Genomic DNA, 115343 nt, shown 5'->3' with positions numbered 1-115343 from the left:
GCGCGCCGTACGGCTTATCAGGTAATTTTTGAAAACTTACCCCTGTTGCTGTAATCAAGTCCCCCATGCTTGGGGCACGCTGGATAACGCTTGTAAGTGCATATTCCGATGCCGGCGCTGTCTCTAGATATTTGTACAAGGTCAGCAGCCAGTCGTTAAGAGATGATGTTTGTTGGACGGCTATCGCAATGGTGCCACTTCGTCCCTTTATTTTGGACACCATAACCTGACCGTCGGCAGAAGTATCATGTGTTGTGCGGTCTGTGGCCATGGTTGTCGAGATGCTGCCTAACCCATCCGCGCCCCCCGTAGCGTAAGAGCCGACGGACGGATGGGAAAAAGTGGTGGTGACATCGCCGAAGCTGTAAGTAGAGTAACCCATATTCTTCCTCCTATCGGTTAGCGATGATGCCGATTACGACGTGTTCAATCGCACCGGCTAATTTAATTGCTACGTAAATCGGTGGTGCGATTCTCGCGTCCCGGTCAGCTTGCGATTGGCTTGCCGTCGATTCGGCAAGGATCATATAGCCGGTTGATAAGGTATCTCCCGTTTTTAAGCCAAGGATCGGAGCCGCCTTCCACGTTCCTGGTCCAATAACGCCTCTATTCAGCGCGTTGTTACACGGGTCCGTGATTGCACTAACCAGTAAGCTCACGCCGCCCTCGGTTTGCGGGATCTTCGGTCCGCTGCGCAGCGCATTAATTACGGCTGTCTGGATGTCGTTGGTCAGCACATCCAAGTTAAGGACCTCATCAAAACTGATCCCATCCGCCATCTTGCCTTGCACAAGCAGGTTATAGGAAGCACCAAAGCTGGTATATACGTTGCCATTTGCCCCTAGGATGTTGTCGTACTGCGTGGTTGTCAGCGTTTCGGGCTGGATACCCACCTCAGTCTTGTAAGCTAGAGTATAAGCTGAATTAGCAAGCCCTGTATTGGAGCCCATTGCAACACCCATTGCGGCCACAGCTGCATGATCCGTTGTGCTGTACTGTCCCCAAGAACGATGCCTTGTTGCGGTTTTAAGCGTCAATAGGACATTACCTGCCGTGGCTGTCAGGACATCGGCGTCCTGAGTATCGAAGAAGTATACGGATAAAGGGGTGGCAGCCTCTACAACGGCAGCAATGGCTAGAATATTGGCTTTCAACACTGTGCATACATATACCGCATACCAATCGCTATTCTTAACCCGGCAAGCCGTCACAGCAGCCGCAGCCGTCTCAGAACCGGTTGTATCCCACCTGCCGATCGCCACTTTGGACGGTCGAGGTGTTTGGCTGAAATACACTTGCGCTGCCAGGTACTCATCCTCAGTGCCTGCCCAGCCCTCTGCGATCATCGCCTCAGTGCTGCTGTAAAGCTTAACCCTGTCAGCTGCTGAAATAACGGTAGCGTCGCCGACGATCAAACCTAAATTAAAGGCACTGTTTGCAATAGATAGAGGTGATACCGTAACGGTTACGTCAACGATGTTATCTAAAGATTGTGTCAATTCATTCACCTACCCTTCTATAATTCGCACATCTGCGCTCTGGAGATAAGGTACCTCGGATTGCCGGATTACCTTCTCGTTAAACCTTGCGCTGAAATTGGAACGTTCCCACCATTGCCCGCCAAACAGCTCAGGGGATCGCCGTGGGGCGCTCACGTCCGTAATAAGAGCCATATTAACTGCTGCTAACGCCATAGTGTACTCAGGCTTGAACAAGCTGCTGCGTATCAAATCTGTATCTCCAAAGCTACTGGGTCCGTAACAGATCCAGCTCACACGGTGGACCCGCGTATAGCTCATAGCACGGTTCGCATTATCCGCGTCGATCTCGGAATACTCCACATCCATTTGCCTTGTGTATGGATCATCGTCAGGCTCGACCGATATAAAAGCGATGTTTTCCTCCCGCTTCCATGCCGGCGCCCCTTTTTCAGGCCAGGATACGCGCACCCGTTTCTGGTTTGCCGGAGCAGCTGGGTTTAGTCCAAGCATCCGCGTGGACATGTCCCAAAAAACATCCTCTATATCCTTCATCGATAAAATCGTATCTGCCATCTAATCACCCGCCATTCGGACGCCGAAAGCTTTGAAGTACCCGAAATCCTGCCAAGGTACAACAGCGGAAACCCGGTAACGCTCGCCCTGCCAAACGATCTCATCTGAGATGCCTTCTGGTCGTGTTACATGAATCTGTTGCGTGGAGTAGAAACACATTGAACCGGTTACGCGGTCGCCTTCGGGGACTTGCTCCAGATCCTTTGGGCTCGCCACAGTAATGGTGCCTTGCATCTTGATCTCAGCTTCTGGAAAAGGGGTAAATCTACCGCCTACGGTCTCCCCTGTAATCCGGAATACGGTAAAGCCCTTAGGCTGTGCAAAATTGCGGCTCAGTGTAATACGTCCGACATTGATCATTGCATCTCACCTTTATCCACGACGTACGTAATGGCTTTGCGCATCTCGCCCTGGTCAATCAGTGGCCTGTCGCTTCCCTTCGCCTCGATCGTTGACTCGGCATTTGCTGGCCAGCCATTCGCAGGATCCGTGAACCAGGCACGGGCGATGTTCTGCCCAAGCATTCCTGCTTTTTGTAGCTCCTGATCCGGATCCTGTCCATCCAGTACCGTAGTGGCTACCTTCTGCAGCTGCTTCCCGATGACTTCTTTGTTCTTCTCGATCGCTGGCTCCAGAACAGGTCTAGGCGGCGACTGCCAAAGCGGCGAACCATGGGTTTGTATATACAGCTGGTAAGCCTGGCTATACGTCTGCTCACCACTTTCGATCTGAGGATTCATCTCTTCGCGCATCTCTTTTTTACGGGCGCCATGCGTATGGACATAGAGGAGCTGCGCATTCGTGATCTCAGCCCCTCGCTCGTTACCTCCACCTTCGGGGATGCCGACAAGTACCTGCGTCTTAGCCAGGTCATCCAGCATCCGTTTAACCTCCGGCGTCAAATTCTTGGATCCTGTTACATTTGCAAAAGCTTTAAACACCTTTCCCATCTCCTTTAACGAGGCGGATGTTTGACAACACCTGGTCTTCTTCTAAAACGTAGCCAGGCGCATGCTCTAAGCACATATGCGTGTAATTTTCGAGATTAGTCCCAATAATGAGATCAGCTTCTCGTTCACATCCGATATGACAACAAGGGAAATTCCCGCATTTCTGCCAAAGCATGCTTGCTCACGTCCTTAATAGATGTACATGCCGCCTTTGCCGACGAGCTTGCCGATCGATGCCAGCTGCTGCCCATAGATAGTTAGCTTCCAGGCTGCCCAACCTTCCAGGTCTTGCCCGATCTGGTTATAGTCCATGCTAACGGACACATCGCCGACTGACTCCGAGGTATTAAGCCCCTTCGCTTGTCCGGCTGCCAGTGCAGCACCGGCTCCGCTGTTTGGATCCGCGGTGCCCTGCAGGTATAGCGTTAAAAAATGTGCAACAAACCAGCCCATAGCAACTAACCAATACTTGCGCCAGCGAGCTTCTTTAATGCAAGCATCAGCCAGGTCGAGATACATTTGCATAATCACTTCTGGGACTAGAAAAGCCCCCTCGGTGTTGGGTCCGAATTGCGGGTACTGCTCATAAAAATCCGCCAACGCAAAAACGGGGTTAGTCCCAACACGAATGTTGGAAGCTTCCCCGATGATTCTGTTTATGCTGTTATATGGGATAGGCATTATCCCTTGCCATCTGCTGCCTTCTTACCGTCAGCTTCTTTCTTAGCCAAAGTGTCAGCAGCCTTCTCAGCTTCCAGCTTAGCTGCATCACTATCCTTGCCGAGCTCAGCAGCCTTTACATCCTGCCTGTCAACAATTACCCGGATATCTTCGTCGGCCCTGGCCAGCTTAAACATGGTTGAGTCTGCTACCCAATCAGGCACAGCAGCAAACTCCCCGTTTTTGACGATTACCGGAGGCTGTTCACCCGCGGGATCGTCGAATTGAAAGGATCTGTTTGAAAAGATTTGCATGGTCGTTATCCTCCTTCTTGATTAGATTCCGTCTCTATATACGGCACATTGCGTGTAAAGGACTTTAACTTGTCCGATTTGAGCAGCATAAGCGGTCAAATAAGCCATCTCTGTAACCTGCGGCTGTGTCATAACGCGACTGAGTGCTACAGGCAGATCGAAATTAATCCGATCCTCGTTGTTTGCGTACACCATCATACGATCTTTACTTGAAGCCCCTGCAGCTGTGCACCATCTCGAGGGTCCGATGAACACATCAACGCCTTGGTTCTTCCCGATGTTATTATCCAGCAAGTATTGAAGAATGGACTTGTCGGCGTTGCCGCTGACTTTCGTCGAGACGATATACGCATACTGCACAGGTGGAATCAGGATGTGGTTGCCCATACCTGTCAAATCGTACTCAGATGCGGCCCACGTAGCAACAAGCGCCTGGTTAATATCATTCAGGATCTCATCTGGCGTCTTAGTCGCCCAAGTAGCCGTACCTGCTGCGCCATTAGGAACTGTAGCAGCCGTAATCGCTGGGTTGTTGATCAAACCGTAAATGCCCATGCTGGCAACACCTGTATACACGATGTTATCTACGGATTTGTTATAGTTCAGCCGGATACCCTTGTCCAGAATATCGTCCAAACTTCTACCGATGGTCTGCATCTTCTGCTGGTCCACAAAAGGCACCTTCAAAATGTTAGCAAAGTTGAACACCTTGTACAGGTCTTTGCTGGTGTTAGCCTGCATGATCGGGATGTCGTTAGTTTCGCCGCCGATGATTCCGGACTCATTGCCCCCGGTAGTGGCGTAGTCAACGAACATGTTGCTAGTGAAGTCAACCCATCCGCCGCCCGTTTTAGCAACGATATCACGCTGCCATGTTACAGAAGATAAGGGCTCCAGTAGTCTTGGATCGCGCTTCTCAAGCTCCCCGTTTAGGAAAGCCATCCCGCCTCCAATCGCGGCGTCGTTCATGAACATCGGACTCACAGGTACGCTAAAAGTTTTTGGTGCTTTAGGCATTGCCATTATGCGTTAACCTCCTTCTTACGGATTATTCCGTCCAAGAATTGTGACTTCGGCAACAAGGTTTGAATCAATCTTTCCTGTTGTCCATTTCATGTTCGTGATTAAGATGCTGTTCGTGCTATCTGCTGCTGCCTCATACCCGCCTACTACACCTAAAGGAATTGCCCCATTCAAGGTAGTGCGGATGTACACGGCACCACCTGCTGTAGGTGTTCCAACAGAGCAGACTACAGTTACGCTACCGCGTTCCAGTACGTCACATGGATCTCCCGGAGCGTATGATCCCGTTGCATTGCTGGCATAGACCGTATTCTGTTTGACCTCTCGAACAGCGACCCCTGCGAATTTGGCCAGCGTACCTGTTGCGGCAAACTTAGAAAAAGTGTTATCCGCATTCAAGATAACTGGGTCACCAAAATTGATGCTAACGCCACCTGCTAAATTTACAATTCGATTGGCGATGATCGCATCGACTGAACGTGAAACGTTACCTGGATACCCAAAATTTAAAGATTTACCGATTACTCCACCTGGCATATGATTTCACCCTTTCTGCGCTTATACGCGCTCCTTGTAATGGGGATTGTGTTTCTTGGCGATGTCTTTGCCCAGTTGGGTTGGATCTACCGCAACCGGCGCACCATCGCCTGTAGGCTTCCGTTGTCCGTTGCTAATGCCAGCATACGCGCCTGGGTTAGCTGGCTTAACCGCAAAACTAGCAAGAGCAGCATCCACAGCAAGCTTGCGTTCAGCTGGATCCTTCATTGCAGCAAGTACAGGCTTCATGGCTTTCAGCGCTGCCAGCTTATACGCAGTGTCACCAGTGAGTGCCGGTGTAGGGCGATCCTCAGGACTTGATACCGGGCCGGCTTCGTCAAAATTTTCAGCGGGTATCGTATGGCTCTCCTCTTCGTTGTCAGATGCCGGCTTTTCTAGCTCGGCGATTGCGGCATCGAGTGGATCTGCTGCTGGCGCAGGAGCGCCGCCTTCCGAAAAAGCAGCAAAAGCAGCAGCAAGCTGCGCGACTTGCGCCGAGAGCGCCGCGATCGGGTCTTCATCCTTGGCCGCCTCCTTCTTATCCTCTGGATCTACGCCATTCTCATCTGCCATGGCGTTCATAGCATCCATGATTTCTTCTGGCTCAGCATCGGTTGCAAACTGCTTTAACCCGATGGCTGTCAGGAAAGATGTCATGCTTGGTCGCTTGCCTGGCAAACTCACTTTATTTACAATTTTCGGCATGCTTGATACCCCTTTCACTTTTTCATTTTGAGAATCTTTTATTGATACGCGGGAACCAGCTCGGCCTTCTTTCACGACCGCAACGTGGTTCCCACAGATTTGCTGCTGCTGGTAGGTGCCATCATCGGCTGCTGCATACGTGCAATCGTATCCGCAGCTGACTTCACGCTTGCCTGCCTGGATCTCATCAATGAGCTGCTGATCGTGCACAACCAGATCGGCTAGCAACATATCGCTATCGCCACCAGAGCCTTGGCGAACGTTAGTTACAACGCCTCTAGAATACCTGGTCGCATTCTGAGGTGTGACCAGCTCAGATGGATGCTCCGATGTCAGTAGCTTGCCTTCAAAGCTGGCGATCGCTGCAGGGCTAAACACTTCCTCAGGTGATCGGAACACTTTGACCACTTTGCCGGTCATATCGGTAGCGCCAATCTCCTCGCCTAAATATTCCTGCCACCCCGTCCGGGCTACAGGCACGTTATGGCAGACTAAAAAGCCCTCAGGCGTGGCTGTCTGGTTCGTGCTGAATCGTGAACCGTAATAAGCCCTCATAGATCCGCAGCTATCTTGGCAAGCGCCTCAGGTGTCATACCCTTCGCAATGAGTACATCAGGATTTAAAGCTCGTTTCAGATCGAGTATATCCTGCACAGTTTCACCTTCGTAAACTAGTTCAATATCTCCGATTTTTTCGGTAAACTTAAGCATGCTTCTCACCTCCTCACGCTGCAATCTGCTCAAACTGCTTCCGGGTCATTCGCGTTATACTGCCGTTCCTGTACACCTTAGCTGGCCACGCTATTAAGTCCAGATCGATCACGGGCTCAGGGTAGCACCGGCAATTGAATATCCCACCGCAATGGTAATGTCCATATGACTTCATGCCGTCCAGCAGCTCAGGACTCGGTGGATCGTTCCAGTTAACCAGCACACCATCCATACGCGCATGCGAATCACGCACCCTTGAATCCTCGCTAGTTTTCCAGACATACCAATGCACGCCCATCCCCAGGCTCCGTGCTTCTGTAAGTGCCGTAGAGGTTTTGCTGCTTTCGGTACGGGCGATCAGCGCTGCCTGGGCATTCGACATATCCGGGAACAGGAGCTTGAGCTGCTCGGCTATGCTGCTGGATCTTGTCCCTTTAAGGCTTTCCTCCAGAATATGTTGGGTAGCCTTTCGGGCAAGATCCAAAGGCATGGATCCAATAAGCTCGGCATTGCGGTTAACTTGATGCATAACAGCAGCGCCAAGTGGACCTGCCAGCTCTTTTTGTAACGCTTCATAGATCCGCCTCCCCTGGCTGTTCTTTGCTGCAGCTTGCCTCCAGGTGCGCCCGGAATCACTAAATAAGTGGGTTACCATCTTCATCGCTGTAGCCTGGGCATACGCCAAAAAGCCCTTACTGTTCGCAAAGGCTCTCATCGCTCTTATGATTTCACTTGGATCGTTTAAACCAGCTAGCAAATTTGCTAGGCTTTGCATCGCCGATCGGAGGGATCGCTGGTAAGCCTGTTCGATCCGCCTCTTTGGTGCCCAAAGGCTGGCCATATGGATCTATCCCTCCTCCCATTGGCGGAAGCAGCTCACCTGGATCATCGATGCTGCTGTCTGCTAGTTCAATATCCTCGTCACTGATATTCGTAAACATGCCGGTAGTCTCGCTCATCTGCTTTAATTCCTTCATCGCTGTTTTCTGACTGATAAGCCCGGCAGTGTACACATCGGCGATTGATGTCGTTTTCTTATCGACCAGTTCCGCGATCTCCTTGTCATCGGGCGTCCGGATCGGGTCAAACTTATAATCCAGATCATCGGGGATCGCACCAAACTCTGACATGCACATGATCGGGAGCAACTTGTCTAGGATAGGCGCCAGTGAGGTTTCCTGCCCCTGCTGCACAACCTCATAGTAATTCTGCATATCCGATTCGCCAGTGGCGTTCATACCTGCAGGAGCCCGACCAAACAGCTTAGTAACCGGGATCATACTAGCTCCTGCCATATCCAGCATGAAGCTTTCGTATATCTCGTTTAGTCCGCCAAAGCTGTATTGGTGGGTTTCGAAACTGTCATCTTTACTAAGGATGTGCATACCCATGTTGCTCATGAGCCAATTCTGCGCTTGAAGCGTGTTATACACATCGGACTGGTTTTGGGTATCCGTTACGGATAACAACTCTCCTAGATCACCCATCTTCAGCACACGAAGGTTAGCCAAAAACACCAGCTGTGCAATATTGGCGCTAGTGTTATCCCGTTTCTTGAGCTCATCATAAACGACCTCAACCTCCGATGCGCCCCAGTACATTTCTGCAATCTGCTCCCAATGCGGCAGCTCTCTCCCGATAAAACGCAGGATCCGACTGTGGTGGACTTTCATCGTGGCGCCTTTATCGGTCGTTACTTGGTATGTCTCAGGCAACCCAAAATCAGGATCGTCGATATCGTCAACCAGTTCAGAGCTTGGCGTTACACCGGACCAGCGATCCAAGATCATGAGCCCTTTAAAGCTGCCTGGCATAATCGTGTCGAAATCAAGCGGCTGCTCCAGCACATCTTGGTGCCCCTCAATCATGATAAGCCCGACAGCACCGCCATATAGCCTGCCCCACTTCAACCCTTGCAGAATCTTCGACTTAACCTTACGTACCCTCCAGATCTTATCCAAACGACGGATCATGTCCGGATCCAGCTGCGTGGTAATCGTAATCCAGTTCCGTGTCATGTCTTCCGGAATGGTATCGATCACTCGCCTTATGATCCAGTGTGAACGGTACAAGCTGTTCATGAGCTGGTAATTCTGCGTTAGCCTGGTCAACGGATACTCGGTACCCTCGATCAGGTTTGGTGTGCCAAAGCCTAACCGTGCCAGTTGGTTGCTGAATGCATCTGTCGTTAATCCTCTGGACAACTTAGGTTGTGGCATCTCAGTGGCAACAGGAGGCTGTCTAGCGTCTGTGGCAGCCTGCTTTCGTTTACGTTTCGACAAGTTATCCCTCCTTTCTACGCAAAATAAAAAGCACCTGTTAGGGTGCTTGGCTCACAAATTATTATTTACTAAAAAGGAATCCAGCGGCATTGTCATCTCCGCCATACCATTTATCGACAATAGCTTGTGTCTCCATAGTGAATAGATCCCTTACAAAGTCGGCTTCCGAACCTTCTTCAGGTAGAACATAATCTTTTAAAGTCGATTTAGGCCATTTATGGTTAGCTTTTAATGCCACGGGTGCAATTCTGAGTAAAGTCGCCCCCAGAATTTCCAAATTTAAAGTTTCTATTTTCAATTTATCACCTCCCCCCATTCCCTTTCGACAGGAGGCGACTATTTCCTTTTTAATCCAGCTTACTTTCTTTTACGCTGCCGCCAACCGGCGCGGCTTAATGATCGTTTTTACAAAATACCTTGTACCGTCCATAGCGTGGTCAAATTGCTTCGTTGGCTGTTCGACGCCTCGCTCCCGGGCCTTCTCATCCCATATGTAGGAAGCTCGTTCCTTTAGGAAATTAGGACAGTTCTTACTATGCACTCTGAGCTTGCGCTTAGCCATCATGGTCGAAACGTTCCGGATTCCGTCCTCCACATCGTTATCTGCATCCTTGATCCGGACGCCACGGTTACGCAGCGCCACTTTGAAACTGGCTGCGGATGGATCGATAATGGTGTACTGCAGCCGGTCGCGGTCAGCTTCGATAAACGCCATGAAGTCCTCCGCGTACTGGCTATCCTCTTTCTGGACACCCTTAGCCCTGCCATCGTAATAATATTCATTCAGGATCCAGCACACATCCCCATCATCCCATATGTCCAAAAATACCATCGGGTTACTCGTGCCGTAATCAACTGCGATATATCTGCGGGCAAGCGACTTGAATCCGGGTATCAGATCCTCATCATCAAACGTGTTGAGCTCATCGTCCCACATATCGTAAATAATACCCTCCGCCATTACCCACAAGCCCAAGATGTAGCGCTTGTAGAATATGCCGGTAAACATGCGCTGGTATCTCTCCCGTGTTTGCGGCGATAGCGACAAATTGTCCGACATGGTGAAATGCAGATGTAGCGCGTGCTTCTTCTGCAGCTGATCCAGCCATTCCAGCTTGAACCAGTGATACGGTCCCGCGGGGTTACAGTTAAACCAAAACTTGGAGCCCTCTACCGAACAACGTGCGACAGCCTGGTCAACAAAACTGCGAGGCATCAGCGCTACCTCATCGAACAACATACCCGCTAGCGTGATCCCGGCGATCAGGTCTTGCGATCGCTCATCCTTCCCGCCAAACAGGAAGAAGTGGTTCGACACTAACCCCAGGCTGATCGTGAGCACATTCTGTGTGCGGTCATCGTGGACACGGTATCCCCTGCTCTGCAGCATACGTTTAAGAGGTCCCACAACGTTCCTGCGTAGCGATCCGATGGTTTTACCTGCCATACCTAGCTGCTCGTTAACAAACGTATGGGTAGCCCATACAACGAAGCTGAAGGTCATGGACACGGTCTTGCCTGCCCTTACGGATCCGTCAGCGATCAGCGCGTCCTTATCCTTATGTGGGCTCTCTGGCATCCACCAGGTTAAAACCTTAATCTGTTTCGTCGAAAACGGTTTCCAACGGAACGTCGCCGGCTTCAATTTCATCTGCCCATACCTCCTTTGCCGAGGCTTTCAAGGCATCGAAGAAACCATCGTCCTGGGCTCCTGGAGGGTCATCGCCGTTAGCCTTGGTCTTAGCGATCGCCACCTGCTCACGCTGCAGCTCCAGCTTCTTCTCCTCGATCATGCGGCGATGGTGGTCTGGCAGCACGTCCATATACCGGGTCAAGGCTTCCAGGGCTTTCATTTTGTCGTGGAGCTTGATCGATACGCCGTCCTTGCCTTGCTTGATCTCGCTGATCAGCGATCCGTCAATCTCGTCACTGTTTCGCAGCGTCACGAATTGGCTTTTATACGTCAGCGGCTCATAGGTTTCGGGATGAAGAATAGGCTGACCTTCCGAGTCCATCCGAATCTCATTGCTAACTCCAAAGTCTATGATGTCCCCTGGATCTGCAAATGCGATTTTCATGTATTCCAGGACAACCCTTTGTACGGATAAGCCAAGCTCACCGGTCATCGATTCTCGATACCTCTGGTTTGCCGCTTGTATGTCCGGCTTTCTCAACAACTCCCAACCTATCGAGTAGGCTGTTCGCTTGCTGTAGCCGGCAGCCATCGCTGCTCGGGTTGCGTTAAAGTCCTTTTGGTACTCCATCACGAAAAGCTGCCACTTCTCAGGAAGCTTATCCAATTCAGGCTCAGGAGGCGGCTCAGGCCTCTTTGGTTTTGTGTGCACACTTTTTTCGTTTGTGTGCACCATTTCCTTTTTTGTGTGCACACTTTTACGTGCCCATTTATGCCTTGTCTTCCAGGACTTGATTGTGTTTAAAGTGACCTCGTATTTTACAGCGAGCTCTTTATATTTCATACCTAGATTATAATCAGCTTCTGCTTTTAGTCTAATTTCATCCGACACAACATGGCACCTCACCCCCGATTGTCTATGCAATGTTTATGCACGGACTTATGTATAAATCATGCCTTTTGTACATAAGTACTTTTCCCGATTGCCGCGGCAAACCGCGATACATCGGGCTTATTTTTAACGTTTGGCGAATATGATTTATGCAGCGTTTATGCAATATCACAGAAAACCGCGCCACTGCGCCATTCTTGAATTTATTGATTGCAGTTGTAAACAGCAACTTCCACGCTGATATACACCGTTTATGCATAACAAAGGGAATAGGCCCACAGCGTATGCTGCGGGCCTATTCGATCATGCCGAGACTCTTAGTTGCGATATTAACCACGCCCAGTGTCGAAATTAGTCCCTCTATATATAAAGGCTAAATCGTAATACAAGCGTAATACAAAATGCCCTAAACCGCTTGTCCTACCTTGGTTTTTGCTCTTAGGATATATGTCTGCACAGCGCCCTTTGCCATATCCAGTTCCGCACCGATCTCCGCTAGGCTCATGCCTTGGACCATGTGCAGCAGGTAGCACTGTCTCTCCCGTTTGGAAAGTAAAAGTAGCACTTCGACCATTTGCTTCTTGCGTTCATCGGTAAGCTGTACCTCTTGCGGCTCGATGTCGAGTGACGGGAATAGATCCATATCCATCAAGGCAGCACGGGGATAGGCATCCTTTCTGTCTACCCCGCGCATACTGCCTGGACGCCTTCCGCGCCGCAGCCACTCGATCGAGTAATTCATATCGCTGATCATGCTGTCCACGATCAGCGACTCCTCCTTCTGTAGCTTGTCCTCTGGATCCAGGCGATCCCTATATTTCAGCAGCTGGTTTTTACCCTGGTTGTATTCCGCTAATAGTTCCTCGACCCACAGCTTCATACGCTATCCCCCTGTTGTCAAATTCCCAAGCGTTTCAGGTTATCTCAACTCTTTAAGCTCTGTATCCTCAACGGTAATTGATGTCACCGTAAGCCCGTCCCACTGTGTACAAATTTCCTCGGCTTTCGCCAGCACGGCAGCTACCTGCTTTTTACTAATGCCTGCCGTGCACTCCATGGCCTCACGGATATGCTTTTGCCCCAGCTGGTAGGCTTTGGTGTGGGCGGTGTTCATCAAATCCCAAAAGGCTTCATCCGTCGCCTGCTGGATCCGCTGGCGTATTTTCCGTTTCTTGATCGGGTTCATGCGCTCGCCACCTTATCGATTCTCGCCTTCACCGCATCCATCAAAGCGTCCTGGCCTGCTGCTTTACGCTCCAAGGCTGATACTGCCTCTTCATCCATCGTCCCCTCAGCGACAAGCCTTAGGACCACAATTCTGCGTGTCTGACCTTGCCTGTGTACCCGTGCATTGCTCTGCTGGTCTTCCTCCAGGCTCCAGATCTGGTCGTACCAAACAACGGTCTGGCAGCTACTATCTTGGAGGTTAAGCCCATGCCCTGCGCTCTTAGGGTGCAGCAGCAAAAGGGGGATCTGGTCGCCATTCCACTCGGCGATGTCTTGGTTGCCGTCTTTGCCCTTGCGCAGGATACGGGTTTGCGGGAATCGCTCTTGGATCCGGCTCAGGCTATGCTTGAAATTGTAAAACACCATGACTGGCTTACCTTGTGCTGCCTCGATAATGTCCTCCAGTGCATCCAGCTTGGCGTCGTGGATCAGCTTAACGCCGCGATCCTCGTCATACACAGCACCGGATGCCATCTGCAACAGCTTCATCGATAACACGGCTGCTGTATTCGCCACGACATCGGCGTCAGCGTAAGGCAACAGCAGATCCTCCTCCAGCTGGTCGTAAAGCGCCTTTGCTGAAGCTGAAAGCTTAACCAGTACTACGCGGTCAATACGTTCAGGAAGCTCCAGCCAATCCTCGGCTTTCATGCTAACGGCGATATCACCGATCGCCTCGTAGATCCGTTCTTCTGATTCTTTTTTCTGGTTCCAGTTATATACCACATGCCCATCGCGCTTTCCAGGCGTAAAGTACCGGTCACGATAGCTCGTTATGGTATTTCCCAACCTTTGCCCCTGGTCTAGCAAATACATGGGTGCCCATAAGTCCATGAGGCTGTTTGGCGCTGGTGTGCCTGTAAGCCCAATCACGCGGTTAATCATCGGCCGCACCCGGCGAAGCGCCTTAAAACGTTTGGACTGTGGGTTCTTGAAGCTGGATATCTCATCGATCACGACGGTATCGAAATCCCAGCTTGTCCCCAGCTCGCCAACTAACCATTCCACATTTTCACGGTTGATTACGTAAATGTCGGCATCGGCTTTCAACGCCTTACGCCTAGCCACAGCACTGCCCAGCACCTTTGATATCCGCAAATGCTGCAGGTGGTCCCACTTCGTCACCTCACGAGCCCAGGTGTCGTCAGCTACCCTCAGCGGTGCGATCACCAGCACACGGCTGGTATCGAAGTAATCATTCAGCAACTGGTCGATTGCTGTTAGGGTGGATACGGTTTTACCTAAACCCATTTCCAAAAGCAATGCGATATACTCCGTGTCTATAATGCGCCCCGTTGCATAATCTTGGTATTGGTGTGGCTTATACTCCATTTGCCTTCACCTCGGCTATAAAACGATCGATACCGTCGTTGCAATCTATTTTGTAAACCCCATGCCCTAATTCCCGTAACGTCTTTGCCCATTTGGCTTGCAAGGGGCTTAACGGCTTGCCAGGTGCTTTCATCTCGACGTATAACGTCCGTCCATCTGGCAGGATGACAAGCCGGTCAGGCACACCGCGATTTCCTGGAGATACCCATTTCGGCGCTTGCCCACCAATCCGCTCAACTTCCCGAACCAGCCTTCGTTCCAAAGTTGATTCCCGCATATCCATTTCCTCCTAAGTGATGATGCTTTCTCACACGTGTATAGACGTATATGCGTTTAACCTATATTCCCTATCCCTATATAGGTTAATTTAATTTTTTATAAAGATAGTAATTATATGGAATCATTAGAATCAGCAGTGTCTTAAACCTTGGTACGGCTAGGCTTTCAGTGATCCGTCAATGTGATGCCTTAGCACCATATGTGGGATCATTGGAAAATAGGTGATCCCACATGATCCCATAGGATATTTTTAACGAATCACCTTATCAAAGGCTACACTCTGCCCATATCCAGCCACACGAACCTTCCCCGGCAGCTCTTTCCATCCCGGTATGCGCCGCATCATATCACAGATGGCACGGGCGTCCCATTTCTGCATCATGCCGAGTCTTCCCCCTAAACACTCGACCCAAATCTTAGTTGCGCATACCCGTTTGTGGTAGTAGGGATCTTCCCCGATCTCATCGGTAACCTGCGTCTCCAGCCATTCCTGAATAATGCCTTCACGCGGATCTATCTCTAAGTGAGACGCTTGCTGCATCTTCGCCATCTCGGCGGCATCCCGGTCCAGCTCCAAGGATTCCCCCGCCTTGAATAGGTGCAACGCCTCCGCCCAGATTTGCCCCACCACCTCATCAGTAAGATAGTCCCAATGGCTAAGCCTGGATTTCTTTGGATCCACGTCCACAGGCCAAAAGCGGCGGTTACCCGTCTCATCCCGCAAGAAATCACGGGTATTGGTTGTACCGAAAAACACGCATTTACGTGGAAACTCCGAAACTTGCCGATCATAAGCTACGCGATATCGGTCTTCAGTCTTGGACAAAAACGCCTTAACCTCATCCACTTCTGATTTCTTAAGCGCCGACAGCTCGCCGATCTCGAAGATCCACCCCGCCTGCAGGTGCTCCCCAGCTTCTTTATTCTCAAACGTACGCAGGCTATCGCTGAACCACTCCCGCCCCAACTTAGCTAACAGGCTGGATTTCCCAGCCCCCTGCGGACCCACAAGCACTAACATTTCATCAAACTTGCAACCTGGCTGATAAAGCCTAGCCACAGCAGCTAATAGCATTTTACGAGTCGCCTGGCGCACATAATGGGTATCATCGGCGCCCAAATAGGTGATAAAGATATCATCTACCCGTTGGATCCCGTCCCAAGTACGAGATTCAATATACGCTTTAATAGGATGAAATTTATTGATATGCACGACCTCTGTAAAGGCATTCTGGATCGTAGCCGACGCCTTGATGTTATATACCTTGGAGAACCAATGTTGGAGCCGCTTGTCATCAGCCCCCAGCCACGGCTCATATCGCCTGTGTGGGCGCTCTCTCTCCCGCCAAGGCAAAGGCTTACGGATGACCTCCGAATTACCAAAGGCGTCATAGGCAAGCACACCATGCCAGGCTCCATGACCGAGGATCAGTTCTGCATTACCGGCAGTGGGGAGGACGTCACAGCTCTTATGGTGCAGCTCCAACTTACCCTCCCAATTTCTGTCTTCGGGATCTGGCTCCTCGGTTATACTGTCATCAAAGTCCCCAAAGGCGTCAGACAGTTCAGCCATCTTGAGTCGCCCTACAGCAGGCTGTTTTGCCGCAAAATGTTCCATAGCCATATGGCTGGGCTTCTTGGCATCCGGCGTAAATTCCTTCACCCGTTCGTCGAGATGCCCAAATTTGTGGACACGCACAAGGTCAAACAGATTATACGTGCGCCCATCAGCTACAGGGTCACTGTCTTGGTGCGAGTAAGCTAGCTCCTGGTCAGGGAATACCTCTAGCCCATTGCCGCTGGATCCACCCGAGTACGTATAGCGGTTCGGCATTGTCCCCGTTGAATATTGCTCATTTAGGAAAGAGTCGATGCCCTCCTCGATCGTATACGCCCGGCAGAATAGCCCAATCGTGCCATGCTTCTCCCGTGGATCCTGAGCCTTCTTTCCAATTAATAGAGGACCTGCCTTATCATCAACATGGCGTGGCCACTGCATCACGTCCTGCCAGTTGTCGTACTCAGCCAGGATACCCTCCACATCCAATGGATCGCCCTCATATACTTCCAGCACCGGCTCTGCATCCTTGCTGCAGCTGGGCAGGTACATGAGGCGATGCACGTCAAACGTGGTCTTGTCAAAATAGTCCATACCGATCTGCTCCGCCAGCTTGCGGCTGACGGCAGCGTACTCATCGGGGCTTACATTGCGACCCACGGGCACAATAAGCCTGTACTTGGGCTTGTCTGGACGGTGACTGTGGGTCGAATAGATCACGTAAGCAGATCCGCCTAAGACTAGCTCCACAGCGAACGGGAAGTCATCGTCAGCCCTATCCACATCCAGCGTGATTAAGCTGCGGGTATCGATGGAGTCTTTCTTTCTACGCCCGCCCCGGACAAGCCCGCCGACAAAAGCAGACCCGTCCTTAGCCTTGCCTTTATCCGGCACCGACATCTTGTTATACTGCGCCATCGTCTCTGCAGTCCGGCGCACCTTACGTAGACGGTCAACGAACTCATCCCAAGATAGATATTCAGGCTTCCAGTTCGTGTCGGCTCTATGTTTTCCGAAGCTGATGTCTAACTCATTGTCTTGCATACACTCACTTCCTTATGGCATCTAGACCTAAGTAACATCTGTGCACAATCTTTAAAAATGATATAATAGTTAAATCATGGGAAAAGGAGACTTATATGGATATCCAAAAACAATTAGATGCAGAGTTTGCTACGATCATTTTTAAACAAGACAATTTTTCTTATGCTATTGGCTCAAATAAATTCCTTGTCGCGGATTGGAAAGCGAACATACTCCATACCTACGACTACAAAGATTTACAAATTAATGCTGCCGCAGAAATCGGTAATGGCTTCATTTCTGGATCCGAGGAACAACAATTTTCCAAGGCCGAAATTGAGACCGGAACGAAACATTACCTACTAGATGAAGATTCCAAAGGGAATCTAACAGATTTTATTAATCAGCTGAACAAGAAAAAATCTAGCTTGTCGTATTAACACAATTATTTGATCCCCTCCGTTTTATGAAAAGAGGGGGTCTCTTTAAGCTGGGACTGCTACTTTTAAATTACTCTTCCGTGACTTCTTGACCAGCTTCTGGGCTTTGAATGCCTCAATGAATGCCTGCACCTCATCGGTTGGGTTACAATTTTTCTTACCGCGGACCTGTTTGATTTCCTGACCAACGACCTCAACGGTGTAAAAAGGGGTTTCCGGCTCTGTCGATCGTCGGAGTACGAACAAATTGGTTTTACCGTCAGCGTATCGATCCGTATACCCGCCGACGCAATGTTCCAGTGCTTTCCCCTCATCGAACAACTCAAGGATGGAGGCAGCCGGTCGAATAATGAATCCGGCATATTCAAAACTAAATCGGTTCAACTCATTAAGCCGAGCCGTAATTTTGACGTTAAGGGTTTCGTCCTTCTTAACCTTCATTTTGCGGATCGTTTTTTGGTGTGCCTCATATAGGTTATTCGGGAACAATACGTGCTCCTGTTCCAAATCCATACCGAGCTCCATGCAATCCTTAATGTAATCCCTCAGAGCGGTAAGAACCGAACTGGCGTTACGGTAATGTTTTTGAACGCCATCTCTGTTTAACTGCCTCAATGTATATTGAGATATCCGGGTAAAGGGTGCATGCTTAAACAGTTCTTTCGACATATCCCAATAGTAACCATCTGTAAGATCCCTTAGCAGATGTGCCTCCACAAAGGTTAGCTTTAACCCACGCTTCTTATAAAAATGGTAACTGTGGAGGCTGAGAGGCATAACGGTAAAAGGTGCAGAGCGTAGATCCCTGAGCTCAGCTTTAGATATCCGAAGCACCTTATCGATGGATTTCCCCCGCCAGTTAATGACTCGGTATGTCGGCAGACCATTGAGCTTCGACTCAACCACATTCCTCAAGCCCATCTTGGTTAGGTACTCGACACACGGGTATCTTGCTGCTAGGTCGAAGAACTTTACCAGATCGTACTGATCTTCGTATTTTTCCCAAGTGCAGTATTGTAAGTGTGTTCCGTGAACTGCAGGAACGATACTCTCCACAGCGGTGTGACTCCGTTTATTTTTCATACTGTGAACCATCTCGGATCGAACATTTTTCTTCATGTGCCAACTATCGCACCCAAACCAATAGTCACGCTGCAACATCTTCGTACTTCCGGGTTCAAACAGATATAGCGCAATGTCCTTATAAACCGTTTCCGTTTTATAATAATCTCCTTGGTAGCTGCGGTAAGCATAAATGCCTCTGGCGACAACCGCATTAGAGTTAATCGCCGATTTTTGATAGTAGATAAAATAAGCATCATCGAGCATCTTCTTACGACCCATCCCGCTTGATTTCACTTTGACCAACGATAGGCACCTGGGGCATTGCCAGTCTTGGTTGTGCTTCAGTTTGACCAAGGTCATATATTCATTTTTACAGTGGGAACAATAGCCGAACTGAAAGCCTTTGAAGCTTCTTACAAAAACATAACGGCTGGAGAGAAAAACCGTGTTTGTGGCATAGTCCTCAATTTCTTGGCTAATAGATAGGGGGATATGGGCAACAAATTCCTGAAATTCAGGGCTCGACATATTTTCACCCCCTACAGCATCATGGCTTCAAATTCAGCATCTATATCCTCTTGTGTCGGCGTGCCGGCTGTGTCGACTGCCGGAACTGCTTCAACCATCTCGCCTACACCAAAATACTTCAATACGATTGCGAAGCCTTCTGCATCTGACAGGACGGCCATGCCGCCGACCTGCTTCTTTTTGGCCTCAGCCTGCATCGCTTGCATACTCTTCGCGATCGACTTATCGATATTCAGGATTTTGCTGGAATCGTCCGGATTCGACTGCAGGTGTTTGATCAAAAACTCTCCGACCATGGGGACATAAGGGTTATTGCTACCGGTCATTTCCGTTCTTAGTTTTTCAATCGCTTTAGCTGGCATCTTTAGCGCCTCCTTTTATCGATGAGATCAGTCGATCAACATACCAGCGTGCCTTCTCCAAATCCTCGACACCGTTCTTTAGTGACCAGCGCCAAAGGTATTTTATAGCTACACCCGTGTTGTAGGCATTGCCGCCGGTTAATCCTGTGGTAGCTGCCTCGATCGCATCGATGCACTCAATGGATCCGGCGGTGTAATGACTCGGGTGGTTAACAGGATCATCGGATCGTGTGATAGTACCTGCAGGAATTAAATCAGGTGAATGCTCGCTTACTTGCTCCTGTAATTGATCGATATGCATTTGCAAAGTGCTTACGGTTGAATCCAAATCGATCAAGTCAAGAGCATGCTCGGCTTCCAGCCCCTTGAGTTTATATTCCATCTCTGCAGCAGCCTGCTTAGCTTCGGCTAGCTCGGCTTGAAGCTGTTCGATCTTGGCAGCACTAAGCTGGTCTAGTACAAGCTGCTCATCGATTAACTTTGCCGCTACTTCATCCCATTTCACTTCTGGTTCCTTGTCTGCTTGAGGAGTATCCGGCGGTTCCGGTGTAACTGCCTTGAGAGGCTGAGGGACCGGATTTGCTGGGTCAGGCATTTGTGCCAACACCCTGCTTGCCTGTTCAGCCTTGATCCCCTTCACATCCCATACGCCCAGCCACTGATAGAGACTGTTCGCTTTCATCCCCCATGCCCTCTCGATGCTTGCGTTGGTCTCGCCTGCAGCAATCTGCTCCAGGTATATCCTCTTGGTTAGCCCGCAAGACGGGGCTTCCTTTGGTGCTTTTCCCATATCGATTGGCTCCTCTTTTATCGGGTCAACCTTAGCCTTGACCCAGGCTTGAGTTGGTTTGGTGTACGGTCCTTTGTATCTCGTCGCTGGCCCATATTTAGCCAACTCTTCTGGCGATAAAAAATAAGTAGTCATTACGCTGTTTCCCGTAGCCCTCATTTCAGCGTCCCGGCTAGGGATAGGTGTTCCAGTGCCATGTCCGATCCTGCCCATTATGCATCAACCTCTCTATACCGGCATTGGTCCCAGGTCCTGAAGCTCCAGCGTGCCGTGCCCGCCCCGGAATACATCATATTCGATCACTAGCTTGCCACCAGATCCGCCCACAGCCTTGCAGCTAGTGATCGTGATACCCTTCTTTTTCATAAACCCGTCATATATCTTCTTATGAACGTAAATCATCTCACCGGCATACTGGGAAGGTAACTCCATACGAGGACGAGAGCGCTGCACCCGCAGCCTTTCCCGGTGTTTGGATTGTTCCAGCTTGCGCTTCCTGCTGCGATCGGCTTCCTCAGCCCTTGCGTTCTGGCGTTGCTTATCTTCAAATCGTTTTTTTACAAGTGCTGCCTGCTCCTGGGTAATCTGATCTTTCGTTTTCCGTTTTGCCATAATGCGTCACCCCTTCCGCTTAGCAGTCGCCATTCAGTAAGCAGACATTTCCCGATAGCTTGATTATCGCTGGCAGATTTTTACCGCTTGCATTAAACCCACTAAGATCAACACCGAGCTCTTCAAGCCGTTTATAGGCTTTATCCCCGTTATGGCTTGCCTCGACGATGGTAATCAGCTCATTAGTAAGCTTAGTAAGCTCTTGATATTCGGAAATCGTTTTTACCAGTTGCTTCTTCAGCTCAGGGATTATCGTGTCCAGTTCTTTAACTAAAGGGTACGAGCTATCATTTAGCAGGTTGTGCATGACCGAGCTTATGTGCTCACGAGTGATATCCATCCGCAAGGTGACGATATGGCTATTCAAATCCTGCATAAGTCGGTTTAAGTTATGCCAATCCTTGAATCGCTTGTGATTCCCTTTTGCTTCTTGTAAGGTGTCGTATAACTTTGAGGCTTGCCGTTCTATAGGTCCGACGTCTTTATAGATTTCAAATATAACTGGCTTTACCGCAGCTTGGACAATTCCATGGGCAGCTTTCCAAAGGATGTCCTTTCTTGCTCGCGATTTGTCTGAAATGAATTTGGTTACATCTGCTTTACGGATACCCATATATAAAACCTCCTGAGATATTTAATCCTTTTGGTAAAAGTCGCATTCAAAGCCTGCTGCTTTCAAAGGTAATCCGGGTGCCCAATCAATCGGCTGACCCATTAGATCTGACATCTCCTCAACAGAGCCAAAACCGATCGGCACATCGGCAACTATTTCATCATGGACATGGATTGCAGTGCGATAGCCGGCTGCCTCAGTCCGTGTCAGCCCCACCGCCAAGCAATCCCTAGCAATAGCTTGAACCAGATTCTCCACTAGCGTCCCGCCCCATGTCCGTTGCGGCATCCAATTGTTGCGTTCATCCAGTGCATAAAAGGTAAGCCCGTCTTTGCCAAACTTCGTATCCAGCTTAATTTCTGGCTGCGGATAGGCTAAGCTGTGGCCGCTCGGCAGGTCTGCGAACAAAATGCCACCTTCGTACCGGTATTGCACTCCATGTGCCAGCTTGACTGTCGTTTTCTCCTGAACCGCTTGCATTGCAGCTTCCTCAGCTGCGTACCAGAGCTTACGGATATTTGGGTTGGCGTTGCGCCACTGCTTAACAAGCCGGTCGTATTGGTCCTCGGGGATCTCCTTGTTCTTGTCCATCTTCGACAGGGCTGCTGCACCGCCACCAAACCCGCAAGCCAACGTCGCGACCTTGCCCGGAGCACGTAAACGGTAATTGTCATGCCCCTTTACGATGGTTTCAAATGGGGTGTTGAACATACGGGCAGCTGTGGCCTCATAGATCTTGCCGTGACCCTTAAACACTTCCAGCACCCACATCTCATCCGCCAGCCAAGCAATGACCCTAGCCTCGATCGCCGCATAATCGCTGACAATGAACCGGTTACCCTCTGAAGGGATCAGCGCTGTCCGAACCAGCTGGGAGAGTACAAAAGGCGGAGCCCCGTACATCATCTCAAGGAATTCATAATCGCCAGAACGCAGGATACTCCTCGCAAGATCCAAGTCGGGTATATGGTTTTGCGGCAAATTTTGCATTTGTACATTACGCCCAGCCCAGCGCCAAGTACGGTTAGCCCCACAATATTGTAGGATACCCCGCACACGGTCATCGCTGCATAGCGACCGGGACATGGCATCATACTTGGAATTACTGGTTTTGCCCATCTCTTGCCTAAGCTCCAGCAACCGTTTCGTATCTTCGCAAGGTGCAGCATTCAGAAGCACTGGCATGAATTCTTTGCCTAAACCGTCAGGCGTCTCCAGCCCGTGGTCTGATAGCCAACCCTTAATTTGCGTGAGGCTGTTGGGATTCTCTAGCCCCGTTAATTGATGCGCCTCATCGACTAGCCTTTCCGTGTACTGCACGGCACAAGCGATAGCGTGTTCTATTAATACTGGATCCAGCCGGACACCACGATCATTGATTTGCTGGTCAAGCGCCCACAGCTTCCATTCATGGGATGGCACGGGGAAGCGTTCCAGCTTGAGCCTGACTTCACGCTCCACGACTACATCCTGCTTGTTGTAAGCCTTGTACTCTTCCCACTTCTCTGGATCATGGTGTGGATAGTTACGGGTACGCTGCCCATTGACCTTGGTGGGTTTACACGGCACGCTGAAATATTTGATCAAGCCTTTGCCCTTGGTATCCTTCTTATCTTCCAGCTTTAGAATTTCGGCTACTTTGCCCAGAGAGCCTGGCAGCCCGAGTGTCAGCGCCCAAACAGATGTACACTGCCACATATGGGGGTTGCATTTGATGCCAAAATGCTTGGCGATACAAGTTCGCTCAAAGTTGGCGTTGAAAGCTGCCTTCGTGACGAAGGGGTCAAGCAAATCGTGTAAGATGAAATCCGGTACATCTTCGAAAGCCGTTAGATCAATCACCGTAACCGGCTCATCATCGTAAGCATAGGCAAAGAGCAGAATTTCGAAATCGGGTGACTCGACGTATCGGTAAACACCTGATTTGAGAAGGTCAACGCTGCTGTATGTTTCAAGGTCAATTTGTAAGATAGTCATTTTGCCCTGCCGCCTGTTGGAGCAGGGGCTGGTATAAGCCCAATACTCACCCGGATCGCGTAATTAACTTTGACCATCTCATCCTCCGACAGCTCACAAACCCAATCCCTAAGCAGGCTCTTATCGATCGTCCGGACCTGCTCCAGCAAGACTACGGAATCCTTCTTTAGCCCATCGCGGGCGCTAACAGGTACGTGCGTCGGCATATACCTTTTCCCTGAATCCGTGAGCGCCGCAACGATAACCGTTGGAGAATGCTGGTTTCCTACATCATTTTGGATGATGAGCACAGGCCTGGTACCCCGCTGCTCACTCCCGTTTGGCGTGCCAAGGTCAGCCACCCAGACATCGCCCCGTTGTATGCTATCCCCCATTACGACCACCTCCAGTTTTCGATTTTCCTAACAAATTAACAGCGCTGCCCTGAGGCTTATCGAAAACGACAGTCAGCGGTGAAAGCAAGCTTGCCGTAAAATCTAAGGTGTATTGCTGTTCTTCTGTGAGAGCCACCGGATAAAGGACACTATCCTTACAATAGAAGAGAACAATTCCATCCTTCATAGCTTCTTGCCACCGTGCCTAATTTCCCGAGTCGCATTATAGTCCATCTTAATCCGTATAGCCGTTTCAAGGTCGATGCCCAGATGCCCACAGGTATCAAATATCCGGATCACCGTATCCGCCAGCTCCACAGGGATACCGCAGGGCTTCTCACCTTCGAAGTAAACCTCTTGCAAACCTCGACCGTTACGGTGATCCTCTAAGGCTTCCGATAGCTCAGAGTGCATCAAGGCGATCACTTCGCCAAATGTCCGGGGCTCCTCGTACCAGCCTTTATTGATAGCATTCTGGTGTGCTTCGTTGACGAGATCATTTATACTAAGGTCAACTGTTTTTCTACACGGCTGCCCATCCACTACCCAGCCCCCGCAATCCTCTCCACAAGCTGGGCAACCTGCATGAGGGTCTTTCTTCAAATATTCCGTTAGCTCCGCTTCATTTAAATAACGTTTCATATATCCACGCTCCCTATTTTATGGATAAAGAAAGAGGATCCCCTTACAGAATCCCCTACAAATTTAGTTCAAGAAATCGTCATCGCCACCAAGATCATCCTCGAAATCCTCATTGGCGAAATCATCTGACAGATTGGATCGACCGCCTAGGAAATCACCATCCTGGACCTTAACGATATTATTCAAGCCTGCAGCCACACCGCGATTACCCTTTGCCTCGAACGGATAGAAATTAAGCGAAACCTTGGCGTAGCATCCTGAATAAACCTCAGTTGTGTCCGTAATCTCTTGGAACTTTGTTTTCCCGTTACCGTCCTTACCAATCGGCTTGGCGATACCTGGCTTGTTTTTGGATGTACCATTAAGGAAGAAATGACCTTGGTAGGCTTCATCTTCTGGTCGCTCCTCGTCCCCGTCGCGTAAAGGCTTTTTCAAATTAGCAGGGACCTTTCCATTCGGCCATTTGGTCTTGCCCAGTTCGATTGCTGCGTTAACAGCCGCTTGAATCTTCTTCAAAGTGTCCTTGTCTGACTTAGGGATCAAGATTGCTGTGCTGTACTTATCCACCCCATTATCATCAGCTTCCGGCTCAAATACATGTGTATAGGAAAGCCTCACTTTTCCCGTGATTACTTTAGTTGACGTATTATCGATTGCCATATTTGATTTGCTCCTTTTGAGTTGAGTTTAAGAAATAAGTTGTTACTGGGCCACACAAGGCAGCATGATCAGCAGCAGTTTTAGGGTCATTCGGCATGCGGACATTTCCAGGATGTTTGTCGTAGTACATTTCCTTAGACTCCACAAAAGCAAGCCCCACCCCATACCCGGTAATCCTTTGGTTGCACTGACTCCTCATTCCGAAAACTCCTCTCCGGCAAAATCTCCGTCAATGCTATTCAGCTCTGGCCGCTTATCCGTTTCGGGGACTAAAGCTGGTTTTCCTGGAGGCTTAACGATCAAGTCAGCTAACAAAGCAGCTAGATCCTTCTTGCCTACCAGTTTCTCCAGATCACCGATGCCCTTAAATTCCTGTGGCTTGAGAATCTTATCTGCCTCAAACCCTGCTTTCAGTAGCTTTGCCTTCGCGGCTTCCTTATCTGTGATCGCCCTGTTGCTGCGCCCCTCGACTAGCTTCCATAAAGGGACGCGATTCCCAGCCTTGGCTTGGTCATAGGCATAATCTGCAACGTCTTTACCCCAAACCGCCAAACGTTCGGCGATAAAAAGAATGTTGCCGATCTCCTCTAAGCTCATCCTGGCAGGGTCTTTGAACTCGTAAGCTAAAGCTTCCATATTCGCATCGGCACGGGCTCGGCAATCGCCTTTAATCTTGCACCACCGGCAATGGTCGCCCGATGCAAATTCCCCTTCGCCAGCGAACGCTAGCAAGGCAGCAGGTTTGACCACCGTCTCCGCCCACTCGACCAGCTCATCGATCGGCAAAATGTCGGTACTGACGCTATCCAGGCGAGGCTGTGAGATGGTCATGTGCACCTCATGGATATCATATAAATAGCTGTAGCTGTTCCAAGCACCCAGTCCATAGAGCCGTATTTGAGGGTTGTTGAAGGCGCTGACGGGCACGCCCTTGCCATACTTCAAGTCGATAACCTCAAGGACGCCATCTGCAATCAGCACCACGTCACCCGTCCCATAGCCCTCGGGCACCCACTCGGTAAAATCCAACCGATCCTCCAGCAGGATAACCGCATCGGACGAACGGGCTTTTGCTGCCATGTAGCGCTCCTCTACAAACTCCACGTAATCGGTGACGGCATTCTCCATCTCAGGACCATAGAACGTATCTGCCTTCACCTTTTCCATGGCAGCATCTAGCCGTTTGCGCTCCTTCGAGTCGCAAGGCAGCAGCCTACGGCGTAACATGATCTCAGACAATTCATGCGCCAGAGTGCCTTCGTTGGCATAATCACTGCGCTTCTCAGCGATACCCTCTTGCACTCTGGCGCTCGGCGGGCAGTTAATCCACTGGCTTGCCTTGGACGCACCTAGTAAGGCGTGCGCCCGTTCAGCATGTGCGGGCTGGGTCATAGTGCCTCCAAAGCAACAAGGAACGCAGCACGTTCCTCTTCCGGTATATTGGAAATGGCACGGCCTGCAAGAAGCAACTTAACTGCAGCTTTGCCTTCAAGGGTCTTTGCAACCTCCTGAGCCTTGGCACGTAAGTCTACAACAGTAGGAACGGGGGCATCATCGTCTTGAAAATCATCTTCAATGGAGCCCTTGGTCTGGGAACCTTCCTCAGAAGCATCAGCTGCGGCACTCTCAACTGGTTTTTCAGTTTCAACAGGTTTAGCAACAGAACGGTTACGGGTAGCAACGGGCTTGTCCGATTTAGTTGCATCGGCAGTTCCAGCAGCAGGGAATGTGAAATGGGCAGCAAGAACGGAAAACTCTTTAACGGCTTCGATAGCGCTATCGCCGGTGATATTGATTTGTACGGACATGGATGATTCCTCCTAGTAGATGTGTGGTAAATCTTAGACGCCAACTGCCGTAAAAGCGTCACCTATCGGCAGCTCCTCATAATTTTGAGGGTTTTCATGCGGGTGCCCTTGTGGTATGATAAGGTTAACTGTATTTCCAGATTGCTTGACCAGATGGCTGCTGCTCGTAACAGTAGCCATCTTTGCGTTACCGTTTAATACCTGCCTGCACCGGCTGTATTGCTTACGTGCATGCCTCTTTACTGCTGGCTGTTTTGCTAACCGTTCCAGCAGCAGCCACAATGCCGCCCTCAATTTGGTACGCTTCATATTCAATCCTCAATTCCATGTTTAGTACGGACAGCCAAAACCTCTTCAAGCGTTAAGTGCCCTGCTTTGATCATCATGCCGATGTGTGAAACACCAAGAGCCGTTGAAAGCTTGCGGATAATTTCAGGTGAAGGTATCCTTTTCCCTAGTTCGAGATGCACTATGAACGTTTGAGATACACCGGAAAGAAAACTAAGTTTATGCGAAGAACTCACTCCCTTTGCTTTTCGCAACGCTTTAAGATAAACTCCAAAAGAATTCGGTTCCATTGCATTGCCTCCTCACTAAAACCAATCCCCTTGTATGCCGAATGCCTTCTCGATCCCAACCATTTCAGCTTTACATTGCTCCCGCTGATCCGGCGTAATATCGTCAGATAAGTAAGAGTTGTACAAGTCCAGGTATTTGCGGTAAGACTTCTTCTGTTCTTTATTCATGTCCTTTGGCATAGGTGTTCACCTCCTCTCATTCCCGCCAAGAATTTTAAACATTGATGCGCTGCGCCTTCTCTTTCTTTCGAGCATCGACCCATCGTTTGAAATCTTCTCGATCTACCCGCTTCGACCCACCAATGGCAAAGTTTGCAATCCCGCCAGCTGCCTCCGTTATTTGGAACAACTCGTAAACACGTCGACGAGATAGATAAAGGTAGTCAGCAATGTGCTGAGCGGTTAGTACTTCTGGCAATGCATTCCAAGTTAGAATCTTACTACGACTCTTTCTGTCGATCATTTTTTCGCCCGTAGTTGACAATTAAACCCTTCCCTTCTCTCATTCAATTGATAATAATATTATCAATAACTATAAATGGAAAAAACTGATATAAAAATATTGACGATAATTATTTTATCGCATATACTAATAAAAGATAATATAATTATCACATAACGCATAGTTAAACAACCCGCTCGTCGCTAAACAAATCAGGGAATAGGATTTCTAAAGGTTGACCACAATAGCTAGAGATTCGAAACATCACATCACGTCCAGGTTTTAACGCTCCTGTCTCGATCATCCTGAGATAGACTTTCGATATACCTAATTCAAGTGCGACCTCCTCACGGGACCCCTTTGATTCCCGACAAGCAATAAGTTGCTGTCGTCTATCTGCCATCTTTGTATCACCTCCTTGCCGTAATCTGATTATATTTGATAATAATATTATCGTCAATAGGTTTTGATAAATAAATTATCTTTAATTGTCGAAAGGTCGGTACTTTAAATGAACCTCGGTCAAAGAATAGCTGCTTTAAGAAATCACAAACACCTCACCCAAGATAAGATGGCTGAAATATTAGGAGTAAAGCGTGCTAGATATAACGCATGGGAAAATGGGATTTCTAACCCTGATATCACTATGCTTGCCGCTATTGCAAACTACCATCAGGTCACTGTCGATTTCCTTTTAGGGCTCCCACACCCCAAGGGGATCAATATGTTAACCTCTGATATGTATGCCGACGGTTATACGGATGAATCTGTTTTCGAAGAATTGGAAGCGCGACTTAAAACGATACCGACTAAAGAAAATACCCCAGAATGGGCCACCGCTAAAGACAAGCGCGATCTTCTTAAAATGCTGGAGGCTCCTGAAGCCCTATTCTTTGATGGTGTAGAGTTTGATGAATCTGACCGTGCGAAAATGATTGGCGTGATGGAAACGATCTTCTGGGACGCTAAGAAGCGTAATAAAGAGGATTACAAAAAAAGCCGAGGAAAGAATAAGGAATCCTAACAGAATGGGGTCGTATCTTGGACATTAGAATCCGAGTAAAAAACATTTACGCTAAACATCGAACAAACTGCCCGTTTAGGCTTGCAAAGCTGTTAAAAGTTTCGATAGTGTATCTTGACTTGCCTGAACAGGTTAAAGGGTACTGCATGCGCGTTCTTAGGCGAAAATATATTATCCTTAATTCGAATCTCACAGAAGATGAGCAGCGTTTTATCTGCGCGCATGAGTTAGGCCACCTTCTCCTACATAAAGGGTTTAGCCATTACTTCATCACAAGAAAGACCCAATTTGTATTAGGCAAGTATGAACTGCAGGCTAACCAGTTTGCCGTAGAACTTTTAATACCTGATGAGTTTATCCAGTCTGGCGTGACAATCTACGAAGCAGCAAATACCTGCGGAGTTCCGCAAGAGGTAGCACATTTGAAGTCCCTTACACGCTAACTTTGCGCTTTCTAGCCGCAAGGCTGTTCACCTATAAATATAAATAGAACATATGTTCTTATTTGGGAGTGTGATATCGATGCAAGGTTACTTTCGGCAACGTGGTTGCAAGTGCGATAAACAAAAAAGATGCACATGCGGTGCTACATGGTCATTCACTCTTGATCTAGGCAAGGATCCAATCACGAATAAACGGAAACAAGGAGGCGACAGTGGATTTAAGACAAAGAAAGAGGCAGAGAAAGCGTGCGCGGAAATGATAACGGAATTCGAACGGGGTAATTTGAGCTCTGCTTCAAGTAAAATAACCTTAGCAAAGTTTATGGCTGAGTTTCTTGAGAACACCATTAAAAATGAAGTTGGTAAGAACACCTATATGACGCAACGCGGGCAGGTAAACAACCATATCATCCCGCAATTGGGTCACATCAAACTGCAAAAACTAACCCCAATGGATATTCAAAAATTCTACAGCAATCTAATGGGAGAAGGGATTTCCCCAGGTACCATTCAAAACATCGGGAATATTTTAGGAAAGACATTGAGAGCCGCACAAGAATGGGGATACGTTACCAAAAATGTAGCCTCTGTAGTTAAACGACCCTCTTACAGACCAAGTGCTTCTAAACCGTGGAACCAAGAAGAGATGGATACTTTTCTGGATAAAACACGTAATAGCCGTTTCCACGCAGCTTACGTTATCGCTTTAACAACCGGTATGAGGATCGGGGAAATTTGCGCTTTGAACTGGGATGATGTTGATCTAAAATCCGGTATCATCCAGGTTAATAAAACAGTGGTATATGCCGATAAGGTTCTCTTCATTAAAGACTCCACAAAGAATGGGCTGTCCAGAAACATCAACATCCCAAATTTCGTCGTAGGATACTTAAAGAAATACAAATTAGAGCAGAAACCAAATTCGCTAAATTTGGTTGTGCCCGGTGTAAAAAATGAGATTGTTTATAATTCGGCATTTCGTAAAACCTTTAAAGGGGATATTATTGCCGCCGGAGTACCTGAAATAAAACCTCACGATATGCGCCATGCCCACGCAACAACACTTTTACAAAGTGGCGAGAATATAAAGGTTGTCCAAGAGCGTCTAGGTCACACTAACGTGACCACAACTCTTTCAACCTATTCTCACGTTATGCCTAACATGCAAAAAACACTTGCCGATAATCTGGAAAAGAGTTTCAATGTGAAGCTTTAAATTAATACCGAATGTGGGCAAAATGTGGGCAAAGGATCCGAATCCCCTTATATATCAAGGTTTTTAACCCCTAAATTTAATTGCTTTCGAAAGCGACACTCGTGCAAAGCTTGTTCTGCCGCATGGCGAATTCAAACGAAATTTCGCCATGGCTCCACCGCTTCAGCTTCAGCGATTCCATCGCCGTATACCTAAACGATTGCACCTCTTGCTCGGACAAGCCGTTTTCCATCTTTTGCAGTTGAGTGCCTTTGCCTTCAATCGGGAACGCCCTGACCCCAAATTTGCCAACCACATTATTCCGTATTTGAACGAATACGGTGCCTGAAGTTAGTAAAGCCAGCTCCTCCTTGATTTCCCTGAACACAATGTCAATTTGCCTCGCTAATGGAACATTTTCTAGGATCATTAACATCCTCCTACCTATTGGAATTTGTAAGCCTGAGGCTACAGTCCCATTATATGTAATTATTATTTGATTTTCAACATATATTTACTTTTTTTAACTATTTTACCAGAATACAACAGCAACTAACAAATTGCGACATTTTCCTTCATTGAATCTTACCTATTCGTCGCAGAAATCTGCATTAAGCTCAATAATATTATGATCGGGATCCAATATATAAATTTGTGGAAACCCGGCCTTGGCATGAGGCCGCGCATCGTAAGCTATCCCTTGTTCATCCAGCCAAGCACGTGTATCCTTGTAGCTGCCAACCCTTATTGCGAAATGTCCGTCACGCGAATCAATTGCGCCATCGCGCAGCGTCTGCCCTTCGTGGACAATAAGATGCAGTTGCTGCCCCCCATCAGCAATGGCGAGCCATGCCCCTTTAAAATCAAAAGGCGGGCGTTCTATCTCTTGAAGGCCTAGAACCTTTTTGTAAAAAGCGACCGAGCGCTCCAAATCACGAACAACCAAGCTGACGTGGTGAATTCCTTTATATGCGATCATAGCCATTCTCCTTGTGTTCAAGTATTTTAAAACTACTATACCTAACGCCCTCTCCAACATGCAACTTAATTCCTTGCTCCCAAAGCCCTAATTTCGACAGATTCATCCATTTTGTATGACGAGAGTATAGACCCTAGTACTTTTGGATGATATAATTTCTCGTAAGTAAGATATTAACATTTGAAGGAGATCATGCATTATGAATTGGTTACAAGCCATGCCGTTTAAAAAAAAGCTTCAGTTTGGCTGCTACTCCATGTTGGCGCTTTATTCCATTGCGCTTATTATCATCATTTTACAATCACCAGAGAGTATGGTTTTGGGAATTATTTTCTTAATAGTTATGCTGGGCTTAAGCTTTCCATTCATTAATTGGTTTGAGAGAACGCTTACAGAGCCGATCAGCAATATTTCACGAGTCGCCTTGAACATTTCCAAAGGGGATTTCTCGCAAAAAGTCGAGGTGCTGTCTGACGATGCCCTTGGAGAGTTAGGAACCTCCTTTAACAAAATGATGGATCGGCTTCGCGAAATTTTGCAGGATACGGGAGGTATGTCGAAGCATGTTTTCGAATCCAGCCGTGATATTTTTTTCAAAAATGAAAGCTTGAAAACCGTATTGGAGCAGGTCGCCGTTTCTTCTAACGAGCTCGCTTCAGGAGCCAATCAAATCTCCGAGGAAATTTCCGATATATCCGTTGCTACCAAAGAAATTGAATACAAAGTGACCTCCTTTAACGCCTCCACTCAGGAGATGAATTCGCGGTCCGGCCATATGCTGTCACTGGTGGAAAATGGACTAGTTGCTGTTGAAACACAAAGCGCAGGCATGAAACGCAATGTTGAGGCAACGGCGAATGTGTCGAAAACGATCGACCTTTTGGCGGAGCAGGCGAATGGGATCTCACAAATTACCCGGACGATTTCCGAGATCGCTGAACAAACGAACCTGCTATCCTTGAATGCATCCATTGAAGCTGCACGCGCGGGCGAGCACGGCAAAGGCTTTGCCGTTGTTGCCCAAGAAGTCCGGAAGCTGGCTGAGGAATCGACGACCTCCACCAAAGAGGTATTCCATCTCGTCCGAAACATTGAGAGCGGCATCCACCAAGCGCTGGACCATATTGCCCAGAACGAAGAAATCGTAAGCAAGCAAACGCAATTAATTACCGAAACCGAAAAAATATTTGCCGATATCGTCAATAGCGTAAAATTTATTTCGGAGCAAATCTCCACCTTTGCCAGTGACAGCCAAGTGATGCTAGGCAGCGCCCAACGTATTTCCGGCACGATGGAAAGCATCTCTGCGATCACTCAGCAATCTGCTGCCGGCACCGAAGAGGTATCCGCATCCATGAACGAGCAAATTCAAGCAGTCCAGGAAATCGTCGAGAAGTCGGAGCAGATGACCAAGCTCGTCTCGAAGCTGCAGCAAACGATGCAGATGTTCAAGCTATAGGCCGGACTAAGACGAGAAAAATTGCACACAGAAAAATAAGCCTCGATTTCCACCGATATGTGGAGGTCGAGGCTTATTGACGACGTGTCTCTTCGAACATGCGAATTCTTGGTGCGCTTGCTTACTGGTTTACTCGGTCAGCTTCAAAAACTCACGCACATCCGCAACCGACAGGTCCATCGCCTGCTGCCAAAACTCAGCTTTGCGCAGGTCCACGCCTAGATGCTTTTGTGCCAACTCCTCGACAGGCATTCTGCCTGTATCGCGTAATAACGCGATATATTTGTCCTCGAAAGCAGCTCCTTGACGAACCGCTTCGGCATAAATACCCGCGCTAAACATGTAACCAAACGTGTACGGGAAGTTATAGAATGGCACTTCGGTAATGTAGAAATGCAGCTTGGATGCCCAGAAATGCGGATGGTATTCCTCCAATGCATCAAGGTAGCCCAGCTTCTGCGATTCCACCATCAATTCGTTAAGCCGCTCCACGCTTACCAAGCCTTTGGCGCGCTCCTCGTAGAACTTCGTTTCGAATAAGAACCGTGCATGAATGTTCATGTAGAAAGCGACAGAGCGCTGAATCTTGTCTTCGAGCAGCGTCAAGCGTTCCTCCTCATTGGAGGCACTTTTCATCGCGGCATCCGACACGATCAGCTCCGCGAAGGTCGACGCCGTTTCTGCCACATTCATCGCATAATCCTGCGCCAATGCGGGCAAGTCGTTCATCACATGCTGGTGGTAGCCATGGCCAAGCTCATGTGCCAGCGTTGACACATTGGAGGCTGTGCCCGCGTAGGTCATAAAGATCCGCGTTTGCTCGGCAATCGGGAACGAGGTGCAGAAGCCCCCCGGCCTTTTGCCCGGACGGTCCTCAGCCTCGATCCAGCCCGCTTCGAAAGCGCCTTGCGAGAAGTCAGCCAGCTTCGGGCTGAAGTGGCGGAACTGATCGACGATCAGCTTGGCTCCTTCGTCGTAGCTGAAATGCTTGCTTCCTGTGCCGACAGGTGCCTCGACGTCGTACCAGCTTAAGCGCTCCACGCCAAGCAGCTTTGCCTTGCGCTGCAAATACTCGACAAAGATGCCTTTGCTCTTGTCAATCACACCCCACATGGCATCCAACGTTTCCTTGGACATACGGTTGATCGACAATGGTTCTTTATGTATGCCTTCCCACCCGCGGCGCTCATAAAGCTTTAAGCGAAAGCCTGCCAGATGGTTTAAGGCATCTGCGCAATAATCAGCATGGTCAGCCCACTTGTCTTCCCACAACCGGAATAATTGCTCGCGGACTGCGCGATCCGGGTTATGCATTTTATTCGCCGCTTGCCCCGCCGAAAGCTCGATAAGCTCACCGTTCTCCTCATAGCTGATCCGAAATTTGCTCACGGTCGTATTGTAAGCCTCGCCCCATCCGTGGTAGCCATCTATGGCCAGCTCATTCACCAATGCCTCCTGCTCAGGCGACAGCTTTTCAACAGCCAATGCCCTCCGCTCCGTTAAAGGATAAGCGATTTCCTTTAGCTCCTCGCTTTTCAGCAGCTGCTCCCAATGCGAATCGCTAATTTCTGCCAAATATTGGTCGAAGCGCGTCATCGCTGAGGCATATACAGCCGAGTAGGTCTTAACATGTCCAGCCAGGGCAATGGCGGCTTTATCCGCTTGGTTCTCGGCTGCAAGGCAGGCTACGAACGAATCTGCCTCCCTCAGCTTCATGACAATTGATTGCAGCAAGTCCAAAATGGGCAGCAGCGCTGCCACTTCATGGGCTTGCTCGGGCTTCCATTGATCAAGCTGTTCTACCAGCTTGCCATTATCTGTACGAATGGCCTCCAAAAATTGCGTAAACGCAACCGAGCTGCTGCCGCCCGAAAAAAATGAATCTAAATCCCATGTTTGCTTCAAAGGTTTTTGCATATATAAGCACCGCACCTTTCCTGAAAAATTAGTCACTCTACCATTAAACCATATTTTTGGCTTGATCCAAAATACGGAAACTCCAAATTTTGGTTGAATTGTGATCCTCGTTATGTTTAAATGAGGTCTATAGATCTATAGACAGGAGTTGATTCCAGTATGAAGCCTTTGCAAATTTCTTTAGAAACCGCCCAAAAGCTAGCTAAACAGCTGAATATGCCTGTTGAGCATGTATTGCATATGCCCCAGCATATTTTATTGCAAAAACTGGCTGAGCTCGCCAAAAGCATTCCTGGCTCATCCTCTGAAAAGCCTGATGACAAGCTTGATGACACCCCCAAAACGGAACCCCAATCATGATTCCTTTTGAAAACACTTTACCTTACGAACTGATCCAACAAGATATGTATGTAAACGAATGCCCATTTTGCAGAAAAGACAACGTCATTCTACCCTTCAAAAAGAAAGACCTCCCGGACCTCAGCCGCGGCGTCAAACGATTGTTGATCCTTCCCTGCTGCCGCAACAAACTGATGATCGTTGAAGCAGATCACGATTATTTGCTTGCGAACCAACCTGTAAGAAATAAACGCTGATTCGGGAATAATCGCAGCATGAATAACAACTCGTCTTGTTTCTAGCCCCACAGCGAATAACCGGCTCTTTCCAGGAGTGGAAATCAGAATGAGTTTAATAGCCTTCACTAACGCTTGTATATTAATCGCTATAAGCTATGTCGCCTTGAAATTGAAAAACCGTCTATTTATGGAACGTTTTGAGCTATGGAGTGCTCCATTATTAACAGGTGTGGCTTGCATCATCATGATGATGCAGCCTCATACTGTTAACGGCTTTGCTGCCGTATTCTACGGTGTCCCGGTTATTATGGCAGGGCTTCGTTTTGGCGGAATCGTTGCGATCCTCTCCACGCTGCTGCCGGCATTGTACATGTATCAATTTACGGAATCCCCTACGCTTCTTCAAATCGTTCAGGACTTGATGGCTCCTGCTATCGCAAGCTCCTTATTTCATCGAAAAGAGAGCGCTTCCGGTTATGTGAATATCCCTTTTTTAGATGGACTCAAGTTATGCATGCTCTTAGGCTCTGTTCGAATTCTTTACAATGGATATATGCAGGCGGGCGCAGCTTTAGCTCTTTACATCGATGAACTTTTTCTTTTTATTATTTTCACTCTTGTTGTAACCATTCTAATCGCCATGTACAACGATGACAACCGATCCTTGAACCTCCAGCGGCGTTTGGAATTGCAAGCCAACCAGGACGGCCTTACAGGGCTTCCCAATTTACGCAGCTTTATGACGATTGCCCAAAATACCGTAAAGCTTCGCCCGCTTTCTATTATGATGATCGATATTGACAATTTTAAGCGCTTCAATGATACATATGGACATATGCAAGGGGATCGTTTATTATGCGAGGTCGGACAAATTCTGCGTACTACCATTAATGAGCATGATTATGCCGCTCGTTATGGAGGGGAGGAATTTATCGTGCTTAGCCATATTACGGATGATGTAGAGCTATCGGTTTATGCCCAGAAGCTATGCAAGGCTGTAGAGTCGCACCGGTCAAGCTCGTTAGAGGAAACCAACATTACAATCTCTATAGGTATTTCAATTTCAATTCGCCCCCAGATCGATTTATTGCGAATTATATCGGAAGCCGATGAAGCCCTCTATTCTTCTAAACACAATGGCAAGAACCGTTCCACCTTATATTCATCCATGCCATTAATTACAAGCAAAAACGCTTAGCGCGGCAACTCATCGAGAGCCCCGCACTAAGCGTTTTCACACATTGGCTGTTGCTATTTTTACACATTACCCTTTTATGCACATTATGATTTCTGTGCATCCATTAATTCCGGTGGAAGCTCCAGCTTTTCAGCCAGCATATCTTCTCTTACAGCAAACCATTGGTTCCGTGAAGCAGTGATCATCCCAGCATCTATAATCCGCTTATCATTAATAACCCTCGCAAACCATTTAACAGCAGGCGCATAGTTTTTCAATCTGCGGTTTAATTCGCCCATTAAATACATCAATCGAGCATTGTTAAGCTCAGCCGTTTCGCTCTCTAATACCGTTGTATAGGCATCCAATGCGAATTGCAAAAAACGTTTTTCCTGAGCTTCATCATTTTTGTAGCGGTATAGCCAAGCAATGTGGTGCAGCAGTCCTGCAATAACACGGCCCTTCTCATTTCTTAATTGAGCACATATCAATGCAAGCTTGTAGGTGTGCATCGCCTCATCCCAAGTACGCTCATTGCCGTAATCCTTGTAGGTCCAATTGGCGGTTACCCGTTCATGGATCGCCCGGAGCTGCTCGGCATTAAATTCATTGACCGCATTTTCCGTACTCGCATACCCACAAGAAGGACAAACCCTTACCACGTAAAAGTCTGGGTTCGTTCCCTTATAGTGAGCGCAAAAATCCGTATCTGTCTGTATCACTTTCTTGAAGCTTGGTCTTACTCTTGATGTTTGAAACGGTACCTTGCAATAAGCACATTCCACCTTAATCTGGTATAAAGGTTCAACAGCCACAAATCCACTTCCTCTATGCGTTGGTATTAACAAAATGATGCGCAGGCCCTTTCAGTCTTTCCAGCATAAAATCCTGCAATTCCGGCGCCAAGTCGGTTGATTCTACAGCCTGCTTCATACAGCTTAGCCAGGCTTCAGCCCGCTCTGGCGTAATTTCAAAAGGCATATGCCGTGCTCGCATCATAGGATGGCCATACTTATCGGTGTAAAGAGTCGGTCCGCCAAAAAATTGTGTCAAAAATAAAATCTGCTTTGCCATCACGGGATCAATATTTTCAGGGAAAATAGGGCCAAGTAAGGGATGGGCTTGTACCAATGGATAAAACGCTTCAACTATCCTGCGAATCGTTTCCGTTCCCCCAATAGCTTCAAAGAAAGTTACGGGTGGCTGTTTATCCTGTTGTTCAGCCATTGTATTCTCACCCCCAACAAATTAGACAACAAAGATGCTAATGCAGAAGCGATTAGCATCATCTACCTAAAGAAGGAACCGCTAAGTATCGTTACTTAGTTTTCTAAATCCTCTTCATTCGAGGTCATTAATGTTTCCCTAATAACATAAATAAACGCGCATACGAGAATCCCAGCAATTACACTCATCATGAGTATCAGCTCCCTAGTCTCATAATAGTTCAATTGTACCATATATGTTTCGAAAATTCAGCAAATTTACAAGCATTCAAAATTTTTTTCTGCATATTTGTCCTACATTTACAGGCATGTCTACCTACCTGTCCACATAAGCATAAGTGATGCTTGCTAACCGTAAGGAAGGGGTTATCCTTATGCCTTTATACAGATTTTCATCGATGTATATGATTGGTTTGATAGCTATGGCTTTGCTACTATTGATGCTCGTATTCCCAGTGCAGGTGCTTGAAGCATCTCTTAATGGACTCTCCATCTGGTGGGATGTGTTATTCCCTGCCCTGTTCCCTTTTTTCGTAATATCCGAAATGATGCTCGGCCTTGGGATCGTCCATTTTTTCGGGATGTTATTTGACCCCTTGATGCGGCCCGTATTTAGGATTCCAGGAATTGGCGGCTTTATTCTAGCGATGGGCTTCGCTGCGGGTTATCCGGTTGGAGCCAAGTTGACCTCACAATTATGGGAGCAAAAGCTGGTGAACCGCGACGAGGGCGAACGATTAGTTGCTTTTACAACAACATCTGACCCTATATTCCTAATCGGTGCGGTTTCGGTTGGTTTCTTTCATGATGCCAGCCTTGCTGTAATTTTGGCTGTAGCCCACTATGGCACTGCTTTTATCATAGGGTTCCTGATGCGGTTCCATGGGGAGCACGCTACCTCTACAAGCCTGCAAGCGGCTTCTCTTGCTGCTTCTACCGCTCCCCCCGCTCCACCAAGGACGATTCGCCAATTTGGCTCCCAAGCCTTTGAAGCCATGCATACAGCCAGACTGCGTGACGGTCGCTCGTTAGGCCAAATGCTTAGCCAGGCTATCCGCTCCTCTATACAGCTTGTGATGGTAATCGGCGGCCTCGTCGTCTTTTTTGCAGTTGTTATGGAAATGATGAGTTCTGCCCACCTGATGCAGGCGCTTTATATCGGGCTCGATGCCATCCTGCATCTATTAGGCTTGCCAACTGCTCTCTCTCCCGCAGTCGCTGGCGGCCTCTTCGAGGTCACGCTTGGAGCCAAAGCAGCAGGAGCAGCAGACACCTCCATCAGCCTCATGCACAAAACCGCAATCGCTGCCTTTATCCTCTCCTGGGCTGGCCTGTCTGTACACGCGCAGGTCGTTTCCTTACTGCAGCATACCAACCTCCGCTACCTTCCTTTTTGTATGGCACGCATGCTACACGGCTTACTCGCGGCTATGGCCGTGCTGCTCCTATGGAAGCCCCTGCAGGGCTATCGGGACTTGCCCGCTGCTGCCTTTTTCAACAAAATCGACACCATTTCCTCTATACCTGAATTATGGGGTAATATGGTAACATGGAACGTAGTGGCCTTTCTTAGTATACTTCTATGCTTAATCCTGTTTTATGCTTTACATATTGCGGTTAAACATTGTATGAAGTGGTTAAAATGACCTCATACGTAATTAACAAACGAGTTATCATTCTTGTGAATTCTTATTAGGTTTTCCAAAAAAATATCGGGAGGGGTAAGCTACGCGATGAATCCAAAGGTTTCTTATCCAAATATTGGGCTGCCACATAAAATTGAACGATTAGTTGAGCTTGCTTATAATTTGTGGTTTAGCTGGAATGATGATGCCTTGGAGCTGTTTGCTTCTATCGATCGGCAGCGCTGGGAGCAAACTCTACATAATCCAGTCCAGCTTTTACTGGAGACGGATTCTGCAGCTTGGAACCCATTAAGCAAAGATCCCGTATTCATGGAATCCTATGAACGTGTTTGCTCACACTGGGATACTTACCTTAACGAAACCACCTGGTTCCAAAATACGTATCCGGCGCATCTTCAACAATCGATTGCTTACTTTTCCGCGGAATTCGGCTTTCATGAATCGTTGCAAATTTATTCAGGCGGGCTTGGCATTCTGGCCGGAGACCATTGCAAGTCAGCTAGTGATTTGGGGATTCCTTTAATTGGCATTGGACTTTTATATAAAAGAGGTTATTTCCTGCAAAAAATAAACCAGGATGGCCAGCAGCAAGCCGAGCAGATCATCTATGATTTTACCAAGCTTCCGGTTCTTCCAGTGTTAAATGCCGATGGCGAGGAGCTTGTTATCCAGGCCTCTATCGCAGACCGGCCGGTGCAGTTAAAAATCTGGCAAGCTCGTGTTGGGCGGATGTCCGTATTTTTACTGGATGCCGATGTGGAGGGCAACAGCTCCTGGGACCGCGAAATTACGGCTCAGCTATACGGCGGCAACCAGGATATCCGGATTGCCCAAGAGGTACTGCTGGGTACCGGCGGTGTCAAGGCACTCCGCGCCTTAGGCTTGCCTACAGCGGTGTACCACATCAATGAAGGGCATGCAGCCTTCCAGGCCTTCGAACGCATCAACGAGCAACTGAGTGCCGGTGTCCCTTTCCATGTAGCTCTGGAAATGATTCGTGCCAGCTCTGTATTTACTACACATACCCCTGTCCCTGCCGGCCACGACGCATTTACAGTAGGGATGATTGAATACTACTGCAGCTCGCTGTTCGAGAAATGGAATAACCATAAGCAAGAGCTGCTTCAGCTTGGGCAGGGCCACGGCAATCAGCTGTTCAATATGACCCATCTTGCCCTGAACACCGCTGCCATGCGCAATGGCGTTAGCAAGCTCCACGGCGAGGTGTCGCGGGATATGTTCCGCTCTTTCCATGGCAACATCCATGAGCAAGAGGTGCCGATCAACCATATAACGAACGGCGTCCACATGCCAAGCTGGCTGGCTCCCGAGCTGAAGGAGCTATTCAGCCGTTTTTTACCAGGGCACTGGTTAACCGATCAGACTAGTGGAACCACTTGGAAATCGCTGGAGCTTATCCCCCCACAATCGTTGTGGGATGTGCATACCCAGCTAAAGGAGAAAATGATCCAGTTTGCCCGTGCCAATCTGGTCGAGCAATACAGCAGGAATGGATTGCCTACTGCCCAGATCAAAGAGGCTAGCGGCTATTTGTCTGCAAAGGCGCTTACGATTGGTTTCGCTCGCCGTTTCGCAACGTATAAACGAGCCAATCTTATTTTTAACGATTTAGACAGGCTGGACAGACTGGTCAACAACCCGGAGCGACCCGTACAATTCCTCTTTGCCGGAAAGGCACATCCTGCTGACCAGCCCGGGCAAGAAATGATTCGTGAAATTCATCGAATTTCCTTGATTGACCGGTTCCGCGGTAAAATCGTATTACTTGAAAATTACGATATGAATATGGCACGCCATTTGGTCCAGGGCGTAGATATTTGGCTCAATAACCCTCGCCGTCCCTATGAAGCAAGCGGCACTAGCGGGCAAAAAGCCGCCATGAATGGCGCGATTAATTTCAGCATCCTTGATGGCTGGTGGGAGGAAGGCTATGACGGGAGCAACGGCTGGAGTATCGAGGGCAACAATGACGCCGACCCGCACACGCAGGAGCTGGAAAACACCGAATCCATTTATACAACACTTGAGCAAAAAATCGTGCCGCTCTATTATAATCAAGGCCCATTGTCTACAGATTGGATTGCGCGCATGAAGCGTTCCATCCAAACACTTGCCCCCGTGTATAATACCGACCGGATGGTGATGGATTATACAAACAAGGCTTATGTCCCTTCGCTGAAGCGAACGCTGCTTTTCGTTGCCAACCAGCTTGACCTGGTTACCAAAGTAGCCGATTATAAGCGGTTTATTATATCGAATTGGCATCATGTACATGTCCTGCATGTTAAGGATGAAAGCAGCGACAATGACGCATCTCCCGTCCTTGCAACTGTACCTGGATCAGCTGGTTCTGTCCCTGAGGCTTCTAGCAAACCGGCGCAGCCTTTAAAGGGAGTGACGGCGCAGATTGCCTTTGGTCCCATTTGGTACAAGGATACCGTCGTAGAGATCGTCTACTACGAGCAGCGTGAACAGGAGTGGTTTCCTGTTGTCGTCATGATGGAGCCTGTACAAGAGCTATTGGATCGTGTGGTCCAATACCATGCTACGCTTCCTGCTCATTTGGAGCATCTGGCCCACTACAAAATTCGTATCCGCCCTGTAAGTGCGAGCTTCGTCAGCTCCTTTGAGCTGCCTTTGTTCACAATGTCCTAATTGTTACTGTAAGGACTATCTGAGCTACGCTCTCTAATCGGCATATCGTTGCTGATTAGGGGGCGTTTGTACTTTCATCTGGTGCTGCCATTGTGTTATCGATAAATATTGATTATGATGGAGTTGAGTTATTCATATCAAATAATGGTGATCACATATAAACTGGAACCAAGCAGACTTTCCCACTGAAGGCCCTTAGGAGGAAATCATTTGAAGTATAATGTAGTGCACCGCGGAGACGATATATCGTTTCGACTTATGCAAACCTTCCATAAGCTTGTCCAGAAATTCGAATTGGTCCACGATGAGCAGGACCCGGATATCGTTCTCTCGATTGGCGGGGACGGTACCTTGCTGCATGCGTTCCACCAGTACAAAGACCAGCTGGAGACGACCGCTTTTGTCGGTATCCATACGGGTCGCTTGGGTTTTTTTGCCGACTGGAAGCCGGACGAGGTTGAACTGTTAGCCGAGCTGATGGGCGAAAGCGCACGGCAAAATGATCTTCGCATCGTCAAGTATCCGTTGGTCGAGATTCAAATTACGACACCTCATGGAATCGAGACCCAGCTTGCCTTGAATGAATTCACCCTAAAGGGCATTGATGCTACATTAACCGCCCAATTACATATTAATGATGAGCCGCTGGAAACGTTCCGTGGAGACGGCATCTGTATTTCTACGCCTGCCGGCAGCACCGCGTATAATAAAAGCTTGGGGGGCGCCATCGTGCACCCTTCCCTAGACGCCATTCAAATCGCCGAGATCGCGTCGATCAACAACCGTGTTTACCGCACACTGGGCTCTGCCATTATCCTGCCCAAGCACCATCACTGCGACATCTATCCGCGGGCCAGCCAAAATATATTGCTTTCCTTAGACCACGTCTACAACCAGCGAAATGATATTTTGTCCATTCGCAGTATGGTCGCAGCAGGGAAAAAGGTCAAATTTGCCCGTTTTCGTCCCTTCCCTTTCTGGAGCCGTGTGCGCGAGGCCTTTATTGGGTATGAAGCAGCCCATGAACAAAAGCCCTAATTCAAGATTAGGGCAAGTTAACGCTTGCTCACTTGCGACACGTGATAATCGTAACACAAAGAGGACCGCTCGAAATTCGAGCAGGTCCTCTTTGTGTGCGGCAAATATCGTTTAAGCTTGCGTCTTTGGATTCCCTTGTTTGTTGGGATTATATTGCTTACGCTGATGATTGTTTTGCCGTTGGTGGCGGTTTTTGGACGGTGGCTGTGGCATCATCTGCTCTTGGGTTTGCAATTCCTCGATCTGCTCCTGTAAAGAAAGGTCTGCCACTTCCTGCTCTTCTGGTTCAACGTCTTCCGAAGGCTGCGGTAAAGGCTGATGCTTGGAAGGAACCTTCTCAATAATAAAATAAGCACAACCAAAATTGCAATATTCATTCAAATAGTCCTCAAAGGTGGCTATTGTCGATTCCTTTGTAGCTTTCGGATGGTTGTCCTTAAAAAATCCACGCATACGCAGCTGGTTATATCCCCAATCGCCAACGATATAATCATAACGCTCCAGCACTTCACTGAAGCGCTCCTTGAAGGCATCGGGCTTCCAGCCATTTTTGTGGTCAACGACCACCTCGTATGATTTGTTAGCTATAACGATCATGTTGGTTTCCCTCCTAAAAGTTTTGCCGGAGGCAAAACTTACTTCGTAAGCATACACCAAGTTTTCCATCGGAAAACTCACTTCGAAAGCATCTACCTAGTTTTGCCGGAAGCAAACCATACTTCGTAAGCATACACCAAGCTTAAATTTGCTGCGCCGATTTAACCTGTTCATGGGCATGGTATGAGCTGCGCACTAAAGGACCTGATTCTACATGGCTGAAGCCACGCTTCATGCCTTCGATTTTCAGCGCTGCGAATTCGTCCGGCGTGTAATATTTTTTGACTGTCAGATGTTTGGCTGATGGCTGTAAATATTGGCCAATTGTCATAATATTGCAATCGGATGCACGCAAATCGTCCATCGTTTGGATAATCTCGTGCGTTTCTTCCCCTAAGCCCAGCATAATACTGGCCTTGGTTGGTATGTTCGGAGCAATACGTTTGGACCGTGCGAGCAGCTCTAACGTCCGGCTGTACTTGGCTTTGGATCGTACTTTATCGGATAGCCGTGCGACGGTTTCAATATTATGGTTCAGAATGTCAGGCTTCGCATCCAATACCGTTCTAAGCGATTCTTCGTTGCCCAGAAAATCGGGAATCAGCACTTCCACACCACACATAGGCATCCGCTTGCGGATCGCCCTGATGGTAGCCGCAAAAATCGAAGACCCTCCGTCAGCCAAATCATCTCTTGCGACCGAGGTAACGACCACGTGCTTAAGACCCATCTGCTGCGCAGCCTCAGCTACACGTTCAGGCTCCCCAAGGTCAAGCTCCGTCGGCAAGCCTGAGTTTACTGCACAGAACCGGCAGGCGCGTGTACAAATATCACCTAATATCATAAAAGTAGCCGTGCGATTCGCCCAGCATTCATGAATATTGGGGCATTTGGCTTCTTCGCAAACGGTATGCAGCGTTTTGTCGCGCATCATATTTTTTAGTTCTTTAAAATTTTCACCTGTAGTCAGTTTGATTTTCAACCAATCGGGCTTACGTTCTAATGGAGTAGACATGGTTTTGTTCCTGCTTTCCGCGACTTTTTCCTTGCTTATTAAGCTATTATATCAACGAAAGGGCTAACAATCCACTTTCCTTTTTATTTGTGTTAAACTGGATAGAGCAAGGGAATTATACGGCAGGGATCAACTGTCATTTGGAGGCAATAGTTGTATGATTAATCTTGAATCTATTTTAAAACATGTACGCTCTGGAGATTTGGACGTGTCCGAGGCGCAAAAACATCTAGAGGCACTGATTAGTAAACAAAGCCCGGTGGGCGATCGTGTCGAGGATCTCGGCTTTGCTCAGCTGGACATTGATAGAGAACGGAGAACTGGCTTTCCTGAGGTGATTTATGGGGAGAGTAAAACATCGGAGCAGATTACAGCTATTTTTCAAAAGATGATGTTACATGCAGACCGTGTTCTGGCCACAAGGATCAGTAAAGAAAAAGCCGAGTATATCCAGCAATCCATTGAAGGGATTACTTACCATTCGGAAGCCCGTGTGTTAACCTGGTTTCAAAATGAGGCCGCTCGCCAGCCTAAAAGTGAAGGGTATATCGCCATAGTATGTGCAGGAACCTCCGATCTGTTCGTTGCTGAGGAAGCCGCATTAACGGCTGAGGGAATGGGCTGTCGCGTGGAACGTGTGTACGATGTGGGTGTGGCCGGCATACACCGCCTGTTCCGCAGGCTGGATGTCATTAGAGGTGCCAGTGCAATCGTTGTTGCAGCAGGCATGGAAGGCGCTCTGGTAAGTGTGCTAGGCGGACTTGTTTCGGTGCCTGTTATTGCTGTTCCTACTAGTGTGGGCTATGGAGCCAGCTTTCATGGGGTGGCAGCGCTGCTGGCCATGCTCAATTCCTGTGCCCCCGGTGTCTCTGTGGTGAATATCGATAATGGTTTTGGTGCGGGCTACAACGCGGCTTTGATACATAAAAACTCAATAAAGAGGGATCAACCATGAAGATAGCATTTTTAGATTGCTTTTCCGGGATTAGCGGTGATATGAGCCTTGCAGCACTTGTGGATGCAGGAGCTGACCGCAATTATATCGAGGAGGAGCTGCGCAAGATCCAGATCGAGCCTTTTGCATTAGAATGGAAACGTGTGATCAAAAAGGGCATTTCCGCTCTAAAAATGGACGTTATTCTCGATCCCAACACCCCTCCTACCCATCATCGGCATTATTCAGAAATTGTAAAAATTATCAACACCGCGGGCTTTAATGACCGTGTTGTCGCATTAAGCTTGGCTATTTTCGAAAAAATCGCCATTGCCGAAGCCAAAATTCATGATATTCCGATTGAAAAGGTGCATTTTCATGAGGTTGGCGCTATTGATTCCATCGTGGATGTGATAGGTGTTGCTCTTGCCCTGGATTCTTTGGAGGTTGAGAAAATATGGTCTTCTCCTGTTCCCCTTGGCTCAGGAACCGTCCATTGCGATCATGGGATTTATCCCGTGCCCGCTCCTGCCACTCTGGAAATGATGCGAGGGCTGCCGATTGCCTCTACAAGCTATACCCTTGAAATGACTACGCCAACAGGGGCGGGAATAATTGCCGGTGTAGTCGACGAGTTCTCCAAAGGCTACCCGCCGATGATCGTCGAATCGATTGGCTATGGAGCAGGCACTCGCGATTTGCCTAACCAGCCGAATGTGCTGCGCATTGTCATTGGCAAAACCGATCCTTTCCTTAATAAATACCAAATTCATCATCAAGAAATCCAGAACCATGTGCCTCCACAGGAGCATGAGCATCATCATCAAGACCATGGGCAGGAGCATAGCCACGGGCATTCGCATGATGACGGCCATGGGCATAGCCACTCACATTCACATGGAGACGACCATGGACACAGCCACTCACATTCACATGGAGACGACCATGGGCACAGCCACTCACATTCACATGGAGACGACCATGGACACAGCCACTCACACACTCAAACACACACGATCGCCAAAGGACGCTTTCATGTGCTGGAGCAGCATCACAGCCATGCTAGCGATCATTCACATAGCGAAGATGACAGTGAGCATGAGGAGAACCACAGCCATGCCCACACTTCCTATATTCCACCGAATTTGAAGCAATAGGGAATACCATTGCGTTGCTGCTCTCAACCTGCGCAAGCGTGACAACATAGACCTAGAAACCGCTCGAATAGGAATAAAATAAGCATAGTGGAGCCCTTCCTTTCTCAAGGGCTCCACTATGCTTAAAACTATTTCCAAGGTTATACTCATAGGTTGTACGCACATTAAACCTGAAGACTTAGCCACCTATTCGGAACTATTGTGTCCCAGCTTTGCCAATAGCTCTGAGATTTCGGCGGAACGCTTCACATGACCCTCTCGCAGTCTTTCGAAATCGGGTATCGCTTCCTTCAACAGCATGCCACTGAAGAAATAATAGCTGGAGAAAGGCAGCTCTGCGTAGCTCGGAGGCTCTTCCTCCCAGAGCAGTTCGTCGTCATCTTCATTGTCCGGCCATAAATAGCTTTCATCCAACAATAACGCTGGCCGTTGCACATGTGGCAGGGAGCTCATCTCATTTCCAATAAACGAGTCCGCCACTGCATGGTAAATACTCAGCTCAGCAAGAGTAACTTCCTCCGATTGTTTCACCTTCAGCTCCCTCAGCATAAAAGCTAACACCCACGGCGTTACTTGCCAAAGCGTGCTTTGATGCTCGACCAGCCCCGCTATTTGGTCATATTGTTTATCAGCCATAAGCTGGGGCAAATCGCTCCCTCTTCCGTACGGTGTCGTCAGTCTTTGCCAAGGGATATCCGTTACAGCGATATTGTCAAAGCCAGATAAGGCCATATTCTCCTCCTGTTATCTGCATCGAAACGAAAGTTTGACGGTTCCAACTTCCCAGCTTTTAATTCTCCTTATTCAAAAACCGCCTCTTGACCTCTTCATAAACCAACTTCAAAGGTACATTGTGGGCGAGTGCGGCCTGCTCACATTCTTTAAACTCTGGGGCATATTGCACCATTTCCCCCCGGTGGTAACCCACTTTAACGTTAATCAATCCCCAAGGTGTAGATACCTGCTCGAATGTCCGCGCCAACCGATGGCAGGACGCCCGCAAATAACGCAGCCCTATTGTTGTCGTTTCACGAAAAATAATGGCTTCCATAGCTTGAAGCTGGCTTTCATCCACCAGCACATTCAGCATGACACCTGGACGCCCTTTTTTCATAATAATCGGGATCCAATAAACATCGTTAGCGCCGTCAGCAAATAATCGGTCACTTACATAGGGATACAGCTCTGGATTCATATCATCTATATTGGCCTGGATCAAAAGCATATGGTCGTCGATATGCTCCTCGCGGTGCTCAAAGCCCATTTGGTTCCCCCCTAAATATTTTATAGCATTAAATACCGCTTGCACATGATCTCTACGGCAGACAGCCCCCGAGAACCCGTAAGCCTTGCGCATAATGTTAACAAACAATTACTGTGGGAGCAAGATCCTTACAATAGACTTCTTCCCACAGATGGATAAAAGCAGCCTTTTCAACACAACCTACTAACACCAATTAAAGCGGATCACATGTGGAGGGAAACTCATGATTACTAGCGGGACTCGTATGCTTCTTATTATAACTATCTGCGGATGCGCGCTTACGGGGGCTGGCTATCGGGCAGAAGCAGCTGCCTTGAATCCATCTGCAAAGCCCGCTGTAGAAAGCAAGGACATGAAAACCATTTTTAATGAGCGAAAGGATCTCTTCGATAAGGTTAGCGCTGTAACCGGAATCCCTTGGTATATGCTTGCCGCTGTGGACCAATACGAGCGAACCATCCAAATTGCCCGCAAACGCCCGAGCGGCGATGGATTGATTGCTATCTTTTTTACCGAGCTGGAGTGGAGCGGCATGTTAAATCCTGACCAGGGGGATATGAACGAAGCCAGCATTGCGCTGTTTAACGGCATGGGCAAAGACGGCTCTGGTGATGACAAGGCCGATCGCTTGAATGACCTGGACAAGCTGTATGCGATGGCAATGTTTTTATTGAAGCAAGGCTCGGGAGATGAGGATTTGCGAATCGGGCTGTGGACGTATTACCAAAACACGCGCAGTGTGGAGCGCATTCAGCAATTCGCCAGCGTTTACGCCAAATTCGAGACGCTTGATTTGCATCAGCATGCTTTTGTAATGCCGCTGGGTTCGATTTATTCGTACCGCAGTACATGGGGTGCGAGCCGCGGCTGGGGCGGTTTCCGCATTCATGAAGGGACTGATCTTTTTGCCAGTCATGGAGTGCCTGTACGCAGTGCAGCCTATGGCATCATTGAAATTATGGGCTGGAATCCTTACGGTGGCTGGAGAGTTGGCATACGCGACTTGAACAATGTGTATCATTATTATGCACATTTATCCGGCTTCAATAAAAAAGTGAAGGAGGGGGATGTCGTCTCGCCCGGCGAAATTATTGGCTGGGTAGGCAGCTCAGGATACGGAAAACCGGGTACTTCCGGCAAGTTCCCGGCACATTTGCATTATGGCCTATACCGAGACAATGGACTAACCGATTGGTCATTTGACCCTTATCCCCATCTGCGTAAATGGGAACGCGAGGAACGCATACGCAAAAAGAAATAAGATAACACAAATAAAGTTGCCATCTCTCTTATTTCCTCTTTGTAAATAGGTTATAATCAACTATACATAACAAACACAAAGGGGAATGCGCGATGTTTTCTGCCGTCTTATGCAGGGTTAAAGATTCGCCATTTATTATTGATGCCATCGAGATCGAATCGATTGAACAGGTTACCAAAATATCACCTATACTTGGCATGCCTAGCTTTATTCCCGGGGTGATGCAAAATAAAAACAGCTTATTGACGATGATCGATTTGGAGCAAGTGCTTTACGGTACTGTGATGAATATTAACTCGTCTTCAAAAGCAGTCGTGTTCAACAACTCGAATAAAAAATACGGCGTGCTGATTACCGAAGCCTTAGGCTTTAATGAATTTGATGAGGATCAGGTTGGCGAGACCGATGAAGCCTTATTTTATTTGCAAAAAGTAACCAGTCAAAGCAATGAAGACGAAAACCTGCGGCTTATGAATTTGGAAAAGCTGATGAGCTACTTGGCCAAATTCACATCCTGAGCCTGGGTAGGCACTTGGCTCTCGCCCTGTGCCTGGTCTCCTGAGGACAGCACCTTGGGAAGCGACAGACCTGGGGGCAATGGAGGGCTTGTGCTAAGAGGATTCCCCTTGCCATCGAAGTAATAGGTCGGGACATCCCCAACGACAAGCGCATAGGATATTGGTATTTCGGTCTCCACAATTTCCGGTACCGTATCCATCGGAATAATGATGGTCACTTCAGCTATAATTCGCAAGTACACCTCGACCAAAAGCATGTTAATCCCCGCATTTTGATAACGCGTGCTTAAATCTACCTTGACCGCCCCAGCAGGAACAAATTTAATCGGTATATTCGGTCCGAATGAAGCGAGAATCGGGCTTTTTAAGGCTTGCCCTAGCGGGATATGCTCGGGAAAAGCTTGCAGATTGGTCAACTGGCTTTGTACAGTTTTGATCGTATCTGCCGTTATTTTCATATGCTCGGAATAGTTCAGCATAAATCCGGTTATTTTACCATTCTTGTCTGTCCGCCAATCAATCAGCTTTTCAAAATTCGTGCCCTGCGCCATCCGGTCGGAAATCGCCGAATTGATCGATTGGGTCGCCATTTGTTTGATGCGGATTTTAGCTAAACTGGCCAGCGGCGGCTTTAGGTTTTTTTCAACATAAATAAACAACTGGACGGTAAGCAGCACAATAACGAGCGAGGCCAGCAGCAAATTTCTTTTTATTTTTTTGGCACCAACAGGCCTGCTTTTCCATTTTCGTTTAAGCACTAGCATCCGGCACCCCCTAGACTCTCCGTACAGCTTATGCAGAGAGGCTGCCAAAAAGAAGCTAAGAGGTTGACCGCACCTGCTTGCGCGCGCGCGACAAGACAAGAGCACCTGTGCCGATTAAGATCAGGCCACTTACCACGAATACCCAATGAATGCTAAGCTTAAGCCCCAGCACCCCGCCTATTAAGGGACCCGCCATAGCTCCGAACTGGTTCGCACTGGTCGTTAAGCCGAAGGATCTGCCCCGAAAGTCTTTATCTGTACTGTTGATCACCATGGTATTCACCGAGGGGCTGACTCCCGCCATAAAGAAGCCAAAAATAAACTGCACAATCGTAAATAACCAGAGCTGCTGGACAAAATATTGGGTCGAAATGACTCCGCCCGCACACATTAGGCAAATACATAAAATAATCGAATAGCTATACGTTTGCCCAATTTTCCCCCAAAATGGCGATGCGAGGATGCCAGCGATGCCAATAATGGAAAAGACGATACCGGATGCCAGCACAGCCCCCTCCAGCTTCCCCTGCAATCCAGCAATATGTAAGGTAAGCAACGGTTGAACCATATTAACCGACAGCTGAAAAATGAACAATAGCAATAACAAAAAGAGCAGATTGCGGTTGGTAGCTGCCTCCCGCCAGGTTTGGAGAATGCCTGTCTTGGCTTTTTCCTTGGTTGGCTCTTTAGCGGAGGTTCCCTCATCTACCCATAAAAAAACAGCAACAGTCGCCAAAAAGATAATGGCTGAAGCCACCACGAAAGATGAGCGCAGCCCGAACCATTCTGCCAGCACTCCGCCAAACAGAGGTCCGAGGATGCCCCCAGACAGCGTCGCTGCTTGCATCATGCCAAGGCTCCAGCCCATTTCCTTCTCCGGTGCCGTCGAGGCGACAATGGCCATTGATGCGGGTACGAAACCACCTACGAAGCCATGCAGCATTCTGACGCCGATTAATTGCCACTGGTTTTGCACGATAGCCAAACAGCAATAAATCACCGCAATACTTAACCCTGCACGGATGACCATCTTCCGCTTGCCGTACTTATCTGCCAGCCCTCCCCAGAACGGAGCCATAATCGCTCCAACCAGAAATGCAGAAGAATGGACAATTCCCGCCCACAAATTCACGCTCCCCTGATCGACTCCCAGATCCAATAAAAAGAGGGGCAAAAAAGGAACCGACATCGTATAGCTAGAGCTGCACAGCAATACAGATACCCATAAAATCCACATGGTCCTTTTCCAAGGCTCCATTCTCTCACCTCCAATAGGTTAGAATTGTTGGAATGTTCAAACTAATACCATACATAATACCAGTATCGTTAGCGGCTTTAAAGATAATATTAATTCACGATCTCCACCTGCTCCTACCTGGACTACAAATAATCGAGGGGGAACATCGAATTAAAACGGAGCAGGGTATAAAAATAAAGCTTTCGCCTCATTTCTATACCTTGCTCCGTGCATACTTCTTTCTTCTGTAGTAGTAGTTACCTTCTGGCTAGTACCTTTTGGCTACTACTTCGTCTGTGTTGTCCGGTCCTGTAGCTGGTGCACAGAAACTTGTCCCCAGCTCAGATCCTTCACACGATATTGCTCGATTAAATTCCAATCAAGCTCCATACCTAAGCCTGGACGGTCGCGTCCTGGTACCAGTAAGTAACCGTTTTCGTATTTGACGGGATTTTTGACGATGTCGGCAATGTACAATTCAGGTCCGGTTGGATCTGAGGTGTAGTTCAGATTTACTAAGGAGCTTCCCAAGTGGGCCATCGCAGCCGTACCGATCGATAATTCCTGCGTCGTGCCCATCAGGCAGCCTTTGCCAGCCACTTCTGCCGCAGCCGCAGCTTTCCTTGCACTCGTAATACCACCGATAAAAATCGGGGAAATATTAAAAATATCAACAGAATCATGACGGATCATTTCATACTGCTGGCGGAAGCTCCATACATGCTCACTAACCGGATGGTCAGCTTTGATGCGGAAATGGTGCAGACCGTCGAAGTCATTCTGCACGGCTGGGCTTTCGACCATCTGGAACTCATATTTGGATAAACGCTTAGTCGCTTGAAGTGCTGACTTCCAATCCAGCAAATGGCTAAAATCCAATGACTTGATCGTCACCTTGGAGCCGAATTCACTTTTCACACCATCAAGAAAAGCTTCATCCGCATCGAGATTTTTGCCAACATATAAACGGTACGTGTCGAAGCCTTGAGCCAACCGAGTACGAACGACCGCCAAGTTTTCTTCAACCTCTTCCATAAAACGATGCCTGAAGATCGGGAAGCATACCTTGATCTTCTCTTGAATGCGACCGCCAATGAGATCAGCAACGGAAATATTCAAAGCCTTTGCACACAAATCATGTAAGGCTGCATCAACGCCGTTACGAATAAAGTTACCTTTTTCATAATAAAAATTGGCTTCCGGAAAGTTGGCCGTCAGCTCTTTATTAATTAATGAGATATCAAATGGATTTTTGCCAAGCAGGATATCTTCCAGGGAATGCTTCAAGTCAAAAACATCTACGGCATAATGTGGAAGATGCGAGAAATCCGACATTTCGCCAATACCCGTCAGGCCTTCGTCTGTGTCCAGCTCCACAATCACATGCTTGCTTACAAATCCTGTCGACCGGGGTATACCCACGACCGTTAAACGAATTTCAGAAATTTTCATCTAAATGAGCTCCTCAAAAAAAATTTTTAATGATGGGTTAAACCCCAAGCCTTCAAAATTTCAGATACCCGCTGCTTCTCGTGCTGCTGCAAAAGCGCAATCGGCGGCCTTACAGCACTACTGGAAATGAGCCCAAGCTGGTACATCGCTTCTTTTACCACGCTTACGTTGTTGCCGTTCTTGTTCGCTTCGCGCAATTCCTCAAACGGCAGCACATCGTTCCAAACCGCCATCGCTTGCGGATAATTGCCTGATTGTAGCGCTTCCAACATCGCAAATGAACGCTTCGTATCGACATTGACCATACCGGAGGTAAAGCCTTCAGCCCCTGCTGCATAAAAGGTGGGCGCCCACGTTTCAGCAGTACCGCAAATCCACACAATATCCTTTTTGACGGCCTCTACGGCTTTGCGAAAAGAGGGTGGATGGTTGACCGCATACTTCACAGCTACCACATTTGGCAGCTCCGACACCTCTGCAAGCACCTCATGTGTGACCTGCTCGCTACGGATGTACAAGACCATCGGTAATGAGGTTGACGAAGCAATTTGCTTATAGTAGGCTATCATACCGGCTGGCAGTATGTAAGGATGCACCGGCTGGTGAACCATAATACCGTCTGCACCAGCCTTTTCTGCGTTCTCCGCCAGCTCACTGGCAGTCCTTGCATCGTATCCAACACCTGCAATGCTTAGGCTCCGTTTGCCTATCGTTTCCGTAACAAAGCGTGTGACCTGCTTGGCTTCCTCCACAGTTAATGCATAAAACTCACCTGTATTTCCGCAGGGATAGATCGCCTCAATGCCTCTTTCCAACAAAAATTCCACATTCTTCTTCAAGGAATCCCAGTCGATTTCAAGCTGGTCGTTGAATGGGGTAACATTGATCGCGTTAATTCCTTTAAGCTTGGATTGAATGGAGTCAACCATGGATTCTACCACCTTTTTCTTTAAATGTTGAATCATGTTTATTAATCTTGAATATTTGCTTAGAGGGATTGCTCGGTGCTGCTTTTGACAAAAACAATCGTACGACGTATGTGCGAGATCATTGCCTGCTCGGCTCCATCAGCGTCTCTTGCACAAATATTCCGGTAAATATTCGCATGCTCTTGAAAGCCCCGCTCTAGCTCCTCTTCATGGGATAAAGCCTTTTGCCGAAAGGAGCGGTCAAACGAATGGATCGCTTCAATCTGCTGCACGATATAATTATTTTTGGCGAAGGTACGGATCAGCTTATGGTAATCTCCATTAAGGATAAGCAGCTTCTCCGCATTCTTTTGCTCGGTGAACACTCTCATCTGCTCGACAACCCCAGTAAGCTGGCTAATTTCAGCATCTGAAATTTTCAAAGCCGCCAGCCTTGCGGCAACTCCCTCCAATGCCGAACGGGCCCAGTTAATTTCTTCGATGGAGTTCATGATGTCCGTAGAAACGAAAGTGCCGCGCCTTGCACTGGTAGTAACGAGACCTTCTTGCTCCAGACGGCGAAGTGCTTCCTTGAGTGGAGTTGTGCTGATTCCATACAGCTTGGCTAATTCACGTTCCTTTAAATGATGGCCGGGCTTATATTGCTCCGACAAAATCGCATCTTTAAGCTTTTCATAGACGGCATCGCGAATGGACTTGGTGAGAATGATATTTGCATCTGTCATGTCAGGTGACTCCACCTTCTTTCTGTCTTGTATTTGATATCTGATATATCAGATTTTAGAGTAAAAATAAACATCCGTCAATGATTTTTATATCCACTACAAAAAAGGCTCCTTCTATTAAAGCTGCGGGGATACTTCGATTTTCCTATATCTACTTTGTAGCAAAATACAACTCGACGTGCTAAATGAATATTCAATGCCTCCTTTACTCATTCTCATTATGGGATTGAGCCTGGTACAAATCCGAAAATAACCGAGCTTCTCCGACAGCTCTATGACTCCTTCTACGCACCAGGCAATATAGCATTGATCCCGACAGGTTTTTTGTTCGATAAGGTTCTCTATGAAACTTTCATGTGTTGTCTCAACCGACTGAACGGCAGGAGCAAAGAAATAATCGAGCAGGCTAGAATATACATTCACAATAACTATATGGAACCGTTAAATCTTCAGAAGCTTGCCGAGCAGCATGGAATGGGTACAAAAACATTCTCCTATTTATTTCATAATGGGGCGGTTCACGGATGTCGCTTTACTATGAGAAGCTTGGCTTTAAACTTTTTCGCTAGAGGGTATTAGTCAACTTAATCCCGAATATATCTTTATTGGTAAATCCTTCGAATAAACCTTTAAAGAGCCAGGAACCATTCGCTGGTAAGGGCTGCCGCCACTTCCCCGAATGCTCTCGCCATTCCATCCCCATGGAGATTTCATGCCAAGCCCTTTAATCTGGTACACCTGCTTCGTGTACGGTCTCTGTCCAACCGGATGGATGCTGATTTGGCAGGGATCAGAGAGTGTAATGATTTTAGAGCCTGTACTAAGGCTCCCAGGCTCAACGATAACCTGCATCGAAGCTGGGCTGGTTGGAATCACCCTTAATCCTGTGTATGGCAAGACCCTTTTAATCATAATGTGTCGCCCCTTTTTTAACATCTTCATTTCATGGCAAGCGTAACAACAAAAACAGACCAAAACTGGAACTTTACAGTCTTGGTCCATGGGATGAATATGGTCAAACATTGTGATGGACGAATGCTTTAGGAGAAGGCTTGGCGGTATATAAAATTTATGGAAGCTTATAAAATCTCACGCAGGTCGGCTGTGGAATCACAATTTGCCGCCCTGTTTCTTCAAGCTGACCGGTTTCTTTATCTACCCGGAACCAATAGACGGAATCGGAATCCTTATTCGCGGCCAGCAAGAACCTTCCGCTTGGCGTCAAGCTGAAGTGCCTTGGGTGCTTGCCCGAGGTAGAAATATGCTGGACCAAAGTTAGCATACCACTAAGCGGATCGATCGAAAATACGACAATGCTGTCATGTCCACGATTCGAGCCGTACAGGTAACCGCCGCAAGGGGATACTTGTACCTCTGCCGTAGAGCTGGTACCCGTATAATCCGCTGGCAGCGTATTGACGGTTTGAAGCGATTGAAGCTTGCCATTCACACGGTCATAAGAGAATACCGTAATTGTTGAGCTAAGCTCTTCAATAACATAAGCATAGCTCCCATTTGGATGAAAGGCAAAATGCCTTGGACCTGCTCCCGGAGCTACAGACACCTCATCATGCAGCACCAGCTTTGCTTCCAGCCGATCCAGACGGTAGACCATAACCTTGTCCAATCCAAGATCGGGTACAATGACGAATTGATCTGACGGGTCAGTGTAAACTGAATGGGGATGCGGGCTTTCCTGGCGCTGCGGCACTACACCGCTTCCACCGCTATGCTGCATTTTGCCAACGAGCTCTCCAATGGTGCCATCACTCAGGATCGGGAATAAAGAAATGGTGCCGCCTCCATAGCTTACAGTCAACAAAAACCGCTCAGCATGATCCGTATTAATATGTGTAGCGGCTTTATCCGCACTTAATTCCTGCTGGACAAAAGCCAGCTTGCCTGTAGCTGGGTCAATACGGTAGGAAGCCGCTGCTGCTTCAGAAAGCCCTTCATAGGATTGCGTGAAGGAATATAGCATGTTATGGGCTTCGCTAATTTTAATAAAGGTAGGGTCCTGCAGACCGGAAATGGACTCTATAAAATCCACGTCCTCGCTGTCCTCGTCAAATAGGTAAGAATAAATTCCTGGCAATTCTTTGTCCGTATAGGATCCAAAATAAACCACATATTTCGAGTTTTCCAAGTGACTCACTCCATTTCAAATATTAATTTCACATATACTATTGTAACCTATTACAGCCTACATTTCCTACTTAGCCTTAGCCATAGTTAGCGATTTTCCATAATAAAAAGCCTCGGCAGCCACAGCTAGTGTGGTACCGAGGCTTACAGACTTATCCATGTAGGCTAAAGAAGCCGGATTGTGGAGCTAAGGAATCATGGTCTTGCTATTGCAGCCGGGAGCTTGCCCCATTTTTGCAGCATAGCGGTAACTTCTTTCTTTTCCACATCGCTTAGCGGATCTACCGGTTCGCGAGGTGCGCCCGCACGCAGTCCCAGCTGTTCCATCGCTTCCTTTACGATCACGACGTTATTACCGGCATTATATCTGGCGCGCAGATTTTCAAAAGGCAGCACCTCAGCCCACACTTCCCACACCGTAGTCCAATCGCCAGCCTGCAGAGCTTCCAGCATCGCATAGGACTTCTCCGGGTACACATTCACCAGGCCGGAAGTAAATCCTTTGGCTCCAGCATTGTAGAAATAAGGCGCCCATTTCTCGGCCGTACCGCAGATCCACGCGATGTTAAATTCTTTAGGGACTTTGCGGATTGTTGTGGAAAAACGCGGCAAATCATTAATGGCATATTTCACGCCGACACATTTGTCCAGAGCAGCCAAAGTCATTAAAATATCGTCCGAGACGTTAGCCTCCTTCAAATAAAGGATCGACGGAATATCCAATGCTTCGATAACTTTGCGGTAGTAGGAAAGCGCACCGGGAGTTGTGATGTACGGATGGATCGGTTGGTGGATCATCACGCAATCCGCCCCCACCTCTTGGGCGTATTTGCCCAGCTCGATCGCCGTCTCAGCCGAATAGCCTACTCCAGCCATAACGATGGCGCGTTTATTGACAATCTCGACTACCCGCTTCGTTTCCGCTTTAGCCTCATCCAGTGTAAGCGCGTAAAACTCGCTAGTATTACCACATGGCACGATGACTTTACAGCCGTTGGCGATCAGGTACTCAATGTTGGTCTCCAGGCCTTTCCAATCAATTTCACGGGTAACCTCGTCAAAAGGAGTAATATTGATAGCTGTTATGGTTTCAAGCTTTTTGCTGAATTCTGCATAATCCATAATGATGTTATTCCTCTCTATTATCGAATGTAATCATGGATATCAACACCGTAATGCTTACCCGTTTGCTCCAGCTCGCGGAAAATCGCCGGTGATAAGGCAATGCCTTCGGCTAGCTGCTTTTTCATTTTCAACGTTTCAATCTCACCTGGCATATAGACACGCTCGAAGCCTTTAGCCGGCTTGCTATTGACGGTTTCGTCGATCTTTTCCTGCATGCGCTGGTAGAATTCTTCCTGCTTCATAAACGCATCGACACGGATGACACCAAAGAAATGCCCAATATTTTGAGGCTCCGGATCGTCATACATACGGGGTACTCGCTTGCCAAACAAAGAACCGGTTAATACGCCCGATAAAATATCAACCATAATGCCCAGACCAGAGCCTTTAGAGCCCATAGGAAGCAAGAAGCCCTCCAATGCGGCAATCGGGTCCGTAGTCGGCTCGCCGTCTTTGGTTACAGCCCAGCCTTCAGGAATTGCAATGCCTTTTGTTTTGGCTACGATAATCTTACCTCTTGCCACGTTACTTGTCGCCATATCCAGCACAACCGGATCCTTGCCTTTTCCTGTAGGGATGGCAAATGAAAGCGGGTTCGTTCCTAGCGAAGCTTCAAGTGCTCCAAAAGGTACCATCATCGCCGAGCTGTTCGTCATCGCGATTCCGATACACCCCTCGGCTGCTGCCATCCGTGTGTAATAAGAGCACGTACCGAAATGGTTGGAGTTGTTCACGCCCACGAATGCGGTACCGTAGGTTTTCGCTTTGGCGATAGCCGCTTCCATAGCCTTCACGCCCGCTACTTGGCCCCAGCCGTTGCCGGCATCGTACATGGCTGTTGTTGGTGTCTCCGTGATTAAGGAGATGTTCGTGCTCCGCTCGATCAATCCCTGCTCCATTCTTTTTAAATAGCCGGGCACACGGGATACGCCATGTGATTCCACACCCAACAAATCGGCGTCAACCAAATTATCTGCAATAACAGCAGCTTCCTGCCAAGGGAGTGATTTGGCGAACACGTCGGTACAATACTTTCTTAAAGCGTCGACTTGGACGACTTGGTCAATAACATTACTCATGGCTGCACCTCTAGGCTTTTCATCAAATTTTTGTTTGTACAGGATATAGGCGGTTCATTATGCAAAATGCGCACGATTTCCTCGGCAGCGCCAACCGCCATTGCGATCATTGCATCATCGGTATGTGCTGACATATGCGGCGTCACAATAATGTTATCCAGCTCCCACAGCGGATGCTGTGAGGGAGGAGGCTCCTGCTCGAACACATCCATCGCTGCGCCCGCGATCTGCCCTGCTTTGAGCGCTTCATACAGTGCATCTTCGTCCACCAAACCGCCTCTGGCGCAGTTGATGAGGAACGAGCTCTTTTTCATTAGAGCCAACGTTGCTCGGTCGATGATGTGATGCAAGTCAGGCACATACGGAATGTGCAGCGATACAAAGTCCGATTCCGACACCAGCTTATGTACCGAATCGACCATTCGGACATCATCTATGCCAGAATCTCCGGTAATAAAAGGGTCATAGGCGATAACGTTCATTTCCATGCCGAGCGCACATTTTCGTGCAACTCTTCTGCCAATGTTGCCGAGACCAATAATACCAAGCGTTTTGCCATGCAGCTCGGTTCCGATATATCGGTTTCTTGCTTCGAAATCGCCTTTGCGCAATGCGATGTCGCCTTTAAACATTTGATGCGAAATCGCGATCATCATTCCTACGGCATGCTCCGCGACGGAATTCGAGTTGGCATACGGCGTGTTGCATACATAAATGCCACGCTCTGCTGCAGCCTTCGCGTCTATATTGTCAACACCCGCACCATGGCGGGCGATGACTTTTAAGTTGGAGATGCTTTCAATCAGCTCACGGTCGATAACAGCCGTCCTGACAAGGATCGCATCCGCTTCTCTGGCAAGCTCGGCAATTGCCGCCCTGTCATCTAAACGCTCGGGAATCACATAATCGCAGTTCCCGTTTCGCAAGACGGCCAACCCATCGGCGTGAATATGTTGCATAACCAAAACTTTAAAACGTTCCATCGGCTTTCCCCTCCGCCCGTTGATCATTAAATTATGGAGTAATAACTACCGTTTTAACTTGTGTATAAAATTCAATCGCTGCCCTGCCCTGCTCGCGCGAATACGAGCTGGACTGCTTCATGCCTCCAAAAGGAGCCTGCGGTTCTACACCTGCTGTCTCCCCGTTGACCTTGATCAATCCTGCCTCCACTAGGCTGACGAAACGATGAATATGGGCTTGGTTCTTCGTAAAAATAGCGGCAGCCAATCCGTATCGGACATTGTTGGCCAGCTCTATCGCATGATCGAGACCAGACGCTTCTAGAATGACAAGCACAGGTCCGAACACTTCCTCCTGGGCAAGCTCGGATTGCGGATCAACTTGGTCGAGCAGAGTCGGCTCGATGTAGTAGCCTTTTGCATAATCGCCTGCGACCAACGCTTTTCCCCCGGTGAGAAGCCTCGCTCCTTGCGCAATACCGTTATTAATCGCTTCCAAAATGGCTTCGTACTGTTTCTTCGATACAACAGGTCCAATATAGCAATCGTTCTCGCGAGGGTCAGAAAGCTTAATACTTTTTGCTTTTTCCACAAGTAAAGAGGTCAACCTCTCTCTTACGGATTTCTCTACGATGACCCGGCTGGTTGCCGTGCATTTTTGCCCAGCGGAACGCATAGCCGCGCTGATGATCACATCGGCTGCCTTGTCCAGGTCGGCATCCGCCAGAACAACGCTCGCGTTTTTGCCGCCCATCTCTAACTGGTACTTGGCATGCCGGGAGGATGCGGCCTTGGCGACGGTTTTGCCAACTGCATCGGAGCCGGTAAACGAGATGCCCGTAATATCCGGATGCTCAAGAATGCGCTGTCCGACAACCGACCCCGAGCCGCTGACTAGCTGCACGACGCCTTGCGGCAAGCCGCTCTCATTAAGCAGCTGCATCAAACGAGCTGCCGTGATGGTTGAATGTTCCGCCGCCTTCCATATGACCGTGTTGCCATAGATTAAGGCTGGAGCCATTTTCCAAACGGGTATGGCTACCGGGAAGTTCCATGGTGTGATCAGTCCGACAATCCCGAGTGGAACGCGGGTGGTATATAAGTGGGAAATCCCATCTGTTGAAGGTATTACCTCACCAATGCTGCGTAGGCCTTCACCCGCGTAATAGCGAAACAGCACAACTGCACGGTTCACTTCGCCTCTTGCTTCGCCGATCGGCTTGCCCATTTCTGCTGTAAGCAGCTGAGCCAGCTCCTCTAGGTTATCCTCGATTTTTTGCGCGGCCTTGAACAAATAGGATGCTCTTTGCGCACTCCCGAACCCCGTCCATTGCGGGAGTGCTTGCTTCGCACCCTGCACGGCAAGATCCACATCGGCTTCGTTCAATTGAATGCTCCGGCCTACCAACCTATCTGAATGGATCGGACTGTAATGCTCCTTCATTGCTCGGCTGCCGGGTTCGACCCAACTTCCGTCAATATATGCGGTTCTGTCGATAATACTTGTAAGCATGTACTTGCCCTCCCCTGGGATTACTTTCTCACTTTACCGTATCGGGCTGTAAAGCGTTTATATGGCGTAATGGTACCAAGCGATACCATGACAGGCAATAGTACTGATTAAACCTATTACCATCATTAAAAAAATGAGTAAAATCAAGGAAACAAACGATAAAACAATAAAACGTTATCATTCCTTTCAGTAGGACCATACTTATCAAACCAGCCAAAAGAATGATCCGTTATATCCAACGGCTACACAAAGCCTCCGCAATGTAGGACTACGACGACACTTCTCGCAAATCCCCGCCATATCTGCCTGGGCGAAAAGCAAAAAAGGCCGAGCAGAATTAGTTTCTGCCCAACCTTTTTTTGTTCTTCCTACCTATCATGTTGCGATGCATAAGCGATTCAAAATCTAACGTAGACGCCAGTACAGCTCATTCCATCTTAGCTCGTTACGGAAGCCACGCAGTGTCGTATCGTTGTTAATGATGACACTTTCGATTCCTGTCATTTCTGCCCAATCCAACAGCTGATCGACTGTTACAACGTAAGAGAATACCGTATGATGCGCTCCCCCTGCAAAAATCCAGGCCTCTGCTGCTTCTTGCAGCGATGGCTGGGATTTCCAAAGCACCCTGGCTACTGGCAGCTTAGGCATCGTTTGCTGCGGCGCGACTGCATCCACTTGGCTAATGATGAGGCGAAATCTTCCGCCCATATCCACCAAAGATGCATTCACGGCTGCACCGGCACGGCCATCAAAAGTCAATCGTGCCGGATCGGCTTTACCGCCAATGGAGAGCGGATGCACCTCAATCTTGGGACGGGTTGCCGCAATCGTAGGGCAAACCTCAAGCATATGCGAGCCCAGCACCAGCTCATTTCCCAGCTCGAAATGGTAGGTGTAATCCTCCATGAACGAAGTGCCCTCGTTACCGGCAATAATTTTCATCATGCGTGTTAGAGCGGCCGTTTTCCAATCGCCTTCGCCACCAAAGCCGTAGCCTTCGCTCATTAGCCGTTGGACGGCAAGCCCCGGAAGCTGCTTGATGCCGTGCAAATCTTCAAAGCTGGTCGTAAAGGCGCTAAAGCCGCCCTCCTGCAAAAATGCCTTCATCCCAAGCTCAATCCGTGCTTGCTCCAATATTGAATCCTTCAAAGCCCCAGGCGCACGCCCTTCAGCAGAAATGTCGTACAGCTCCGTGTATTCATCGAACAATGTATGGATTTGAGCCGTGGAAACGTCATTAATCCGTTGCGCCAAATCGCCCACTCCGAAACCATTAATTGACCAACCGAATTTAATTTGTGCCTCTACTTTATCCCCTTCAGTTACGGCTACATGGCGCATGTTATCGCCAAAGCGTGCCAGCTTCAAATTGCGACTTTCAATCACAGCGACCGCTGTACGCATCCAGCCACCAATCCGTTCGCGAACCTGGGCTTCCTCCCAGTAACCAACGACTACTTTACGGATAATTCCCATACGTGTGCCGATAAAACCATACTCACGGTCACCATGCGCAGATTGGTTCGTATTCATAAAATCCATATCAATCGTATCCCATGGGATATCGCGGTTGTATTGGGTGTGCAGGTGCAGCAGCGGCTTGCGCAATTCGGTTAAGCCTGCTATCCACATTTTCGCTGGTGAGAAGGTATGCATCCAAGTTATAATGCCCGCGCAGGTTGCATCGGCGTTGGCTTCGATACAAAGCTTGAGGATAGCGTCGGGTGTGGTTAGGACGCTTTTGAACACGATTTTGAAAGGAATCGCAGGATCCCGGTCGAGCCCTTCTGTAATTTGGCGCGAATGCTGCTCAACCTCGAGCAGCGTTTCAGGGCCGTATAGGTGTTGGCTTCCGGTTACGAACCAAAATTCATAGGGGTTTATAGTTAACATGGATGGGTTAATCTCCTTTTTACCTTTTTCACCCTCCCAAACCCTCCCTCTAGGGAGGGCCCCAAAGGGCGTTGCCCTCTGGACTCCCTGCTGTTTGCGGCGGCTGGGGTGTTCTCGGGGCGCTTTCGTCCCTACGGGACACGCTTGGCTTTGGGTGGATGGGTGCTGGGTGGTGGGTTTTGTGTGTTCGGGTCGCTTTCGTCCCTGCGGGACACGCTTGGGTTGAGTTCGTGAAAAGCTGCTTAAGGGCAGGCTCGTTCCTGCGGAACATTGCCCAAGGGCAAGACCAAGGGCAAGACCAAGGGCAAGACCAAGGGCAAGACCAGCAAGAGCGCAATGTAAAGCCGTCTATATGATTTCTTCTTTGATTGCTTTTAGACGTTTCATGACGTCGTTGGCGCCCCGGCCGAAATAGTCGTGGAGCTTGCTGTATTCTTGATACAGCTTTTCGTAGACTTCGACATTCGCGGGGATGGGCTTGAACGTTTCCTCGCGGATGCGAGCCATTTGCTGGGCGGCTTCGACGATGTTGTCGTAGCCGCCGTTTGCGGCGCCAGCGGCAACGGCGCCGAACATGGCAGCGCCAAGCGCTGGTGTTTGCTTGGAAGCTGCGATTTTGATTTCGCGGTTGGTTACATCCGCGTAAATCTGCATGAGCAGCTTATTTTTTTGTGGTAAGCCCCCGCAGGCGTATAGCTCTTGAACTTCGACACCGTTGTTGTGGAAGGCGTCGACGATTTTGCGTGTACCGTAGGCCGTGGATTCAAGCAGCGCACGGTAAATTTCCTCGGGCTTCGTGAGCAATGTGTAGCCGACGAGCAGGCCTGTTAGGTCGGTATCGACCAACACGGAACGGTTGCCGTTCCACCAATCTAAAGCGAGCAAACCCGTTTGTCCGGGGACATAAGCGGAAGCTTTGTGCTCCAGCCATTCGTGGACGGAGAGGCCTTCCTTATTAGCGGCTTCCTCAACGTAAGCGGGAACGCCTTGCTCTACATACCAGGCGAAGATATCGCCAACTGCGGATTGACCTGCCTCATAGCCCATGTAGCCTGGGATAATTCCATCTTCGACAACACCACACATGCCTTCAACCTGCTTCTCCTCAGCGCCAAGCAGCATATGGCAAATGGATGTGCCCATCGCCATGACGAGCTTGCCTGGAGTGACAACGCCAACTGCTGGTACTGCCGCATGTGCATCCACATTGCCCACGGCTACAGCCGTGCCGGCCTTCAAGCCTGTCAGCGCTGCCATCGCTTCGGTCAGTCCGCCAGCTTTTGTACCCAGAGGGGCTACTTCACCGCGCAGCTTCGTATCGGTCAGCAACTCAAGACGCGGGTCCAGCGCTTTAAAAAACTCGCGGCTCGGGTAGCCATCTTGTTTATGCCAGATCGATTTGTACCCTGCTGTGCAGCTGTTACGGATCGTATTCCCTGTCATTTGGGCGATAACCCAATCTGTCGCTTCAAGGAACAGGTCTGTCCGTTCATAAATGTCCGGCGCTTCATTTAAAATTTGCCATATTTTTGCGATCATCCATTCGGACGATATTTTGCCGCCATACCGTGGCAGGAACGCTTCTCCACGCTGCTCCGCTATTTGGTTCAGCAAATTCGCTTCATCCTGTGCCGCGTGATGCTTCCACAGCTTCAACCAGCTATGGGGCTGGTCTTTGAGCTCGGGGTTGAAGCATAAAGGTCGGCCATTTTCATCTACTGGCAGCATCGTGCATGCTGTAAAATCAATACCCAGCCCGATCACATCTGCCGGATCAATGCCCGATTCCTTAAGGACAGCAGGTATCGAGCGCTGCAGCACGGTAATATAATCCGCCGGATGCTGCAATGCCCAATCCATCTCCAGCTTGATGCCGGATTCCGGCAGCTGCTCGTCAATGACATTGTGCGGATATGGCGTTACATGGTCCGCAAGCTCTGTTCCGTCGCTTAAATCTACCAGCACCGCACGTCCAGACTCCGTGCCATAATCCACACCGATTGCATATTTCTTGCCCAATTTGCTAGCCTCCTTAAATTATGCTTTATTGTTGCCCGTAATAAGCGTTAACTCCATGCTTTCTTAAAAAATGGCGGTCCAGCAGCACTTGGTCCATAGGGGCTACCTGCGGATTTAATTGATACGTATGGTAAGCCATCTTCGCTACTTCCTCAAGCACGACCGCATTATGAACGGCATCATGGGCATCCTTGCCCCATGCAAACGGTGCATGGCAATTGACCAGCACACCCGGAATTTGCTTAGGAGACAGGTTCAGGCTATGGAAGGTTTCAATAATAACGTTGCCGGTTTCCAGCTCGTAAGCGCCTTCAATTTCTTCCTTCTTCATTGCTCGCGTGCAAGGCACTTCACCATAAAAATAATCGGCCTGCGTAGTACCTAGCGCCGGAATGGGCCTACCCGCTTGCGCCCAGCTTGTTGCCCATGGTGAATGCGTATGGACGATGCCGCCGATGTCCGCAAAATCGCGATATAAGGCCAAATGTGTTGGTGTATCCGAGGAAGGGCGAAGGCTGCCTTCGATAATTTGGCCCTGCAAATCTACAACCACCAGGTCATCGATCTTTAATTCATCATAAGGAACGCCGCTTGGTTTAATGACAACAAGTCCGCTTTCCCTGTCGATCCCGCTAACATTGCCCCATGTAAATGTAACAAGGCCGTATTTGGGCAAATCAAGGTTTGCCTGCAGAACTTCCTTTTTCAGCTTTTTTAACAACCATTTCATCACCTTCCATTTAGAAGTGCCTTTGTTTTGTCTAGCCTCTAGTGAAGTATTTTTGTCTATCGCCATTATACATTTGTACGTACAAATTTTCCACTCTTAATTTTAGATGGATCTAGTTGATTCTCTAATAATAAGCTCCGGCACCAAAATCTTCGTCCGTTCTGTTGCATATTCACCTTTGTGCTCGATCATATCGATAATCGTTTCGGCTGCTTGGATGCCCAGGTCCAGCTTTGGATGTGCCAAAGTTGTCAGCTTAACCTCCATAGCTGTTGCCAATGTTGAATCATCATAGCCCACAACAGAGATGTCGCCCGGAACGGTAAGACCGGATTCACGAATCGCAGCAATCAATTGCACCGCCAATTCATCGTTATAGCAAACAAAGGCGGTTGGGCGATCCTGCTCCTTAGCTAGCAGTGTGAGGGCTGCTTCATAAGGCTTCGTATATTTTTCCTCGGTCACATAATGGATCACAGCATCTGGCAAAAGCGGTATTTGCCGCTCATGATGCGCTCGAATAAAGCCTTTCATTCGGTTCACACCCTGCAAATCATCCATCTTGAAAAAACCGGCGATTCGCCGATGGCCAAGCGCCACTAAATGGTCTACAGCCTTGAAACCACCGGCTTCATCATCCATTTTGATACAGGGGCAGTCCATTTCCATATACCGCTCATTGATCATCAGGAAGGGAATATTTCGATACTCCAATGATAAATAAAAATCAAGGTTGGGGTTACCCTCAGCGCTTCTTGTCGGTTCAATAATAATGCCGGCCAAAGGATGAGCCAGCAGCATTTGCAAGCTTTCCCGCTCTCTCGCTTTATCATTGTCCGTGCTCGAAAGCAGCATCCGATAGCCCTTGGCCCTGAATATACTTTCCGCTCCACGGACAATCGACGGAAAGATATAGTCGGAAATATAAGTCGTGAGGACGCCGATCGTCTGAATTTCCCGCTCTGACTTAGGGGCTGCCTCGGCTACATAGGTGCCGCTGCCCTGAACACGGTACAGCCATCCCTCCTGTTCTAATTCACCAAGCGCCTGCCGTACCGTCTGCCGGCTCATTTTAAATTGCTCGGCGATTTCATGCTCGGTTGGCATCCGTTCATTGGGCAAAATTCGTGAGCCCTGAAGCCAACCCATAATTTCCTGCTTAAGCTGTATATATTTAGGTACAGGCTTTGTGCTCATCTTACACCTCTGCTGTTCTATATTTCATATACCACATTGTATGTCCAGATTGTTATTTTCATTAGCTCTATTATACTTTTGTACGTACCATTTATCCAGACAAATGTCTCTAGGCTCACCTTATCGATCCTAACATCTTGGGAAAAATAAATAAAAGCTCTTCTCCTGAAGCGGAGTAAGAGCTTTATATATGCATACGTTGTTTCATTGCTAGCGATTTTTTAATATTTTAAGCTCCAGCTCGGCATCAGCAATTCGATGGTTGAGATAACGGATATCGCCCCGAGCATCCAGGATATGATCATCCAGCTTGATTTCAAGACGGTTCGTGTTTTCCTTCACTTCCCGATCAAACGCATGAACCGATTCTTTTGTTGCCTTATCTTGCTTCAAGCTTCTCATTATCCGCTTCCACTGCCAGTGCATCCTCGCTTTTTTGTGAGAACAAAGGAACCAGAAAAGCACAAATTAAGGAGAAACCAAGCAATACAAGGAACGAGACCCCTTGCAGATCTTTAACAAATAGGATAAGAATAAGCATTCCGATACGCGAAACGTTCAAAAACCATTCCCGCCAGAGCAAAATCCTCGCTTGTTCAATCGAGGTATGACGGCTAATAATGCGGAACTGCCCGCTGTTCCAAACCGTACCGAAGTAAAACAATCCAATCGTTGTTAATATATTGGAAATAACGAGAAATACCGAATGCTGGAATAATGCCACCAAGAAACCAACCGAAATTGCAATCATGCCTACCTTTAACCAGATACCGCTACGGATTGTCATTTTCCGATGCAAGATCATCGCCATAATTGAAGATACGGCATATAGCACATTTAATAGAGCAATAACGAGCTTATCACTCGACACCGAAAAGGTGAAAATGATGGCAAATAACCCTTGAAATTGCAGAACCACACCTGCTGCCAAACAGGACGGAACCATCCAGCGGATCGCCGGATAGGAGAATACGGTCGAGAATCGCATTTGCTGGAATAGCGGCTTTTTCTCCCCTGCCAAGGTAATAGGGGATATGAAGAACGAAACTACCATTAAAATGGTAATGAACACAAACATCAGAATAAAGGAACCGGAGTAGCCAATCCACTTAATAATGAAAGCAAATACAACCGGATTGATAATTGATACAGTCTGCCCGATAATGGTCGCATAGGAGAAATAACCTTCAAAATCGCCACCCTTGCCGATCGCGGACAAGGTAATATTTTGCGAAGCGGCATAAAAGCCCCACATAATTCCAACAGGCACGGCTATAATCGCAATCCACAGCAGCCGGTTGTCCAACGTGAGCAAGGTAAGCAGCAGAAAGGTGATCGCACCACAACCAGCCGTCACCCTGATCAGCAGCCGTGTTGTATATTTGGTTAATAAACGTGAGCCACCTGCAAAAGCAAGGCTCCAAGTAATGAACATAATTAAGTTAAACCAAGTGACGTCAAAAATGCTGTGGTTCTTCTCCCAAATAAATAAATTAACGAAAATCCCAATATAGTTAAAGATAATCGTTGATGCTGCATTCATGATCAGCACTTTGCGGATAGAGGCCGCGATGCGCAAATTTTCCATCTCCTTCATCTATAAAACCATAAGCAATAATTATTCCTCATGACATCATAACTCATTTTACAAAACGTGCAAGACTTGTTTTCCATATTTTATTTTACCTGCTTCACGTAAGCGGATTCATAGCGAGTTACTTTCCATTTTGTAGGAATGTCCTTATACTTAGCTAGGCAGATCCGGTTCATGCCAGTTCAAGTAATCCCTATTTATATACATTTTAATTTTTTTGAAAGGATGATGGACATGTGGACTCGTAGGGAATTAAAAACAAGAGCGAAAAATGTGTTGAGACTAACGTATTGGAAAGCTTTTCTGGTTAGCCTGATCATCGGCTTTGTCGGAGGAAATGGCACAGGCGGCGGCGGCACTATTCCTACCCCTATAGGAAATGTGTTTGATCCGGATTTATGGGAATCCCGCGGCAGCAGCTCCTACCGCAGCAATACCTGGCCAAGCACCTTTATGGATGTGTTCGGTGAAGCTATTGAAAGCCCATATTTCTTCCTCGTCGTTTTCATTATCGCGCTTATATGTTTTATCATTTTCGCTCTTGTCTTTTCATTCCGTATTTTCCTGTGTTACCCGCTCGAGGTGGGCAGCAGACGTTACTTTGTAAGAACCGCGCAGAACGATAACAATCTCAACGATATTGAATACGGATTTCGCAAAACGAAATATTTGGCAATTGTGAAGTCGATGCTATGGAAGGATTTCATTAATTTCCTTTGGTTCCTGCTGCTGATCATCCCGGGTATTGTAAAATCCTATGCTTACCGGATGGTGCCTTATATTTTGGCGGATAATGCAAACATCGGCTACAAACGTGCACTTGAATTAAGCAATCGAATGACAGCAGGCCAAAAATTCCGGATGTGGGTATTGGATTTGTCTTTTATCGGATGGTATTTATTAGGCTTCATCGCCCTCTTCATCGGCATTTTATTCGTTATGCCTTATGATAATGCTACCAAGGCTGAGCTGTATTTGGTTTTGCGGCAAAGTGCGCTGGATAAAGGCGATTGCACCTATGAAGAATTTGGGCTGGATCCCCAGTAAATAGGGTAGCTTCAACTGATACATTGATGTCCCTCAACGAATAAGTCCCCATTGTAGGTGGCTCGCAAGCGAATTATTGAAATATAGAAATAAGGCTACCCTTGTATTCTGGGTAGCCTTATTTCTATGCCTATGGATTGTTACTATAGATTGTTACTATGGCTGGTAGCCCTTAACGGTCTGCTGCCTCAAGCTTCATCATCACAAAAGCGGCCTCGCGCCCATTCACCAGCAGGGCAATCCGGTGCTCACCCGGATAATGGCGGCGGGTCGTGAGGTCCGCCCAGCGATGCGTCCGCTTTCCCGTAAGCTGTGCCCCGCCGGGCACGGTTTTGTCGGAGAGCAAGAACGCTTTGCGCGATGTACGCCCTCCGGCTTTTATGAAGTCGATCCCATATTCGATGCGAATACGCACGGGTTCTCCTTCTTCGATATGAAGCTCGTAGCGCAGCTCGCAGCTCTCACCGATCGAGAGCGCAAGCGGCTCCACCGCCAAGGAGGCGAAGGTCGTAAGCGACGCATCATCGGCTGGCTCCGCGTAGCCGAACAACGCCATCACCTCGGGATAACCCTTGCGGATCAAGGAGCGGCAGGCATGCCGCACGATCCAGTCGGTATGAGGCCCCACGCCTTTCCAGCGCCGCGCCGTATCAAGCACAAGCGCAGGGTGATCCTTGGCGATGTCGTTGAGATTATTCGCGACACTTTTGCGCACATAAAGCGATGGATCAGCCTTTAGCTGCTCCAGCACGGGCAGCACGGGAGCCGGGTCCAGCTTGAACATCGGAAGCGACTGCCCCCATGGCAGCCGTGGCCGGCAGCCCTCGCTGGCAAGCCGCCGAACATGCTCGTTCGGATGCTTCGCCCAGGACTGCATCTGCTGCATCATCCGCTCCGGCTCGCGCAGCAGGAATGGCCTTACGGCAAACTCAGCGGATGACCTCTGGGTGAAACGCTCTAGCGCTTCCATAGACAGCGCCCAATGCTCCTCCGCTTGTCCGAACACCTCGACAAAATCAGGAAAGAACAGGTACGGAAACCCTGTGCAGGCCTCGTCGAGCTTAAACATCACTGCCAGCGCTTCTTCATAACTGGCAGGCAAATACTTGCCAAGCGTCACCGTTATTCGCCGCATCCGCGCTTTCAGTTCCAGCTCGTTCCAGGTGCCGTCCATCGCTTCGGCGACGAAGCCTTCGATATTGAAGGGGCTATAAACAGCCTGCACCTTCATACCAAAGCCAAGCAAAAACTTTTCATTATACATAGCTTTTAAAGGCTCTGCCATCATTAATCTCCTCTGCCGTCTATTAGATTACAAGGAAAGGATCTTCAATCTTATCCTCCAAAAGCTTGACCAGCCCACCAAACTCCAGCTCCTCAAATTTCTTGGTCGCTAATTCTTTGCGTATGTTCCAAATACATTCATCCAGCCCGCATGTAATGGGAAGATCCACTCTAATCGTCGCTAAATCTCGTGAAAGATGCAGCATGTCCAAATTCGCTTCAATCTTGGTTCGCACACTCTTCGGCAGCTTATCCAGATTTTCCAGCACACCTTCAACGGACTGGTATTCAAGAAGGAGCTTTAAGGCGATTTTTTCACCGATCCCTTTGACCCCAGGATAATTATCGCTTGTATCGCCCATAAAGCTTTTTAACTCAATGATTTGGTAAGGCTGCAGCTGCTTCTCGTCCCATAACATTTGCAAATCGTAGGTCAAGTAGTTCAGCTTGCCTTTTTTCATAATAACCACATGGATTCGCTCCGAGATCAGCTGCAGCATATCATGGTCTCCAGTTAGTATATATACATGCGCTTCCTTGCTGATTGCTGTCGCCAATGTTCCAATACAATCATCAGCTTCGTAGCCTTGTAACCCAATATTAAGGATGCCCATTTCTGCAACTACTTCTTTAACAAGCTCAAATTGGGGAATCAGCTCCTCTGGTGGAGCCTTTCTGTTGGCTTTATAGGAATCATACAGCTCGGCACGGATCGTCGTCCCGCCCAAATCCCAGCAGCATACCACATGAGTGGGTTCGAAGGTGTGCACCGCATCAAATAAATATTGAATAAAGCCATAAATCGCATTGGTGGGAACACCGGCGCTCGTTTTGCGAATATAACCCGTGTAGGAGGTTGCATAAAAAGCTCTGAATAGCAGCGCCATTCCGTCGACAATTAACACTTTATGATTGTTATGATTGGTTTCCATGCTGTCACCCGCTTCGCTTCAATCTAGTAATCTAGTAATCTAGTAATTTGAACAACTAGTAAACACTATTAACTATTGTACCAGATTTAGCTAGGCAAAGTGAACGCTTCGGCTTCTAATTATCCTTGCAATCCGAGATCGTCAAGCACTGATTTCGGCGGTGAGCCACAAAAAAGCCCCAAACCCGCAAAGGTTTGAGGCAGATCTCTACAGGTTTAGCGTTTTAGCAATTGCAATTCAGCACGGGCTTACGCGCCGCAAGCGTTTCGTCAAGACGGCGGACATCCGTGTTGTAAGGAGCATTATGCAAAAGCTCCGGTGTCTCGGCCGCTTCCTTAGCGATTTGGATCATCGTATCGATAAAGCCGTCCAGCGTTTCTTTGCTTTCCGTTTCGGTCGGCTCGATCATGATGCATTCCTCCACGTTCAACGGGAAGTAAATCGTTGGCGGATGGTAGCCGAAGTCGAGCAAGCGTTTGGCCACATCCAGCGTGCGTACATTATATTTCTTCAAGCCGCGGCCTGACAGCACGAATTCATGCTTACAAATGCGGTCGAATGGTGCGTCGTAATAAGGGGCAAGGCGGCGCAGCATATAGTTGGCATTGAGCACCGCACATTCGGATACACGGCGTAAGCCTTCCGGACCGTAGGTGCGAATATAGGTGTACGCACGAACCAGGATACCGAAGTTGCCGTAAAAGGCTTTGACCCGGCCGATTGATTCCGGTCTGTCATAATCGAAATAGTACGTGCCGTCCTCAGCCTTGGCAACGATTGGCTTGGGCAGGAACGGGATCAGGCGTTTCTTAACGCCGACCGGACCTGCGCCTGGACCGCCGCCACCATGCGGTGTGCTCATCGTTTTGTGCAAATTCAGATGCACAACGTCAAAGCCCATATCACCCGGACGGGTGATACCCATAATCGCGTTGGAGTTGGCTCCATCGTAATAGAGCAGGCCACCGGCCTCGTGGACAATGGCGGCCACTTCGACGATCTGCTCCTCGAACAAGCCAAGCGTGTTCGGATTGGTCAGCATCAGCGCCGCTGTATCCGGCCCGACCACCTTGCGCAGCGCTTCAAGATCAACAAGCCCTTTATCATTCGATGGAATCGTAATCGTCTCAAAGCCAGCTACCGTCGCACTCGCAGGGTTCGTTCCATGCGAGGAATCGGGAACGATAACCTTGGTGCGGCTTAGATCATTGCGGCTTTCATGGTAAGCACGGATCATCATCAATCCCGTCCATTCACCATGGGCACCTGCTGCGGGCTGCAGCGTCACTTGATCCATGCCGGTTATCGCGGCAAGATCATTTTGCAAGGTATATAACAGCTCCATCGCCCCTTGAATCGAAGATTCAGGCTGGTATGGATGGATTTTGGCGAAGCCGGCAAAGCGGGCGACATCTTCATTAATTTTCGGGTTATATTTCATCGTGCAGGAGCCAAGTGGATAAAAACCATTGTCGATCCCGAAATTTCTGCGTGATAGCGCCGTGTAATGGCGGATTACATCGACTTCATAGACTTCAGGCAATTCTGCCGCTTTCGTGCGTAATAGATGCTCAGGAATCAGCTTATCCACAGCAGTGCGTGGTACATCGCAGGCTGGCAAGGAATAGCCGACACGGCCTGGCTTGGTCATTTCAAAAATCAAGGCTTTGTCATGCTTGACCACAACTACGTCTTGCTGATTCAAAGGTCCAAGCTGTCCGGTTTGCTCGGATAGCCCGATTGGTGCAGCTTGTCCAGTTTGTACATTAGATGCTGTTGATTCATTCATAGGGCTGCCTCCAATTGTTGGGCAAATTCGTCGATCTCTACTTTGGTTCTGCGTTCAGTTACAGCAATAAGCATATGTCCTGAGAGCGCTGCGTCATCCCTGCCCAAGTCGTAGCCTCCAATAAAGCCTGCTTGTAACAGCTTCTCATTCAGCGCTGCAACCGGAGTGGCTTCCGGCAATTTGATAATAAATTCATTGAAAAATGGCGTTTGCGGGAACAAGACGGATACACCAGGTACACGGCCTAACACGTCAGCTGCATAATGCGCCTTCTGGATGTTCAGGTCTGCGACCTCTTGAATCCCTTGCTTGCCCAGGGTAGAAATATAGACAGCTGCGCACAGCGCAAGCAATGCTTGATTCGAGCAAATATTCGAGGTCGCCTTCTCGCGGCGGATATGCTGCTCTCTCGTTTGCAGCGTCAGCACGAAGCCGCGCTTGCCATCACGATCAACCGTTTGCCCGACAACACGTCCAGGCATCCGGCGCATCCATGTAGTGGACACGGCGAAGTAACCGCAGGTTGGTCCGCCCAGTGAAGCGGGGATGCCAAACGGCTGTGCATCGCCAACGACGATGTCTGCTCCCAGCTTGCCGGGAGGCTCAAGCATTCCAAGCGAAAGCGGATTGCTGCTAACGACGAACAAAGCTCCCGCTCCATGCGCGATTGGATCGATAGCACCCAAGTCCTCGATGCAGCCATAGAAATTCGGCGATTGGATCAACACGGCTGCCGTCTTGTTAGTAACAAGGGAGGCTAGCTCCTCCAGATCAGTCAATCCATTGCGAGTGCCCACCTCGATAATTTCCAGGTTCAAGCCCTTCGCTGTCGCTGCGACAATTTGTCGCGCTTCTGGATGGATCGCACGGGAGACGACTAGCTGCTTGCGCTTTGTAGCTCCTGAAGCCAGCGCACCCGCTTCTGCCAAGGCAGTTGCACCATCATACATACTGGCGTTGGCAACTGCCATGCCTGTCAACTCGCATATGTACGATTGAAATTCAAAAATCGCCTGCAGCTCGCCTTGGCTAATCTCCGGTTGGTACGGGGTATAGGCGGTATAGAATTCAGAACGCGAAATGACATGGTTAATTACAACCGGAAGGTGGTGGTCGTAAATGCCAGCTCCCAGAAAGCTTGTATAATTGTCGAAATCGGCATTTTTCCCTGCCAGCTTGCGCATATGCTTTAACATTTCATGCTCATCCAACGCTTCGGACACATCAAGCCGTCCCTGAAAACGTACAGACGCGGGAATATCACTGAACAGCTCTTCAATCGTTGAAATGCCAATGGTCTCGAACATCTCAGCTTGGTCTTGCTCCGTCATTGGCAAATAGCGGTGCTTCACAACATCCACTCCTCATTTTGTAATAGTTAGTTTCTTTTATAGGGTACTGTTAGTACTGCGTTTATAAAAAGGAGCTTTCACGACAACCGCTTTAAGCTGTTTTTCGCGAATTTCCACCCAAATTTCTGTGCCTAGCGCGCTATATTCAGCCTCTACCAGCGCCAAACCAAGGCTCCGCTTAAAGGTCGGCGACTGGGTGCCTGTCGTAACCTCGCCAATTTGGCGACCATCCGCATATACGGGATAGTGGCTGCGCGGGATACCCCGGTCGATCATCTCGATGCCTACAAGCTTACGGGGAACGCCGTTTGCTTTTTGATTAATAAGTGCGTTACGCCCGATAAAATCTCCTTTGTCGAGCTTCACGAAAAATCCGACCGATGCCTCAAGCGGGCTGATCGTTGACGATAGCTCCTGCCCATACAAAGGCAATTTCGCCTCGAACCGCAGCGTATCGCGTGCCCCCAGACCAATGGCCAGCAAGCCGTGCTCCTCGCCTGCCGCCATCAGCAGCGTCCACACGGTTACAGCATCAGCAGCATCGACATATAATTCGAAGCCATCTTCACCTGTGTAGCCTGTTCTCGACACCAATGCTTTGACACCTTCGATTTCAACCTCTGGCAAAAATGTAAAGCCTTTTAATTCATTGATCGTCGCAGCTACGGCTGCTGGCACCACTTTACTAATAATCGTTGCGGCTGCCGGACCCTGCAAAGCTAACAAAGCGGTATGGTCGGAAATATTCTCCAACTTTACATCTTCAAAAAGCTGTTGGCGCATCCACTCGACGTCTTTATCAATATTGGAGGCATTAATGACCAGCATAAAGCGGTCGACCGCCAGACGGTACACGAGCAAATCGTCTACGACGCCGCCGTTCTCATAGCACATCAGGCTGTACTGCGCCTGTCCAATTTGCAGCTTCGTTACATCGTTCGTTGTCAGTCTTTGCACATAGGCTTCAGCAAAAACCCCAGTCACAATCACTTCACCCATATGGGACACATCGAATAAGCCTGCACGCTGTCTTACCGCGTCATGCTCTTTTTGAATGCCATGAAATTGCACGGGAAGCTCCCAGCCCCCAAAATCAATAACTCGTGCATCGCCATATTGCTTGTAAATCGAAAATAATGGCGTTCGTTTTAATTCGGACATAAGATCACCTCGGTCAGATATAGTCATGGATTGCGATGTTTATTATAGAGTTCCCATTGTTGGGAATAACAAAAAGACAGAGTGAAAAGCAGAGGTTATTCAATGAATAACCCGATCTGCTTCCCACTCTGTCCTTTATACCTGAGAGTTACCTACGCATGCCTTTGTGTTATTCACAAAAAAGACAGATAGTTTCCCCATCGGTGTCCCAACCGTTACGATTACCATTGGTTGGAAGCTCTCCAGAGCTGCGTCCTGCAAAAGTCCTTTTGCCTGAGAGATTCACCCTCCCGGGTTTACTCCTTCGGCGCTATCGTCAAAGCGACAGTCTCTCCTTGTGCATTCATCCGCTTATTTAAAATTCATATAACCATTATTAACCTACCTCTTACCTTATTGTCAACCTCAAATTCGAATCTTACACGTTTTTTGTTACTTAACTTGACATCAATAGTAACGCTGATTTAGTCTGTAATCATCAGTTCTGCGCATGTACCTATGGATGTGCAGACAAAATCCAAACATTTGAAAGTAGGGACAGTCCATGTCGGAGGTTAAGGATCAATTGTTTTACAGCAAAGAGCATGAGTGGGTAGAGGTAATTAATGAAAACACCATACGGATCGGCATCACAGATTTCGCACAGTCCCAATTGGGCGATATCGTATTCGTAGAGCTGCCGGAGATCGGTGCAGAAGTACAGGCCGAAGCAAGCCTCGGCAATATTGAATCGGTAAAAACCGTTTCCGATTTATTCGCACCTGTGACTGGTGTGGTAGCCAAAGTGAACTCAACACTGCTGGACCAACCGGAAATCGTAAACAGCGATGCTTTTGGCGAAGGCTGGATGATTGAACTGGAAATTGATGCGAGTGCGCATGAAGCCCTTAAGCAGCTGCTAACCGCTGAACAGTATCGTGAATACACGGCTGAATAAGTGGAATACGAAGCTCTATTAAATTCGAAAAAGGCGTAGATACCTGTAAGTAGGTGTCTATGCCTTTTGGGTTGTTTCTAGCCCGCTAGCTGTGGTTGACAGCCAACACGTATCTAAGCAGTATTTTCGATTTCAGGCAGACTTATTCGTCACAACTATAAGGTGCGTGAACTTGCCGCCGAGTGTATTATCCACCTCGGTACGTGGTAAATTCTAATATTTTGTTAGTTTTGTTTTTTTGCTTTTTCCGAATAGATCCAAGCTGCCATAACATCAATATCATTGTAACTAAATTGTCCCATTCCAAAAAACGGGGTCATTACAGTTAATTGTACATGTCCATCTTTTCTTTCTCTATGTCCTATCATAAAATCTCTTGACCTTTTGCTAGGTTTTATATCAAAATTTGAAGGAACTGACCCGGTGCTAAATTTCTTAAAATTAAAACCTAAATCCTCGTAATGCTTTTGAAGTCTGATAATCCTTTTCCTATTTGTATCTTGGGTATCATAGTATTGATAATACTCTTTACTATTTTCAAACTTTCCCGGGACTGAATATGGAAAATCGGCTTTGCTCTTTTTCGGCAGCGGATACCAATCTATCATTGCAGTTTGCCCACCTCTTTTATGCAATCGATAGGCTGTATAATCATCGTTATGACGAAACGACTGACGATTGGAAAAATCCAGATTTGCTTCTAGGAGTGCTGCCAATCGGATTTGCATCCTCATTGTCTGATCAATTCTTCTATTAACTTCCCAACTTACAGACAATCCCCTCTTCTCTAGGTTGCCATTAATAGCTGTAAGAAGAGCAAGAGAGTCATCAGTATTCGTTACATACCAACCACCTTCAAATCCCATTTCCTCATTTAAATAATGAACAAATTGTGTATGATGATTTAGAAAATCTATTCTACTCTGTATATTCTCTTGGTAATTAAAACGCCATAACCCTTCTTCCATACCAACGAATACATACTTTGCATCCTTAAGGTTTCCGTATTGTAAAAAAGTTTCGAATTTTTGCAGTTCATCCTCATTCAAAATACACTTTTCATCGCGAATCTCCATCCGCTACCTCCTTCAATCGAAATAGCCTGTCGGCATTCGCCGATACTTGTGGGACAAGGCTTTGCTTGAGCCGATAGCCTAAGATGCTCATTCATAATGTAAACACGCTCTCTTATCGGCAATTTGTTCATAAAAACCTCGATTTCATTAAGCTCAATGAACTCCTGCCTCTCTGAATAATCCAGTTTAAGTCTCACTCCATTCAAAACGAGTCGCAGCTCCCCGATTTGCCTCTTTATGCAGCATATTTCTTTCTCTATTATGATCGATGGCGCTCCAAGTCGAGTAGTCTGACTGTACGGTTTAACCAGGCTCTTAATCTACTGAAGGCCATGTTTACCTTCTCATGTGGAAGCGCTTAATTAATGTCCGCAGCTCCGTCTCCATATCAACACCTCAGGATCCATTTTTATCCACCATTATACTACGGTTTCTTTATTCCTGCTTCCTTCTGAGTGTAAGATCATTCATTAAATCCTCATTCGTTTTCCCTGTAATCTCCAGTGTCGACTCAATGATGGCAGAATTAATAGCAAAAAGATCAATAAAATGATTGAATAAATCATAATTATGAATTATAATTTCATTATATCTTCTTAAAGGAGTGATTGCCCTATGACAGCACCTGGTATTCATACGTATACAGAAATCAATGGCCAAGCAGAGGCGCTTAACGCCGCTTGGAATCAATTAGACCAACAGCAGGATTGGATCCTGCAATATTTGAACAACGATTTATTTGATGAGATCATCTTTATCGGCTCGGGCTCTTCCTATTATCAAGCGTTAACGATGGCTTCCACCTGCAGGGCTTGGCTGGGCAAGAGCGCAACCGCTTATCCTTCCTCCGAATTGCTGTTATTCCATAAGCAAGCGGCTCCCGCGCATCGCAATTATTTGGCAATTGGTGTATCCCGCTCTGGGGAATCGACCGAGGTCGTGTTAGCGTTGGAAGCTCTTCAAGCATTGCCAAATTGGTCAATCGCCGGGATTACCTGCTATGAAGAAAGCACGATGGCTCAGCTGGCTGACTGCCTAGTTTCTCCCAATGGGAAAGAAACGAGCACCGTGATGACCAAATCGCTCAGCAGTATGACGTTTATGATGCAAGCGGCGATTGCCAAAGCGGCTGGTCGCGAAGATTTGCTTGCAGAATTGGCGGGAGTTAAGGAACAGGCTGGACAAACTGTTCGGGATGCGGACGCTTTTATTCATTCGCTGGTACAAAAGCAGCCATTCCTTAAGTATGTGTATTTGGGAATGGGCTCGCTATATGGCCTTTCTCTTGAGGCATGCCTCAAGATCAAGGAGATGTCGTATGTATGGACGGAAGCTTATGGAACCTTGGAGTTTCGCCATGGACCTAAATCGATCGTCGAGCCTGGCACCCTGGTGTGCTTGCTGCTCTCCGAGCAAGCGCGGGCATATGAGCTGAAGGTCGCACGCGAAATGCAGGAGTATGGCGCCTTTGTGGTGGTATTGACCGCGCAGAAGGATGAGGATACCTCATTCGCTGATGCTGTGTTCGAGGTTGGCGGCGGCGGTATTTCAGATGAAGCACGAGCTGTGCTGTATCTTCCAGCGCTGCAATTTATGGGCTATTACACGGCACTTAGCCTGCATGCCGATCCCGATTCGCCGCGCAATTTGACGCAGGTTGTAAAAATATAAGGAAGCTTAATGCTTGCGATGCTAGTTTTGCCTCGCAAAACTCAAAGGAGAGACCACCATGCCACTTGTTTCATCCACGTCCATGCTGCAAGCCGCGCGCAGCGGCGGTTATGGTGTAGGTGCCTTTAATGTGCACACGCTTGAAATGCTGCAGGCTGTTGTCGAAGCCGCCGAAGAAACGGGTTCCCCGTTGATTCTGCAATCGACTGTAGGAACCGTCAAGCATCTCGGTGCCGATTATTTGGCCGCGGCTGCAACTACAGCCGCCAATCGCTCCAGCGTGCCGATTGCGCTCCATTTGGATCACTGTACGGATTTTGCTATGATTGTTCATTGTATAAGGGCGGGATATACATCTGTGATGATAGATGCTTCCATGCATGCTTTTGAAGAAAACGTCGCCCAAACCAAACGGATTGTAGATATTGCCCATGCCGCGGGTGTCAATGTGGAGGCGGAGCTAGGCAAGGTTGGCGGCGTTGAGGATGAGATCATCGTCGCCGAGCACGAAGCCTCGCTGGCTGATCCGCTGGAATGCGCACGTTTCGTGCAATTAACCGGTGTGCCAACCTTGGCACCAGCTATTGGAACGGCGCACGGCATCTACAAAGGTATGCCTCATATCGATTTCGCCCGCATTCAGCGCGTAGCTGAGCTTGTCACGGTTCCACTTGTTTTGCATGGTGGATCTGGCATTCCTGAGGCGCAGGTCAAGCGCTGTATCGCGCTTGGTATGTCCAAAATGAACATCGCTACGGAAATCCGTATCGTCTTCTCTGATGCCATCAAGCAAGTGTTTAAAGACAATCCCGATGAAAATGATCCCCGCAAATATATGGTACCAGCGAAAAAAGCCGTGAAGGAAGCAGCGATCGAAAAGATGCGCATGCTGGGCTGCTTCGGAAAAGCGGCAGACACCCGATAACAACACAGGCTACATTTTGAAGTCCTACAGCATCATATCATTGCCACAGCAAAAATTGTGCAACCGGCCAAGGAGGCACTACTATTCATGATTACTACTGTAACCCTAAACGCAGCCATTGATAAAACCTATTACCTGCCAAGCTTTGGGCTCGGGCAGGTATCGCGGGTACAGCGAATGTTCGCCGAGCCCGGAGGCAAAGGCATCAATGTAGCGCGTGTCATTCAGCAGCTTGGCTACCCCGTTATAGCTACGGGGTTTGTAGGCGGACATAATGGACGTTTTATCGAAAATGCCTTGTCTCAGCAAGGAATCGAGCATGACTTTATCCATGTAGAGGGAGAATCACGGCTTTGTTTAAACGTGATTGAGGAGTCGAAGGGGTCCTCCACCGAGCTGTTGGAGCAAGGGCCAGTGATATCCGAGGAAGCCTGGCAGCTTATGCAAGCTAAGCTTGCCCACTTGGCGGCACGCTCCCGAATCGTTTGCTTCTCGGGCAGCTTGCCGCAAGGCGTGCCTGACGATGGTTATGCACAGCTTATCGCTATTGTGAAGCAGGCAGGCTGCCTCGCCTTTCTTGATACGAGCGGTTCCGCTTTGCTGCAAGGGATAAAGGCGCTTCCTGATTTTGTAAAGCCCAATGAGGACGAAGTTCGTGCTTTGCTGACGCAGGTTGGATGGCTTCGTGCTGGAGTTGGCTTCAAGATTGAAGCCGATACTGGCGTTAGCACTCGGGGCGAGGTTGAGGCTAGCGATGACCCTGAAACTGGTACAGATACTGGTACGGGTGCGGATTCAAGCGTTAGCACTGAGGCTGTAATCAGGACCGGTCTGCTTCACCTGCACAGCCAAGGCTTGCCCATAATCACGATCTCGCTTGGCTCCGAGGGCTCGGTCAGCGTTTACGCAGGAGCCTTGCACAGGATCAAGGCTCCTTGCATTCAGCCCGTCAACACCGTAGGCTGCGGGGATGCCTTCGTTGCCGGCATGGCGATCGCCACTGCACAGGGGCTTCCGTTCCAAGTATGCTTGGAACGGGCCACAGCAGCTGCCTCGGCGAATGCACTAACCGACCGCGCAGGCAATGTCCACCCAGATGATGTGGAGCGTTTGCTCGCCGCGATAGCTGCAACACATTAGTAAGGACAAACAAATGGAATCCGTCAAGCTGCTTTTATTTTCCTATGCACCATAAACACATAAACCAAAACCGAGCCTACCGAGGCCACAGCGATAACAAGGCCCATAGGCACGGCCGACTGGCTTCCTCCCAATCCAACAAGCGGGGCGACAAAGCCACCGATGAGCAGCGATAATACGCCGAGCAGTGCAGAGGCTGTCCCAGCCGCCCTGCTCTGCTTTTGCATCGCCAACGAAAATCCGGTTGAGGAGACAATTCCCACACTGGATACGACTAAAAATAACGGAAGCAGAACACCATACAAGCCCGCCCCTGTGAGGATCATAATAAGCAGTGTAACACCGCCAAAAGCAGATATGCACAGTCCACTCACCAACAGCCTTGTTTCACCCAAGCGGCTTACAAGCCTTCCAGTTACTTGGCCAGCGATAATAATGCCGAGTCCGTTAATGCCGAAAAATACACTAAACATCTGTGGGGAGACATGGAAAATTTCCTGGAGCACGAAAGGCGAGCCCGATATATAAGCAAACATCGCCGCAAATACGAGGCCTTGGGCAAGCGCATAGCCCATAAAGACACGGTCGCCAAGCAGGCCACGATAGGTAGCCAGCGTATTTTTGATGCCGCCTTTAGATCTTGACCCTTCCGGCAGCGTCTCGCGCAAACCCCAAAATGCCGCTGCCAGCATCAAGCTGCCCAAAATGCCCAATACGATAAATACGCCCTGCCAGGACGTAAATCTCATGATTTGACCACCTACGATAGGCGCCATAATTGGAGCCACTCCATTGACCAACATCAGCAGCGTGAAAAACTTCGTCAGCTCGGTTCCGGCATACATATCCCTGACAATCGCCCGCGAAATGACGATTCCCGCAGAGCCAGCCAAGCCTTGAATAAAACGAAGCACGACCAATCCCTCAACCGAAGGGCTGAGCACACATAATAACGAAGTAATCGCATAGAGGGCAAGACCGATTAGCAGCGGTGTTCGGCGTCCGCGTATATCACTGATGGGTCCTACAAATAATTGCCCAAGCGCCAAGCCCAGCAAGAAAAAGGTTAAGCTCAGCTGTACCAGCGAGGCATTCGTGTTGAAATCCTGGCCTATAGTGGGCAATGCTGGCAAATACATATCTATGGATAAGGGGCCAATCGCAGCCAAAGAGCCTAATATGAGCACCATCCATAACCGATTGCCCCGTGCAGCGGGCTGAGGTTCAGCTTCGGAGCTGCTGATCGTGTTGTTCATCTGTATCGATAACCACCTTTATACATTTATAAGGCATATAATAATCATAAAGTATCAATTAAATGCCGGATAGCCTCTGATAAGTCGATCTTTTTTTCCTGGCAATAGCTGTTTAATTTGGCATAGGTGACATCATCCAAACGAACATGGATCGAATGGTTAAGCTTCTCTGCCGCTGCTTTCTTGGGTCGCCCTCTTCCGATTCTGCGTTGCCCTTGCTCATCCTTCCAGACAACAAGTGTTATAAAGCCCTGCTGGCTGATGCATTCATCCCCATCATGCTCCTTCCAAATCTCGGCCGCATGCTGCTCATGTTTGCTCACATATTCCGCAAGCTCATCACCCTCCAAGCCTTTGGCGTTGGCCTTTTGAATAAATTTGTGCCGTATAAACGTTTCATATTGTGCAAATGAGGCAAAAGTGCGCTCCTTCATAGCTCCTCCTTATTTATTGTTCTACAAAAAATAATAGCATGTTTTGGGAGGATTGCAAGCCAATTTACATAAAAAAAGATCGTACACCAGAAGCCCGAGCAGCCTGAGGAACGTACAATCTTTAAATTATAGAATACGGGCTTAAGATTACATTACTTTTACTTTACATGAAGCCTAGCTATTTTTTCCGCCGGCGTACTATCCAGATGACCAGCACCACTAGAATAATAATCGCCAAAACGCCTCCAATAAGGACGATGCGGGACATATAAGGCTTATTGTTGGGAGACAGTACATCCAGGCTTTGCTCTAAAATGGAGGGTGCGCTTTTTTTCTGCTCCAGCATATACGAATGAATCCGGCTTAGTGGATCAATAAGAATGGCTTGCCCGAACATTTTCTTTCTTTCCACGGGATCGTTTAGCAGGGTATTCATCCGTTTTATCATTTGATTGTCTGTTGCAGCTATCACCATCATATAATTCGATTCTTCCGTTAGTGGGAAGATTTCAATAAGTCCGCTTTGGGCGGAGCTACTTTTGAGCAGCTCAATATTGGGGTTCATGGAAGCCAATACCCCTTTGCTCGCGCTGATCGGAATCTGAGGCGACTGATTGGCCAGGTCAGGTATGCCGCTTACACTTCCTATATAGATATAGTTTTTCCCTTTTTCAATGGACGCTGCCGGTGGACCTTTACGGATACTAATATCGCTCTGGGTGGTGGCGTTTTTGCCAATCAGCCCACTTACTGTTGCCAATAGGCTTAAGGCTTCTGATGAAGGCTGGCTGTCCATCAAAAAGTCCGTATTAGCCCAAGCACCCTTTACGACAAAAGGAAACGGCAAATGGCTAAAGTCGACGGTATGGCTCGGACGGTAAGCCAGGGTAAGAAAGGAATCCTTCGATACGATCGCCCAGTTACCGATTTGCGAATTTCCGGTGCAGGAATCCGTGGATGAATTGAATTGGAACCCGATATCAATGCCGATGGAGCCGGTAGTAAGCAGGCTTAGCGGGATATCAATTTCCTGGGAGCCAAAATCACTGCTCTCCTCGTTCAGATATTTACTTTGCAGAGGGACATTGTTGACCCTGACCGTCATTAGCGATTGTGCGAAGTTCAGGGTTTTGGTATGGCGGTATTGAAGCTTGAGCTTGGCATCTTTATACACTTCCCATTCCGATGGGATGGAGTAATTGACCCTCGCCGCGCCGACTAACGGGCTTTCGATAATTAAATCCTGATAGCCCATATCCGATAAGGAGATCGTCGTGCTGGCCTTGCTGGCTTCTACAGGCTTAATCGTTTTGGATAAGGGCAGCTGCGTCAAATCAACTGCATTTCCCGTTAATTGGCTGTACAAGCTTTTATCCGTAATGACATGGGCGGCATTAGCCAGCTCTGCATCACTTCCGGCCAGGAGCAGGATGGAATTCGCCGGATTCCACGGAGAGGGCGTAAGACCCATCAAGCCAGAAGCAAGGGCAGGCTGCTTTTTTTGAAGATCCTCCACTAGCCTTTTCCCATTGCCACTCCAGCTTTCTTTGCTGCCGATCCATATTTGATTGGTCGTTTTGATCAGGGCATCACTTAGCTCAGCTTCCTTTAATACAGTAAATTCCAGCATACTGGCAGGCACCAAGGAGGAAAAATGAGCAGATAGCTTCGATAGTACCCCTAGCTGGGCTTCGTTGGGGTGATCAGGCAGAATGAATAAGCTCTTTAAGGGCTTTACGCTTCCTTTTTCCACAAAAGGACTCGGATACCAAGAGAAATCTGCGGTTTCATAGCTTTTTTTATAATTAAAGTGGATCACACTTTCCTTGCGGAATAAAGTCCAATTCGATGTATTATTTTGGTCCTCGCACAGATTATCCGTAGCCTCCATATGGGTTAAAATCGAAATTTTATGGAATCCGGGCTTAAGCTCGGTATCAGGGAAGTTGATTTTCCAGGTGCCTGCTTGCTCATTTTTCTCATTAAGAAACTGGGTTCCCAGCGGAATATCGTCCAAAAAAATAGTTAATGTTGACTTCAGCGGAAGCAGCGTTGGCGAATGGCCAAGGTATAGCTGGAAGTAAGAGCCCTTCTGTATGCTCCTGCTTGAAGACAATTCAAAGAAATAATCTTGTCGGTTGGTTACCCCTTGAACGACCAGATCCTCCTGCAAAAAAAAGAGGTTTTCCACATCATCCGTAGGGGAGCTGTTAGCATGCAGCACGACCGAGCTATTCGGTTCCACAGCTTGCAAAGCTTGCGTTAAATCGACTGCTGGCTCTGCGCTAATTATCGGTACGAGCAAGCTCTGAACCAAGATCAGAAGCAGCAGCACAATTGAGAGAATACGTTTTATCATGACAGGTTTAGTTTCCTTTCTAAGCTTGAAAGCGTTCGGTTTTATCCCATTTGACTTCCTTTTTATTTATAACGGTTTTGATATGAAGAAACATCGAACGAATGACAAGAACAATCCATAATTGCGAGTAAGTGACGTACATCAGCAGGACAATCAAGAAATTACGGAAGGTTAATTCCGTTTTTTCAATACCTAGTGTAATCATAATTTCAATGATATAGAGCACGTAGGCCAGCATCCAGATCAGCAAAAAGGGTCCTGGCAAGGTAACCTTGACAACGCCTAGCATACTCAGCACCATTAAGGAATTCGACAGCAAGACACCACCCAAGAACAAAAAGTAGGTAAAAAAGAAATACACAATATCAAAGATCATCCGTGGCTTTTTCATGGCGAACAGCTTGGGGATATACATTAAGATCACATATTGGTTGCCGCGCGCCCATCTCGTCCGCTGCTTAAACCAAACCTTCCAGGTCTCCGGCTCCTGCTCCCATGTTATCGCTAACGGATGAAATTGAATTTCATAGCCTTCCTCATAGACCCGGATGCTCAGCTCCGTATCCTCTGCCAGCGCTTTAACATCCCAACCGCCTATCTGGTCCAGTACGGAGCGGCGGATCAGGAAATTGGTGCCCGGTATGGTGCTGATCCGGAACCATTGCCATCTGCCTGCCTGCGCCATCCATTGAAAGCTGATCGTTTCTATATTGATAAAACGTGTGAGCAGGTTTTTGTGGGCATTGATAACCCGGAATTTCCCCACAACAGCCCCTATGCCCGGTTGGTCGATAATCGTATTAACTAGATGCTTGATTGCGCTTCGCTCTGGATTGTTATCGGCATCATATACAGCTATATATTCACCTGTTGAATCCTGTAAGGCTCGGTTTAGTGCCGTTGATTTGCCCTTGCCTCCAGCAGGCGGAAAGGTATGGATCGCTTTTATAAACGAATACTTGGCAGCAAATTCCTCTACAATCTCACCCGTTTGATCCGAGGAGTTATCATTGATCACAATAACCTCCAATTGCCCCAAGGGATAATCCAGCTCGACCATGGAGTTTAGTGTATTGCGGATGACTACCGCTTCGTTATGCGCCGGAATGAATATCGAAACCTTAGGCCAATAATCACGCTGGGGTATAGGAAGCAGCTTGAGCGCCTCCATTTTGTTAGAAAATAAATAACCGCCCAAAGCCAGAAACATATGGTATAGCAGCATCAACCAGATCGAGGCCAAGGCAATAAGAAACATGCTATTTCCGCTCACTAACAGTCAACGTCCTTTCAGTAAATAAGCGATAACGCCTTCTACGGTTGAGTAAAAAGAGGAAACCAATAAACAGCACAATAAACACAGCCACAACCATTGCAAGCGACCAAGTCAGCAAGTAGGTAAAAGAAGACAACGCGGTTGACTCTTGTTCAGGTGAAGTGGCATATAGGCTTAATTCATCTGGATTGCTGATGGTAATTTTGAGCTCTCCGAAGCCATTGGATGCCATGTCCATAAAGGAGGTATGCACATAAAGTGGCCCATATAAAGGGTTTAAGTAATCAATGGGTTCTTTGTACAAGGAATCAATCGCCTGTTCCAGCAGGTCTAAGGACGAGTCTGTATGAAAAAGCATTCCGTAAAAGCTGTCTCTAACGATTTGGAGCTGATCGATGTTTCTTAACAGCTTTTCTATATCGCCCTGCTCATTTCTGGGGTCACCCAACGTTTCAGGAAATAGCTGCAATCCTGATGAGCGATGCTCCATTACGTAAGGGACACTTTGCAAGCCCAGATAGGATTGATCGGAGATCTGCAATTGACCGTACAGATGGGAAAAATAAGTGCTTACGATTTGATAGCCTTTTTGTGACATCGCGTATAGCGGAGGCTCAAAGCCAACTGGATAAAGCCCAAGCTTAATAAGAATGGCAATTCCCTTATTCAGCTTTTCTTTGATAACCGACTCTTCATCCTCAATAGGTTTGTCCTCCAGCGCATCCCAAAACTCATAGCTATTGCCAGTAGCCGTATGCTTATACTGATGGGTTAATCCGTTTAAAATGATACTTCCACCGCTATTTTGCATATGGAGCAGCGCCTTCACAACATCCGGTCGTTCTTCAAGGGAAACCAAGGTGGAGGTCAATGGATACACATAGATAGGAGTGACAGCTACTAAAAATGGGATTTTCCGCTTGATAAAGACTTCTGTAATTTCGTGGAGTTTTTGAGCGGAAGTTAGTGGATTCACATTTTGTACAAGGATATAGCCTTGATGCTTACTATCATGTGGCTGAACCAAAATATCATGCAGGACATCGGCAAGGAGCAGACCTGTAATCCCCGTTACTTGGCTGGACATCATATACCACCGGTTTTGGTTTCTCAGAATAAGTGGACTTGACCTAATCCCATCTGAGGCGAGCGAAAGGACTTCATCCTGTGCTTGAATGTCTTTGAAGTAAACCATAAGTCCATTGACCGGATAAGCTTGAGCCTCATAAGTTAATGAGAGGGCTAATAAGGATTGCTTGACCTCACCAGCACCAATCCATAACACAGGTATAGGCAAGCCCTGGAGCTTCATATCCAGCTGCTGCCTTAGTGATTCGTTCACATGGTTATCGAGCACCACAATAAAATCGTAAGTGCTCCCATTATTTTCAAGCGTTTCATTCCAGCTGGCCATATGGGTACCCCCTTGAAAGTGCCCCATTAAATGTACCAGCCGCCGTGCATTCTCTTTTCCATTATCATTGTCGTAGGTAATCAAAAACCGGGGAACAGAAGCTTCGGCCGCTATGCCGGTAAATGGGCAAATGAAAGCCAGACCGATCAGTAAAATAGCGAGCCAGCCGGATATTTTGCTGTTAACCGACATTATAGATCAACCCTTGCTTCGCCTTTTCATACAACTCCATCGCCCCAACACCTTCCTCAGGGCATCCAGCAAAACCAAACTTCAGCTTTAATTTAATTTCTTTGGTGCCTTTGGGTGTATTAATATGTAGATCCTGAATGCTTTCCTCAAGCCGTTTAACGACAATGCTGGCATTAGCTACTTCGGTTTCAGGCAATATGCTGGCAAATACACCATCATCAATATAGGCTTTTTTGTCCACATCCCTAAGCACATCATTGATTTTCCAGGAAAGCTGCTGCAACAGCTGTGAAGTTAGTATCTCCTCCCCGTATTCCTTTTTGAGCTCCTTGAAATAAACAATTTCAATTAGCATTAAGGTCATGGAGCGGTTGTAGCGAACACTTCGCGAGCTTTCTTCTTCGAGGTCTTGAATAAAGGATCTGTAGTTGGAAAAGCCGGTCAGTACATCAACAGAAACGAGCAGCTCGCGCTCTTCTTCATATTTTTTGTACGTGCGAAACATATGGTTAAAATCGGCTCCAAAATTTCCAACAATGCTGGCACTGATAGGAAAAAAGAACAACCAGAATAAATCATTCGTCGTAATGTCCGCAATACTTTGTACTATATAAAGCTTATAAAGCAGGAAAGATCCATATATAAATACAGCAAACATTGATGTCAAAAGCGCCCCGAGCGAGCCCAGATAGAACCCAATCACAGATACGACAATAAAGAGCAAAAACCAAAGGTAGTTGAACGGATACATCTGTATCGTGAAGCTCAAATATAAACTGGCAAACACCATACAGAGCATCTGCGCCAGCAGGTACATATAGATGCGATGCTGTGGAGACTGCTGCTTAGACATAGCTTTGGCAGCGGTCTGCTTAGGCCGATACGGAGCGGCATCTACAATGCGCTTGGGTTGGACGTGAGCCGCAGCGGGTGCGGTCACTACTGCGGCGGCGGGTGCGACCTCTGCAACTGTGAGCATTGCCTGGGTCGCTGGCTCCGCTTCCAGCTCCAACGCCTCGACATGCGCCGCTTCTAGCGCTGCCGCCTCCGCTCGCTCCGCTTCCAGCTCCAATGCCTCGACATGCGCTCCTTCCAGCGCTGCCGCCTCCGCTCGCTCCGCTTCCAGCGCCAATGCCTCGACATGCGCCGCTTCCAGCGCTGCCGCCTCCGCTCGCTCCGCTTCCAGCGCCAATGCCTCGACATGCGCTCCTTCCAGCGCCAACGCCTCGACATGCGCTGCTTCCAGCTCCAACGCCTCGACATGCGCTGCTTCCAGCTCCAACGCCTCGACATGCGCTGCTTCCAGCTCCAACGCCTCGACATGCGCCGCTTCCAGCGCTGCCGCCTCCGCCCGCGCGACTTCCAGCGCCAACGCCTCGACATGCGCCGCTTCCAGCGCTGCCGCCTCCGCCCGCTCCGCTTCAAGCGCCAATGCCTCGACATGCGCCACTTCCAGCGCTGCCGCCTCCGCCCGCTCCGCTTCCAGCGCCAACGCCTCGACATGCGCCGCTTCCAGCGCTGCCGCCTCCGCTCGCTCCGCTTCTAGCGCCAACGCCTCGACATGCGCCGCTTCCAGCGCTGCCGCCTCCGCCCGCTCTGCTTCCAGCTCCAACGCCTCGACATGCGCCGCTTCCAGCGCTGCCGCCTCCGCCCGCTCTGCTTCCAGCTCCAACGCCTCGACATGCGCTGCTTCCAGCTCTGCCGCCTCCGCCCACTCTGCTTCCAGCTCCAACGCCTCGACATGCGCCGCTTCCAGCGCTGCCGCCTCCGCCCGCGCGACTTCCAGCGCCAACGCCTCGACATGCGCTGCTTCCAGCGCTGCCGCCTCCGCTCGCTCTGCTTCCAGCGCCATCGTTACCTCGGTCGCTTCCTTTTCCTGCGCTAACGCAACTTCGGTCGGCTCCGCTTCAATCTCAACCGCCGCTTTTCCCTCTTTTTGTTTGAGCGGTATAATGCCGGCAAAATACCTTCTTTTACTTTTTAAATGCGTCTCACGTCTGGTTCTCATGGATAATTGTTCCTTTCTGATTCAGCCAGCAGTGCTTGCAAATGATCAAAGGAGTAGGCCTCATTTGTATTCAAATCGACAAAGCCTCCGAAGTATGGAGAAGCAGGATCCTGCACAGACAATTGCAGCATTCGTTGATATAAGCCTTCAGCAAGCTCCGGTTCTTGATTGACCTGCTTCAATAGCCTGAATGCCAAGGCATACACGGCTGGAGATTCGTCCTGGCTGACCTCTTTACCTGCTACAGAATAAGCATTCGCCAGCTTTTTATTCAATGTCCATTGCGATTTAATGAAATTCACGGTTGCTGTCACATGGATCTGGTCTTCTGCCCGATGAAGGGCACTATACAAAAAATCGATCGAATTAAACTCCGTTTGAGCCTTCCAGGTTCTACTTTTTAGATCAAATGTTTTATAGTACAAACCGTTATCCAGAGCAGCATAATCAGATAACTGTTTACTGCTTGTATAAATGGCTGCCCATTGCTGTGACCTCATGCTCAGCATCTTCAGCGTAAACAGGTCAAGGTAAGAAGCCGTCACTGTGTCTGCCTTCTGCGCCGGGCTCCAATTATAAAAATCAGCCAGCAACGCATCACTTTGCGCATTTTTCCATAATCCATTTGCAATTTGATCGGCTTTCTTGGCATATTCCGATTGCTTCCAAAGATCGGCTGCCAGCAATAAAGAACGCACTACTAACAAATCATCTATTGTAGCATTAGTGGTAACAGCTTTATTATTTGCCTTATCTACAACCCATCTCAAGCCACTGCGGTCCATAAGATGGTTATTTAAAAAAACATACTGCTGAGCGAACAAATCCTTCCGATTTTGCTTTACAGCATAAAGCATCATAAGGCCCGTAGACTCAGAAAGCATCTGGTGCCCAGTTGCCGTATGCTCTATTTTATCACTATCTTCACGTAGATTGGTATAAATACCTCCGGCATTGTCCATAAGGTGCCCAACAACAAACCGGTACAAGCTGGATTCATCTCCTTTTAAAACAAGCCTTATATCTGGATTAGACATCCAAGTAAATTGGTAAATTACCAGCGACAACATCAAAGAGGCAAACACCCATCCTATCTTATGTTTCCAGAGCTTTAGCATGAAAGGTCGACAACCCCTAGTTAATCAAATAGTGCCTAATTCTACTTTATAGCAAATTGGGACTAATGGTCTATATTTTTTATTATAATGAAGAAACTTAAATTTTGATAGTTACTTGTAGCAGGCTTTCTATAAAAATCCGCGTAAAGGTTGGGCAGAAAAGCAACATACAGCGAAATTAAGCAGATAACTTTTGACATAAAAAAAGAACCCAGCCCCATAAAACAGCCAGGTAATTACTCACGAACAAGCCCATTTATCCTCAGCTTTTCTTTTGCCTAACATCCCCTACATCCATTTGGACAATCCTTCCCACCGGACCTGCCAGGAACCGTCTGACGGAAATCCCGGCGCATAGCTCACAGGTCCATCCTCCCAACCGCATGCCATCATCGCCACGGCGGTCAACAGTCCACCGTTACCTGGCAAATAAGCCATCAACGAGGCATCCTGATAATTATGCCCATTGGGCAAATAGGTGTTTTTGACTTCGTTACGTAATAAAATTTGCACGGCCAGCTGTCCGTCCCCCAGTCGCCCAGCGGTCATCGCTGCCATTGGAAAGTCCCAGCCCCAGGATGTCGGCCAGTCCCATTCCTGCATGACCTTCTGCAGCGTAGCTTTCATAATGTTGTGGTCTGCCTTTTTGCCGGGCAAAATACCCAAAGCTCCCAGCATGGAGGGATGGTCGGTATTGTCCGTTTGAAATGTACTTGGGCGATTCTCATGTGCTATATAGACGCCCTCATGTATCGGAAGCTCCGCTAACAGCTCACAAATCCGCTGCCATTCCGGCGACGCCTCCAAGCCTAAGCGTGCACGCCAAGCTTGGGCTATTTCCAATGCATGCCTCCAATATTCCAGCTCAAAGGTTGGATTCCACGTTTCTTCGGCTGCAAAATTTTCTTGTGCAGGTATGAGTGGTGGTCCCAGCACATAACGCTGACCCTGCTCGTCCCAGTGAGCATAGGAAGCCATGAACTTGGCTGTCTGCTCAACCACTTCAGCAAATTCATGTAAAGTCTGCTGGCTAGGATCAGCCCGGTAGCAAAGCTCGGCGTAGATGATCGGGTGCGGCTGCTGCCAGATCAGCAGATTGCCGATAGGCGACGGACTTTGCCTCGCATCGGGTCCGACCATTTTGGGCCATCTTGCGCCCGCATAACCTTGGTCTTCGGCAAGCTTTTGTGCTACATGCAAGGTTTCGTTGTACCACCCAAGGCTTTTTTTCAATAGATGGGCCCGACCCCACAAGGCAAAATGCACCGCATGCCACCAATGCATTTCCAGATGGAACTTCCCGTACCATGAGTTATACAAAAGCCCTGTTTCCTGCGGGGGGAGCGATCCGGCACAATGAATGGCCGTTACAAATTGCGATAGCACTATTCTTCTCTCCAGCTCATGCGCTAATGGGTCTTTACTTCCAGCCAGCTCCACAGCACCTCCGCTTAACCAAAATTGCTCCCAATGCCTCACGCTTGCATCGAGGACCGCATCAAAATCATCTGCAGCTGATCGGGCTGGCTTAGCTGATTCGGCTGACAGATATTCGGCTGGTTTAGCGGATGGAGCCGGTATAAACTCTATAACAATTGAAAAGGAGCTCCCATTTCGGCTTGGAATAATCCGGTAATTATGCGCCGCTTGTTGCTCCATTACACCTTCACTCCACTGGCACGCTACTTGGTAGCTATCCTCATCCAATCTGCGATCAAACCTGCCGCTGTTGGCGGATTCCCCAGTCCAATCGGTTTGGTGGGTGTCATGCTCCCATTCCAATTGGATGCTAGTGCGCCATTCTTCCACTAATTGGGTCGATGAAGGAAACTGGATCGAGAGCTGCAGCAAGCCCGCTGCAAGCAAAGGAGATTCAATATGGAAGGCTACTTGGTCGGATTCGGGATGGCAGCATGTCACAACTTCTACAGGTACGCCTGAAACCGTATACTTGCTGGTCAGCACACCCTCCCATAAATTCAACTGCTGCTCCAAAGGCTCCAGATGCTCGATTCCGAGCTGTTTACCCTCTTCTGACAAAAATACCAATCCAATCTGCCCTAGCTGCAGGCGATGCGGATTTTGCCTAAGCCAATGAAAAACCTCTGCTTTATCCCCCGGTGCAAAAGGGTATTCGACTATACGGCCATTGGTTTCAAAAGACTGCATCGGAGCATCCTCTAGCTCATAACGGCTGCCGCCTGTTTGATGCCAGCCCCATTGGGATTGCGTGCCCAGAGGCATTTGGTAAGCTTCGGGGAAGCTTTGCAGGCCTGTAAGATCCGCCGTAAAGGCGAATTCGCCATTACCAACAGAAAGCGGCGAGACAGGAAGAATTTCTTTTATAATGGGATTATGTCTGGTTACCAAAGCTTTTCTATCAATTAGATTCATTTCGCAAGGGCCTCCTGAATGTTTAATTAGTAATGACAATTTCTTCATAAGTATAAGGTGCTGCAGCTATAAAAACAAAAAAAGGAGCACATGATGTGCCCTTTCTACATGTATGCGTGCAAATCCAGATATACGCTTGGCACCGCAAGTGGGAGAACCGAAACCGTTTTTGATTTTAGCAGCTGTGGCTTTATCCACATTTTCGGATATTTTTAAGAGTATAAATCAGGCCTTCAAGTTAGGCAAGGGCGCTTGTTATTGAACTTCCAGCCTGGGACCAGGAATTGCATCGCCTGTGCATCATCACGAGCACCTAAGGCCTTCTCCAGATAAAGCCGATGTGCACTTTCAATCTGCTCCATATCAATCTCAACGCCAAGACCTGGCTTCTTGGGAACAGTAATCATGCCGTTCACAATTTTAAAAGGCTCCTTGCTCAGACGCTGCCCATCCTGCCAAATCCAATGGGTGTCAATCGCGGTTATTTTGCCAGGCGCTGCCGCAGCAACATGGGTAAACATCGCCAAGGAAATATCAAAATGATTGTTGGAATGCGAGCCCCAAGTCAATCCCCATTCATGGCACATTTGGGCAACACGGATTGAGCCTTGCATCGTCCAAAAATGCGGATCCGCCAGTGGAATATCGACCGAGCCCAGCTGGATCGAATGCCCCATCTCGCGCCAGTCGCAGGCGACCATGTTTGTTGCTGTGGGCAGGCCAGTGGAACGCCTGAATTCAGCCATCACCTCACGGCCGGAGAAGCCCCGCTCCGCTCCGCATGGATCTTCGGCATATGCCAGCACATGGTGCTGCCCGCGGCAGAGGCGGATCGCCTCGTCCAATGACCAAGCGCCATTGGGATCCAGCGTAATCCGCGCTTGCGGGAAGCGCTCGGCCAAGGCCGTTACCGCTTCTAGCTCCGCTCCGCCGCTAAACACGCCGCCCTTGAGCTTGAAATCATTAAAGCCATAACGCGCATGCGCCGCTTCAGCCAGCCGTACGATGGCTTCGGTTGTCACCGCCTCTTCATGGCGCAGGCGCAGCCAATCGTCCTCAGCATCAAGCGCGCTGAGATATGGCAAGTCCGTTTTACCGCGGTCCCCTATGTAGAATAGGTAACCGAGCATTTCAACGGCTTCCCGCTGCTGCCCTTCTCCAAGCAGTGCCGCAACCGGCACATCGAGGAATTGGCCGAGCAGGTCAAGCAGTGCCGCCTCCAGCGCGGTAACCGCGTGGATGGTGATCCGTGAATCGAAGGTTTGCAAGCCACGTCCACCTGAGTCCCTGTCAGCAAATTGCCTTCTCACAGTCCCCAAAATGTTATTATAAGTACCAATTGACGCCCCCACTACGAGCGGCTTGGCATCCTCCAGCGTTTGCCTAATGCTCTCGCCTCCAGGGACCTCTCCAACTCCAGTGCGGCCTGCATTATCTTTTAAAATCACAATATTACGCGTAAAGTAAGGGCTATGCGCACCGCTAAGATTAAGCAGCATACTGTCATAGCCAGCAACCGGGATGACCCTCATCTCGGTTATGATCGGTGTACCCGAGGCACTATCCTTGGCGTTCGAAACATTTGAAACATTCGAAGCGTTTACTGAAGCGTTCATCGAAGTGTCCATTAGGTATTTCACTCCTCTTCGTATCAAATTTATGATTTAATAAAGACGGTCTTAATCGAAGTGAAAAATTCAATCGCCGCACGTCCCTGTTCACGGGAATGGGAGCTGGATTGCTTCATCCCGCCAAACGGTGCTTGCAGTTCAACTCCGGCGCTTTCGGCGTTAATACGGACAAGCCCTGCCTCCATCTCGTTAATAAACGATAACATATGGTTAATCTTCGTCGTGAATATCGAGGCACTAAGTCCAAACTCTGCATCATTGGCAAGCGCCAACGCTTCTTCCATCGTATCGACCTTCATCAGAGCTAGCACAGGTCCAAAAATTTCTTCCTTGGCAATCGTCATCGTGTTAGTCACTTCCGAGAATACGGTAGGCTCTACAAAATACCCCGATTCATAGCCATCTCCTTGCAGGCGGCTTCCGCCATAAATAAGGGCTGCCCCTTCTTCCCCTGCTATTTTGATATAGGAAAGCACTTTGTTCAGTTGGTTTTCATTAGCGCAAGGTCCCATCCAAATGCCGTCCTTCATGCCGTCGCCCACTGTTATTTGTTGCAGCCTGTTCAACAGCTTATCCTTGAAAATTTCGAATACTTCGCTTTGGACGATCACCCGGCTAGTAGCGGTACATTTCTGGCCTGTCGAACGAAGCCCTCCACTGACCGTAGCTTCTACCGCAAGATCGAGATCAGCATCCACTGCCACTATGACCGGATTTTTACCGCCCATTTCCAGCTGGTATTTCGCTCCACGTGCCAGTGCGGCACGCCCAATGCTTTTACCTACGCCATTGGAGCCCGTGAACGTAATCCCATTAACATCGGGATGCTCAACCAAACCTTGCCCAATGGTAGCACCGGAGCCGGTTACCATATTAATAACACCAGCAGGTAGGCCTGCTGCTGCCAAGCATTCGATAACCTTCGCGCAGGTAATCGCCGTTTCAGCTGCTGGCTTAATAACTACGGTGTTTCCGTAGATTAAAGCCGGAGCCATCTTCCAAAGCGGAATCGCGACCGGAAAATTCCACGGTGTAATGACACCCACTACACCAAGCGGAACCCTCGTTGTCAGCATCAGCGCTTCGCTATCTGTAGAGGGGATCACATCGCCAACAGTGCGCATTCCTTCTCCGGCATAATAACGCAGAATCGCGACGCCTCTGTTGGTTTCGCCTTTTGCCTCGGGGAAGGTTTTGCCCATTTCCTTGGTCATCGTTTCGGCAATCTCGTCCACCCTGCTCTCGAGAATGGCGGCTGCCTTAAACAGCATGTCGCCGCGCGCACTTCCAGCGAGCTTTCTCCATGCTTTGGTTGCTTGCTTGGCGCTTGCCACCGCTTGATCCAAGTCCTGCAAGGAAGAGGCTTGGATATAACCAACGGTTTCTTTGGTATTGGCAGGGTTGATCCGTGCCTCTACCTCGCCTGTTGATGAAGCAATCCACTCGCCATTGATATAGTTTAGGTAGGTTTGGTTTTCTTTTAAATTGCTGCTCATTGTGAACGGTCTCCTTTAGGCTTAGGAAATTTGTCGAAGGCCCGCTTAATAATAGCTTCCAGCTTTTCATAGTGGTCTTTCTCAACCGGAGTAAGCGGCGTACGAACTGTGGTACCTACTGGCAGGCCTACAATCTCCATGCCCGCTTTAATCAAAGAAACCGCATACCCTTTTCTTTGCTTGCGGATTCTATTTATCGGCAAAATCACATCGATATACAGCTCATGAAGCAAGGCTTCATTGTGATTCAACAAGGCATCATAGAACATCGCAGAAATGTGCGGAATATAGTTCGAAATCGCAGAAGAATATGATTTGAAGCCAAGATTTACGAAAGCCGGAAAGGTAACCTCCGCCATCGGCATGCCGCTAAGCCAATCCAAGCGATCACCGATTGTTTGCGTAAGCTCAATATTTAATTCCATATTGCCAAGGCCGTCCTTTAAACCAACAAGCTGAGGATGGACAAGCAAACGCTGAAGCGTTTCCAAGGTTAACACACAGTTATCGCGTTGATACACAATCGCATTTAAGTCTGTGCTTTCTACGATGGCGCTTACATATTCATATAAGCCTTGCTGTTCAGGCTCGATCAAATAAGGAGGCAAAATCAAGTAGCCCTCTGCTCCTAGCTTCGCCGATAGCTCGGTTAATTCCAGCGCATGGCTAATATTGCCGCCAACTCCTGTATAGACAGGCACTCTGCCTTTGGCTGTGGCCACTGCCACTTCAACCATCGTCTTATATTCGCTATGGGACAAGGCATGGAATTCTCCAGATCCGCAGGCGATAAAAATCGAAGATAAGCCTTCCTCGATCAGGAATTCGATATTAGCCTCCAAGGCTTGTGCATCGAGCTTACCCTGCTGATTCATCGGTGCCACTGGAAATCCTAAAATACCGCTTGGTGATTTTCTTAGTTCTGTCATGATTATTAGTCCACCTCTCCTATTACAATCGATTTTAAACTCAATCGTTGCTCTCAACTGCTTGCTCTCAATTGCTTACTCTCAACTGCTGCCCATTTGACTTTACCGCAATTTGGGCTTGACCAGCTTTGCACGTACCTGGCTAAGATGGATATACATGCTGGAATGCGCAGCTAGCGGATCCCGCTTGGACAATGCATCGAATATCGCTTGATGCTGTTGCATCGTGACCAGATGGTCGCGATCAATCTGTGCGATTTGGTTCGTCGTTTTATCGAACATATTCAGCAGGGCATCTATGCTGCCCTCAAGAATGGGGTTATTCGCGCTGTAGGCGATCATGCGATGGAAATTTTTATCGATCTGCTCGTAACCAGCTGTATTTAATGACATCGCATGCATAAGCTCTGCAAGCTGCTCCAGCTGTTGATCGGTTATTTTCTCAGCAGCCATCGTCACCAAGCCAAGCTCCAACGCCATCCGTGCTTCCATCACAGCAGGTATATCGCCTGCCGACAAAGCGAGCATAATTGAAAAGGGCTTACTTCCAATCCTATATGAGAAAAAAGTACCTTCACGTGTTTTTCTCTGGATCATCCCCATCGTCTCAAGCGAGCTTAAGGCTTCACGAAGAACGGGCCTGCTGACGAATAACATATCTGTAAGCTCGGCTTCGGTAGGCAACTTATCTCCCGGGTTAAGCTGACGACTTGTCAACAACTCGATAATCTGGTCGACGACCTGCTTGGACATCGTTTCCCGCTTAATTGATTTCATCGTTACTTCTTTCGGATGGGCTTCCACCTGTTTCACCTCTCTTCATGTTCATTCACATTTGTCTATAAATCATATTGTAAGACAAATGAACTAATACGTCAACCCTAATAGCCTGAAGGGGCTTAAGAGGGGTTAAAAGCTTAAGCTTTTAACCTCAAAATGGATGCCAGGGTCATATACCGCTCAATTTCCTTCAACGGCATATTAGTTCGTTTAAGATGAGTAATGAAGATAAAACGGTCGAGATCGAGCTTGTCGTATTCCTTCTGCCCGTTTTCCTTACGCTTCACTGGCGGCAGCAGCCCAATTTTCTCATCCACTCCAGCTTGAAGACTCTCGAGCTGTTCCTGCGTGCGGGGACCAATGATTAAAGGTATGGAAGGATTTTCGGGAGAAAAAAATACAAAATGAATCTCAGCTAGATAACCAAAGTAGGCGGTAAGTTCGATCCAGTTCGTTTCCCAAGTGCGATTTAGCTAGTTATAGAAGTTTTGTGGGTCTTTCTTAAAAAACGGGGCAGCCTGTAAATCGTAAAACAGGTTTAATGAAGGGGCTGCTAAGTCCACACATGGTTTATTCATGGTAGGTCTCCAACCTTTCTTGAATCGGGGCTTGTATGTAAAAAATGGATGCATATTCCTATATTAGTGTGTACCAGGGCTGGGCAACAGCATTTTATATACGGTATACTAGTAGGGTAACTACAACTAACAACGAATTGATGGAGGTAATCGAGTGAATATTTCATTTGTTGGATTAGGCACGATGGGTCGTCATATGGCTGGGCACTTAATAAAAGCAGGCCATAAAGTAACCGTATACAATAGAGACCGTAAGAAAACAGAAGGGCTGGATTCCTCTGTACTGATCGTCGATTCTCCGGGAAAAGCCGCCCAAGCCGCAGATATTGTCATTACGATGCTTTCCGACGATAGCGCAATCAAAGAGGTTTATCTGGGGGAAAACGGGATCATTCCTGCACTTCAACAACAATCTGGCGCTGGAATTGTCATCGATTGCAGTACGATCTCTCCAGAAACAACGCTAGCTATAGCCAAGCAGCTATCGGATATTGGCGTACAAATGCTGGATGCTCCCGTTACAGGAAGTGAACCTCAGGCGAAAGAAGCACAGCTAACTTTTATTGTTGGGGGCGAAAAGGAATTATTCGAAAAGTGCTTGCCACTATTTGAAGCAATGGGCAAAAAAGCCGTACATATGGGCGCGCAAGGTACGGGCTCTCAAACTAAGCTCGCTAATAATACGTTGGTAGCTATCACTTTGGCAGGGCTTTCTGAGAGCATCGCGATGGTTCGCAAATCTGGGATTGATCCCGCTTTGTTTCTTGAGGTAGTTGCCGGAGGCGGAGCCCGCAGCGGTATGGCTGAAATGAAGGGTCCCAAAATGCTGGAGGGCGATTTCTCCCCGCAATTTATGACGCGCTTGATGTTTAAGGATTTAAAGCTCGCGCAAGGCTTAGGGCAATCGCTTGAAATCCCGCTGCCTGCTTTAGCAGCTGTCAAGGAGCTCTTCCAAATCGCATGTAATGAAGGGTATGGCGATGAGGATATGAGTGCGATCATCAAATGCTATGAGGGCTGGGCCAAGCTGGACAGGAAATAAGCATGTTGCGGTGATTTGCAGCTATACCCATACTAAAGAGAAGAACCTGCCCAAAAAATCATTGATGATTTTCGGGTAGGTTCTTCTCTTCGCGTTTGGATATTTTATAATAGCTCCAATTCCAATTCCTACTGTTACCCCTGCGGCAACCGATAAACGGCAAAGGGCTTGCCATAGCGATAAGATTCGCTAAGTTGATCAAGCTCCTTTAATTGCTCAGAGTCGAGCTCAAGTGATAAGCTTTGCAAATTCTCCTCCAGCTGCTCTACCCGAGTCGCGCCAACAATAACCGTGGACACGACTGGCTGGTGCATGAGCCAAGATAAGGAAAGCGTGCTTGAGGAGCAGTCCAATGTAGCCGCCAAATTAGCGACGTTTTGGCTGAGCTGTAATCGTTGCTCATCGAGAAATCTGCTGAAATTCGGATCTTTGTCCGCGCGTGAGCCTTGGGGAGCTGCATCCGTTGATGTGTATTTTCCGGTCAATATGCCCCCGGCCAGTGGAAAATAAGGGATAATCCCTACTCCCTGATCTAGACAGACCGGCACCAGCTCCTGTTCAGGCGTCCGATCAGCAAGTGAATAGCTCGTTTGTGTAGACACATAACGGTTAAAGCCTTTCTGTTCGCTGATCCCCAACGCTTTCATTAGCTCCCAGGCAGCATAATTGGATGCACCAATATACCGCACCTTACCCGAGCTAACCATATCATCCAGCGTCCTGAGTGTTTCTTCGATTGGCGTCTCCGGATCAAAGGTATGAATTTGATACAAATCTACATAATCTGTTTTTAGCCGACGCAAGCTGCTCTCAAGCTCCTGCTGCAAATGATAACGCGATGATCCCCGTTCATTCGGACCTTCGCCACGCACCAATCCAGCCTTCGTCGCCAGTACGACCTCATGGCGCTTGCCTTCCAAGGCTAAGCCAATAATTCGTTCGGATTCCGATTTGGTATAAATATTAGCCGTATCAATAAAGTTGATGCCTTTATCCATGGCTTGATGAATAATTTGTAGCGATGTTGCCTCGTCTGCCCTCACTCCAAAAGCATTGGTTCCTAACCCCAGCAAAGATACCTTTAACCCGCTGTTACCTAGTCGACGATATTTCATAAATACTACCTCCTAATCCTAATCCCACCAGATTGCCTGTACAATTCCAGCTTTCTTGAACCAAGCTACTATGTGTCTGCTTAACTTAGAATAGCATATTACAGCTGGCACAATCTAATTAGTTTGTAGCTAACTATTGTCAAGCATGCTTTTATAAATATAAATTACCCCTTAGGATCAGCTATGCGCCTCCAAATTTTGCACATTATACAAGCGGGCATACGCCCCATCCTCTTTATGCATCAGCTCATCATGGGTGCCTACCTCTTTGATTTCCCCATTTTCGATCAGTACAATTTGGTCGGCATGCGTAATTGTCGATAGACGGTGGGCGACAATCAGCGTTGTCCTGTCCTTAGCCAGCTTTTCCAGTGATTCTTGGATCATATGCTCCGATTCCAGATCAAGCGCCGAGGTCGCCTCATCCAACACCAGAATCCGCGGATCCTTCAGAAATACCCGGGCAATCGCAATTCTTTGCTTTTGTCCGCCCGAGAGCTTAACGCCACGTTCGCCGATTTCCGTCTGGTAGCCCTGCGTTAAATTCATAATAAAATCATGCGCATTAGCCGCTTGTGCAGCGTGGAGAATTTCATCCTCCGTGGCATCTGGCCGCCCGAACAAAATATTATCGCGCACACTGCCGCTAAATAAAATATTATCCTGCAGCACCATACCAATTTGACTTCGCAGGCTTTGGATCGTGATATCCTTGAGGTTGGTGTTATCCAACAAAATTCTGCCTTCCTGAATATCATAAAACCGCGGGATCAAGCTAATTAACGAGGATTTTCCGCCGCCGCTCATCCCTACAAAAGCAATCGTTTGTCCTGGACTGATGCTTAATTGAATATTTTTCAAAATCCAATCCGTAGAAGCTTGATAGCGAAAGCTTACATTGTCAAAAACAATTTTGCCCTCCACCCGATCCATAGGCTTAGCCTGCGGAGAGTCCTCAATATCGTACGGCTCGTCCATCAGCTCCACAACCCGCTCCAGCGAAGCACTGGCCTGGGTAAGCTCTGTCGACGAATTAACCAAACGGCGAAGCGGGCTATACAAACGTTCCAAATAGGCAAAAAAAGCAACAAAAGCACCTAACGTAAGCTGTCCATAAATAACCTGGTACCCTCCATAAAATAAAACCAGCAACGGTGCAATGTCCGTTAAGGTATTAATAATCGCATTCGTCAAGGCATTCCATTTTGCTAAAGCAAACGCTCTTTGCAGAAAGTTGCGGTTTTTTACATCAAAATTTTGCTTTTCCACTTCCTCTAGAGTGAAGCTCTTGATGACCGAGATCCCCGTTACCCGTTCAAAAAGATAGCCTTGCATATCTGCGAGAGCCTGCGACCTGGTTTTGGAATAATCCCGCAATTTTTTATAAAGCTTTTTGACAGCTAATGCATAAAAGGGAAAGATGGCGATAGAAACCAACGTCAAATTCACATCCATATAAAACATGAAGCCAATGGCAATGCATAACGTAAACAAATCAAGCCATATGTTCATTAACCCGATTTCCACAATATTTTTCGTCTGTTCGGCATCATTAATCATCCGAGAAATAATTTCACCGGTTTTATGGTTCTGGTAATATTTCAAGGAAAGCTTCTGGATATGCCCATATAGATGATTACGAAGGTCGTAAAGAATTCGGCTGGTTGTCAGCTGGGCATAATACTGCCGGGCGTATTCGATCGGTGCCCTTAAAACAACAAACAACACAAATGCACCCAGCATCACATAGATCAATTTTTCTACTTTTACAGCCGGGGGCAGCGAGCTAAGCAATAAATCATCCACCACATATTTCATTATAAAAGGCAGCGTCAATGGTATCCCGAATTTGGCCATTCCAATCAATAACGTAACCACGATTAGCTTCCAGTAAGGTTTAACAAATCGATAATAGGATTTAAAACTGGACATAAGACACTCCTTTATTGTCGGCAAGCACATGGTTGGTTGGTTGGTAACTTCGATATTGGTTCTTTGATCTTCTCTCCAAATTGCTTAATTGTCAAATTCATAACCGCTGCCTGCAAGCTGCGGTATACTCTGGAAGCCTTGGCATATCTATAAAAAAAGGTTGAAAAGAAAAAAATACCGAGCTAAAGCAAATATCCTCTTGGATATTGCTTTAGCTCGGTATTTACTTATTCAATGTATCCCTCCCGCAATTGGCGGAGGGTCTTTAATTATTACTTGGGTGCAAATAAACTAGGAATATAGGTTGTCGTCGCAGGCACGTAAGTAATCAACAGCAGAATACCAACCATGACGAGTAAAAATGGAATCAGTTTTACACTCAAACGCTCCACGCTCACTCCAGTGTTCGCTGAAGCAATGTACAGTACCGTACCAAAAGGTGGATGCATCAAACCAATGGTCAGGTTAATCACGATAATTGCGCCCAAGTGAATCGGATCTACTCCAAATTGCAAGGCTATTGGCAGCAGAATGGGGGTTAAGAATATAATACCGGCCGGTCCCTCTAAAAATGTACCGATCACAATAAGCAATATATTGAGAAGAATTAGAAATACAAGCGTACTCCCTGCAATATTCAAGAAAAAATCAGCGATCATATGCGGAATACCTTGTAAGTGAAGCGCCCATCCGAAAATATTTGTTGTCGCCAACAAAAAAGATACAGAGGAGGTTGTAATAATAGTACGAAGCAAAATACCTGGCACATCTTTAAACTTCAATTCCTTGTATACAAAGGCGCCAATCAGAATAGCGACAAAAACAGCAACTGCTGCCGATTCCGTTGCAGTAAACACGCCTGTCGTAATACCCGCCATAATAAGAACGGGAATGAACAGCGCTGGCAAGACATAGAGCAGGCTTTGAAGAATCTCTTTTCCTGAGCTTCTTTTTATTATATTGCTTTTTGTTTTTCGAAACGTAACAAATATAATAACTGCGAAACCAAGGGCAAACAAAATCCCAGGAATAATTCCCGCATAGAACAAGCTGCCAATCGATACACCGGAACTCACTCCATAAAGAATAAATGGCATACTCGGCGGAATTAAGGGCCCCATAATGGATGAACTGGCGGTAAGCGCCGTACTGAATTCTTTGTCGTAGCCCTGCTTCTCCATCTCCGGAACGATCACTTTAGTCATGATCGCCGTTTGCACATTGGCTGAACCGACGATCGCCGCCAAAAACATGTTGGCGACAACGTTCACATACGCAAGTCCGCCTCGAAGGTGGCCGATAAGGACGGTAGCGAAGTGGATCAATCGATTCGTAATGCCGCCCCGGTTCATTATTTCTCCTAGAAGCACAAACAGTGGAATGGCTACAAAACCGAAGTTCTGTAAGCCGTTGAACATCTTCGACGGCAACGACTGCAGCGCGGCGATATTGCCGGTCGAATAAATATAAATGAGGGTCGTTAGCCCAAGAACAAAGGCAACAGGTACCCCAATGAACAGCAGGATGATAAAACCAGCCATTGAACTCATTGCGCTGTACCCCCTCTTTTACCAAACAAACTCGGTATGAATCCAATCAAATGTTCAATCGAGAATACTGCCATACAAAACATTGAAATTGGGACGATCGTATAAAGCTTCCACATATTCATAGAAAGCGCCGGCGATAGCAAATTCATTACACTAGGACTACTAATCCAAATAATAGAATAATAGCCGATAATAATGGAGAAAAACAACATACATAATTGAATCAACATGGAGAGGAGAATATTGGCCCGACCGGAGAGGCGGTTAAGAAAAAAAGTAACTGCCGCCATGTCGGATCGTTTCACAGCAAGAGCTGCCCCTAGAAAAGTGGCCCAACAAAACAAATACAGAGAGAGCTCATCCGCCCAATAAATCGGAGAATTGAGTACATATCGAAAAAATACCGCTACGATTATATTAATCGTTAAAACCGCGCCCACCAAGATGCTGATTCCTACAAGACATTTGTCAAGAGCATCTGTGATGAATGATAAGATATTTCGTCTTGCAGGTTTGTCACTCATGGGAGCACCTACTTCTCTTTTTTGATTTGGTCTGCTTTTTCCAAAAATTTAGCGATTTCCGGTGATTTGCTGCTCCAAGTGTCTCTAACTGATTTTACAACCGCATCATACTCTTCACGTTTCACTTCACTTAGTTTTAGACCAAGCTTCGTTGTGGCCTCACTTAGAAATTTCTCTTCATTCTTTGCAACTTGTACACTATTTTCTTTCGTTTTATCTAAAACAATTTCTTTAATCAACTTCTGGTCTTCAGGCGAAAGGCTATTCCAAAGATCCTTATTGATTAAGATGCCTCCTGCCCAATACATATGATTATCTGCATTCAAGTTTTTTGCAATTTCTGTTAGTTTTTCCGAAGCTAAAGATTCGGAATCGATATCAATCCCCTTGATAACACCCGTTTGCAAGGAAGTATACACTTCAGTAAGGGGCATTGGAGTCGGGCTTGCCTTCAATCCCTTCCAATAGTCTAGAATGGTTGGGCTAGGTGTTGTGCGAAGCTTGTATCCATCCAAATCTTTAATCGTAGTAATAGGCTTAGATCCGACGATATAACGGAATCCGGATGACGCGTAGCCTAGGCCTACAACATTCTCATTCGTCAGAGTATCAAAAAGCTTCATCGATTCATCACTGGTCCAAAGCTTGTAGGCTTGATCATGGGTATCAACCACGAACGGCATCAGCCAAGCACCAAACGCGGGGGATGAGTTGCTCAGTTGTGCATTCGTGATCACAGCCATTTGAAGACTGCCTGTGTTCAACTGCTGCATCATATCGGTTTCATTACCTAGCTCGCCGCCTGGGAAATAGGATGCCGAGATTCGTCCATTAGTCTTTGCTTTTATTTCTTCACCGATATTTTTAAGTGTGATGCTTAATTGGCTATCCGCTTTTGTAATATTGCCCAACTTCAGAACAATCTTCTTGTCTCCAGCACCTGCTGCAGCACCGCCCTCAGTTGGTGCTCCAGCATCTTTTGTTGTACCGCAACCAACTAGTAAAGAAATCATAACAACAGTGGAAAGTAGCATGCTCATTTTTTTCTTGTTTCTCATCTTTAATCGCCCCTTTAATGTTGATAGGTTTATTTGGAATAATAACGAACTTCATAAGTTTTACATCCGTTTGGCGACTTCCATGGACCATGCTTCATTCCAGGCGGACGGCAGGCCACCATTCCTGCGGTAAATTCCTGATTTAAGTTCAAGTCGATCAATGAACCTTCTATGATATAAAGCTCTTCCCAAAAGTCATGAATCTGCACTCCGTTAGGTGTTGTATCCACTCCCGGTGCAAACATCAGAATGCGTGTAGCCACACCTGATTCTAGATCTTTTGCGATGACTCTTTCCGTTAAGCCCTCCACTTTGCTGAAAGGCACCTCTTCAAATAAATTTTGATCAACAAATTCCAATTCCGGTTTTGCCATTTTCTTATTCCTCCTCAGCATTTTTTAGCAATTTGGTTTGATAATTTAATTCAAGCTTACGTCCTTCTTTGTTATCCACGAGTTCCGCCCGAAATGAGCCACCGAATACGAATCCCCCGTGAAGCGGCAGTGTTCCACAATATAGCGCCATATTCACACTATCGTATCCTCTAGTTTTTACAATCTCCATGAGTTTCTTGGGTTCCAGAAACTCACCCAATACGCCGGACTGATATAAATGTTCTTTCCCGTCAATCTCTACCCAGCTTTTGATTTCAATTTGATCCCAACGGTCTGCAATGGATGCAAGCGGCCAAAGCTCTTTAGTAACCGGTTTGGCACAAACCTGCTTAGACTTTTGAATGGATACCGCTTCAAGGACTCGATCCGTATGATCGCTTCCAAGACCCACATACCACTCGCTATCTATGTGCATAAGCACCACTTCAGCCTCGCCACTGCTGTCATTATGTACGACTGTAATTTCACTTAAAGTCTGAAGCAGTTCCGGAGAAAGATCATACAGCATCGGAACCTGCGGAGGTGCGGGAATGCCTAATTCCTTTAATTCTGCAATATGCTTTTTGACAGCTTCTTGATTTTTACCTGTGTATCCCGCAATAACAAGCCGCTCAGGTGTCCAATTTAACGTTGTTCCGTTACATGTAAATTCCATAATTGTATACACCCTTTTCTATGATAGATGATTGCTTAAATAACACGGTGCTTCAAACTCGGAAATACATCTCGAATGCGCTGAACTTCCGAGGGATCGATTTCTGATTTCACAATGGTTTCCTGCTCACCAGCAGTCGCTAATGTGATTCCCCATGGATCGACAATTGAGCTATGTCCACCCAATAAGACATTGTTCGTGGTACCCACACAGTTGCACGAGATCAGGAAGCTCTGATTCTCCAGTGCGCGAGTGGCGTTGAACAATTTCCAGTGCTCCAAACGCTGATGCGGCCAAGCCGATGTTACTAGAAACATCTGTGCTCCCAAGTCGACTTGCTGACGGTAAAGCTCTGGGAAACGAAGGTCATAGCACGTAGTTAATCCTACCTTGCCAAATTCGGTGTCAAATACCTTTGCCCCGTCCCCTCTAGTCAGCAGCTCGCCTTCTTTGGAACCGTAACGGAACAAATGTGTTTTTTGGTAGGTACCTACCAACATCCCTTGACGGTCAAAAAGAATGCTAGTGTTATAGTAGTTACCATCCTTGACCTCGATAAAGCTTCCAGCAAACAAATAGACACCATGCTGCTTGGCCTTTGCTGCAAAGAATCGGACAAATTCACCGTCTAGCGGCTCTGCCTCTTCCTTATATTTGTCAAAATTAAAATAGCCAGTTGCCCAAACTTCCGGTAGCAAGATCAAATCCGCATCTTGTGCAGCACGATCTACTAAATCAGTGGCACGTCCGATTCGCTGCTCTTTACTTTCACTATCTTTAATTTCCAATTGGATAGATGCGACCTTCATAGAACCAAATTCCCCCTTTAAGAAAGATTCAACAACGCGTTCTTCATCTCATCATCTAACTTTTTAATCAATTCTACTTTGTACGTTTTCACAAATTTGGGTTGGGTCTCAATCTTGCCACCATAGAAAATAATGTCTCGAACCTCTTCCACGTCTACCTCTAATAACGCCATTTTTAGCGTTAACTCTTCGGTCCTAGCGACTTTTACTGCAGCTTTTCCTTTAACTGAATATACAGTTTCTTTAGAAACAAAATTGAGGACCAGCCTCGGATCATCTAGTAAAATTCGTACGAAATCCGATTTAGCATCGATCGCAAAACGAATGGCTTTCGGACTTACTGCGTACACCCAAGATAAGACAGTTGAATAAATATCTCCGCTTTCTTTGTCCACCACATTTATAAACACGATGTTCTGTCCCTGCAATTGTTCCATCATTTCAGTTGATAGTTCTGTAATCGCTATAGCCATTGTTGAAACCCCTTCTTTCTGTAAGTTTACAGTTATTTAGGATTGGACATGTGCATCTTTGTCAGGCAAGCTGTAGCTGCTGAGGAAGCGTTCAACTAATTCCAATGGTTCGTTATATCCATAATTACGGAATGCATGTCCTCTGACAACAAAAGGAGCTCCGTTGTAGAACATTTCATACTGCTGATGGCGACCAGCGAATTCCGAACCAATGATATCCCAAGCAAGTCTGTATAACTTAATCCGTGCTTCCGAATCGACGCCAGACGCTCGGATGTACTGGCGGATATCATCTCGCGTCTCAGGATTCACCATTTCATGATAGGAGGATGGCATTTGCAGCACACCGCCACCGACAAGCTCACGAAGAATCTTAATCACATTGGCATAAACTTGATCCTGCATGCCAACGATACCAAATAGAAACCGCGCGCTAGGTCGAGCTGTGCCGTTCTTGTCTAGCGTACATTCGTACTCACTTGCTAGCAGCATACCCTCAACCGTAGCCGCTAGTGAGGCTAATTCACCGAGTCGTTCCTGCACCTGTGGGAATTTATCAGTACCACCCATTTCAGTTATTTTGCGGGCCACGCCGATAATGAACTTTATTTTGGTGCATAACCGAATTTGTGCTTGGTTATTTCCCAGTACATGTGCAGGCGTCTTATGGAATTGGTCTCTTGTGGCCTCGATGTTCTTATTAACAAAAACATGCTTCCAAGGAATGAACACATCGTCGAACACCATCAAAGAGTCGCTTTCATCAAACTGTGTAGACAACGGGTAATCATATACGGCTTCCTTGCCCATGGCGTAGCTTGGTCTCGGGTACAGTTTCAAGCCCGGAGTATCCAGTGGAAGAACAAAGGAAATCGCATAATCTTCATCTCCCGGTCTAAGTGGTGTAATACAACTGACGAACAGGTAGTTGGAAACTGCTGCGCTTGTTCCTAACATTTGCGACCCTCGAACAACGATGCCATCCTCTCGTTCTTCCAAAACCCCAACCGGTAAATATTTTTCCTCCTGCTCATGAGCCGCTTTGCTGCGATCCACCTGAGGAGGGATGATTACATAGGTAACAAACAAATCTTCATCGCGTGCATATTTATAAAAGTCATGCACATTCTGTTGATACTCGCCAAATACTTCAGGGTAACTGGAGAAGCCAGCCAAAAACCCAGCAACATGATCAGGACTGCGTCCCGCAAATCCACAAGTCGCTTCCGCCCATTTTGTTATCGCCTTGCGACGGATAGCCAGATCCTCACGGCTGCGAGGAATCATAAATACTTTATTGGCTTGAGTGCCATCCTCGGTGGTATAAATCATGTCGTTGGAAGGATCTGCTGCCAAATCATATAAGTTAGCAAAGGATTGTATAATTCCTTTGAATGCCGGGTGTGTAGTAACATCTTCTACAATTTCTCCATTGATATAGATTCGGCGGTTATCCTTCAAAGAGTCTACATACTGTTTGCCATTACGAACCATTTCATATCATCCTTCCAACCTTGAAATTGTGTATTAGGTATTTCGTGTTAAGTATTTCGTATTTAGTATTGTGTGTTGTGTATACATTGGATATTTAAAAAAAATCAAGCAACTTCAAGTATGAATTTTTTGCATGCTGCTTGTCACTCGTATATCATGTCAGGTTATTTACTAGATTGTAAAGTTATCAAGTACAAAAGTCAATTATTTTTTATCGAATGTAACATTAAATAACGTCAACAGTTAATATAGTTGACACAATTGAATTGAAAGCGTTTACTTTCTTTTATTTTAGTTATCCATTACCGAATCTTTCGTTTTACTTAGGTGGTTTGTAATGGCTATAACCGATTGTTCACTGTTTTTAAACTCCAGCGAGGATATGATGGCCAAATGTTCTTCAATCACTTCTTTCATGCGATTACTTTTTTTGATCGCACGTAACCCAATTAACTGTGAGAGATTATGAAGATTCAGTAGCATCTGCTCGATCAATTCATAATCCACAAATTTCGTAAGAGCAGTATGGAAGTCCTGATCCAATTGAATAAAAGCGATAGTATCATTGATCAACATGGCTTCTTCCTGCTGCTTGCAAATGGCCCTCAATAGCGCCAACTGCTCGGATGTAATAATTTCTGTAAGCTTTTGAATCACTTTGGTTTCGATTGTCGTACGAAGCAAAAAGATCTGCTCCATCTCATTTTCCGTCACTTTACGGACGGTCATACCTTTTCGCGGGATGGAAACAATCAAGCCTTCTTTAATCAAATCCTGCAATGCTTCTCTAACTGGTGTTCGCGATGTTTTAAGAAATTCCGCCAACTGTACTTCCGTAAAGATTTCATCCGACGAGATATAACCATTTAGAATAACATGCTTGATCTCATTATATGCCCTCTCTTTCGTCGTTGATGATTTGGTGATCGGTTGCAAATTAAACTTCGATATAGGCATTTCCAACTACACCTTTCCGTAAAACAAGTAATGTATACATCATACACAACACGCTGAAACCTCGTCAACTAAAATATAAAATTCATTTACAGCCTTTGTCGTAGGTCCACTATGTCTTTTACTTTAGGATTGGCTAAATACACGGGAAATAACCCCGATAGCACATCAACCACGTTCTGGGCGATTTTCCCCTTTAGCTCCCTTTCCGATTCCTCGGAATACCAGGCAACATGAGGATTCAGGATAACCTGCTCCATCTTCAGTAACGGGTTGCCAGGGTCAATAGGCTCATGCTCAAGCACATCTAAGGCTGCACCTGCAATTTGCGAAGTTTGTAGCGCTGTAATCAAAGACTGTTCATTAATTAGCGGTCCCCTTGAAGTATTAATAATAATGGCCTCAGGTTTCATGCTGCTGAATTGTGCGCTGCCAATCAAGCCTTTGGTAGCTTTGGTCAATGGCGCATGTACGGAAATAAAATCCGCAGTTTGGCACAATATATCTAAGTCGACCATCTCTACCTCATACTTAGAGGCAACCTCTTGGGAAATAAACGGATCATAGGCAATAAGCTTCAAACCAAAAGCCTTTGCTTTGGCACTAAGGTTTTGGGATATCTTACCAAACCCAACCATCCCCAATATTTGCCCTCTTAAACGGTAAATTGGTATAGCCTTTTTGTATTCCCACACACCTTGTTTGACATAGGAATTGAGCAAGGTAACCTTGCGAGCCGCGCTTAAGAGAAGCGCTAAAGCATGGTCAGCAACTTCATCCATACAATAATCGGTACAATTCGCTACAACGATTCCCTGCTCAGTCGCGGCATCCAAATCAATCGTGTTGACGCCCACCCCATATCTGGAAATCACCTTGCAGTTGTTCAAGCTTTGTATGACCTTCTGGGTGATGGGTGCATACTGATTCAAGATCCCGTCTGCATCCTTCGCAGCGTTGATGACCTCTTCCTCTGTCCGACATTGCGCCTTCACAAACTCCACATCCAGTTGACTAAGGATATCCTGTTCGATCTGCAAGCTTTTGTATTCATAGTCGGTAATAACAACTTTAAATTGCGCCATGATGTTGTATCCGCTCCTTATTCTTCATTGTTTACTCCTTAGCCTTGAAGCTTGAAGGCCTTGAGCGCCTCTGCCTGCAACGAGTCTGGTAGCCGCTGCCTGCAATTCCGGGTAAAGCATCCAAAATTGCAGGCAGCGGCTACCGCCTCTTTAAATCTCCTTATCAAGGATGTCGCCTCTAGCCTTGATCTACTCAACCTGCTGCTTCCTTAAAACGGATCTATAATACCATTATACACCAGAATAAGCCATAAATCCTCCATCAACGGGTACTGTAATTCCTGTGACAAAACCAGACATATTCGAGTCGGCCAGCCAAATTAATGTCCCTAGCAGATCATCCGGACTGCCGAATCTTCGCATCGGGGTGTGTGTAATGATTTTATGCGACCGCTCGGTTAGCGAGCCGTCTTCATTCGTCAGCAGCTTTTTATTTTGCTCCGTCAAGAAAAAACCTGGCGCAATCGCGTTAACTCTAATGCCCGAGTCGGCCATATGGACAGCCAGCCACTTGGTAAAATTATCGATGGCGGCCTTGGCAGCGCTGTAGATGGGTACCTTGGTCATCGGGCTTGGGGCACTCATCGACGACATATTAATGATCGTTGCACCGGGCTTGTTAATCATGCCTTTGGAAAAGATTTGCGTGGGCAACAGCGTGCCCAGAAAGTTCAAATTAAACACATATTGAATTCCTTCTTGGTTCAAATCAAAAAAGGTTGTCAGCTCTTTATTTTCCAAATCATCGAGCTTTAGGCTTTCTTTGGTCGTAATGCCTTTGGGGTGGTTGCCACCCGCGCCGTTAATCAGGATATCGCAAGCGCCCAGCTTTTCTAGAACAATTTGCTCAGCCGCCTTCACGCTTTCCAAATCCAAGACATCACAAGCAATCGCGATCGCTTCGCCTCCGGCTTCCCTAATATCGCTGGCTACCCGCTCGCCCTTATCGAGTGTACGGTTTAGGATGGCTACCTTGACACCATGCCGCCCCAGCTCCTTCGCCATCGCCGAGCAGAGCACTCCGCTGCCACCCGTAATGACAGCTACTTTACCTTGCAAATTTTCGTTAATCGTGATCATCACATCGTCCCCCTTTTGCTTCTTTCCAAGGAATCCCAAATCCCCCATAAGTACATAATGCCAAGCGCTCTGTCATATAAACCGTAACCTGGCCTACATTGCTCGCCCCAAATATGTCTCCCATGGTCTGGCCTCACATATCCCGTGAATCCGTTCTCATGATAAGCCTTGACGATATCGCAAATATCTACAGTGCCGTCGCTGGCTTTATGCGAGGTTTCAATAAAGTCACCATTTTCATACAAGCGGATATTACGAATATGGGCAAAAGGAATCCGGTCGGCAAACTCCCTCACCATTGCCGCTATATTATTATCCGGCCTCGCGCTTAAAGAGCCGCTGCATAAGGTTACGCCATTATAGGGATTATCGACAAGCTTAAGTAGCCTGCGGATACTGTCTGCCCCCGTCATAATTTTGGGCAGTCCAAATATCGACCATGGCGGATCATCCGGAT

Annotated in this window: 122 protein-coding genes and 2 riboswitches (2 of these 124 cut by a window edge); of the genes, 21 read left to right on the top strand and 101 right to left on the bottom strand. The window is 47.8% G+C overall.

The annotated features are described in order from the left end of the window. The 21 genes from G9U52_RS27390 to G9U52_RS27290 all read right to left on the bottom strand — a co-directional run. Positions 1 to 382, bottom strand: the 5' portion of a protein-coding gene (locus tag G9U52_RS27390; RefSeq protein ID WP_166153846.1) for a tail tube family protein. 59 nt of this gene lie to the left of the window's left edge; the window shows 382 of its 441 coding nt (coding positions 1–382); its start codon is at positions 380 to 382; its stop codon lies off the left edge, out of view. A gap of 10 nt (positions 383 to 392) precedes the next feature. Further along, positions 393 to 1499: a DUF3383 family protein gene (locus G9U52_RS27385; RefSeq protein WP_166153845.1), complete on the bottom strand. Its 1107-nt coding sequence runs from the start codon at positions 1497 to 1499 to the stop codon at positions 393 to 395. 9 nt (positions 1500 to 1508) lie between these two features. Further along, positions 1509 to 2054: a phage neck terminator protein gene (locus G9U52_RS27380; protein WP_166153844.1), complete on the bottom strand. Its 546-nt coding sequence runs from the start codon at positions 2052 to 2054 to the stop codon at positions 1509 to 1511. Beyond that, positions 2055 to 2414 (bottom strand): hypothetical protein, encoded by a 360-nt coding sequence (locus G9U52_RS27375; protein ID WP_166153843.1) that lies wholly within the window; start codon positions 2412 to 2414, stop codon positions 2055 to 2057. After that, a complete protein-coding gene (locus G9U52_RS27370) occupies positions 2411 to 2995 on the bottom strand; it encodes a phage virion morphogenesis protein (protein WP_207953231.1) in 585 nt (194 codons plus the stop codon). The genes G9U52_RS27375 and G9U52_RS27370 overlap by 4 nt, the downstream gene beginning before the upstream one ends. Positions 2996 to 3193: 198 nt before the next feature. Next, the gene (locus G9U52_RS27365; protein WP_166153841.1) at positions 3194 to 3685 is read right to left on the bottom strand and encodes a DUF4054 domain-containing protein; all 492 of its coding nucleotides are present in this window, start codon (positions 3683 to 3685) and stop codon (positions 3194 to 3196) included. After that, on the bottom strand, positions 3685 to 3978 hold the full coding sequence (locus tag G9U52_RS27360; RefSeq protein WP_166153840.1) for a hypothetical protein: 294 nt from the start codon (positions 3976 to 3978) through the stop codon (positions 3685 to 3687). The genes G9U52_RS27365 and G9U52_RS27360 overlap by 1 nt, the downstream gene beginning before the upstream one ends. Before the next feature lie 21 nt (positions 3979 to 3999). Next, positions 4000 to 5001 carry a DUF2184 domain-containing protein gene (locus G9U52_RS27355; protein WP_166153839.1) on the bottom strand — a complete coding sequence of 334 codons (1002 nt, stop codon included), beginning with the start codon at positions 4999 to 5001 and terminating at the stop codon, positions 4000 to 4002. A gap of 18 nt (positions 5002 to 5019) precedes the next feature. Continuing rightward, positions 5020 to 5538, bottom strand: coding sequence for a structural cement protein Gp24 (locus tag G9U52_RS27350; protein ID WP_166153838.1), 519 nt, complete (start codon positions 5536 to 5538; stop codon positions 5020 to 5022). Positions 5539 to 5559: 21 nt separating this feature from the next. Next, positions 5560 to 6798, bottom strand: coding sequence for a DUF2213 domain-containing protein (locus tag G9U52_RS27345; protein ID WP_166153837.1), 1239 nt, complete (start codon positions 6796 to 6798; stop codon positions 5560 to 5562). After that, entirely contained in the window at positions 6795 to 6953 is a 159-nt protein-coding gene (locus tag G9U52_RS27340) for a hypothetical protein (RefSeq protein WP_166153836.1), read from the bottom strand. The genes G9U52_RS27345 and G9U52_RS27340 overlap by 4 nt, the downstream gene beginning before the upstream one ends. 13 nt (positions 6954 to 6966) lie before the next feature. Next, positions 6967 to 7668, bottom strand: a complete 702-nt coding sequence (locus G9U52_RS27335; protein WP_207953230.1) for a phage head morphogenesis protein — start codon at positions 7666 to 7668, stop codon at positions 6967 to 6969. A 13-nt stretch (positions 7669 to 7681) separates the two neighbouring features. Beyond that, positions 7682 to 9235: a phage portal protein gene (locus G9U52_RS27330; RefSeq protein WP_207953229.1), complete on the bottom strand. Its 1554-nt coding sequence runs from the start codon at positions 9233 to 9235 to the stop codon at positions 7682 to 7684. Positions 9236 to 9296: 61 nt separating this feature from the next. Further along, on the bottom strand, positions 9297 to 9533 hold the full coding sequence (locus tag G9U52_RS27325; RefSeq protein WP_166153834.1) for a hypothetical protein: 237 nt from the start codon (positions 9531 to 9533) through the stop codon (positions 9297 to 9299). A gap of 69 nt (positions 9534 to 9602) precedes the next feature. Further along, entirely contained in the window at positions 9603 to 10886 is a 1284-nt protein-coding gene (locus G9U52_RS27320) for a PBSX family phage terminase large subunit (protein ID WP_166153833.1), read from the bottom strand. Beyond that, the gene (locus tag G9U52_RS27315) at positions 10831 to 11580 is read right to left on the bottom strand and encodes a terminase small subunit (RefSeq protein ID WP_207953228.1); all 750 of its coding nucleotides are present in this window, start codon (positions 11578 to 11580) and stop codon (positions 10831 to 10833) included. Before G9U52_RS27315 ends, G9U52_RS27320 begins: the two co-directional genes overlap by 56 nt. 586 nt (positions 11581 to 12166) lie before the next feature. After that, positions 12167 to 12640: a sigma factor-like helix-turn-helix DNA-binding protein gene (locus tag G9U52_RS27310; RefSeq protein WP_166153831.1), complete on the bottom strand. Its 474-nt coding sequence runs from the start codon at positions 12638 to 12640 to the stop codon at positions 12167 to 12169. 39 nt (positions 12641 to 12679) lie between these two features. Continuing rightward, positions 12680 to 12946 carry a hypothetical protein gene (locus tag G9U52_RS27305; RefSeq protein ID WP_166153830.1) on the bottom strand — a complete coding sequence of 89 codons (267 nt, stop codon included), beginning with the start codon at positions 12944 to 12946 and terminating at the stop codon, positions 12680 to 12682. Next, positions 12943 to 14319: a DEAD/DEAH box helicase gene (locus G9U52_RS27300; protein WP_166153829.1), complete on the bottom strand. Its 1377-nt coding sequence runs from the start codon at positions 14317 to 14319 to the stop codon at positions 12943 to 12945. The genes G9U52_RS27305 and G9U52_RS27300 overlap by 4 nt, the downstream gene beginning before the upstream one ends. Next, positions 14309 to 14596, bottom strand: a complete 288-nt coding sequence (locus tag G9U52_RS27295) for a VRR-NUC domain-containing protein (RefSeq protein WP_166153828.1) — start codon at positions 14594 to 14596, stop codon at positions 14309 to 14311. Before G9U52_RS27295 ends, G9U52_RS27300 begins: the two co-directional genes overlap by 11 nt. Positions 14597 to 14848: 252 nt before the next feature. Further along, complete coding sequence (locus G9U52_RS27290) at positions 14849 to 17200, bottom strand: virulence-associated E family protein (RefSeq protein WP_166153827.1); 2352 nt, start codon at positions 17198 to 17200, stop codon at positions 14849 to 14851. Positions 17201 to 17295: 95 nt separating this feature from the next. On the opposite strand from G9U52_RS27290, the gene G9U52_RS27285 reads away from it, so the two are divergent. Next, positions 17296 to 17619 carry a hypothetical protein gene (locus tag G9U52_RS27285; RefSeq protein ID WP_166153826.1) on the top strand — a complete coding sequence of 108 codons (324 nt, stop codon included), beginning with the start codon at positions 17296 to 17298 and terminating at the stop codon, positions 17617 to 17619. Positions 17620 to 17664: 45 nt separating this feature from the next. On the opposite strand, the gene G9U52_RS27280 is transcribed toward G9U52_RS27285, so the two are convergent. From G9U52_RS27280 to G9U52_RS27195, 18 genes are all read right to left on the bottom strand, one after another. After that, positions 17665 to 19212: a PcfJ domain-containing protein gene (locus tag G9U52_RS27280; RefSeq protein WP_166153825.1), complete on the bottom strand. Its 1548-nt coding sequence runs from the start codon at positions 19210 to 19212 to the stop codon at positions 17665 to 17667. 11 nt (positions 19213 to 19223) lie between these two features. Then, complete coding sequence (locus tag G9U52_RS27275) at positions 19224 to 19574, bottom strand: hypothetical protein (protein WP_166153824.1); 351 nt, start codon at positions 19572 to 19574, stop codon at positions 19224 to 19226. After that, positions 19564 to 20577 (bottom strand): DUF3310 domain-containing protein, encoded by a 1014-nt coding sequence (locus G9U52_RS39415; RefSeq protein WP_207953227.1) that lies wholly within the window; start codon positions 20575 to 20577, stop codon positions 19564 to 19566. The genes G9U52_RS27275 and G9U52_RS39415 overlap by 11 nt, the downstream gene beginning before the upstream one ends. Positions 20578 to 20592: 15 nt before the next feature. Beyond that, complete coding sequence (locus G9U52_RS27265; protein ID WP_166153823.1) at positions 20593 to 20976, bottom strand: hypothetical protein; 384 nt, start codon at positions 20974 to 20976, stop codon at positions 20593 to 20595. A gap of 19 nt (positions 20977 to 20995) precedes the next feature. Continuing rightward, positions 20996 to 21589: a hypothetical protein gene (locus G9U52_RS27260; protein WP_166153822.1), complete on the bottom strand. Its 594-nt coding sequence runs from the start codon at positions 21587 to 21589 to the stop codon at positions 20996 to 20998. Between the two features lie 21 nt (positions 21590 to 21610). Continuing rightward, complete coding sequence (locus tag G9U52_RS27255; protein WP_166153821.1) at positions 21611 to 23566, bottom strand: DNA polymerase; 1956 nt, start codon at positions 23564 to 23566, stop codon at positions 21611 to 21613. Further along, entirely contained in the window at positions 23563 to 23940 is a 378-nt protein-coding gene (locus tag G9U52_RS27250) for a type II toxin-antitoxin system PemK/MazF family toxin (protein WP_166153820.1), read from the bottom strand. The genes G9U52_RS27255 and G9U52_RS27250 overlap by 4 nt, the downstream gene beginning before the upstream one ends. Next, positions 23930 to 24127, bottom strand: coding sequence for a hypothetical protein (locus G9U52_RS27245; protein WP_166153819.1), 198 nt, complete (start codon positions 24125 to 24127; stop codon positions 23930 to 23932). Before G9U52_RS27245 ends, G9U52_RS27250 begins: the two co-directional genes overlap by 11 nt. After that, complete coding sequence (locus tag G9U52_RS27240; protein WP_243767585.1) at positions 24124 to 24582, bottom strand: nucleoside triphosphate pyrophosphohydrolase family protein; 459 nt, start codon at positions 24580 to 24582, stop codon at positions 24124 to 24126. The genes G9U52_RS27245 and G9U52_RS27240 overlap by 4 nt, the downstream gene beginning before the upstream one ends. Before the next feature lie 63 nt (positions 24583 to 24645). Beyond that, positions 24646 to 25242 (bottom strand): DUF2815 family protein, encoded by a 597-nt coding sequence (locus G9U52_RS27235; protein WP_166153818.1) that lies wholly within the window; start codon positions 25240 to 25242, stop codon positions 24646 to 24648. Continuing rightward, positions 25229 to 25441: a hypothetical protein gene (locus tag G9U52_RS27230; protein WP_166153817.1), complete on the bottom strand. Its 213-nt coding sequence runs from the start codon at positions 25439 to 25441 to the stop codon at positions 25229 to 25231. The genes G9U52_RS27235 and G9U52_RS27230 overlap by 14 nt, the downstream gene beginning before the upstream one ends. Then, on the bottom strand, positions 25438 to 26634 hold the full coding sequence (locus G9U52_RS27225) for a DUF2800 domain-containing protein (RefSeq protein ID WP_166153816.1): 1197 nt from the start codon (positions 26632 to 26634) through the stop codon (positions 25438 to 25440). Before G9U52_RS27225 ends, G9U52_RS27230 begins: the two co-directional genes overlap by 4 nt. After that, positions 26631 to 27050, bottom strand: coding sequence for a hypothetical protein (locus G9U52_RS27220; protein WP_166153815.1), 420 nt, complete (start codon positions 27048 to 27050; stop codon positions 26631 to 26633). The genes G9U52_RS27225 and G9U52_RS27220 overlap by 4 nt, the downstream gene beginning before the upstream one ends. Before the next feature lie 33 nt (positions 27051 to 27083). Continuing rightward, a complete protein-coding gene (locus tag G9U52_RS27215; RefSeq protein ID WP_166153814.1) occupies positions 27084 to 27359 on the bottom strand; it encodes a hypothetical protein in 276 nt (91 codons plus the stop codon). A gap of 2 nt (positions 27360 to 27361) precedes the next feature. Further along, positions 27362 to 27628: a helix-turn-helix domain-containing protein gene (locus tag G9U52_RS27210; protein ID WP_166153813.1), complete on the bottom strand. Its 267-nt coding sequence runs from the start codon at positions 27626 to 27628 to the stop codon at positions 27362 to 27364. 15 nt (positions 27629 to 27643) lie between these two features. After that, a complete protein-coding gene (locus G9U52_RS27205; protein ID WP_166153812.1) occupies positions 27644 to 27808 on the bottom strand; it encodes a hypothetical protein in 165 nt (54 codons plus the stop codon). A 34-nt stretch (positions 27809 to 27842) separates the two neighbouring features. After that, the gene (locus tag G9U52_RS27200; protein WP_243767584.1) at positions 27843 to 28112 is read right to left on the bottom strand and encodes a helix-turn-helix domain-containing protein; all 270 of its coding nucleotides are present in this window, start codon (positions 28110 to 28112) and stop codon (positions 27843 to 27845) included. 142 nt (positions 28113 to 28254) lie between these two features. Beyond that, complete coding sequence (locus tag G9U52_RS27195; protein ID WP_166153811.1) at positions 28255 to 28473, bottom strand: helix-turn-helix transcriptional regulator; 219 nt, start codon at positions 28471 to 28473, stop codon at positions 28255 to 28257. A 108-nt stretch (positions 28474 to 28581) separates the two neighbouring features. Here G9U52_RS27195 and G9U52_RS27190 point away from each other — a divergent pair, with 108 nt between their 5' ends. The 3 genes from G9U52_RS27190 to G9U52_RS27180 all read left to right on the top strand — a co-directional run bounded on the left by G9U52_RS27190 (position 28582) and on the right by G9U52_RS27180 (position 30753). Beyond that, entirely contained in the window at positions 28582 to 29094 is a 513-nt protein-coding gene (locus tag G9U52_RS27190) for a helix-turn-helix domain-containing protein (RefSeq protein WP_166153810.1), read from the top strand. A gap of 17 nt (positions 29095 to 29111) precedes the next feature. Then, positions 29112 to 29537, top strand: a complete 426-nt coding sequence (locus tag G9U52_RS27185) for an ImmA/IrrE family metallo-endopeptidase (RefSeq protein ID WP_166153809.1) — start codon at positions 29112 to 29114, stop codon at positions 29535 to 29537. 79 nt (positions 29538 to 29616) lie between these two features. After that, positions 29617 to 30753: a site-specific integrase gene (locus G9U52_RS27180; RefSeq protein ID WP_166153808.1), complete on the top strand. Its 1137-nt coding sequence runs from the start codon at positions 29617 to 29619 to the stop codon at positions 30751 to 30753. A gap of 76 nt (positions 30754 to 30829) precedes the next feature. On the opposite strand, the gene G9U52_RS27175 is transcribed toward G9U52_RS27180, so the two are convergent. Both G9U52_RS27175 and G9U52_RS27170 read right to left on the bottom strand, forming a co-directional pair. After that, entirely contained in the window at positions 30830 to 31162 is a 333-nt protein-coding gene (locus tag G9U52_RS27175) for an O-methyltransferase (protein WP_166153807.1), read from the bottom strand. A gap of 159 nt (positions 31163 to 31321) precedes the next feature. Continuing rightward, positions 31322 to 31711: a VOC family protein gene (locus G9U52_RS27170; protein ID WP_166153806.1), complete on the bottom strand. Its 390-nt coding sequence runs from the start codon at positions 31709 to 31711 to the stop codon at positions 31322 to 31324. Positions 31712 to 31910: 199 nt separating this feature from the next. Here G9U52_RS27170 and G9U52_RS27165 point away from each other — a divergent pair, with 199 nt between their 5' ends. Next, on the top strand, positions 31911 to 33170 hold the full coding sequence (locus G9U52_RS27165) for a methyl-accepting chemotaxis protein (RefSeq protein ID WP_207953226.1): 1260 nt from the start codon (positions 31911 to 31913) through the stop codon (positions 33168 to 33170). A 129-nt stretch (positions 33171 to 33299) separates the two neighbouring features. Here G9U52_RS27165 and G9U52_RS27160 read toward each other — a convergent pair whose 3' ends face one another. Next, on the bottom strand, positions 33300 to 35087 hold the full coding sequence (locus G9U52_RS27160; protein WP_166153805.1) for a M3 family oligoendopeptidase: 1788 nt from the start codon (positions 35085 to 35087) through the stop codon (positions 33300 to 33302). Positions 35088 to 35246: 159 nt separating this feature from the next. Between G9U52_RS27160 and G9U52_RS27155 the strand changes: the two genes are divergently transcribed. Then, complete coding sequence (locus tag G9U52_RS27155) at positions 35247 to 35447, top strand: YycC family protein (protein WP_166153804.1); 201 nt, start codon at positions 35247 to 35249, stop codon at positions 35445 to 35447. 89 nt (positions 35448 to 35536) lie between these two features. On the opposite strand, the gene G9U52_RS41480 is transcribed toward G9U52_RS27155, so the two are convergent. Next, complete coding sequence (locus G9U52_RS41480) at positions 35537 to 35791, bottom strand: hypothetical protein (RefSeq protein ID WP_207953225.1); 255 nt, start codon at positions 35789 to 35791, stop codon at positions 35537 to 35539. Between G9U52_RS41480 and G9U52_RS27145 the strand changes: the two genes are divergently transcribed. Next, entirely contained in the window at positions 35772 to 36863 is a 1092-nt protein-coding gene (locus tag G9U52_RS27145) for a GGDEF domain-containing protein (RefSeq protein ID WP_166153802.1), read from the top strand. The two genes, G9U52_RS41480 and G9U52_RS27145, sit on opposite strands and share 20 nt — an antisense overlap. Positions 36864 to 36946: 83 nt before the next feature. Here G9U52_RS27145 and G9U52_RS27140 read toward each other — a convergent pair whose 3' ends face one another. After that, positions 36947 to 37657 carry a DUF2225 domain-containing protein gene (locus tag G9U52_RS27140; protein WP_166153801.1) on the bottom strand — a complete coding sequence of 237 codons (711 nt, stop codon included), beginning with the start codon at positions 37655 to 37657 and terminating at the stop codon, positions 36947 to 36949. A gap of 13 nt (positions 37658 to 37670) precedes the next feature. Then, positions 37671 to 38069 carry a globin domain-containing protein gene (locus G9U52_RS27135; RefSeq protein WP_166153800.1) on the bottom strand — a complete coding sequence of 133 codons (399 nt, stop codon included), beginning with the start codon at positions 38067 to 38069 and terminating at the stop codon, positions 37671 to 37673. Between the two features lie 373 nt (positions 38070 to 38442). On the opposite strand from G9U52_RS27135, the gene spoVV reads away from it, so the two are divergent. The 3 genes from spoVV to G9U52_RS27120 all read left to right on the top strand — a co-directional run bounded on the left by spoVV (position 38443) and on the right by G9U52_RS27120 (position 43428). Then, positions 38443 to 39714 carry a dipicolinic acid transporter SpoVV gene (gene spoVV / locus G9U52_RS27130; protein ID WP_166153799.1) on the top strand — a complete coding sequence of 424 codons (1272 nt, stop codon included), beginning with the start codon at positions 38443 to 38445 and terminating at the stop codon, positions 39712 to 39714. Between the two features lie 87 nt (positions 39715 to 39801). Continuing rightward, positions 39802 to 42390 carry an alpha-glucan family phosphorylase gene (gene glgP, locus G9U52_RS27125; RefSeq protein ID WP_166153798.1) on the top strand — a complete coding sequence of 863 codons (2589 nt, stop codon included), beginning with the start codon at positions 39802 to 39804 and terminating at the stop codon, positions 42388 to 42390. A 210-nt stretch (positions 42391 to 42600) separates the two neighbouring features. Next, positions 42601 to 43428, top strand: a complete 828-nt coding sequence (locus G9U52_RS27120) for an NAD kinase (protein ID WP_166153797.1) — start codon at positions 42601 to 42603, stop codon at positions 43426 to 43428. A gap of 111 nt (positions 43429 to 43539) precedes the next feature. Here G9U52_RS27120 and G9U52_RS27115 read toward each other — a convergent pair whose 3' ends face one another. Together G9U52_RS27115 and lipA are read right to left on the bottom strand one after the other, a co-directional pair. Next, complete coding sequence (locus tag G9U52_RS27115; protein ID WP_166153796.1) at positions 43540 to 44025, bottom strand: YutD family protein; 486 nt, start codon at positions 44023 to 44025, stop codon at positions 43540 to 43542. Positions 44026 to 44167: 142 nt separating this feature from the next. Continuing rightward, a complete protein-coding gene (gene lipA, locus G9U52_RS27110; RefSeq protein WP_311764934.1) occupies positions 44168 to 45079 on the bottom strand; it encodes a lipoyl synthase in 912 nt (303 codons plus the stop codon). A 118-nt stretch (positions 45080 to 45197) separates the two neighbouring features. Here lipA and larB point away from each other — a divergent pair, with 118 nt between their 5' ends. Beyond that, positions 45198 to 45995, top strand: coding sequence for a nickel pincer cofactor biosynthesis protein LarB (larB, locus tag G9U52_RS27105; protein ID WP_166153794.1), 798 nt, complete (start codon positions 45198 to 45200; stop codon positions 45993 to 45995). Then, positions 45992 to 47131: a nickel pincer cofactor biosynthesis protein LarC gene (larC, locus tag G9U52_RS27100; protein ID WP_166153793.1), complete on the top strand. Its 1140-nt coding sequence runs from the start codon at positions 45992 to 45994 to the stop codon at positions 47129 to 47131. The genes larB and larC overlap by 4 nt, the downstream gene beginning before the upstream one ends. Before the next feature lie 186 nt (positions 47132 to 47317). Here larC and G9U52_RS27095 read toward each other — a convergent pair whose 3' ends face one another. Both G9U52_RS27095 and larC2 read right to left on the bottom strand, forming a co-directional pair. Next, positions 47318 to 47863 carry a hypothetical protein gene (locus G9U52_RS27095; RefSeq protein WP_166153792.1) on the bottom strand — a complete coding sequence of 182 codons (546 nt, stop codon included), beginning with the start codon at positions 47861 to 47863 and terminating at the stop codon, positions 47318 to 47320. 58 nt (positions 47864 to 47921) lie between these two features. Beyond that, positions 47922 to 48488, bottom strand: coding sequence for a nickel pincer cofactor biosynthesis protein LarC2 (gene larC2, locus G9U52_RS27090; protein WP_166153791.1), 567 nt, complete (start codon positions 48486 to 48488; stop codon positions 47922 to 47924). A gap of 130 nt (positions 48489 to 48618) precedes the next feature. Between larC2 and G9U52_RS27085 the strand changes: the two genes are divergently transcribed. Together G9U52_RS27085 and G9U52_RS27080 are read left to right on the top strand one after the other, a co-directional pair. Next, positions 48619 to 49656 (top strand): M23 family metallopeptidase, encoded by a 1038-nt coding sequence (locus tag G9U52_RS27085; RefSeq protein WP_207953223.1) that lies wholly within the window; start codon positions 48619 to 48621, stop codon positions 49654 to 49656. A 92-nt stretch (positions 49657 to 49748) separates the two neighbouring features. Continuing rightward, positions 49749 to 50174, top strand: coding sequence for a chemotaxis protein CheW (locus tag G9U52_RS27080; protein ID WP_166153790.1), 426 nt, complete (start codon positions 49749 to 49751; stop codon positions 50172 to 50174). On the opposite strand, the gene yunB is transcribed toward G9U52_RS27080, so the two are convergent. The 12 genes from yunB to araA all read right to left on the bottom strand — a co-directional run bounded on the left by yunB (position 50150) and on the right by araA (position 64001). Then, a complete protein-coding gene (gene yunB, locus G9U52_RS27075; RefSeq protein WP_207953222.1) occupies positions 50150 to 50938 on the bottom strand; it encodes a sporulation protein YunB in 789 nt (262 codons plus the stop codon). The genes G9U52_RS27080 and yunB overlap by 25 nt on opposite strands. Before the next feature lie 55 nt (positions 50939 to 50993). Then, entirely contained in the window at positions 50994 to 52196 is a 1203-nt protein-coding gene (locus tag G9U52_RS27070; RefSeq protein ID WP_166153789.1) for an MFS transporter, read from the bottom strand. Positions 52197 to 52460: 264 nt separating this feature from the next. Continuing rightward, positions 52461 to 53627 (bottom strand): mandelate racemase/muconate lactonizing enzyme family protein, encoded by a 1167-nt coding sequence (locus G9U52_RS27065; RefSeq protein WP_166153788.1) that lies wholly within the window; start codon positions 53625 to 53627, stop codon positions 52461 to 52463. Positions 53628 to 53653: 26 nt separating this feature from the next. Next, the gene (locus G9U52_RS27060; protein WP_243767581.1) at positions 53654 to 54592 is read right to left on the bottom strand and encodes a dihydrodipicolinate synthase family protein; all 939 of its coding nucleotides are present in this window, start codon (positions 54590 to 54592) and stop codon (positions 53654 to 53656) included. A 23-nt stretch (positions 54593 to 54615) separates the two neighbouring features. After that, entirely contained in the window at positions 54616 to 55281 is a 666-nt protein-coding gene (locus tag G9U52_RS27055) for a GntR family transcriptional regulator (protein ID WP_166153786.1), read from the bottom strand. Positions 55282 to 55860: 579 nt separating this feature from the next. After that, a complete protein-coding gene (locus G9U52_RS27050) occupies positions 55861 to 56193 on the bottom strand; it encodes a hypothetical protein (RefSeq protein WP_166153785.1) in 333 nt (110 codons plus the stop codon). Positions 56194 to 56350: 157 nt separating this feature from the next. Then, complete coding sequence (locus G9U52_RS27045; protein ID WP_166153784.1) at positions 56351 to 57427, bottom strand: lactonase family protein; 1077 nt, start codon at positions 57425 to 57427, stop codon at positions 56351 to 56353. A 194-nt stretch (positions 57428 to 57621) separates the two neighbouring features. Beyond that, positions 57622 to 58548, bottom strand: coding sequence for a dihydrodipicolinate synthase family protein (locus G9U52_RS27040; RefSeq protein WP_166153783.1), 927 nt, complete (start codon positions 58546 to 58548; stop codon positions 57622 to 57624). Positions 58549 to 58568: 20 nt separating this feature from the next. Continuing rightward, positions 58569 to 59630 carry an Ldh family oxidoreductase gene (locus G9U52_RS27035; RefSeq protein ID WP_166153782.1) on the bottom strand — a complete coding sequence of 354 codons (1062 nt, stop codon included), beginning with the start codon at positions 59628 to 59630 and terminating at the stop codon, positions 58569 to 58571. Next, the gene (locus G9U52_RS27030) at positions 59627 to 60613 is read right to left on the bottom strand and encodes a hydroxyacid dehydrogenase (RefSeq protein ID WP_166153781.1); all 987 of its coding nucleotides are present in this window, start codon (positions 60611 to 60613) and stop codon (positions 59627 to 59629) included. The genes G9U52_RS27035 and G9U52_RS27030 overlap by 4 nt, the downstream gene beginning before the upstream one ends. A 31-nt stretch (positions 60614 to 60644) precedes the next feature. Then, positions 60645 to 62105 (bottom strand): aldehyde dehydrogenase family protein, encoded by a 1461-nt coding sequence (locus G9U52_RS27025; protein WP_166153780.1) that lies wholly within the window; start codon positions 62103 to 62105, stop codon positions 60645 to 60647. 405 nt (positions 62106 to 62510) lie between these two features. Further along, positions 62511 to 64001, bottom strand: coding sequence for an L-arabinose isomerase (araA, locus tag G9U52_RS27020; RefSeq protein WP_166153779.1), 1491 nt, complete (start codon positions 63999 to 64001; stop codon positions 62511 to 62513). 71 nt (positions 64002 to 64072) lie between these two features. On the opposite strand from araA, the gene G9U52_RS27015 reads away from it, so the two are divergent. Next, on the top strand, positions 64073 to 64357 hold the full coding sequence (locus G9U52_RS27015) for a hypothetical protein (protein WP_166153778.1): 285 nt from the start codon (positions 64073 to 64075) through the stop codon (positions 64355 to 64357). Here G9U52_RS27015 and G9U52_RS27010 read toward each other — a convergent pair. The 5 genes from G9U52_RS27010 to G9U52_RS26990 all read right to left on the bottom strand — a co-directional run bounded on the left by G9U52_RS27010 (position 64350) and on the right by G9U52_RS26990 (position 69544). Then, on the bottom strand, positions 64350 to 66020 hold the full coding sequence (locus G9U52_RS27010; RefSeq protein WP_166153777.1) for a ribulokinase: 1671 nt from the start codon (positions 66018 to 66020) through the stop codon (positions 64350 to 64352). The two genes, G9U52_RS27015 and G9U52_RS27010, sit on opposite strands and share 8 nt — an antisense overlap. A 25-nt stretch (positions 66021 to 66045) precedes the next feature. Continuing rightward, positions 66046 to 66741, bottom strand: coding sequence for an L-ribulose-5-phosphate 4-epimerase (gene araD / locus G9U52_RS27005; RefSeq protein WP_166153776.1), 696 nt, complete (start codon positions 66739 to 66741; stop codon positions 66046 to 66048). A gap of 111 nt (positions 66742 to 66852) precedes the next feature. Further along, on the bottom strand, positions 66853 to 67947 hold the full coding sequence (locus G9U52_RS27000) for a GntR family transcriptional regulator (RefSeq protein WP_166153775.1): 1095 nt from the start codon (positions 67945 to 67947) through the stop codon (positions 66853 to 66855). Between the two features lie 210 nt (positions 67948 to 68157). Beyond that, positions 68158 to 68340, bottom strand: a complete 183-nt coding sequence (locus tag G9U52_RS26995; RefSeq protein WP_207953220.1) for a hypothetical protein — start codon at positions 68338 to 68340, stop codon at positions 68158 to 68160. Beyond that, positions 68327 to 69544 carry an MFS transporter gene (locus G9U52_RS26990; RefSeq protein WP_207953219.1) on the bottom strand — a complete coding sequence of 406 codons (1218 nt, stop codon included), beginning with the start codon at positions 69542 to 69544 and terminating at the stop codon, positions 68327 to 68329. Before G9U52_RS26990 ends, G9U52_RS26995 begins: the two co-directional genes overlap by 14 nt. A 231-nt stretch (positions 69545 to 69775) precedes the next feature. On the opposite strand from G9U52_RS26990, the gene G9U52_RS26985 reads away from it, so the two are divergent. Beyond that, on the top strand, positions 69776 to 70588 hold the full coding sequence (locus G9U52_RS26985; protein WP_166153772.1) for a DUF975 family protein: 813 nt from the start codon (positions 69776 to 69778) through the stop codon (positions 70586 to 70588). Between the two features lie 172 nt (positions 70589 to 70760). Here G9U52_RS26985 and G9U52_RS26980 read toward each other — a convergent pair whose 3' ends face one another. The 5 genes from G9U52_RS26980 to gcvT all read right to left on the bottom strand — a co-directional run bounded on the left by G9U52_RS26980 (position 70761) and on the right by gcvT (position 77106). Continuing rightward, a complete protein-coding gene (locus tag G9U52_RS26980; RefSeq protein ID WP_166153771.1) occupies positions 70761 to 71873 on the bottom strand; it encodes a DNA alkylation repair protein in 1113 nt (370 codons plus the stop codon). Positions 71874 to 71895: 22 nt separating this feature from the next. Further along, positions 71896 to 72804 (bottom strand): 5'-3' exonuclease, encoded by a 909-nt coding sequence (locus G9U52_RS26975; RefSeq protein WP_166153770.1) that lies wholly within the window; start codon positions 72802 to 72804, stop codon positions 71896 to 71898. A 223-nt stretch (positions 72805 to 73027) separates the two neighbouring features. Continuing rightward, positions 73028 to 74593, bottom strand: coding sequence for an aminomethyl-transferring glycine dehydrogenase subunit GcvPB (gene gcvPB / locus G9U52_RS26970; protein WP_166153769.1), 1566 nt, complete (start codon positions 74591 to 74593; stop codon positions 73028 to 73030). Continuing rightward, entirely contained in the window at positions 74590 to 75945 is a 1356-nt protein-coding gene (gene gcvPA, locus G9U52_RS26965) for an aminomethyl-transferring glycine dehydrogenase subunit GcvPA (RefSeq protein ID WP_166153768.1), read from the bottom strand. The genes gcvPB and gcvPA overlap by 4 nt, the downstream gene beginning before the upstream one ends. A gap of 36 nt (positions 75946 to 75981) precedes the next feature. Next, the gene (gene gcvT / locus G9U52_RS26960; protein WP_166153767.1) at positions 75982 to 77106 is read right to left on the bottom strand and encodes a glycine cleavage system aminomethyltransferase GcvT; all 1125 of its coding nucleotides are present in this window, start codon (positions 77104 to 77106) and stop codon (positions 75982 to 75984) included. 119 nt (positions 77107 to 77225) lie between these two features. Beyond that, positions 77226 to 77357: riboswitch (glycine riboswitch) on the bottom strand. Next, a riboswitch (glycine riboswitch) is annotated at positions 77358 to 77453 on the bottom strand. 197 nt (positions 77454 to 77650) lie between these two features. Here gcvT and gcvH point away from each other — a divergent pair. Further along, a complete protein-coding gene (gcvH, locus tag G9U52_RS26955; protein WP_166153766.1) occupies positions 77651 to 78043 on the top strand; it encodes a glycine cleavage system protein GcvH in 393 nt (130 codons plus the stop codon). Positions 78044 to 78267: 224 nt separating this feature from the next. Here gcvH and G9U52_RS26950 read toward each other — a convergent pair whose 3' ends face one another. Both G9U52_RS26950 and G9U52_RS26945 read right to left on the bottom strand, forming a co-directional pair. Further along, positions 78268 to 79119: a hypothetical protein gene (locus G9U52_RS26950; protein WP_166153765.1), complete on the bottom strand. Its 852-nt coding sequence runs from the start codon at positions 79117 to 79119 to the stop codon at positions 78268 to 78270. Then, complete coding sequence (locus G9U52_RS26945) at positions 79089 to 79316, bottom strand: hypothetical protein (RefSeq protein ID WP_207953218.1); 228 nt, start codon at positions 79314 to 79316, stop codon at positions 79089 to 79091. The genes G9U52_RS26950 and G9U52_RS26945 overlap by 31 nt, the downstream gene beginning before the upstream one ends. Positions 79317 to 79734: 418 nt before the next feature. Here G9U52_RS26945 and G9U52_RS26940 point away from each other — a divergent pair, with 418 nt between their 5' ends. From G9U52_RS26940 to G9U52_RS26930, 3 genes are all read left to right on the top strand, one after another. Further along, positions 79735 to 80790, top strand: coding sequence for an SIS domain-containing protein (locus tag G9U52_RS26940; RefSeq protein ID WP_166153763.1), 1056 nt, complete (start codon positions 79735 to 79737; stop codon positions 80788 to 80790). Positions 80791 to 80848: 58 nt separating this feature from the next. After that, positions 80849 to 81715: a class II fructose-bisphosphate aldolase gene (locus tag G9U52_RS26935; RefSeq protein WP_166153762.1), complete on the top strand. Its 867-nt coding sequence runs from the start codon at positions 80849 to 80851 to the stop codon at positions 81713 to 81715. A gap of 87 nt (positions 81716 to 81802) precedes the next feature. After that, entirely contained in the window at positions 81803 to 82855 is a 1053-nt protein-coding gene (locus tag G9U52_RS26930; RefSeq protein WP_166153761.1) for a 1-phosphofructokinase family hexose kinase, read from the top strand. Positions 82856 to 82878: 23 nt separating this feature from the next. Here the strand turns inward: G9U52_RS26930 and G9U52_RS26925 are convergent, their stop codons facing one another. The 13 genes from G9U52_RS26925 to G9U52_RS26865 all read right to left on the bottom strand — a co-directional run bounded on the left by G9U52_RS26925 (position 82879) and on the right by G9U52_RS26865 (position 100459). Further along, on the bottom strand, positions 82879 to 84111 hold the full coding sequence (locus G9U52_RS26925; protein WP_166153760.1) for a Bcr/CflA family multidrug efflux MFS transporter: 1233 nt from the start codon (positions 84109 to 84111) through the stop codon (positions 82879 to 82881). Between the two features lie 44 nt (positions 84112 to 84155). Continuing rightward, complete coding sequence (locus tag G9U52_RS26920) at positions 84156 to 84545, bottom strand: hypothetical protein (RefSeq protein ID WP_166153759.1); 390 nt, start codon at positions 84543 to 84545, stop codon at positions 84156 to 84158. Between the two features lie 178 nt (positions 84546 to 84723). Beyond that, complete coding sequence (locus G9U52_RS26915) at positions 84724 to 86904, bottom strand: cellulose biosynthesis cyclic di-GMP-binding regulatory protein BcsB (RefSeq protein ID WP_166153758.1); 2181 nt, start codon at positions 86902 to 86904, stop codon at positions 84724 to 84726. 19 nt (positions 86905 to 86923) lie between these two features. Beyond that, positions 86924 to 88162, bottom strand: coding sequence for a glycosyltransferase family 2 protein (locus tag G9U52_RS26910; protein WP_166153923.1), 1239 nt, complete (start codon positions 88160 to 88162; stop codon positions 86924 to 86926). Between the two features lies 1 nt (position 88163). Further along, complete coding sequence (locus G9U52_RS26905; protein WP_166153757.1) at positions 88164 to 89786, bottom strand: DUF2334 domain-containing protein; 1623 nt, start codon at positions 89784 to 89786, stop codon at positions 88164 to 88166. Continuing rightward, the gene (locus G9U52_RS26900) at positions 89776 to 91794 is read right to left on the bottom strand and encodes a GGDEF domain-containing protein (protein WP_166153756.1); all 2019 of its coding nucleotides are present in this window, start codon (positions 91792 to 91794) and stop codon (positions 89776 to 89778) included. The genes G9U52_RS26905 and G9U52_RS26900 overlap by 11 nt, the downstream gene beginning before the upstream one ends. Then, the gene (locus G9U52_RS26895) at positions 91791 to 92864 is read right to left on the bottom strand and encodes a glycosyl hydrolase family 8 (RefSeq protein ID WP_207953217.1); all 1074 of its coding nucleotides are present in this window, start codon (positions 92862 to 92864) and stop codon (positions 91791 to 91793) included. Before G9U52_RS26895 ends, G9U52_RS26900 begins: the two co-directional genes overlap by 4 nt. 336 nt (positions 92865 to 93200) lie before the next feature. After that, positions 93201 to 95306 (bottom strand): glycoside hydrolase family 65, encoded by a 2106-nt coding sequence (locus tag G9U52_RS26890; protein WP_166153754.1) that lies wholly within the window; start codon positions 95304 to 95306, stop codon positions 93201 to 93203. A gap of 233 nt (positions 95307 to 95539) precedes the next feature. Next, entirely contained in the window at positions 95540 to 96934 is a 1395-nt protein-coding gene (gudD, locus tag G9U52_RS26885; RefSeq protein ID WP_279538758.1) for a glucarate dehydratase, read from the bottom strand. Between the two features lie 29 nt (positions 96935 to 96963). Next, positions 96964 to 98433: an alpha-ketoglutaric semialdehyde dehydrogenase GucD gene (gucD, locus tag G9U52_RS26880; protein WP_166153753.1), complete on the bottom strand. Its 1470-nt coding sequence runs from the start codon at positions 98431 to 98433 to the stop codon at positions 96964 to 96966. Continuing rightward, positions 98430 to 99362, bottom strand: coding sequence for a 5-dehydro-4-deoxyglucarate dehydratase (kdgD, locus tag G9U52_RS26875; RefSeq protein WP_166153752.1), 933 nt, complete (start codon positions 99360 to 99362; stop codon positions 98430 to 98432). The genes gucD and kdgD overlap by 4 nt, the downstream gene beginning before the upstream one ends. Before the next feature lie 102 nt (positions 99363 to 99464). Next, entirely contained in the window at positions 99465 to 100139 is a 675-nt protein-coding gene (locus tag G9U52_RS26870) for a FadR/GntR family transcriptional regulator (protein ID WP_166153921.1), read from the bottom strand. Between the two features lie 140 nt (positions 100140 to 100279). Continuing rightward, on the bottom strand, positions 100280 to 100459 hold the full coding sequence (locus G9U52_RS26865; RefSeq protein WP_166153751.1) for a MerR family transcriptional regulator: 180 nt from the start codon (positions 100457 to 100459) through the stop codon (positions 100280 to 100282). Between the two features lie 415 nt (positions 100460 to 100874). On the opposite strand from G9U52_RS26865, the gene G9U52_RS41475 reads away from it, so the two are divergent. Then, complete coding sequence (locus G9U52_RS41475) at positions 100875 to 101762, top strand: NAD(P)-dependent oxidoreductase (protein ID WP_166153750.1); 888 nt, start codon at positions 100875 to 100877, stop codon at positions 101760 to 101762. Between the two features lie 134 nt (positions 101763 to 101896). Here G9U52_RS41475 and G9U52_RS26855 read toward each other — a convergent pair whose 3' ends face one another. The 15 genes from G9U52_RS26855 to uxuA all read right to left on the bottom strand — a co-directional run. Beyond that, positions 101897 to 102877 (bottom strand): aldo/keto reductase, encoded by a 981-nt coding sequence (locus tag G9U52_RS26855; protein ID WP_166153749.1) that lies wholly within the window; start codon positions 102875 to 102877, stop codon positions 101897 to 101899. A 177-nt stretch (positions 102878 to 103054) separates the two neighbouring features. Then, the gene (locus G9U52_RS26850; protein WP_166153748.1) at positions 103055 to 104809 is read right to left on the bottom strand and encodes an ABC transporter ATP-binding protein; all 1755 of its coding nucleotides are present in this window, start codon (positions 104807 to 104809) and stop codon (positions 103055 to 103057) included. Positions 104810 to 105081: 272 nt separating this feature from the next. Continuing rightward, on the bottom strand, positions 105082 to 106359 hold the full coding sequence (locus G9U52_RS26845) for a TRAP transporter large permease (protein ID WP_166153747.1): 1278 nt from the start codon (positions 106357 to 106359) through the stop codon (positions 105082 to 105084). Continuing rightward, entirely contained in the window at positions 106356 to 106883 is a 528-nt protein-coding gene (locus G9U52_RS26840; protein WP_166153746.1) for a TRAP transporter small permease, read from the bottom strand. Before G9U52_RS26840 ends, G9U52_RS26845 begins: the two co-directional genes overlap by 4 nt. Before the next feature lie 8 nt (positions 106884 to 106891). Next, positions 106892 to 107941: a TRAP transporter substrate-binding protein gene (locus G9U52_RS26835; RefSeq protein ID WP_166153745.1), complete on the bottom strand. Its 1050-nt coding sequence runs from the start codon at positions 107939 to 107941 to the stop codon at positions 106892 to 106894. 29 nt (positions 107942 to 107970) lie between these two features. Next, the gene (locus G9U52_RS26830; RefSeq protein WP_166153744.1) at positions 107971 to 108315 is read right to left on the bottom strand and encodes a cupin domain-containing protein; all 345 of its coding nucleotides are present in this window, start codon (positions 108313 to 108315) and stop codon (positions 107971 to 107973) included. Positions 108316 to 108319: 4 nt separating this feature from the next. Further along, complete coding sequence (locus G9U52_RS26825) at positions 108320 to 108991, bottom strand: DUF2848 family protein (RefSeq protein WP_166153743.1); 672 nt, start codon at positions 108989 to 108991, stop codon at positions 108320 to 108322. A gap of 35 nt (positions 108992 to 109026) precedes the next feature. After that, the gene (locus tag G9U52_RS26820) at positions 109027 to 109800 is read right to left on the bottom strand and encodes a carbon-nitrogen family hydrolase (RefSeq protein ID WP_166153742.1); all 774 of its coding nucleotides are present in this window, start codon (positions 109798 to 109800) and stop codon (positions 109027 to 109029) included. A 17-nt stretch (positions 109801 to 109817) separates the two neighbouring features. Continuing rightward, positions 109818 to 110273, bottom strand: a complete 456-nt coding sequence (locus tag G9U52_RS26815) for a PNPOx family protein (protein ID WP_166153741.1) — start codon at positions 110271 to 110273, stop codon at positions 109818 to 109820. A 36-nt stretch (positions 110274 to 110309) separates the two neighbouring features. Continuing rightward, positions 110310 to 111767: a 4-hydroxyphenylacetate 3-hydroxylase family protein gene (locus tag G9U52_RS26810; protein ID WP_166153740.1), complete on the bottom strand. Its 1458-nt coding sequence runs from the start codon at positions 111765 to 111767 to the stop codon at positions 110310 to 110312. 291 nt (positions 111768 to 112058) lie between these two features. Next, on the bottom strand, positions 112059 to 112724 hold the full coding sequence (locus G9U52_RS26805; RefSeq protein WP_166153739.1) for a GntR family transcriptional regulator: 666 nt from the start codon (positions 112722 to 112724) through the stop codon (positions 112059 to 112061). Positions 112725 to 112810: 86 nt separating this feature from the next. Next, entirely contained in the window at positions 112811 to 113806 is a 996-nt protein-coding gene (locus G9U52_RS26800) for a C-terminal binding protein (protein WP_166153738.1), read from the bottom strand. 38 nt (positions 113807 to 113844) lie between these two features. Further along, positions 113845 to 114003: a hypothetical protein gene (locus G9U52_RS26795; RefSeq protein WP_166153737.1), complete on the bottom strand. Its 159-nt coding sequence runs from the start codon at positions 114001 to 114003 to the stop codon at positions 113845 to 113847. 34 nt (positions 114004 to 114037) lie between these two features. Further along, positions 114038 to 114886, bottom strand: coding sequence for an SDR family oxidoreductase (locus G9U52_RS26790; RefSeq protein WP_166153736.1), 849 nt, complete (start codon positions 114884 to 114886; stop codon positions 114038 to 114040). Then, on the bottom strand, positions 114886 to 115343 hold the final stretch of the coding sequence (gene uxuA / locus G9U52_RS26785; RefSeq protein ID WP_166153735.1) for a mannonate dehydratase. 616 nt of this gene lie beyond the right edge of the window; the window shows 458 of its 1074 coding nt (coding positions 617–1074); the start codon falls outside the window, past its right edge; it ends in the stop codon at positions 114886 to 114888. The genes G9U52_RS26790 and uxuA overlap by 1 nt, the downstream gene beginning before the upstream one ends.

Source organism: Paenibacillus agricola (assembly GCF_011440305.1).
In the GTDB taxonomy this organism is placed as follows: domain Bacteria; phylum Bacillota; class Bacilli; order Paenibacillales; family NBRC-103111; genus Paenibacillus_S; species Paenibacillus_S agricola.
This window is presented reverse-complemented; position numbering and strand designations above follow the sequence as displayed.

Bases quoted from the DNA above. Each gene is read 5' to 3' on its own strand.
- G9U52_RS27055 (WP_166153786.1), bottom strand. From the start codon at position 55,281: ATGACAGATGCAAATATCATTCTCACCAAGTCCATTCGCGATGCCGTC.
- G9U52_RS26895 (WP_207953217.1), bottom strand. From the start codon at position 92,864: ATGTTGTCGCTGGTAATTTACCAATTTACTTGGATGTCTAATCCAGAT.
- G9U52_RS27155 (WP_166153804.1), top strand. From the start codon at position 35,247: ATGAAGCCTTTGCAAATTTCTTTAGAAACCGCCCAAAAGCTAGCTAAA.
- G9U52_RS27235 (WP_166153818.1), bottom strand. From the start codon at position 25,242: ATGGCAATCGATAATACGTCAACTAAAGTAATCACGGGAAAAGTGAGG.
- gcvH (WP_166153766.1), top strand. From the start codon at position 77,651: ATGTCGGAGGTTAAGGATCAATTGTTTTACAGCAAAGAGCATGAGTGG.
- G9U52_RS26935 (WP_166153762.1), top strand. From the start codon at position 80,849: ATGCCACTTGTTTCATCCACGTCCATGCTGCAAGCCGCGCGCAGCGGC.
- G9U52_RS27360 (WP_166153840.1), bottom strand. From the start codon at position 3,978: ATGCAAATCTTTTCAAACAGATCCTTTCAATTCGACGATCCCGCGGGT.
- spoVV (WP_166153799.1), top strand. From the start codon at position 38,443: ATGCCTTTATACAGATTTTCATCGATGTATATGATTGGTTTGATAGCT.
- G9U52_RS27305 (WP_166153830.1), bottom strand. From the start codon at position 12,946: ATGAACCCGATCAAGAAACGGAAAATACGCCAGCGGATCCAGCAGGCG.
- G9U52_RS27365 (WP_166153841.1), bottom strand. From the start codon at position 3,685: ATGCCTATCCCATATAACAGCATAAACAGAATCATCGGGGAAGCTTCC.
- G9U52_RS26930 (WP_166153761.1), top strand. From the start codon at position 81,803: ATGATTACTACTGTAACCCTAAACGCAGCCATTGATAAAACCTATTAC.
- G9U52_RS27025 (WP_166153780.1), bottom strand. From the start codon at position 62,105: ATGCTTACAAGTATTATCGACAGAACCGCATATATTGACGGAAGTTGG.
- G9U52_RS26805 (WP_166153739.1), bottom strand. From the start codon at position 112,724: ATGCCTATATCGAAGTTTAATTTGCAACCGATCACCAAATCATCAACG.
- G9U52_RS26825 (WP_166153743.1), bottom strand. From the start codon at position 108,991: ATGGAATTTACATGTAACGGAACAACGTTAAATTGGACACCTGAGCGG.
- G9U52_RS27085 (WP_207953223.1), top strand. From the start codon at position 48,619: ATGATTACTAGCGGGACTCGTATGCTTCTTATTATAACTATCTGCGGA.
- G9U52_RS27275 (WP_166153824.1), bottom strand. From the start codon at position 19,574: ATGCCAGCTAAAGCGATTGAAAAACTAAGAACGGAAATGACCGGTAGC.
- G9U52_RS27350 (WP_166153838.1), bottom strand. From the start codon at position 5,538: ATGCCAGGTGGAGTAATCGGTAAATCTTTAAATTTTGGGTATCCAGGT.
- G9U52_RS26890 (WP_166153754.1), bottom strand. From the start codon at position 95,306: ATGAATCTAATTGATAGAAAAGCTTTGGTAACCAGACATAATCCCATT.
- G9U52_RS27190 (WP_166153810.1), top strand. From the start codon at position 28,582: ATGAACCTCGGTCAAAGAATAGCTGCTTTAAGAAATCACAAACACCTC.
- gucD (WP_166153753.1), bottom strand. From the start codon at position 98,433: ATGAGCAGCAATTTAAAAGAAAACCAAACCTACCTAAACTATATCAAT.
- G9U52_RS26790 (WP_166153736.1), bottom strand. From the start codon at position 114,886: ATGATCACGATTAACGAAAATTTGCAAGGTAAAGTAGCTGTCATTACG.
- gcvPB (WP_166153769.1), bottom strand. From the start codon at position 74,593: ATGAATGAATCAACAGCATCTAATGTACAAACTGGACAAGCTGCACCA.
- G9U52_RS26815 (WP_166153741.1), bottom strand. From the start codon at position 110,273: ATGGCTATAGCGATTACAGAACTATCAACTGAAATGATGGAACAATTG.
- G9U52_RS27260 (WP_166153822.1), bottom strand. From the start codon at position 21,589: ATGGGTATCCGTAAAGCAGATGTAACCAAATTCATTTCAGACAAATCG.
- G9U52_RS26850 (WP_166153748.1), bottom strand. From the start codon at position 104,809: ATGTCCAGTTTTAAATCCTATTATCGATTTGTTAAACCTTACTGGAAG.
- G9U52_RS27380 (WP_166153844.1), bottom strand. From the start codon at position 2,054: ATGGCAGATACGATTTTATCGATGAAGGATATAGAGGATGTTTTTTGG.
- G9U52_RS27285 (WP_166153826.1), top strand. From the start codon at position 17,296: ATGGATATCCAAAAACAATTAGATGCAGAGTTTGCTACGATCATTTTT.
- G9U52_RS26835 (WP_166153745.1), bottom strand. From the start codon at position 107,941: ATGAGAAACAAGAAAAAAATGAGCATGCTACTTTCCACTGTTGTTATG.
- G9U52_RS27095 (WP_166153792.1), bottom strand. From the start codon at position 47,863: ATGGCCTTATCTGGCTTTGACAATATCGCTGTAACGGATATCCCTTGG.
- G9U52_RS27115 (WP_166153796.1), bottom strand. From the start codon at position 44,025: ATGATCGTTATAGCTAACAAATCATACGAGGTGGTCGTTGACCACAAA.
- G9U52_RS27355 (WP_166153839.1), bottom strand. From the start codon at position 5,001: ATGGCAATGCCTAAAGCACCAAAAACTTTTAGCGTACCTGTGAGTCCG.
- G9U52_RS27225 (WP_166153816.1), bottom strand. From the start codon at position 26,634: ATGACCCAGCCCGCACATGCTGAACGGGCGCACGCCTTACTAGGTGCG.
- yunB (WP_207953222.1), bottom strand. From the start codon at position 50,938: ATGCTAGTGCTTAAACGAAAATGGAAAAGCAGGCCTGTTGGTGCCAAA.
- G9U52_RS27035 (WP_166153782.1), bottom strand. From the start codon at position 59,630: ATGAGTAATGTTATTGACCAAGTCGTCCAAGTCGACGCTTTAAGAAAG.
- G9U52_RS26950 (WP_166153765.1), bottom strand. From the start codon at position 79,119: ATGGAGATTCGCGATGAAAAGTGTATTTTGAATGAGGATGAACTGCAA.
- G9U52_RS26900 (WP_166153756.1), bottom strand. From the start codon at position 91,794: ATGAGAACCAGACGTGAGACGCATTTAAAAAGTAAAAGAAGGTATTTT.
- G9U52_RS26980 (WP_166153771.1), bottom strand. From the start codon at position 71,873: ATGGCAGAGCCTTTAAAAGCTATGTATAATGAAAAGTTTTTGCTTGGC.
- G9U52_RS27220 (WP_166153815.1), bottom strand. From the start codon at position 27,050: ATGTCCGTACAAATCAATATCACCGGCGATAGCGCTATCGAAGCCGTT.
- G9U52_RS27165 (WP_207953226.1), top strand. From the start codon at position 31,911: ATGAATTGGTTACAAGCCATGCCGTTTAAAAAAAAGCTTCAGTTTGGC.
- G9U52_RS26990 (WP_207953219.1), bottom strand. From the start codon at position 69,544: ATGAAGGAGATGGAAAATTTGCGCATCGCGGCCTCTATCCGCAAAGTG.
- G9U52_RS27060 (WP_243767581.1), bottom strand. From the start codon at position 54,592: ATGATTCAACATTTAAAGAAAAAGGTGGTAGAATCCATGGTTGACTCC.
- G9U52_RS27175 (WP_166153807.1), bottom strand. From the start codon at position 31,162: ATGATCCTAGAAAATGTTCCATTAGCGAGGCAAATTGACATTGTGTTC.
- G9U52_RS27135 (WP_166153800.1), bottom strand. From the start codon at position 38,069: ATGGCTGAACAACAGGATAAACAGCCACCCGTAACTTTCTTTGAAGCT.
- G9U52_RS27310 (WP_166153831.1), bottom strand. From the start codon at position 12,640: ATGAAGCTGTGGGTCGAGGAACTATTAGCGGAATACAACCAGGGTAAA.
- G9U52_RS26940 (WP_166153763.1), top strand. From the start codon at position 79,735: ATGACAGCACCTGGTATTCATACGTATACAGAAATCAATGGCCAAGCA.
- G9U52_RS27000 (WP_166153775.1), bottom strand. From the start codon at position 67,947: ATGAGCACAAAGCCTGTACCTAAATATATACAGCTTAAGCAGGAAATT.
- G9U52_RS39415 (WP_207953227.1), bottom strand. From the start codon at position 20,577: ATGGGCAGGATCGGACATGGCACTGGAACACCTATCCCTAGCCGGGAC.
- G9U52_RS27170 (WP_166153806.1), bottom strand. From the start codon at position 31,711: ATGATCGCATATAAAGGAATTCACCACGTCAGCTTGGTTGTTCGTGAT.
- G9U52_RS26870 (WP_166153921.1), bottom strand. From the start codon at position 100,139: ATGAAATCAATTAAGCGGGAAACGATGTCCAAGCAGGTCGTCGACCAG.
- G9U52_RS27040 (WP_166153783.1), bottom strand. From the start codon at position 58,548: ATGGATTATGCAGAATTCAGCAAAAAGCTTGAAACCATAACAGCTATC.
- G9U52_RS27340 (WP_166153836.1), bottom strand. From the start codon at position 6,953: ATGCTTAAGTTTACCGAAAAAATCGGAGATATTGAACTAGTTTACGAA.
- larC (WP_166153793.1), top strand. From the start codon at position 45,992: ATGAAGATAGCATTTTTAGATTGCTTTTCCGGGATTAGCGGTGATATG.
- G9U52_RS27295 (WP_166153828.1), bottom strand. From the start codon at position 14,596: ATGCGGGAATCAACTTTGGAACGAAGGCTGGTTCGGGAAGTTGAGCGG.
- gcvT (WP_166153767.1), bottom strand. From the start codon at position 77,106: ATGTCCGAATTAAAACGAACGCCATTATTTTCGATTTACAAGCAATAT.
- G9U52_RS27300 (WP_166153829.1), bottom strand. From the start codon at position 14,319: ATGGAGTATAAGCCACACCAATACCAAGATTATGCAACGGGGCGCATT.
- G9U52_RS26920 (WP_166153759.1), bottom strand. From the start codon at position 84,545: ATGAAGGAGCGCACTTTTGCCTCATTTGCACAATATGAAACGTTTATA.
- araA (WP_166153779.1), bottom strand. From the start codon at position 64,001: ATGTTAACTATAAACCCCTATGAATTTTGGTTCGTAACCGGAAGCCAA.
- G9U52_RS27210 (WP_166153813.1), bottom strand. From the start codon at position 27,628: ATGGAACCGAATTCTTTTGGAGTTTATCTTAAAGCGTTGCGAAAAGCA.
- glgP (WP_166153798.1), top strand. From the start codon at position 39,802: ATGAATCCAAAGGTTTCTTATCCAAATATTGGGCTGCCACATAAAATT.
- G9U52_RS27215 (WP_166153814.1), bottom strand. From the start codon at position 27,359: ATGAAGCGTACCAAATTGAGGGCGGCATTGTGGCTGCTGCTGGAACGG.
- larB (WP_166153794.1), top strand. From the start codon at position 45,198: ATGATTAATCTTGAATCTATTTTAAAACATGTACGCTCTGGAGATTTG.
- G9U52_RS26910 (WP_166153923.1), bottom strand. From the start codon at position 88,162: ATGTTTCTTATTGCCTTGGCCTCGATCTGGTTGATGCTGCTATACCAT.
- G9U52_RS27050 (WP_166153785.1), bottom strand. From the start codon at position 56,193: ATGATTAAAAGGGTCTTGCCATACACAGGATTAAGGGTGATTCCAACC.
- G9U52_RS26820 (WP_166153742.1), bottom strand. From the start codon at position 109,800: ATGAAGGTCGCATCTATCCAATTGGAAATTAAAGATAGTGAAAGTAAA.
- G9U52_RS27205 (WP_166153812.1), bottom strand. From the start codon at position 27,808: ATGCCAAAGGACATGAATAAAGAACAGAAGAAGTCTTACCGCAAATAC.
- G9U52_RS27030 (WP_166153781.1), bottom strand. From the start codon at position 60,613: ATGGAACGTTTTAAAGTTTTGGTTATGCAACATATTCACGCCGATGGG.
- G9U52_RS27070 (WP_166153789.1), bottom strand. From the start codon at position 52,196: ATGGAGCCTTGGAAAAGGACCATGTGGATTTTATGGGTATCTGTATTG.
- G9U52_RS26855 (WP_166153749.1), bottom strand. From the start codon at position 102,877: ATGAAATATCGTCGACTAGGTAACAGCGGGTTAAAGGTATCTTTGCTG.
- G9U52_RS27375 (WP_166153843.1), bottom strand. From the start codon at position 2,414: ATGATCAATGTCGGACGTATTACACTGAGCCGCAATTTTGCACAGCCT.
- G9U52_RS27180 (WP_166153808.1), top strand. From the start codon at position 29,617: ATGCAAGGTTACTTTCGGCAACGTGGTTGCAAGTGCGATAAACAAAAA.
- gudD (WP_279538758.1), bottom strand. From the start codon at position 96,934: ATGGACACTTCGATGAACGCTTCAGTAAACGCTTCGAATGTTTCAAAT.
- G9U52_RS27240 (WP_243767585.1), bottom strand. From the start codon at position 24,582: ATGAAACGTTATTTAAATGAAGCGGAGCTAACGGAATATTTGAAGAAA.
- G9U52_RS27245 (WP_166153819.1), bottom strand. From the start codon at position 24,127: ATGAAGGATGGAATTGTTCTCTTCTATTGTAAGGATAGTGTCCTTTAT.
- G9U52_RS26845 (WP_166153747.1), bottom strand. From the start codon at position 106,359: ATGAGTTCAATGGCTGGTTTTATCATCCTGCTGTTCATTGGGGTACCT.
- G9U52_RS27145 (WP_166153802.1), top strand. From the start codon at position 35,772: ATGAGTTTAATAGCCTTCACTAACGCTTGTATATTAATCGCTATAAGC.
- G9U52_RS27065 (WP_166153788.1), bottom strand. From the start codon at position 53,627: ATGAAAATTTCTGAAATTCGTTTAACGGTCGTGGGTATACCCCGGTCG.
- G9U52_RS26925 (WP_166153760.1), bottom strand. From the start codon at position 84,111: ATGAACAACACGATCAGCAGCTCCGAAGCTGAACCTCAGCCCGCTGCA.
- G9U52_RS27230 (WP_166153817.1), bottom strand. From the start codon at position 25,441: ATGAGGAGTCAGTGCAACCAAAGGATTACCGGGTATGGGGTGGGGCTT.
- G9U52_RS27250 (WP_166153820.1), bottom strand. From the start codon at position 23,940: ATGGGGGATAGCATACAACGGGGCGATGTCTGGGTGGCTGACCTTGGC.
- G9U52_RS27335 (WP_207953230.1), bottom strand. From the start codon at position 7,668: ATGAGAGCCTTTGCGAACAGTAAGGGCTTTTTGGCGTATGCCCAGGCT.
- G9U52_RS27255 (WP_166153821.1), bottom strand. From the start codon at position 23,566: ATGACTATCTTACAAATTGACCTTGAAACATACAGCAGCGTTGACCTT.
- G9U52_RS27195 (WP_166153811.1), bottom strand. From the start codon at position 28,473: ATGGCAGATAGACGACAGCAACTTATTGCTTGTCGGGAATCAAAGGGG.
- G9U52_RS27080 (WP_166153790.1), top strand. From the start codon at position 49,749: ATGTTTTCTGCCGTCTTATGCAGGGTTAAAGATTCGCCATTTATTATT.
- G9U52_RS26840 (WP_166153746.1), bottom strand. From the start codon at position 106,883: ATGAGTGACAAACCTGCAAGACGAAATATCTTATCATTCATCACAGAT.
- G9U52_RS27290 (WP_166153827.1), bottom strand. From the start codon at position 17,200: ATGCAAGACAATGAGTTAGACATCAGCTTCGGAAAACATAGAGCCGAC.
- kdgD (WP_166153752.1), bottom strand. From the start codon at position 99,362: ATGACAGAACTAAGAAAATCACCAAGCGGTATTTTAGGATTTCCAGTG.
- G9U52_RS27265 (WP_166153823.1), bottom strand. From the start codon at position 20,976: ATGGCAAAACGGAAAACGAAAGATCAGATTACCCAGGAGCAGGCAGCA.
- larC2 (WP_166153791.1), bottom strand. From the start codon at position 48,488: ATGCGCAAGGCTTACGGGTTCTCGGGGGCTGTCTGCCGTAGAGATCAT.
- G9U52_RS27345 (WP_166153837.1), bottom strand. From the start codon at position 6,798: ATGAGGGCTTATTACGGTTCACGATTCAGCACGAACCAGACAGCCACG.
- G9U52_RS26800 (WP_166153738.1), bottom strand. From the start codon at position 113,806: ATGGCGCAATTTAAAGTTGTTATTACCGACTATGAATACAAAAGCTTG.
- G9U52_RS26905 (WP_166153757.1), bottom strand. From the start codon at position 89,786: ATGTCGGTTAACAGCAAAATATCCGGCTGGCTCGCTATTTTACTGATC.
- G9U52_RS26975 (WP_166153770.1), bottom strand. From the start codon at position 72,804: ATGGAAACCAATCATAACAATCATAAAGTGTTAATTGTCGACGGAATG.
- G9U52_RS26810 (WP_166153740.1), bottom strand. From the start codon at position 111,767: ATGGTTCGTAATGGCAAACAGTATGTAGACTCTTTGAAGGATAACCGC.
- G9U52_RS26985 (WP_166153772.1), top strand. From the start codon at position 69,776: ATGTGGACTCGTAGGGAATTAAAAACAAGAGCGAAAAATGTGTTGAGA.
- G9U52_RS26915 (WP_166153758.1), bottom strand. From the start codon at position 86,904: ATGATAAAACGTATTCTCTCAATTGTGCTGCTGCTTCTGATCTTGGTT.
- G9U52_RS27160 (WP_166153805.1), bottom strand. From the start codon at position 35,087: ATGCAAAAACCTTTGAAGCAAACATGGGATTTAGATTCATTTTTTTCG.
- G9U52_RS27320 (WP_166153833.1), bottom strand. From the start codon at position 10,886: ATGAAATTGAAGCCGGCGACGTTCCGTTGGAAACCGTTTTCGACGAAA.
- G9U52_RS27280 (WP_166153825.1), bottom strand. From the start codon at position 19,212: ATGTCGAGCCCTGAATTTCAGGAATTTGTTGCCCATATCCCCCTATCT.
- G9U52_RS26830 (WP_166153744.1), bottom strand. From the start codon at position 108,315: ATGGCAAAACCGGAATTGGAATTTGTTGATCAAAATTTATTTGAAGAG.